Genomic DNA, 115,343 nt, shown 5'->3' on the forward strand with positions numbered 1-115,343 from the left:
GTTTTAAATATTGCGGATATGGAGGTTTTAAAACCTTTTCATTGGGGTTATCATTTTGATCAAATTATTGCTAGGGGTGGTTTTGATATTATTTTGGGTAATCCTCCTTGGGAGATTTTTAAACCACAAGCTAAGGAGTTTTTTGCGGAATATAGTGATTTAGTTACTCGTAGGAAAATGGATATTAAGACTTTTGAGAAGGAACAAAAGCAGTTATTAGCAAATCCTGAAATTGCTACTGCTTGGTTAAGGTATCAAAGTCAATATCCTCATGTCAGTTTATATTTTAGAAGTGCGGAACAATATCTTAATCAGATTTCTGTGGTTAATGGGAAAAAACAGGGAACTGATATTAATTTATATAAGTTGTTTGTGGAACAATGTGTTAATTTACTTTCTGAAAATGGTGAATGTGGTTTGGTTATTCCTAGCGGTATTTATACTGATTTGGGAACTAAGCAATTACGGGAAATGTTGTTTTCCCAAACTAAGATCACTAGTTTATTCTGTTTTGAAAATAGAAAGGCTATTTTTGAAGGGGTACATAAAAGTTTTAAGTTTGTGGTTTTGACTTTTGAAAATGGTAATAAAACTTTATCATTTCCGGCTAGGTTTATGCGTCATGATGTGGGAGAATTAAATAGTTTTCCTGATGATGATTGTATTCATATTTCTGTGGATTTAATTAAACGCTTATCTCCTGATTCTATTTCGGTAATGGAGTTTAAATCTGATTTAGATATTTTCATTGCGGAAAAAATGAGTCGCTTTCCGTTGTTGGGGGAGGAAATTCAGGATAAGTGGAATTTAAAGTTAACTCGTGAATTTGATATGACTAATGATAGTCATTTGTTTAAAACTGAACCGGGAAAGAGAAGATTACCTTTATATGAAGGGAAAATGATTTGGCATTTTTCTCATGGTTTAAATGATATTAGATATTGGTTAGATCAAGAAACAGCTACAGAAAAATTAATTTCACCTCGCATTACAAATATTAATAAATTGGCAAAACAAGCTAATCTAAAAATAGATACTAATTCAGATAATATTAAATTAGGTTATCAATATTATAGGTTAGGAATAAGAACAGTTACAGGAGCAACAAATGAAAGAGCATTAGTCGTTTCTATAATTCCTAAGAATGTCATTGCTGGTAATTCTTTAATGCTAAGTATCCCTATTAATGATGAAATTTTTAATAAAAAATTAGCTCAAAAAGAATTATATTCACCACAACAACTTTTAGCTATTGTTAGTATTTTATCAAGTTTTATTTGTGATTGGTTTATTCGTCAACAAATATTGACTAATCTTAATATGTTCTACATTTATCAATTACCAGTACCCAGATTAACAGAAAAAGACGCATATTTTCAAGAAATAGTAGAACGTGCAGCCAAACTAATCTGTACCACAGCAGAGTATGATGAACTAGCGAGAGAAGTAGGATTAACAAGTCATGAAAACGGAGTTACAGACGAGAGAGAAAGGGGAAAAATCCGCGCGGAATTAGATGGAATAATTGCCCATTTATATGGATTAACAGAAACAGAATTTAGTCATATATTGAGTACCTTTCCCATTGTAGCAGAAGAAGTGAAAAATGCGGCTTTAAATGCTTATCGGGAAATGGTTAAATAACCTCAACATAGGGGTAATTCATGAATTACCCCGACAATTTATAAATAAAAACAAATATCTGTTACTGGTTTTTTTTAATTGTGTCAATCAATGATAAATTCTATAGTGCGTCCGACTGCGTAAATCCTGTTAAAATAAAATAGTAACTACACTCGTAACTACATCCTAGAAATAATCATGATACAAACTTTAAAATTACACAAAATTGGTAATTCAGTCGGGGTAACATTTTCTCAAGAATTGTTAAAAAAACTCAATCTTTCCGAAGGAGATACCGTATTTGTAACAAAAACTGAACATGAACTTCAACTCAGTGCTTATAACCCAGAATTTGAGAAAGCAATGACAATTTACCGCGAAGGTAGCCAAAAATTTCGTCATGTACTCAAGGAATTGGCTAAGTGAATGAACCAAATTGGCTCACAGAAGAGTGTGTATCAAGTAAGATGATTGTAAACATTCCCAATCTTCTAAAGCTACAGGTTCGGTAGGATCATCATAATGGATCACTAAATTTTGACAAATAAAAAATGTTTAAGGAGTTAAAAAAATGAAACGAGAAAAAATAATCACTTTTTTAAAAGATCATGCGGCGGAGATTAGAGGTTATGGTGTAAAATCTTTGGGGTTATTTGGTTCGGTAGCGAGAGATGAAGCGACAGCTAAAAGTGATGTTGATTTATTAGTTGAATTTGAAGGAAAAGTGACATTTGACTGCTATATGGATTTAAAATTTTTTCTGGAGGATAGTTTAGGCTGTTCGGTAGATGTAGTTAGCAAGAAGATGTTAAAGCCTCAAATTAGAAATGTGGTGGAAACAGAGGTTATCTATGTCTCGTAGTCTTAGATTGTATTTTGAGGACATTTTAAATAGTTGTCATAAAGTTTTGCGTTATACAAAGGGTATGAACTATGAGCAATTTTTTGAAGATGAATTGAGGTTTGATGCTGTACTGCGAAATCTACAAATTATCGGGGAGGCAATTAAGCAAGTACCGACGGAAACTAGAAATCTTTATCCTGCGGTAGAATGGCGAAAAATAGCAGGTTTAAGGGATGTTTTAGCTCATGCTTATTTCAGCTTGGAAAATGAAACAATTTGGGATATTGTGCAAAATAAAGTTCCTATGCTGCAAGCGCAAATTGAGGATATTTTTCAACAAGAATTTGGTAATTAATAAAAACTATGCCACACATATTTGATAATATCAACGAAAAACTACTACCCCAACTCAAAGAAAGCCTCAAAGATGCCCATAGGGCAGATTTTTGTGTAGGTTATTTCAACTTACGGGGATGGAAATTAATCCAGGAAGAAATAGAACAATTTACCGGAGGAGAAAATAACTGTTGTCGCTTATTAATTGGAATGCAGAAATTACCCAAAGACGAACTTAACCAAGTTTTAGGTTTAGGAATATCTCCTAAACCCATATCCCAGGGTGACGCAAATAACCTGAGAGAACGCATAGTCCAGGAATTTAGTCAACAATTAATGATCGGAAAACCAAATAATGATGATGAATTGGGTTTAAAAAGACTGAAATCACAATTAAAATCTAAAAAAGTAATAGTTAAATTATATTTACGTCGTCCCCTTCATGCTAAACTTTATTTAATGCCTCAAAGCCATCATAATTTAAAAGCGATCGCTTTTTTAGGAAGTAGTAATTTAACTTTTTCTGGTTTATCAACCCAAGGAGAATTAAATGTTGATATCCTAGATAATGATGCAACCAATAAATTACAAACCTGGTTTGATGAACGTTGGGAAGATAGATTTTGTATAGATATTTCTGATGAATTGGCAGAAATTATAGATGAAAGTTGGGCAACGGAAAAGTTAATTTCTCCCTATTATGTTTATCTGAAAATGGCCTATCATCTCTCTCAAGAAGCGCGAGATGGTTTAAGTCAATATACTATACCTTATGATTTTCAATTATTCCCTTTTCAAGCAGCAGCAGTACGAATTGCTGCCCATTATGTTAACCGTCGTGGTGGTGTTTTGATTGGTGATGTGGTAGGATTAGGAAAAACCTTAGTCGGAACTGCGATAGCGAAAATTATTGAAGAGGAACTTGGAATTAGTACCTTGATTATTTGTCCAAAAAATCTCGTTTCTATGTGGGAAAATTATAAAGATGAATATGGGTTAACAGCTAAAGTAATTTCTATTAGTCAAGTTGGTAAAATATTACCGACAATTCCGGCACGTTTTCGGTTAGTCTTAATAGATGAAAGTCATAATTTAAGAAATAGAGAAGGACAACGTTACGCAGCTATTAAGGAATATATAGAACAAAGTGGAAGTCGTTGTATTTTATTAACAGCAACTCCCTATAATAAAAGCTATTTTGACTTATCTGCACAGTTACGGTTATTCGTTCCTGAAGATAAAAATTTAATTATTAAACCAGATAATTTAATCAAGGAATTAGGAGGTGAACATGAGTTTAACCGCAAACATCCCCAAACTAATATTAGCACTTTAGCAGCATTTGAAAAAAGTGAATATTTTGAAGATTGGCAATTATTAATGAATCGTTATATGATTAGAAGAACCCGCAGTTTCATTAAAAATAATTATGCTGATACAGACCCTATAAATGAACGTAAATATTTACAATTTCCCAATGGTACTCGTTCTTATTTTCCTACCCGTATCCCGAAAACTGCTAAATTTACGATTAATAATGATGATAATTATGGAAAATTATACTCTGGTGAGGTAGTAGAAATTATTAATTCTTTATCATTACCCCGTTATGGTTTAGGAAATTACACTTTAGATAAATATAAACAACCTCCCACAGCAGCACAACAACAGATATTAAATAGTTTATCCCGTGGTGGTAGAAGGTTAATGGGTTTTTGTCGCACGAATTTATTTAAAAGATTAGAAAGTAGTGGTAATGCTTTTTTAGAATCTTTAGAACGTCATATTTTACGGAATTATGTATATCTTCATGCTTTAGAAAATAAATTAGATATTCCTATTGGTACACAAGATGCAGAGTTTTTAGATACTACTAATAATGATGAAGATGCTGATAATATTAATTCTACCAATTTAGATTTTGAAATAGCTGATGATGATCATGAAGAAAATGATGATCATAATGATGAGGTGAATTTTGCCAGTTTAACAAGTAAAGAAGCAGAATATAAACGTCAAGCAAAGGCTATTTATGAACTCTATCAAAATAAGTACCAAAAACGGTTTAAATGGTTAGATTCTCGATTATTCAAATCTGAATTAAAAAAACATCTCCGGGAAGATGCTTTATCATTATTGAAGTTATTACATAATTGTGGAGAATGGAATTATCAAGAAGATCAAAAATTACAAACTTTGCAAAAATTAATCACGGAAACTCATGAAAATGAGAAGATATTGATATTTACCCAATTTGCAGATACAGCGCGTTATTTACAGGAGTGTTTAGAAAAAACCAATATCACTCAAACCGCATTAGTGACAGGAAAAATAAATGATCCGACAGCATTAGCTTATCGTTTTAGTCCAGAAAGTAATAAACAAAATATTCTCCAGGAACAACAAATTAGAATTTTAATTGCTACCGATGTTTTAAGTGAAGGTCAAAATTTACAGGATTGTCGGATAATTATTAATTATGACCTACCTTGGGCAATTATTCGCTTAATTCAAAGAATTGGTAGAGTAGATAGAATTGGCCAAAAAGCCTCAGAAATTCTCTGTTATTCGTTTTTACCTGCGGAGGGAGTGGAAGAATTAATTAATTTACGAGGGAGATTAAGTGAAAGATTACAACAAAATGCGAATGTGGTGGGAACAGATGAAGCATTTTTTGAAGATAGTCTTTCTGATCAGGAAATACTTGATCTTTATCATGAAAAATCAGGTATCTTTGATAAAGAGGATGATGGAGAAGTTGATTTAACATCGGAAGCTTTTCAAATTTGGAAAAATGCTATAGATGCTGATCCTAGTTTAGAACAAATTATCAAAAGTCTTCCTAATGTTATTTATTCTACCCGCGAATATGAAGGTACAAATTTAGATCCTCAAGGGGTATTAATGTATTTGCGAACTGCTGAAGGTACGGATGCTTTAGCGTGGATAAATAAGGAAGGTAAAAGCGTTACTCAATCGCAAATGAGAATATTAAGAGTTGCTAGATGTAACCGGGATACACCCCCCTTAAAAAGACATCCCCAACACCATGAAATTGTCTCTCAAGGGGCTGATTTAATCTTAGAACAGCAAAACTCAACGGGAGGACAATTGGGAAGTCCTAAAAGTGCAAGATATCGCACCTATTATAAATTAGATGCTTATATTAAAAGAACGGAAACACCGTTATTTCCATTAGGAGAAGATTGGCAAAATTTGAAAAAAGCTGTTGAAGAAATCTATCTTTATCCTTTAAAAGAAACCACAGTGATTAAAATTAATCGTCAGTTGAAAAGTGGAATTACAGATGAACAATTAGCGGCAATGATTGTCTCTTTACGTGATAATAATTCTTTGTGTATTATTCATCCTGAAGATGTACAGCAGGAAGCGCGGATTATTTGTTCATTAGGTTTATTTTCAGGATGTTAAATGATAATTTCTGGGATAATTTCTGGTTTTTTAATTGGGATTAAATTGGGATTAAATTGGGATTAAATTGGGATTAAATTGGGATTAAATTTGTTGGGTTACGCTGTTGCTTAACCCAACCTACAAAATATTTCCTAATGATTACTTTCCAAATCCTTTACCTTTGCTGGTAGAAGGAAAACAAATACAATTTTCTAGTTGCTGGAGTAAGGTTTCACTATTTAGATTTTGACCAATTAGCACTAACTGATTTTGCTTTTTATTTTCATTCTTCCATTGATCATCATCAATAGTAAAGCGTTTACCACAAAGATGGAAAATATGACGTTGAGGACTTTCTTCAAACCACATAATACCTTTAGCACGGAAGACATTTGTAGGTAATTGATTATCTAGGAAATATTGAAATTTTCTAATAGCAAAGGGTTTATCACTTTGGAAGGAAATAGAGGTAAAACCGTCATTTTCTAAATGGTTAGAATGATCATGATGTTCATGATCATGATGTTCATGTCCACAGGTAGAATGATCATGATCATCGTGATGTTCGTGACCACAATTAGAATGATCATGATGTTCTTCTGTGTGGGAATCAAAGTATTTATCAGATTCAAACAAACCAACACTGAGAATTAAAGGAAGTGGAACTTGAGATTTTGTAGTCCGAATAATCCGCGCTCCTTCCTTAATATTATTGATTTTTTTCTCCAATTCCTGTAGAGTGGTTTCATCAACTAAATCTGTCTTATTGAGAATAATGACATCACCATAAGTAATTTGACTTAAAGCAGCTTCAGAATTGAATAAATCTAAGCTATAATTAGCGGCATCAACTACAGTAATGATAGAATCTAATCGGGTTAGATCTCGTAATTCTGCACCCAGAAATGTCATAGCTACTGGTAAAGGATCAGCTAAACCAGTGGTTTCGACAACTAGATAATCTAGCTTTTCTTCCCGTTCTAAAACCTTGTAAACAGCATCAACTAAGTCATTATTAATGGTACAACAAATGCAGCCATTACTCAATTCCACCATGTTTTCATCAGTGGAAATAATTAATTCATTATCAATACCAATTTCCCCAAATTCATTGACTAAAACAGCAGTTTTCACACCTTGCTGATTTGTGAGAATATGGTTAAGTAAAGTAGTCTTACCGCTACCGAGAAATCCGGTAATAATGGTTACTGGTAAACCTTTTTTAGTAAGTTCCATTGCGTGAGAGTCGGAATTAACTATTGTTTGCATGGTCAGAAAGTAGGATTTTGGTGTGTTTTTAATGTGTTTTTAATTTTATCTTGATTTTGGCGATTCTGCATGACGATAACATATTTACATACCAGCTTGAAAAATTTGGTTAGCAGTTAAGGTTAATTCGGGGAAAGTACGTGAAACTATAGTTTGATTTTCTCTAAATTGACTCACTTGATATTCCCCATTAATTAAATCATAGATAGAAATAGTTGGTTGTTTAGGATTTCCGATATAGGGAGTTCCTCCTAATGCTAAATAATCAACAATCCAATATTCAGGAATACCAATTTCTTCATAATCTTTGACTTTTGTTAAATAATCAACACGCCAATTTGTACTCACAACTTCAATCACTAAGGGAATTGATGCACCTTGGATAAGGGTAGATTCTTTTTCCCATAATGGTTCATTGATTAAATTATTGGGATTTACAAGTAAAACATCTGGTGAGTAAGCAGACTGATTTTCAGGTGGTTTAACTACAACAGTTTTTGCTATACCATAGGGTAAGTCTAAACGTGTAGATTCTGAGTTTATTTTTCTATTCAAAAAAATGATAATCCCTTCATGCTTGCCTGATGGTTGATTCATTTCAATAATTACTCCATGATGTAATTCATAATACTTTCCTTCTGGTTTCCATTCCACAAATTCCTCAAAAGTGACTGATTTAGTTTTGGGTAATGCTTGAATCATACTTTACCTCCAGTTGTTGACAAGATTAGCAAGTATTACTAATAATAGTTAATAGTTAATAGTTAGTTATTAGCTACTAAGACCTTCAACTATAACAAAATTCATCCATAAACTTACTCCATGCAGCTTGATCTTAATCTGGGATGACACCATTGTCATCAAATTGCGTTATCATTATTAATCGTCAGATGCCTTATTCCTCTATTATGACCCTATCTATTTACAATACTCTCACCCGTCGTCAAGAGCAATTTACCACCGTCGAACCTGGAAAAGTGAAAATGTATTGCTGCGGTGTGACAGTTTATGATTACTGCCATTTGGGTCATGCTAGAACGTCTATTATCTGGGATATAGTGCGTTCATACCTGAAGTTTATCGGCTATGATGTGTATTACATCCAAAATTTTACGGATATTGATGATAAAATTCTCAAACGGGCTAGAGAAGAAAATTCCTCCATGGAAATCGTCGCAGAACGCTACATTCAGGCATATTTTGAGGATATGTCGCGGTTAGGAATTAAAGAAGCTGACGAATATCCCCGCGCTACACATACAATGAATGGGATTCAGAGATTAATTCACGATTTAGAGCATAAAGGTTTTGCTTATCCCGCTGACGGTGATGTCTATTATGCGGTACAGAATTTTAGCGAATATGGCAAACTTTCAGGACGCAAATTAGAGGATATGCAAGCGGGTGCTAGTGAACGGGTAAATATCGAAGACGCGGAATATCAAAAGAAGAAATACCCCTTTGATTTTGCCCTGTGGAAGGGTGCAAAACCTGGTGAACCTGCGTGGGAGTCTCCATGGGGAAAAGGCCGCCCAGGATGGCATATAGAGTGTTCTGCCATGGTGCGCGATCGCTTGGGTGATACAATAGATATTCATGCTGGTGGTGCTGATTTAATTTTCCCCCATCATGAAAACGAAATTGCTCAATCAGAAGCTGTGACTGGCAAACCTTTAGCCAATTATTGGTTACACAATGGTATGGTCAAGGTGGACGGTGAAAAAATGTCCAAATCCTTGGGTAATTTTATCACAATTCGGCAATTATTAGATCGTGGCATAGATCCAATGGCGGTAAGATTATTTGTCTTAATGGCACAATACCGCAAACCCATAGATTTTACCGATGATGGCATATTAGCAGCAACCAATGGCTGGCATACGCTCAAAGAAGGTTTACTTTTCGGTTATCAACATGGTAAAAAATTAGAGTGGGATGAGTCTAACCTGATCCAAAATCTGAAATCTCAAATCCAAAATGCGGAGGTTGAGAGATTTAAAGCAGCAGTGAATGATGATTTTAATTTCCCTGGTGGTTTAGCAATAGTTTTTGAATTAGCCAAAGAACTAAATCGGGAAGGAAATATTATTATACATCAAGGAAAAACAGAAACACCTGCCAATGAATTACTGCAAAAATGGCAAACTCTAATTAGATTAGCAGATGTTTTAGGTTTAACCGCCCAAGCAGAAGTAGAAAATCCCGTTAATCATGGTATAAATGATGTTGATATTGAGGAGTTAATTCAAAAAAGACAGGTAGCAAGAAAAGCCAAAAACTTTGCAGAATCTGATCAAATTCGTGAGCAACTATTAAGAAAAGGCGTTACCTTAATAGATAGCAAAGAAGGAACACGCTGGCATAGAGGGGTTTAAACTGGTAAATTTAAACTGGTAAATTTAAACTGGTAAATTTTAATTTCCTTTGTAATTCCCAAAAACTATGGTTTTCAAAGTAAAGGTGGTTTACCTACTTGCGAGCAAAATGTTTTTCCATTACTGCTAAAATCATAGGTGCTGCTACACTACCACCACCACCACCGGAATGTTCAGCAAAAGCCACCACTAAAATTTCTGGTTTATCAGCGGGTGCATAAGCCCCAAACCAAGCGTGATTTTCTTTAACTCCTCGTCTCCAAGCTTCCGCAGTTCCACTTTTACCCGCTACTGGGGGAAGAGTCGGAGTATTTAATACCTTACCTGTGCCTTCGCTAACTACTTTCCGTAATCCCGCACGCAAAACCTTGACGGTTGTGGGTTTGAGATTTAATGATTCTCTCCAACTTTTAGCTTCTTCATGATCTTTGAGTAAATGGGGTTGGACACGATAACCACCATTAGCAGGTACAGCAAACATGACAGCGACTTGTAAAGGTGTAGTTTGTAAAGCCCCTTGGCCAATGGACATATTTATAGTATCACCCACAGTCCAATCTCTTTTCCATACTTTCTGTTTCCAATTCTCATCGGGAACTAAACCTTTAGCTTCCTCTGTAGTAAATTCAAAACCAGTTTTTTGACCAAATCCATATTTACGAGTCCATGAAATCAATGTCGGTCCGCCAACCCGCTTCCCAATTTGATAAAAGAAGGTATCACTACTCCACTGTAGCGCTCCCACAAAACCCAATGGTCCAAAACCAGCATGATTCCATTCACCAAATCTAGTCCCACCAATAGTTAAAGAACCATAGGTTTGTAATACTGTATCTGGAGAAAATTGTCCCGATTCTAGTCCTGCTGTGGTGGTGACAATTTTAAAGGTACTAGCGGGAGGAAAGGCGCTAATAGCACGATTAACTAAAGGATGTTCCGAACCTTGGAGACTTTCCCAATCTTTTTGGGAAAGTTTTTGTTTAGAAAAAATATTCGGGTCAAAACCGGGATGAGACACCATTGCTAATATAGCACCATTTTTAGGGTCAATTGCTACTATTGCCCCATTTCGATTACCTAAAGCCTTTTCTGCGGCTATTTGCGTCTCTAAATCTATGGTCAAATGTAGATCATTACCAGATTTTGCTTGTTTAGTTCCCAATACTCGGAGGGGTCTACCGCTACCATCTACTTCTATTTGCTGACCTCCCCACTCACCTCTTAACAATTTTTCATAAGCCTTTTCTATACCCATTTGACCCATGACATCACCCAATCGGTAGCCTTGGGCTTTCTTCTTTTCCAACTGTTCCGCCGTAATTTCCCTGGTGTATCCAAGTACATGAGCTAACTCTTTACCATAGGGATAATAACGAACAGCTTCTGTATTTATTTCCACACCTGGGAGTTCATTTTCATACTCTCTTAATGCTGTAACTTGGGCTTCATTTAAGTTGCGAGCAATACGAATCAGTGAAGAGGGATTAACAGCAGATTCTTGAAGAGTTTTCTCAATCTCTGCTTGGGGAATTTCCAGAATTTGCGCTAGACGTGGACCGACGACAGACCAGGAGGATTTTTTATGTGCCATAGGCCATAAATATACAGACCGAGGATAACGAGTGCTGGCTAATAATTTGCCATTTCTGTCAAAAATATTACCCCTTTCTGGTTGTTTAGGAATAATCCGCACCCGGTTAGATTCTGCGCGTTGACGATGTTTCCCTCCTTGTACAATTTGTAAATAGACCAATCGAGCGCCAATACCAGATAACATTAATAATGTGAATAAAATTATAAATGTAGATTGGACACCACGTCCAACTGTGCGCGTATTTTTTTGACTACTAAGCAATGGTGGTAAAATAGCCATAGGACCAAAAGAAATTTTGGGTTAAACAGGGAAAAATTAACAATTGACAATCATATTAAATATGAGATTAGGACATTGGACTGGATATTATGGCTGAAACTGCGATCAAAAATCAAAGGGATTTAAAATCCTCACAGACACTTGATGTTGAATTATGCAACGTATTTAAGTTTTTTAACCAAGAACCCGCAGTACAGGGTGTAGATTTGAATGTTAAAAAAGGAGAGTTTTTTAGTATTTTAGGTCCATCTGGTTGTGGAAAGACAACTACACTGCGCTTAATTGCTGGATTTGAAAGAATTGATGCTGGTAAACTATTGATTCAGGGTCAATTAATGACCGATATTCCTCCTTATCAACGACCTGTGAATACAGTATTTCAAAGTTATGCTTTATTTAATCATTTAAATGTGTGGGAAAATATTGCTTTTGGACTGCGATTAAAAAAAGTATCCAAATCAGAAATTAATAGTCGCGTCACGGAAGCTTTAAAACTTGTAAAAATGGAAAGCTTGCGATCGCGTGTTCCTCATCAACTCTCCGGTGGTCAACAACAACGGGTAGCATTAGCAAGGGCTTTAGTTAATCGTCCCGCAGTGGTCCTATTAGATGAACCCTTGGGAGCATTAGACTTAAAACTTCGTAAACAGATGCAGGTTGAACTATCCAATCTTCACCAAGAGTTAGGATTAACCTTTATCATGGTGACACATGATCAAGAAGAGGCGCTATCTCTATCTAACCGTATTGCCGTGATGAATCAAGGCAGAATAGAACAAATTGGTACTCCCAGTCAAATTTACGAAAGTCCCCAAACAGTTTTTGTAGCTGATTTCATCGGTGATACTAATTTATTTAGTGGTAAAATTGCCGAAATAGACGCAGAATGTGTAACAATTACCACTAAAACCGGATTAACGATGATTGTGAATCGCTGCGAACAAACACCCCTGGAAAAATCCCAAAATGTAGTAGTTAGCGTCCGTCCCGAAAAAATCCAACTTTCCCTATATCCACCCAATATACCCATAAACTGCTTTGCGGGAAGGTTAATTAATGTCATGTATTCAGGTACTCATGTTAATTATACCATAGAATTAATCAACGGTATGAACATTAATGTTTTACAACGGAATACATTCACTAACTTACTAGAAAGGAATACAACCATTTATACTTGGTGGGAAAAAGCTGACTGTTTAGCTATTAGTGAAAATAACAAACTTTAATTTGAGCCGCAGAAATAGGAATCATCCATATTTATCTGTGGTCAATTATTCCTAGCATAGCATAATATCTTATGAATCAATTATCAACACTCAATTTCCCCCAATGATTAACAGACGTAAACTTCTCAAAAAAATCGCAGTTTTTTCCACCTTATCTTTAGGTAGTTGTGGTTGGAGACTAGCCAATGTAGGCTCAAAAGATATTAACCCTAATCAAAGTGATAAACTATATATTTACACATGGACACAATATACAGATAAAGAATTACTAACAACCTTTACCAGACAAACAGGGATGAAAGTAATAGCAGATGTATATGAATCGAATGATGTCATGTTAGCGAAATTGCAAGCTGGGGGAAGTGGTACTTATAGTATTATCTATCCATCAGATTTTATGGTACAGAAAATGGCAGAAAAAGGATTATTAGCAGAAATAGATCATCAGCGATTAATCGGACTAGATAACTTATTTCCACAATTTAATAATCCCATTTATGACCCCAAAAACCGTTATAGTATTCCCTTTAATTGGGGAACAACAGGGTTATTATACAACTCGGAAAAACTCTCAAATCCTCCCGAAGATTGGGAATATCTGTGGCAAAATCGAGATAAATTAAATAAACGGATTACCTTACTCAACGATGTCCGGGAAGTGATAGGTGCAAGCTTGAGAATGTTAGGATACTCCTATAATTCACAAAATGAAAATGAAATAAAACAAGCATATCAAAAATTAAAATTACTCAAACCTGCCATTGCTGCTTTTGATACAGATGCTTGGCAAAATAAAATCCTAGCGGGAGACCTATTAATTGCGATGTGTTATTCTGCGGACGCGGTGAGAATTTCTAAAGAAAACCCCAAACTAAAATTTGTCATTCCGCGTAGTGGTTCTTCATTATGGACAGATACCATTGTCATTCCTAAATCCAACCCTAATCTAGCTGGTGCTTATGCTTGGATCAACTTAATTTTACAACCAGACATAGCCGCCAAAATTGCCCAAAGATTATATATTTCTACCCCTAATAGAGCAGCATTTGAGCAATTACCACAGAAAATTCAACAGAACAGCAATTTATTTCCTCCCGAATCAATTTTAGCAAAATGTGAACGGATTACCCCCTTGGAAAAATTTGAAGAAATCTATGATAGATATTGGACACAATTACTAACATAACTAACATAAAAAAATTAATGATAAAGTAAAACATCACCCCCTTACCTCTTACCTCTGTGTTCTCTGTGCCTCTGTGGTTAGATTTATCGGTCAGTTACAGCACAAAACCAAAATACAGAAAAATGGCAATTTTAAATATTAAATATTAAATATATAACCCTTGTGGGGTAATGCTCATCCAAAATCACCAAATCCTCATACTCAAATGGAATCTACTAACAACCTGAAAAAAACAGACAAATTGCAAACAGCCTGGAAAAATTGGCTACCTCCCTTGACATTACTAGCACCATCTGGTATTTGGTTATTAATATTATTACTTTTGCCAACATTAATCATTTTTGAGTTAAGCTTAGTCCCAGATATTCGTCCGGGTGATTTAGTAAATCCCAGTGGTATTAGTAATTATATTCACATTTTTGCACCGATTTATTTAAAGGTGATATTCAACTCACTTTTTTTTGCCTTTGGTACTACTATTATCACCTTAATGCTAGGTTTTCCCGTTGCTTATTGGATTGCTGTAATAGTACCACATCGCTGGCAGAATTTGTTAGTATTAGCTTTTGTATTACCTTTATGGACTTCTTCTTTATTACGTTCTTACGCATGGATTACTATTTTGCGTCCCAGCGGATTATTAAATAGTTTGTTAACCAGTATTGGTTTACCAATTTTAGATATTCTCAATAGTAATTTAGCCGTACTAATTGGTATGAGTTACAGCCTATTACCCTACATGGTATTAATTTTGTATGCTTCCTTAGAAAAATTAGATAAAAGACTATTAGAAGCTGCTGCTGATTTAGGTGCAAATTCCATCCAAACTTTTTTAAAAGTGACCGTACCTCAAGTTTTACCGGGTATTGCGGCTGGTTCATTGCTAGTTTTTATTACTGCATTAGGGGATTTTATTGACCCCGAATTATTAGGAGGTGCTTCCAGCATGACAGCGGCCAGATTAGTTTATAATCAGTTTCTTGGTGCTACTCAAAATTGGGGTTTTGGTTCAGCTTTAAGTATGACATTGATTTTGATAGTGAGTATATCAATTTCCCTTGTCATTAAATTTGGTGAAGCAACACCTAAAAAATAACAGCAATTACAATTAAACTATTAAGTAGGTTGGCGTTAAAAATTGTCGTTATGACAAGGGAACTCTTAACTGGGGACAGGGAACAGGGAACAGGGAACAGGTTTTGGGCAACTTTACTTTTCGTTACTTATGTCGGTTTTTTTGCGTTACCCTACTTACTGATGTTTATGAAGATGTCTCTCTTATCAAAACTCTTAACCTATATATAAAACTCCTATTTGATTTTTATTTGATTTTTATTTGATTTTTATTTGATTTTTATTTAATTTTTAAAAGTCGGGGATTTTGTTGTTCAAAAATTAGTGTCGGACTTTGAATTTATTTGAATTTAATTGTTGAATAATTAAGTTTTATGTATGATTTGGTTTTATTTTATTAAGGTGTTATAATAGGGGAATCTACCATAATAAACTTCAAAGATAGCCTGAAAAATCATCTAATCTCACATCTAATCTAAAAATTTGATCAGGGGTAAAAATGAAAAATCTTTTTGGAAATTTAAACTTGCAGACACTAAAAAAAAATCCAGATTTCAAAGAAGATAGCGTTAGAGAAGTAATTATTCTGCCTATTTTAAAAGCACTTGGGTATACAGAAATCAATATAATTCGTAGTAAAACATTACAACATCCTTTTTTAAAGATTGGTAGTAAAAAACGCCCTATAAATCTTGTTCCTGATTATGTTTTGAAGGTAGAAAATAATTTTGCTTGGGTACTTGACGCAAAAGCACCAAATGAGAATATTAAAGAGGGTGATCATATAGAACAGGTTTATAGTTATGCTACCCACCCGGAAATTAGGAGTAATTATTTTGCTCTTTGTAATGGTGTAGAGTTTTCTATATTTAAAACCACCGCAACTAATATACCTATTTTATTTTTTAACCTGGATGAAATTGAATATCATTGGGAAAAATTAACTCAATATTTATCACCTAATAGTTTTCAATCTGGTAAAAACTTTAATTATGAAACTACCATAGCTACAGCTAAACCTCAAGTTAGTTTCGATTATAATACTCGTCCTTTATTGGAAGAAATTTTAGTTAAAAAACAATCTGCTAAAAGACATTTTGGAGTTCATGGATATTTTACTAAACAAGCGTGGAATGTAGTCGCTGAATATATTAAAAACTTTAGTCAACCTGGAGATTTAATTCTTGATCCTTTTGGTGGTAGTGGAGTGACAGCTATTGAAGCTTTAATGAATAATAGAAAAGCCATTAGTACAGATATTAATCCTATGGCTGTATTTCTTGTTAATTCTTTAATTGCTCCTGTAGATTTTGATGAACTTTCAGTAGCTTTTGCAAGAGTAAAAACGGAATATGAAAACAAAGAACCTCAAACGGAACCTGATATTCAAAAAGCATTAATAAAATATCCCTATCCTCAAGGTTTACAATTACCTAAAGGTTCAGACGTGGAAACTGTAGAACAGTTATTTAGTGATAAACAATTAGCACAGTTAGGTTTATTAAAGTCAATTATTAAAAAAGAGAGAAACAAAAATATTAGAAATTCATTAATGCTAATGTTTTCTGGACTTTTGACAAAAGTAAATTTAACTTATCATTCTTCATCTGTTCGCACTGATGGAGGAGGAGATTCTTCTGCTTTTAGATATTATCGTTATCGAATTGCTCCTTCACCAGTAGATATAGATATCTTAACTTATTTTGAAATGCGATTTAAAAAAGTAGTTGCAGCAAAAAAAGAGATGGAATATTTTATTAACGAAAAAACTATTTCTTATGGACAAATTATTAAAGGTTCAGCCACAAATTTAAGTTTTATTCCCAAAGAAAGTGTAGACTATATATATACAGATCCTCCCTATGGTAAGAAAATTCCCTATTTAGATTTATCTGTAATGTGGAATGCTTGGTTAGATTTAGAAGTAACAGAAGCAGACTATCAACAAGAAGCAATTGAGGGAGGAGAACATCAAAAAACTAAAGATGAATATAACCAATTAATAGCTGAAAGCATCAAAGAAATGTATCGAGTGTTAAAATTTGACCGGTGGTTATCATTTGTATTTGCTCATAAAGATCCTGAATTTTGGCATTTAATTATTGATACTGCGGAAAGTTGCGGTTTTGAATATATTGGTGCAGTACCACAAAAAAATGGCCAAACAAGCTTTAAAAAGAGACAAAACCCTTTTACAGTTTTATCAGGACAATTAATCATTAATTTTCGTAAAGTTCGCAGTCCTAAAGCTATTATGAAAGCTAACTTAGGAATGGATATTGCAGAAATTGTCATTCAAACTATTGAAGGAATTATAGCTAAAAATGATGGTGCAACTCTAGAACAAATTAACGATGAACTAATTATTAAAGGTTTAGAATTAGGTTTTTTAGACTTATTAAAAAAAGAATATTCTGATTTAACACCAATTTTATTAGGTAATTTTGACTATGATGAAAAAACAGAACTATTTACTCTCAAAAAAGATGCAAAATTCAAATCACATATAGATGTAAAATTGAGAATTAAATACTACTTAATGAGTTACTTACGCAGAATGGAAAGAGAAAAGAAAAATCCCAACTTTGATCAAATAGTTTTGCATTTATTACCACTTTTAAAAAATGGAACTACCCCAGAAGATCAAACCATTTTGAGTGTGTTAGAAGACATAGGAGAACGCATGGGAGAAAACAGTTGGAAACTAAAAAAAGAAGGTCAACTTTCACTATTTTGACGCAAATCTAACATATAAACACTCTTCCTCTGTGCGTCCTCTGTGCCTGGAGTGCTGCGTTACGAAGACAGCTAAAACACCCTAGATATAGGTAAAGATATAGGTGAAGTGAAATTCACACTTTCATTTACCAACACCCGAATTATGATCTTGATTATAACTAGTTACAGCCTGACGGAGATTACCCAAATGTGCAGCTAGTAGTTCCTTACCCGCTTCCTGATCTAAACCCGTCCAGTGCATTAATAAGGACAACTTCACCCATTTACCGCTGCGTTCCAGTAAGAAACCCGCCGCTTCTCGACTTAATCCCGTCAAGTCTTGTAGAATCCGTAAAGCGCGATCGCGTAACTTTTGATTAGTCACAGCGACATCAACCATGCGATTACCATAGACCTTACCGAGTTTGACCATTACCCCAGTGGAGAGAGTATTTAAAGCCAATTTTGTTACAGTTCCCGCTTTCAAACGAGTAGAACCAGCCAAAATTTCTGGACCTGTTAACAAACGGATATCAATATCAACTTCAATAGTGACTTGTTCAGCGGGGACACAAGCTATAAAAATAGTTTTAGCTCCGCGTTGACGAGCAGCATTAATAGCACCGTGAACAAAAGGTGTTGTTCCTCCGGCAGTAATGCCGACGACCACATCTAGTTGGGTAATTTGTCGTTGAGAAATGGCACTTTCCCCATCTTCAGATCGATCTTCTAAATCCTCAGAACTGCGAACCAATGCACCAGCACCACCGGCAATAATTCCCTGTACCAACTCGGCCGGAGTGCAGAAAGTAGGTGGACATTCAGCAGCATCTAATACTCCTAATCTGCCACTTGTCCCTGCACCCACGTAAAATAAACGTCCCCCTTGACGTAACCTGTCCGCTGTCAAATCAATAGCTGCTGCTAATTCAACTTTAGCCTCTGCTACTGCTGCTACTGCTTTTTGGTCTTCATGATTAAATAACTCCACCAATTCCAGGGAATTGAGTTGGTCTAGATTGAGACTATGAGGATTAACTTGTTCTGTGAGTAGATGGCCGCGTTCCTGGAAATTTGTCATTTTGTGTAGTCTATATTCTTGGTCAGTGGTAACAAATCAATAGTCAGTTGTCATTTACTGATCATGACTAATGACCCATGACAAATTATAATAGCCCTTCTAATTGACGACGAATGCTGTCTAAATTAGGATTAGCAATTTCCGGGACAGATGGACCAGCGGAAAGAAAATCCTTCCCAGTATCCTCTATTTCGGCTTCAGCTTGCCAGTCAGTTTCTTCCACGTTCATTTCTGGTGGAATTACTAATTCACTATTTTCGGGAATGATTTCCCAATCATAGCCGGCACTTTCGCAAAATTCCTGAACATCAGCAGCATCCATCATTTCCACTGTCGGTACAGCGAAGTCTTGAGCTTCCAACATTAAAGCATAGCGAGTAGCATCATCTTCTGATTCAAACATGAGGATTTGATTACCTTCTAACCCTTGGCCATTGGTAATCCGAACGCTGTGAATGCCCTCATTATCCGTACCAGCGTTAAAAATTAGTACAAAAACACGCATTATCTATCCTTTAATTTCTTGTCTAACTTATATTAAAGTTCTAGGTTGTGCATTTGCAAAAGTCTGAGATCATTTTTGTCGGATTTTCAGGACTCACAGCTAAACTAAAAGATTTTCCAATCATATAGTTAATTAACTATAAGTTTTTTAAATAGGAATTTGACAAAAAAAGGTCAAGTTGAATAATTGCCCCTCTATTCTCAATAATCTTGAGAATATTCTCAATAACTCGACGAAAAAAGTTCATTTTCGGGCTTGACTTTCTCAACTATTTTTTTTAAAATAATTATTGATAAAATCTGCTTGGGCTTCTTTGCTGTAGATTTCTGAAATTATCAGAAGATAGTTCTTCCTCGTCGTTTCTATGATAACAGATTAAAAACTCTTTGTCAACATCTTTTCTACTCTTTTTCTCGAAAAAGTGCCAACCATCCGCGCCTGTGCGTGATAAAAATAATATTAATTTACATAAAAGTAGAAGATAGTTCTTCCTCGTCGTTTCTATGATAACAGATTAAAAACTCTTTGTCAATACCTTTTCTACTCTTTTTCCCGAAAATTTTGGTGAAAAACTCCGTTCTAGAAAGACAGCTTTTGGTATAATGGGGAAAGTGAGTGTCAAATATCCAGCAGCGTAAATTTAGCGGGCTTCCTCATCCCATAAGTTGTGGTGAAAACATCATGTCTAACTCTCCTGGTCAAAATTCTCACTCCAGAAACTCTGGGTTGGAGCGTCTATGGTTAACAATATTAAGTCGAGGTGGACTAGTTTTAGGTGCTGTATTGGTGCTGGGAATTATTGCCGGTGTTTGGCGGTTGCGGAATTTCGTTTATGATGATTTAGTACCATTAGTTACCCAAAATCTAACTAACACCCTGAACCGTCCGGTCAAATTGGGAGCAGTTAAGTCATTTTCCCTGACAGGGGTAAGTTTTGCCGCTTCAGAGATACCAACTACAGATACGGATTCAGATAAGGTAAATACAAAAGCTGTTGAAGTGGGATTTGATCCTTGGCAATTAGTTATTAACCGCAATCTGCGATTAGATGTAACTTTAATTAACCCAGATATTTATATTGAACAAGATTCCCAAGGACGCTGGTTAACTACTACTATAACTCCGCCTCCGGGTAAAGCATTGATTAAAACTGATTTGGATAAATTGCGGTTTCGTGATGCTAATTTAGTATTAGTGCCGAAAGTATCGGTTTTAGAAAAAAATTCTTTACCAGAGAAAGTAGCATTTTCAGGAATTAATGGCACAGCTAAACTCTTAAATCAAAATCGTCTGATTAAATTAGAATTAGCTGGTAAGGCAGTCAGTGGGGGTAATATTTCCATTACCGGGGATTTAATTCCTCAGAAAGTTTTAGTTGGGGATTTTCGACTACAAGCGGAAAACATTCTTGCCGCAGATATTACGCGAATTGTCACTTTACCACTAACCTTAAAAACTGGTAGAGTCAATGGTGATTTGCAAATTAAAGTAGTTCCCAGGGGGAAAACCTTATTATACGGTAAGGCGGCCATAGCGGGAGTAACGGTACAAATCCCTAAAATACCTCAATTATTAAATAATAGTCAAGGGAATCTCAGTTTTGATGGACTGGCGATTAAATTAGAGCAGATAATTACCAACTACGGGCAAATCCCCGTTACAGCATCAGGTACAATTGACCAGGAAGCTGGATTTAATTTAAAAGGGCGTGTCAATGCGGTAAGTTTAGCTAATGCCCAAACTACTCTGAAAGTCAAGTTACCAGTTCCTGTAACTGGGATAGCTCAAGCAGATGTACAGATATTGGGAGGAATTTCCCAGCCAGTATTATCCGGTAGTGTCAGCAGTTTGAAAACTGTCCGAATTGATAAAGTAGATTTTCAGAAAGTTAGTAGTAAATTTGAACTGATAAGCAGTAAGTCTCTGCTGAAAATTACAGATATCCAAGGAAAAACTACATATCAAGGTCAGGTAAAAGGTGGGGGAACAATTAAACTGAGTGCAGTACCCCAACTAGATTTTAACTTGAGTGGGGAAAATATAGCCGGAGATGCGATCGCTCAAGTATATAATATTCAAACAGGATTCCCCATTGGACTATTATCAGCTACAGCCCAACTCAAAGGAGCGGATAATAAAACCCAGACTATAGTAAAATTGCAAGCACCTCAAGCTAAATATCCCGCAAGGTTAACAACAATTATTAATTCTGACCAGACGGTTTCCTTCCGTGATCTAGTTGCTAATGTAGGTAGTGGCATAGTTAGGGGTAGTGGTACTTATAGTAATGGTCGTTGGCAAGCTTTAGCGCAAGCTAATAAGATTAAATTAGCCTCCTTTATAGACCAAAAACAACAGGAGAATATTTCGTTAACTGGGGCGGAATTTAATGGCAATATCCGTTTATCAGGAAATTCCTCACCATTTAAAATCGAGACAATTATCCCTGAAAATGCGAATGTTAACATTGCGGGTGGTACAGTCAATATAGCCCAAATCAATTTACAAGAGCAAAATTTCACAGCCTTGTTACTAGGGAGAAATTTACGCTTAGGCACAATATTAAAACAAAAACAAACCAACCCGATTTTAAATTATCCCCTCACAGGTAAATTCATGATTGGGGGTAATCGGGAAAATTTCCAACTCAAAACCCTCACAGCATTGGGTGAGGCCTTTTTATCTGTGGGAGGGGGGAAAATTAAAGCTGGGAATATTCAAGTTGCGGAAGGTCGCTATGAGGCGAAAATTCAAGCTGATAATGTATCCTTACTTAGTTTAGCACCTGTACCATCCCCATGGCAAGGAAATATCACAGGTGAATTACAGGTAGGGGGTTCTGTGGAGTCATTCCAACCTGAAACTATTCAGGGAGAGGGAAAAGGGAGATTGAAACTTCCTAGCGGAACGGTTATGGTCTCTGATATTCGAGTTAACGATGGAAATTATCAGGCTTCTTTGGCTACTTCTGGGTTAGAATTGCGCTCTTTTGGTCAGCAGTTACAAGGACAGTTGACAGGGAAATTACAACTAGCGGGAACTTTAGCCACTCCCAAATTAGCAGATATTGCTGCTGTTGGTCAACTGCGATTTAATAGAGGTTTGCCAGGTATTGATCCACCTATTTGGTTATATATTGGTTGGAATGGAAAAAAGCTAACTATAGATAGTTATAATAATGGTAATTTCCAAGTTAAAGGTTATTTATTAGCTAATGCCGAAAAAGTAGGGATTCCCGAAATTACGGATATGAATTTAAACTTAGATGTAAATAATTATAATCTACAAAAATTGCCCATTAAATTACCTAAAAACGTAGATATTGCTGGAAATCTGGATTTTAGTGGCCAGTTGAGAGGAAAACCCACTGCACCAAATATTACAGGTAAATTGGGATTTACAGATTTAAGACTTCAAAAATTGGCATTTGAACCATCTCTAACTGGTAGTGTTCAAGCTGTATCAGGACAGGGAGTAACCTTAGATGTTGCAGGTGGAAAAGAGCGTATAGCATTTAAATTAGATAGTAATAATCGTCCTAAATCTTTTTTAGTCAAGTGGCAACAAGCATTGTTATCAGGTATAGAAACAGATGGTAACTTAGCCGTGGGTATGACTAATCTACCATTAGGAGCATTAAATATAATTTTACCAGATGATACACTATTAAGTCCGGGAGGTGTGGGGGGATTATTAAGTGGAAATTTACAAATTAATTCCCAGACATTAGCGACAGAGGGGAATATAGCCATTGAGAAACCAGAAATTGGCCGCATTAAAGGCGATGGCTTTCAAACCCAACTACGCTATGATAATCAAACATTTATTCTCGGTAATAGCGAATTTCGCAAAGGTGAAAGCAGATATAACTTTGATGCAAACATCAGACCATGGACTAAAAAACCCCAACTGCGAGCAAACATCAAAATTGACAAAGGTAATATTCAAGACATTCTTAATGTTGCCCAAATATTTGAACTTCAAGACTTGCAACGTGGTTTAAAAGCACCAAAATACGGCAAAGCTGAGGAGTTAACCGCTCAATCCCAAAAATTACCAAATCAGTCCTTATTCAGCCAAATTCAAAGGTTATCGGAAATTAATGCCCTGGTAACTGCCCAAGAACAAAAACGGATAAATGCTACACCCATACCAGAATTAAGAGACTTAAAAGGGATTTTAAACGGTGGTATCAGTATTAATACTGCTACCACCGACCAACCAAGAGTGAAATTTAACCTGCAAGGACAAAACTTTACTTGGGGTAAACCAACAGAACCAAGCCGATTTTATGCGGTGGAAAAAGTAGTAGTTAAGGGTAGTTTAGAAGAGGGAATTTTCCGTTTACAACCTTTACAAATTCAATCTCAGCAAAAGTTAATTACCTTTACAGGTAACATTGGTAATAGTAAACAATCAGGTAAATTGACAGTAGAAAATTTTCCTCTTGGGCGAGTAAATGATTTAGTGAAACTACCAGTGGGAATTGGAGGTAAACTGAATTTAACGACAGCAATAGCAGGTAGTATTAATAATCCTCAAGCTATAGGAGAATTAAACATTACAGAAGGAACAATTAATCAAAAACAAATAGCATCAACCAACGCTACTTTCAATTATGCTAATGGAAGATTAAACTTTAGTAGCAATGTCTCAGGAACGGGGAAAGAATCTGGAACTGAAATTTCGGGGAGTATTCCTTATGAAATACCTTTTGCGACTAGAAAATCCGAGGGTAATCAAATTACCTTAGATGTGAAAGTCAAAAACGAAGGTTTAACACTTCTAAATCTTTTTACTAATGAAGTAGCTTTTGAAAATGGACAAGGAGAATTAGATTTAAAAGTTTCGGGAACTTTAAAAAACCCGTTGGTTGAAGGTAAAGCTTCCTTGAGTAATGCTACCTTTAGCGCTCAAGCATTACCAGGAAAGTTAACCAATATAAATGGTAGTGCAGAGTTTGATTTAAACCGAGTATTTGTAGACAGTCTTGAAGGTAGATTTAGTAATGGTAAAGTTGAAGTGGTGGGAGAGCTACCAATTTTTACTAGTCAAAATATTAAAACAGAAAATGCACTGACTGTTAATTTAGAACAATTGGCTTTAAATCTCAAGGGATTATATCAAGGGGGTGCTAGTGGTAATGTAAAAATTACAGGTTCTCTTCTGCAACCTGTAATTGGTGGTAAGATAGAATTATTTGATGGTCAAGTATTGTTAGCAGAATCTAAAAATGTTAATTCCTCAAATGGTAAAATCAGCATTTCTCAAAGATCTCCAGAGGTAGAAAATAAAATTACCAAGTTAAATAAGTTAGAATTGAACTTAGGTAAAAATGTACAAATTACTAGTCCACCGCTTTTTAAGTTCCAAGCTGCTGGGGATTTAATTGTTAATGGTTCTTTAACTGAACCCGTACCGGAAGGAACTATTAAACTAACTAAAGGTGCGGTGAATTTATTCACGACCCAATTAGGTTTAGCACGAGGTTATGAACATACCGCTACTTTTGTTTCTAGTCAACCCCGTGACCCTTATTTGGATATTCGTCTATTTGCTAAAATTCTAGATGTAGTTCAAAATAACGATATTGGCCGACAAAATTCTGTAGGTTCTTTAGGTTTATCGGGTTTAGAAACAGTTCGAGTCGAAGCAAGTATTAATGGTTTAGCTACTCAAATCAATGAGAATTTGCAACTCAAAAGCAATCCTTCACGTTCAGAAGCACAAATTGTCACTTTATTAGGGGGTGGGTTCATTGATACTAAAGAACGTGGTGACATTAAACTGGGTTTAATTAATATTGCTGGTTCGGCCGTTTTTAGTAATTTCCAAGGTGCATTTAATCAAATTGGTGATGCTTTTGGTTTAAGCGAATTAAGAGTATTTCCCACTATTCTTTCCCAAAGGCCAGAAGCAGGGAGAAATAACTCATCTTTAGAATTGGCTTTAGAAGCAGGAGTTGATATTTCTCCGAAGTTTTCCCTTTCTACTATTAAGATATTGACTGCTAGTGATCCTTTACAATGGGGGATTAATTACCGAATAAATAATGAACTTCGTCTCCGTTCTTCTACTAATTTAACGGATGATAGTCGCGCTGTAATTGAGTTTGAACGGAAGTTTTAAAAAATTAACACCTAACAATTGACAATTATCATAAGTAATATCTAACAGTCGTAACAATGCGACTTTTATTAACTCGTAAAGCATTTTTCAAAAACAAAGTTGTTTGATTATGTAAAATACTATCCCACCAATTACGAGGAACAAAAGCAGGAATAATGATAGTTGTGAAAACACCTGGGTGATTTTTCTGGAACTGACCAATAAAATCTACAATGGGGTCAATTACAGAACGATAGGGAGATTCAATAATTTCCAAAGGAATATCCGCTTCTAGATTTTGCCATTTTTTTTGTAATTCTTCCCGGTCTGTAGAACCAATATCTACGTGAACAGCAACAATTTTATCTGCAATTGTCCGCGCATAGTCCAAAGCTTCTACCGTTCCTCGGTTGAGTTGTCCCACTACAACTACCGCAGGGTGAGTGACAACTGCGGGTTTGGGAACGGAGATATAAGTCCGGGGTGCTAAATCGTGGATACTGAGACGTTGAGCTACATATTGATAATGACTATGAATAGCTGCAAATAGAGTAACTACTAAAGGAATTGCGATTACAACCAGCCAAGCACCTAATAGGAACTTAGTACAAATAATTACTAATAACACTATTAGGGTAGAAAATGCTCCTAAGCTATTCATGATTGCGCTTGCACGCCAACCTCTGGTTTGTTCTTGAAACCAGTGACGTACCATACCTGCTTGGGAGAGAGTAAAGGAAGTAAATACACCAACCGCGTAGAGAGGAATAATGGCGTTAACTTGACCTTTAAAGATAATTACTAAGACTCCTGCACAGATACTCAAGAGCATAATACCATTAGAGTAGACCAAGCGATCGCCCAAGAGAGATAATTGACGAGGTAAAAATCCATCTCGTGCTAAGAAATAACACAGTCTGGGAAAATCTGCATAACTGGTATTAGCAGCTAACATCAAAACCAGCAGAGTGACAATTTGCAGGAAATAGTAAACAGGTCCATTTCCCAAAATAACCCTACCCAAAAGAGAAACTACGGTTTGTCCTTCTTCGGGAACAATATGATAAATGTTTGCTAAGTAGCTGATACCCACAAACATAAATCCCAAAATCACTCCCAAATATAACAAAGTCAGGCGAGCATTTTTCCATTCTGGAGTTTTAAAAGCTAAAACCCCGTCAGATATTGCTTCTACCCCCGTTAGTGCGGTACAACCGGCGGAAAAAGCCCGTAAAATGAAGAATACACTTATGCCTTCACTAACAGGAAGAGAAGGATATTCAGTTATCACCTGCCCAGTGGTATATTTAAACAAACCAATGCCAATTAACAGAAAAATGCTGGTAATAAAGGCATAAGTAGGAACCATGAATATCTGTCCTGACTCCTTGACACCCCGGAGATTTGCCAGCATAATCAAAAAGATGAAAAACAAACACAGCAGGACAGTGTGAGATTTCAGTACCGGAATGGCTGAAGTCAAAGCGGCTGTACCAGCAGATATACTGACAGTTACAGTCAAAATATAATCAATCATCAGCGAACCACCAGCCACCAATCCGGGATAAAGACCGAGATTTTCCCTAGCGACAATGTAAGAACCACCACCTTGAGGATAGGCGCGAATGGTTTGACGATAGGAAAGGACTACTATAGCCAAGAGGACGATAATTGCTACAGCAATAGGTAAGGACAAACCCAGAGCGCCACTTCCTGCTGCGACTAAAACTAGTAAAATTTCTTCTGTAGCATACGCTACCGAGGAAAGAGCATCAGAAGAAAGAACCGCTAAAGCCGCACCGTTACTTAATCGCTCTTCGCTATGGGCGCTGGTTGGTAAGGACTTACCAAGGAAAAATTGCTTAATCTGAGGATACAAGGACATAGAAAGTCCACCAGATAAATGTGTTTATTTTTATTTAGTTGAGGACAAACTCAAGTCTGAGTTTATAGAATATAGCAATTTTGGCAGATTTGTAACATAATTAACTGTTAAGTTTTTTAGAGTTAGATCCCCGAATTTTTCAATAAGTCGGGGAGATTATATTTTATAATTTCCTGATCATCTGTTAACAAATTTTGTGCTGCTTCTAACATAGACGGGGCGATATCTTTTAAATCCTCCCGATTATTTAAGTATGTTTTCAAAGCAGACATTGGGTCAATACTGGTACTCGTACTCAATTCAGGAATCCGGGGTTTTGCTAACTGACTGACTAGTTCTGCTTGAATGGTGTAAGTATGGGCGGATTTTAAAGCACTGTGGAGGGAAGAGTTATCAATTAAATCCAATTGATCTGAGCGCAGTTTGTAAATCAGTCGTACCACATTATCTTGAATATCATATTTAGCAATTCCTTTTAATAAAGCTGCTTGTGGATCATCGTGTTTAGATAAATCTACTTCAATTGTCCGAAATATTCGCACCGGTAAAGGACAAAATTCCCAATTTACCTTCCCCTTTTCCAAGTCTATCATGACATAACCTTTATCTTCCTTCTCTTCACTAAAATCTACCCGTTCAATACTTCCCGGATAAATCACTGGTGGGTCATTAGATTTATTGAGATTTTGGTGTTTATGAACATGACCTAAAGCCACATAATCAAAACATGAGCGAGTTAACAAAGACAAAGGTAAAGTAAAACCCTTACCCACTGCTAATAAGCGTTCCGCGCCCAAAGTTGCATTATCAGCCATTAAATGAGCTAAAAGTACCGTAGGAATACTAGGGTCAAGACGACGAATTTCGCCTTCTATTACCACTTGTAAACGTTCTGTGAGTAATTGATTAACTTCGGCCAAAGAAGAACCCTGAGTTTCTTGACGAGTCATCAAAGTAGAACGAGTTAACCAAGGGAGAGTAATTATTTGTATATCTCCATTGCGGGTAGAAATGCGGTGAGTGGTCAAAGTATCACCAACCACAAAACCTGGTACAGCTAAAGTTCGGTAAATATTTAAACTAGCGCCTCCCAAACCTTGGGAATGTTGGTCATGATTTCCTACTAATAACACCGTGGGAATATCTGCATCTACTAAGCGACGAAATTGATGAGCAAAAGCTTCTTGAACATAGGGCGCAGGTGTCGCATTAGGAAAAGCATCACCACCAAATAAAACTAAATCTACATGATCATTTAACGCCCGGTCAATACACAAAGATAATGTCTTGACAAAATCCTCCAATCGTGTATTTAAACCTGTGAGGGAATTAACACGCCCGTGACAAAAACCGCTACCAATATGGATATCTGAAAGATGAAGAATTTTCATAATTTATTTAATTGTAGGATGATCCCCGACTGCTTCAAGAAGTCGGGGGTTTAGTCGTCTAGACTGCTAACAACTGACTAAATATGAATTCCGCACTCAGTTTTTTCACTTCCACGCCAACGTCCAGCGCGTTCGTCTTCACCTTCACCTACCTTAGTGGTAATAGGTTCGTCACCAATACTGGGATAACCTTGGTCATGGAGAGGGTTGTAAATTACCTTATGTTCAGCTACATACTCCCAACTTTGTTTACGGGTCCAAGTAGCTAGGGGGTTAATTTTCAATCTTCCCTTACCATCTAATTCTAATACAGGCATGGTAGCACGGGTAATAGCTTGATCACGACGGCGGCCTGTAATCCAGGCTACGGTATTCAGTTCATCTAAACCCCGTTGCAATGGTTCAATTTTGGTAATATCGTGGAATTTAGCAATATTTGTATCCCAAAGGGCTTCACCAAATTTAGCAGCAAAGGCTTCACGACTATCTACATCTGGTGTTTTATAGGTTTTTAAATCAAGGTTATAGATTTCTTTGACTTTAGCAACTAATTCTAGGGTTTGGGGAAAGTGATAAAGGGTATCAAGAAAAATTACAGGAACTGGATGCTCAAGTTCTGTATACAGTATATGTGTCAAGATGATGTCATCAACGTTAAAGGCACTAGTTTGTACCAGTCCCGTGGGGATATTGTTAATAGACCAAGCTAAAATTTCCTTGGGGGTTGCGGTTTCCAATTGCTGATTTAGTGCTACTAAGTCAAAGGTGGTAGAGGCTGTCATGATATTTCCTTAAACAAAGATTTTTTACTTTTATTAAATTTAATATTACCTTAATGAAGTTACATATCCCCGCCGATGCTGGAGTACAGGGAAAAGAACTTCTTACCAATTACCAATTACCAAGTCCCTCATTATGTAGTATTTTGATTGCAAGTCTGTTTAAGGATTCATACTATGCAACAGTTACTCAAAAAGTTATTTGGTAACAAAAAATACTTTACTCGTCTTCTTTTACCTTTACTGGTAATGGTGATGGGGACTTGGCTGTTTATTTTACCTGCTTCTGCTACTGGTGTATACGAAATGCCAGGTTTAACAGCAGATACTTGGATTTTAGATCAAGGTGATGTGATTAGCCGATTTAATGAAGGTAATTTGACTAAGACTTTCAAGGATTTGGCTCAGGAAACTGGTCAGGAGGTGAGACTTGTAACAATTCACAGGCTTGACTACGGTGAAACACCGGAAAGTTTTGGCAAAGGATTATTTACTAAATGGTTTCCAACCGCAGCAGAGCAAGCTAATCAAGTGTTATTACTAGTTGACACTGTTACTAATGGAACTGCTTTAATTAGTGGTGATAATATTAAGTCTCTATTGACTGATACGATCGCGCAGAGTATTACTGAAGAAACATTAGGTACATTTTTGCGTAATGGCAATAAATATAATCAGGGTTTTTTGGATGTGAGCGATCGCCTGGTTGCGGTTCTATCTGGTAAACCAGATCCAGGTCCCCCACAGAAAATAGAAACTGTCAAAGTAGAAGGAACGTTCACTAAAGCGGAAGACACTGATAAAGGCAATGCTACTGTTTGGGTTGTAGGGCTTTTAATTGCGGCTACTGTGATTCCCATGGCCACATATTATATTTACCAAGTGTTTCAACCAGCAACTAAAGAATCTAAAGAATCTGGGGAATAGGTAATAAGTGATGAGGTAAGTATTTACTCATCACTACTACTAATCAATCTTGAATATAATCTTTACCGCATACTAAAGCTAATTCAGCGCGGACAAATTCTCTACCTAAATAAGCTGCATGATCTAAGAAGGTAATAGGACAATCTGGAGTTTCTTCAAAGATCTTAATACAGAGTTCTTTGGCTGTGCGGCCACTAAATACGGTTGTGTGTGTTCTTTCCACCTTACCGCGTACGGGAATGACCTTACCTGTTTCTGGATCTACCGCTAAACCACGCTCATTAATAATATTAGTGAAGTGCTTGGCATAAATCAATCCTTCATTTTTATCTATGTAGATGATAAAATAGCCATTGGGGTCAAGATCAATATGACGCTGGGAAAGTTTATGATCAATTGCTGTCAAATCTTCAAGTAGTAAATCCTTCATGCTTTATCAAAAGTAAATTTATTGAGACAGTCTTTTTTAGATTACATCTTCAGTGTAATTATAGATCATTTAGGTAGATACCGGAATTCTGTGAGAAGTCCGGTATCTAAAAGCGATCTAGATTTTGCTATTTAAAAGGTAATTCTGCATTAATAGCGTCTATTTCTTGTTGTTCGATGTGATTGACTTCTCGAATCCAAGGGAGGATAATTTTTTCTAAACGGTGGTTATAAAAGCGGTGGAGACTGTGATTAGGAGTAGCAGGAAAACCACGGCGTTTTTTATGTTTACCACCAGCACCGGGATCAAAAGTTTGGATATTGTGAGCGATCGCCCATGCAATTGGTGTATAATAACAAGCGTCAAAATGTAAGCAATCTATGTCTTGAAAACTCCCCCAATAACGTCCATAGAGTTGATTATCTTTAAATAAACAAAAAGACATTCCCATGGGTTGACGCTGATCTTGATCTTGTTGGTGATAAGCAGCAAAAAATACAACGCGATGACGATAATTATGGTATAACTGTTCAAAAAATTGCTTTGTCAGATATTTGCTACCCCACCAACCAAACTTATCGCAAGTATCAGCATAGAAATCATACATTAAGGGAAACATAGATGGGGGAATTTCGTCACCAGTCATAGCTTGAAGTTTTAAACCTGCTTGTTCTACAGCTTTGCGTTCCCGTTTAATATTGCGTCTTTGATTAGCATTAAAGCCAGTTAAATAATCATCAAAAGTTGTAAAATCAGCATTTTTCCAAATATAACTATGATGTAACCAAGTTGTCAAACCCTGTTTTTCTAAAATTGGTCGCCATTGGGGATCAACATAGAGAAAATGACAGCTAGAAATGCGATGTTTAACACAAAAACTATCAATTTCATGGAGCATTAAAGCTGTAATTTCTTCCTCATCTTCTCCCGGTGAAATTAAAAACCGATAGCCTTCTGCGGGGGTAAATGGTGTCATTCCCAGGAGTTTGGGATAATATTCTATTCCTAAGCGAGATGCTAATTCAGCCCATTGATGATCAAAGACAAATTCCCCTTGGCTATGTCCTTTTAAATATAATGGAGCAGCAGCAATTAAAGTTCCATCTCGCCATAAAACCAAGTGATTTGGTAACCAACCAGCATGGGCTGTAGCGCTATGGGATACTTCCAAATTGTGCAACCAATCCCATTCTAAAAAAGGGGTTTTTAAGGGTATTGCTAAAGCATCCCAAGCAGATTTAGGAACATCCGCGATTGTGTGAGTCCAAGTGACAGAATAGTTAGGTTTGTGTGCTTTTATCATTGTGTAATTATTCAACAATTTAGGATTTTAGATTTACTTATGACTGATGAATTATCCGATAGTGTAAAAATACTTCTTGCTCAACTGTGGATACTTCTAGTAATTGTAACTGAGGAGCAAGAGCAGATAAAAATCCTTTTTTTCCTACCGGTGAAGGAGCAGTATTACCACCTAAAATCAGTGGACAAATAGTCAGCCAAATTTCATCAATTAAATCCAATTCAAGAAAAGATGCTACTAATTGTCCTCCTCCTAAAATAGCTAGACGGCTAATTTGTACACTTGCTAAGTATTTTACAACAGCCAGAATGTCAATTCCTCCCGTAGGAGTTTCAAATATTAAAATTTCCTCAAATGCTGAACTTTTTTCCCAAACAGAAGCCCCTATAGAAGTTGTGAGTAACCAACGTCTCACCGGTTGTTGAAAAAATTTAATGTCCGGATTTAGATTAGCTAAACGGGAAATCACTATATGAACAGGTTGGGGGTGGTTATTTACTTTTATTCTTTGTTGCAAGAGTATTGACTCTGATATTATCATTGTCGTACCGTAAGCACGAAGGGTATCAGCACCGAATAAAACAGCATCAGCAGCAGCAATTTGTTTCTCCAGATGGAGTTTATCATTTAATGAACCAAACCGAGCAGGGGAGCGGTTTAAATCTGCTATTTTGCCATCAGCACTCATGGCTAAAACTACTGTGGTATGAGGGCGATTTTCCATCATTAAGTTACTTTGATAATTTTTAGCTGCTGTGTAGATTTTCTCATAGTTTATAGCTATAAGACAATGTTGAGAAATTTTACTCCCTATATTGATATGCAACAATATTCACTATATCTACTTTTTATGATTTACATGATGTTTATTTTTAGGGAAAACAGATAAATTAATAGGCAGGTAATTGGTAATTGGTCATTGGTCATTGGTAACTGGTCATCGGTAATAACTTTTTAAGTTTTAATTTTCAATTTTTACCTATTTTCTATCTATTAAAAATTCTGATAACGCTGATTAAATCGGCTTTATCTTCTATAAAATGTCTCCTTTAGTGAGTGTAATTACATATCTTTTTATGGTGGTTTAAGAATGCGAAAAGAGACAACAGATGGTTAAATCTAGTCAATCGTCATTTAGACGAATTTTAGTAACAAGAATACTGCTGGTATTTGTCCCGGTTTTATTAGTAGGTGAATTAGTCGCCCTGAATAAAGCCCGTTCTAGCCTTTTTAATACAGCCAGACAAAATTTAACAGAAAGTGCAGTTAACAAAGGAGAAAAAATTAGTGACGATATTGCTGCTTTACGTTCCAATTTAATTACCGCTAGTCAAACGAAAGTAATTCATTCTGGATCATCTGTAGAAATTCAACAATTTCTTAAACAACTCAAAAACCAACTACCAAACCAAATTGATTGTTTACAACTCACCCATATTAAAAAAGGTGATATAATTGCTAGTAGTTGTGGTGATCAAGAAATTACCCCATCAGGTTTATCTCCTACCAATAATGATGTTGATATTCAATTTATATTACCACCTCCAGCAGGAAAAACTGGCAAACGAGATAAACAAAATCAACTCCAGTTGTTTTTATCAGTTCCTGTTGCTAATCAACGTGGTAATTTAGCTTACCGATTAAGCATTAAAACCACATTATATCAACAAACTCCCAATCATCCAGGCTCTCTGACTGGTTCTTTAGTTGTAATTTCTGAAGATGGTAGGGTTTTAGCTCATCTATTACCGGAAAGAATCGGTACTAATATTAAAAATTATCCCGATGTAGAAAGAATACAAGCTATAGTTAAAGATGCTTTAGCTGGAAGTAATAATTCTAGTAATTTATCTTTTAAAGAAGGAGAAGAATTGGTCGCTGGTTTTACAGCTACTACTAAACCTATAACCACAAAACCATCACAAAGATGGATTATACTAGCAGTTACAACTGTAGAAAATGCCCTATTTGGTTTAGAAGAAATTAAACTAATTCTGATTGTGCTAACAGTTGGTTTAATTGGTGCAAGTTTATTAGCATCATTTTATTTAGTTCCTTATTTAGCAGGTCCAGTAGAAGAACTGCGCGACTATGCTGTTAATCTTCATAGTCACCACGCAGCCCAACCTATTCCCCGTAATTTCAAAATTCGGGAATTTAACCAACTAGCACAAGCATTAGATCAAATGGTAGAAAGACTCAAAGATTGGGCTGAAGAATTAGAAATTGCTTGGAAAGAAGCTAAATCAGCTAACCAAATTAAAAGTCAATTTTTAGCAACAACTTCCCATGAATTAAGAAACCCACTTAATATTATTATTAATTGTGTTCGTCTGGTTCGTGATGGTTTGTGTGATAACAAAGAAGAAGAATTAGAATTTCTCAAAAAAGCCGATGATACAGCAATTCATTTATTAGGTTTAATCAATGATTTATTGGATATTTCTAAAATAGAAGCTGGTAAACTTTCTGTAATTATAGTACCTCTAGATTTACGTCAATTATTATTAGAGGTAATTAACTTACAATCAGTTAATATCCAATCCAAAAGACTACAATTAATTTGTGATATAGGTGATCAACCCATCCCAATTAAGGCAGATATAGTTAAACTTAAACAAGTGCTAATTAATATTATTGGTAACGCTACTAAATTCACAGATGAAGGTAGTATTCAAATTAGTACAAGTATTTACACAAATAGTCATCAGCCTTATGCTATAGTCTCCATTAAAGACACAGGAATTGGTATTGATCCAGAAGAACAAGGTAAACTATTTCGTCCCTTTGTCATGGTTGATGGTACAACTACGCGCAAATTTGAAGGAACTGGATTAGGTTTAGCAATTTCCCGGAATTTAATTGAACTGATGGGTGGTAGAATTAGTTTGCAGAGTTTGGGTTTAAATCAAGGAACGACGGTAATCATCAAATTACCCTTAACTGATCTAGCTTTATTACCAAATACAGAGAAAAAAGATGCTATTGGTAATGGAGTTAGGAGTCAAACTAGCCGATAAATTAAAAATTACAATATTCCTCAAATGAAACGATTTTTATCAAGTATTTTTTTCGTGACAACTTTATTAGTAGCTTCCGCTTGTTCATCAACTACTAAATCTACTAATAAATCTACTAAAGTAGAAGTTTCTCCTAGTATGATGATGAATCATGATCAAGATTCTATGGGTGGACATGAGGGACATTCTATGGAAAATATGAATCATGAAAATAATTCACAAACAACTACTAAAGCGACATTAAATACTCCCAAAACTTTAACTCCCAATCAATCAGTTAATTTAGTCATAGATATTCAAGATGCTACGGGAAAACCTGTAAATAAATTTGATATTTTCCAGGAAAAAATCATGCACTTAATTGTAGTTAGGGATGATTTAAACTCTTTTGCTCATATTCACCCCGAATACAAAGACAATGGACGATTTCAAGTAACTGCAAAGTTTCCAGAATCAGGAAATTATACACTTTTCAGTGATTATAAACCCGCTGGTGCAAGGGAAAATGTCTCTTTAATGAAGATCACAATTCCTGGTACAGTTTCACCCCCAAAAGATTTAGAAAAATTCACAAAAACTAAAACCTTAACAGATACTAAAGTCAATCTGAATATGTCTGAAAAAAATCTGCAAGCTGGTAAAGAAGTAAGTTTAATTTTTGATTTAAAAGACAATAAAAATCAACCCATTCAAGACCTACAACCCTACTTAGGAGAAAAAGGTCATTTAGTGATTATTAAAAGTTCGTCTCCCCTGACAAAATCCGATTATATTCATGCTCATGCACTCAAAAATAGCCCAGATGGAAAAATAGAATTTGAGACAAAATTTCCCAAATCAGGAATATATAAAATGTGGATGCAATTTAACCGTAATGGAAATATTAAAACCGCAGATTTTTGGGTAAAAGTAGAAGAATAGAAGCATAGATTAGGCGGTTATAAACCGCATCTACACAGACATAACCCACAAAGGTGGGTTTAAAATCCTTTTAGCCTCGTCCTCCCTTGGGGGGAGGTAATTGGTTTTATTTTGTATGTTATCACACCTGTAAGTATATATATTCACATATAAATATCAGATGATTTTAATTACTCCTCTGTCAGATGGGTGCTAATTAGCAAATAAGCCTCCTTTGCAGCAGCTTGTTCAGCGGCTTTAATAGAACGTCCTTTACCTTGTCCTAACATTTTTTCATGTAGCCAAACTTCAGCAAAGAAGCGTTCATGATTGCGGTGGGGTTGACTAATTTCTAAAACTCGATATTCTGGAAGAACCTTAAATTGTGCTTGAGTCCATTCTTGCAAAGCCGCTTTATAATTGAGTCTAGCAGGGTCAAGACGGATTTCTGTGGTTAGCTGTTGGAAATGGGGATCTAACCAAGGACGAATCAGGTTAAGATTTTGAGTGCTAAGGTAAAGCGCACCTAGAACTGCTTCAAAAGAATCTGCTAATCGTGATTCTTGCCCGATATGATCAGCAGTAGCACTACCAGCCACTAATAAATATAATTCTAAACCATATTCTCTTGCTAATTGGGCGAGAATGCGATCGCTCACCAAAACCGAACGAATAGCGGCAAAATCACCAACGGAGCAATTAGGGTAATGTTCCCATAATACCACAGCCGCCACGAGACGTACCACCGCATCGCCCACAAATTCTAGTTGTTCATAATTGGCGGTATCGGAGACGGTAGGATGAGTTAGTGCCAAGTCCAATAATTGCCACTTTACTGGTGCATTTAGTGACAAACCAAACTTTTGAACTAAACTTTCAAGCTGCCGTTGTCTTCGGGGATAAACGCTGGACATTAGGTAAGTGTGGAAAAAAGGGCTAATAACTCTTAACTTAGCATTAAATTATGGAGTATAAGTACAAGTTGTTTTTTGTGGAAAAATTTTCTGTCTGCATATTCTCAGAATTGCAACTAGCTGCGGAATATCGAATTGAGGTAAGATAGCATACCATAAATTTATGGTATAAGTTTACTTTATATTAATTTTATTTAACAATTAACTGCTTTTTTTCGTTCTTTTCTTTTTCTCTGGTTTGAGTAAGGGAGCATTTAAGGCTTCATATTGACTAAATAAAAATTCAATTCGATTTAATTCACTGACAAAGGGCTGGGGACGATAACATAAGTCTACGGCTTTATCTAATATTTGATGTGCCTTTACTAAGTCTGGTGGCATTGTCAAGGGATCATATAAATCGGCTAAACTACTATCAGGATATTTTGCTCTGGTGTCTAATACTGCTTGCGCGGCTATTTCTACTTTCTGTTTTTGTTTCTCATTGACGTTTTCAGGAAAGGGATAGTTATTATAAACGATGGTATTGGAATAGCGATAATCACTTTTTAATCTTCCACATACATATTTTACCCATGTAATGTGCATTTCTGAAGTGAGAATACCAAATAAATAGAGAGTAGCATTAGGTATAGTAATACAACTATCACTGGCAATTACACTACTCTCAAAAAATCCTATTGGGATATATTTTCGATTCTCAGATGAAACACGAGGTACAAGTAAATAATCTGTATTAGGTTGTCTATTTTCAGTAAACAATGTAGGAAAATCTGCCCATTTTACCGTTGATTGTTTTGTACTTGATAATCTCATTTTTCTAACTTTACTGACTCTATCAGACAATAATGGCAATTTTTTTAATTCATTAGGTTGAATATCTTTAAGCCAAAAACACCAACGTTTTTTACCATTAAGAAATTCATCAGCAGAAATAAATGGTTTAATAAATTTTTCTCCAGATGGTTCTTGAATGACATATTCTGTCTTTTCTTCCTCAGTCATTAAAAGGTTTCCTCCATCTGTAGGTTGGCTACCTTTAAGCATTTCTGGTATATTACCAATAGGCTGATTTTTTTTTAAAATTATTAAATCGTTTCCTTCTGCTAAATACGGATTAATATTTTTAACTTTCCTCTCTGTTGGTTCACCCTTAATATTTATATAATCAAAAACTCTCTTATTTTCAATATCCTCTAAACCAAACCCAATAATTACACAATGTACAGCAGCATTACCTTTAGCTTCATTACTCCAGCTAAAAGTACGATGAGCAAAATGTATTTTTATTTTGTAATTATTGTAAAGTTCTTGCCAAATAATCCCAACTTGTTCACCTTGTGATATAGAATTTGTACTCACAAAAGCACAACGAATATTTGTATCTTGTATTAACTGAGCAGCTTTGATATACCAAGCACTTACATAATCTAAAACACCTGAATTTTTTATACTATTACAAACATATTGCATATCCGCTTTTTGTTCTGCATTTTGTAGCTGTTTACCAACAAATGGGGGATTTCCTAAGATAAAACTTAACTTTTCCTTGTCGACAACGGTTTCCCAATCAATTCTTAATGAATTACCATGAACAATTTTCGCAGATTTAGTTAAAGGAACTCTGAAAAAATATTGACCAAATTCATGACTAACCTGAATATTCATTTGATGATCAATTAACCACATTGCCACCTCCGCAACACGCACCGCAAATTCATCATATTCAATACCCGCAAATTGATCTACATTAACCTTAATAATATCTTGAATATTAATAAATTGCTGTCCATTTTTATTCAATGCTTGCAAAATTTTCATCTCTAGATCTCGCAATTCCCGATAAGTGATAATTAGGAAATTACCGCAACCACAAGCAGGATCAAGAAAATAAAGATTAGCGATTTTTTGATGTAATTCTTGGAGTTTACCCCGATTACTTTTGACCTTTTCCAATTCTAAATATAAATCATCTAAAAATAGAGGTTTAATCAACTTTTGAATATTTTTTTCCGAGGTATAATGAGCGCCTAAATTTCGTCTTTCTGTGGGATTCATCACCGCTTGAAACATCGAACCAAAAATAGCCGGTGAGATTTTACCCCAGTCAAAACCACAAGCTTCTAAAAACATTTCCCGCATTTTGCTATCAAAAGCAGCGGGTTGTAAAACCTCTGCAAATAACTTACCATTCACATAGGGAAACTGAGCCAAATTAGTATCTAAATTTGTTAATCTTTTTTCCGGTGGTGTATTTAATGTATGAAAAATAGAAGCAATGTGCATTGCTAAATCACTACCATCTGATTTAGTATGTAAATCAATATATTCCCAAAAAATACCTTTATCAAAAATGCCTGTATCATCAGCAAATAAACAGAAGAGTAACCGCACTAAATAGACTTCTAAATCATGACCTCGATAACCAACTGCTTCTAGTTTATCATGTAGTTTACCCATTAATTCAGCGGCTTGGATATTGACCGGATCTTCATCTTTATAGGTGCGTTTTTCATAACCAGCAATAAAACCGAATAAATGAACCTGATTAATAAAATCTTTGAGGACAAATTCTGTGGTAATATTAGTATCTAAATCGTAGAGTTTAAACTTTTGGAAATCAGAAACTAAAATATATTTTGGTAATTCATGTTCTTTTAAACCAGGGAAATAATCTTTGGCTTGCTGCATAGCTTTATCTAGACTTTTCCCCCTAGATTTATGTTCTACTAAAATTACACCCTTCCAGAGTAAATCAATAAAACCTTGTTTATTATCAGCTTTTTTGACAGATTGTTCAAATGTTGCCACCCTGCGACGAGAAATACCAAAAACATGAAAAAACCCATCCCAAAATGATTTAGCTTCTGCATCTTCTGAGGTTTCATGTTCCCATTCTTGAGAAAATGCGATCGCTCGGCTTTTAATTTCGTTCCAGCTTAATGGCATAGTAATAGTATATTTCTACTTGGTTGATGTTTTTTTATAAGTCTGTTTCAATTCGTTTAAGAAATTAAAATGCTTTTCAATAAAATTTTTCTCATGGGGATTTTCTACATTTTCTAGTGCCAAATTCAAATCTCTTTGGGCTGCTTCTAATAATTGTCCGCATAGTATCCGTCCAGTTTATATCTATAGTTAATTATCATAGAGCTATGATAGAGCGATCGCCTTTACCCAAAAAAAACTTAAATCTATCATTGTGAAAAAACGAACTATGGAAAATAAAAAATCCATAATTCGCTTAAAAAGAGAGAGTCGGTAGTAAGCCGGGTTCTGTTCTCTTGCGAGGGCAGTTATCTATCTGGGATGCTTGTTACCAAACACCTCTAGCGGCTCTTTTTCAGCGGAACCGGTAAAAGACCAACCGTAGTTCCTCCGGCCTTGCTCCCAACCGGGGTTTACCGAGCCAGCGCCTCTCGACGCTGCTGGTGCGCTCTTACCGCACCTTTGCACCCTTACCAACCAATAAATTGACTGGCGGTATCTTTCTGTGGCACTATCCTCACGATCACTCGCACTGGACGTTATCCAGCAAGTTTGGTCTTTCGGGAGCCCGGACTTTCCTCAAACCAGTCTGAATGACTAATCTGCAACTGCCTACGCCTACTCTCCCCCTTTCTCTAGTTTACTTTTAATTACATGAAAATCGCAAGACTCAGATCCCTGATTTTTTCAAGCAGTCGGGGGTATTCCTAGATTACTTTTTATTCCAAGGTAAAGCGTAGGTCCAAGGGAGTTTTTTAATAGTAAAAGGACAATTAATAATTGACACTGGGGGAACATTTATTCCCGGTGCTATACCGACTCTCATTTCTGAAATTCGCAATACAAGTTGTAAGGAAAATTCTAAATTTTTTTTACCATCTAAAAAGTCTTTGTATAACTTTTTATTCCCTTTAACTCCCGCTACATTGATTAAAGGTGAAGCTGGTTTATAGACTCCTGATTCTTTATCTCTTTGAAAAACATCTTCAGCGGTGACATTTTCAGAAATTGTCTTTTTAGGGGCGATAATTGTCGGCACTTGGGGTATAGCTAAATCCCGGGTTAAGTCAGGAGATTTGCGAATTACCCGCCGCGACTGCTTGCTATGTTCAACCACAAAAGAACTATTATCCCAGTCAACATATATAGCAATACTGTCTGATTTATTTTCAATACTCATGGATAATTCTTTTAAATCATCTTGCACTTTATCTAAACCATAAGTACCTGTTTTAAAAGAAATACCCACTGTCTCCTGAAGATTTTGTTCTTTTAATTGATTATCAACAGCACCTTTTTGGAAATCAACTTTAACTATATCGTCTATAGATTCAATCATGCGATTAAATGTCCAATAGACGGTAAGTATATAAATCATCAAAATAATCAGATTTTGGTCGCCATTTTGCATTTTTATAACCCTGATCTTCTACCGATTGACAAATGGTAACATAATCTGAACTATGATTTGTCTGATTTGTTTAATTTCTGTGATCAACTTGTGTGATGTGATTGGATATGATCTTCTTATGTGTGACTGTAAATCATGAAAAATCTACTTTTCTTCACCCAGGCTTACCCTACCTTATGCCATTACTATCTTAAATCATGATCATCACCAAAAAAATCTGCCCAAATTCTAGTTTAGACAGTTTAAAGGCTAATCAAACCACCTGATCAATTAACTTGCGTGTTCCCAGTCACTGAGTAATTCAGACTGCTGATTTTTACTTTTGATTTTACGGACTGGTACTTGAGGAGTTCCAATATCAACTGGAGAAAAGGACTGCTTCTTTTGAGCCTTTTGAGCAGACTTGCGTTCTTTTGTATTATTCATGACTATTTTCACTTTCTGAAAACTTTCAACTCTATTTAAGTTTTCAATGTTGATTTAGCCCATACCGGATAAAAGATTGAGTTGATTATGAGATTAAGCATTTATCAATCTATCAATCTGTCAGATTTTTAAAGATTTTTATATTTAGTAGTTTCTACTACAAATTCTTGCTTCTCACCTCCAATTATCAGGGCTTAATTAGCAAAATACAGTATTAGTTGATTTCCTAGATAAATGTTAATCATTTAGCCATCATTCCCCAGACTGATTTAATATCTTACTAATTTTAAATTCTAATTTTTGTGGTTTTTCTCGATAAAGATACAACAGGAATAAATACCCATTATGAGCAGATATAATTCTCAAATTATCAACATTAAAATTCAATTATGGATAAATGAGTTTTATATGTATAGCTATAGCCAGAGTAATATAGCAGTTGTGGTGCGGGCATCTTGCCCGCCCAAATTGTACCTCACCCTGATGATAATCTGCTGTAAGTTATTTGCTATTTAACAAAAACTTTACTGTAGAATCTGATGCTGACAATATTTTTGGGTTGGTGTGACAGAAACAACTTCCACCTCTACAGGTTTTTCTGGAGTCGGGTTAATGATAAATTCACTTGGTCCTTGATGGGGTTGTTGAGGATTTCCCCAGTCATAGGTATAACCTAAACCAGACCAGGGATAATATTCTTTTTTAGCATTGCTATAGGAATTGGTGTATATTGTCTTGACCACAGGACTATTATCAGGAACAGGTAAAGGTAAAAGATCGCAACTAGAATCGTTAATTTCTCCATCAATACATGGTCTCATTAGATCTTCTCCTTTTACCCACATTTCCACAAAATGGGTTTTGGTAGAATACTTATTCAAAATTAACCCCAAATACTGTTGTAATCTCAATGAAAGTTCAATATGATCAGGAATATTGCTATCAGTTGCTTGATATTTTTGACAAAATTCTTTAACCTGTGGTACTGCTGTAAACCAAGTTTGATAAGGTAGCAGTTTTTTTGCACCTATTGGCCAGTCTGTAGTGGGATTACTTGTATATTTCCAAGTTGACATCAAATATTCTATTTTGCCATTATTTTCTCTTGATTTGATTTGTGGATTATTTGCAGACAAAGCCCAAAGATTATTCACTACTTCATTTGCTAATGGTTCTTTGGCATCTTCAATACTATCTGCTAATGTTTTTGTGAGCAAATTATAAGTTTCTGGTTGATATTGCAACAGATAGTCATAGACATTTTGAGTTACTTCTAATTGGGCTAATTGAGTTTTTGATGCGGGTGTATTATAGCTATTCATTCCTTCAGCTAATACCCTATTTTGCCATCCAAAAACTAAAAATGCACAACAAAGTAAGCCTACAAATAATTTGTGCTGCCAATTTTTCATGATTAATCATTCCCTACTTGAAATTTTTTATAGGCATCTTAAATGATTTCTGCACAATATTCGGTGGTGTTGATAGAGTATTGCCCAGCCTACGTATATTTGCAAAATCAAATCTGAATCCTATGTCAAACCTGATTCTACATGAAAATACTATTTTACTTCTGGTAAGAATTATTAATAAATAATTAAAAAATACCGATGGCTTTACCCCTTGTCTGAATCCTTACGACTAACCGATAAATAACCAATAAATAACCAATAAATAACCAATAAATAAATATTGCTATTCTCAATTATTTCTTAATAAAACTTTAAATTTGTTAACAAATCTGTCTGCAACTCCTTTAATAACTAGAATTTTTTGTTTGTAACAGTTAATTTATATTTGTTGTCAAATTCTTCTCTTGGTTAGATACTAGGAATACAACAAAGCAATTATTTTTATGAACGCTATTTCTAATCTGGAATTTAAACGCTCAACTTGGCAAATAGCCATTCTCTTGACCTTGGGCTTTTGGCTGAGTGCTAGTCTGGTTTTAGATTGGGTAATTATGCCTAGTCTTTACTTTGCCGGCATGATGAACGAAGCTAGTTTTTCTGTAGCAGGTTATGTAGTTTTTTGGAATTTCAATCGCCTAGAATTATTAGCCGCTACTGTGGTTTTAACTTCTGTATTGGCTATTAGCAAAACTCAATCTCATTGGCGCTTGGGTAGTATTGCATTATCTGGAATATTGTTAACAGTAGCATTACTAGATACTTATTTCTTAACTCCCCAAATGTGCGCTCTAGGAGCTAATTTCAGCTTACTCCCTAGTGATCCAGTCCCAGCAATTATGAACTTATTACACAGCGGTTACTTCCTGCTAGAGGCCTTTAAGGTCATAGCAGGAGGTATACTTTTAAATTGGTGTTGGCGGGAAATTTAAGCCTCATCAGTGTTAGGTAAGAGTAGACGGATAGCGAGAAGCGCAAATCCAATGGCAGCGATCGCTTTTAAAATGCGTGTAGGTAAAAATTCAGACACCGCACCACCAGCCAATGCTCCCAAGAGGCTAGTTAAGACTAAAGCACCCGCTGTACCAAAAAATATAGCCTTTCGAGATTGTCCTTGTCCAGAAAGAGCGATCGCTGCTAACTGACTCTTATCACCTAATTCTGATAAAAACACTGTCACAAAGCTCAGTCCTAAAAGATTCCAGTCCATATTTTCCTCGGTTGACAATATTTGACAATACAATATTTGACAATATTACAAAAATTAACCCCGAATGACATCCCAGACCAACATCAGGGAAATTAGTAGCAACATGACACCGGCTAGTTTTTCAACAGTTTTAGGGCTGAGTTTCGTAGAAATCCAACCACCTAATAATACTCCTAATAAACTAGTAGTAATTAATGCTACGCCAGAACCAAGAAAAACTACCCAAGGGGCATGAGATTCTGCACTCATTAACAGGGTGGAAAGTTGAGTTTTATCACCAATTTCCGCGAGAAAAATCGTGATAAAGGTTGTCCCAAAGACCATAAATACAGATGTTTTGCTTTTGGGATCATCCTTAACTATAGTCTGATGTGACTGGTTTTCGGTTGCAGATAATTTAGGAATGCTGAATGGTGCAGTATCAATTTTCACGGTCGTTAGTTTTGTCTTTCAGTTATTTTCATATTCCTTTCATTTTCTCATATTGTTGTCATAAATTGCAACCTGATTGAATTAAAAACCCACAGCTTGATGAAAGCGGATAATTTCCCAACTGCGATCGCTTATTGCTGTACTTTTATTTATCAAGATGCAATAGTAAGCAAATAGTAGCATTAATTTTTTGCATGAAGAATACTAATGAGAATATGCGTTAATGATATTAAAAAGTAATCTAAAATAAAATCTCTTATCACAACTTTGGGCGCTAAAATACCGGATATAGAGCGAATTGAAGATATTCATGTCAGAAATTCTTTTAGATTCTCTATATAATTATTTGTTAAAAAAAGTAAGAAATATGAAAATACAGAGTTTTAAATTCAGTAATAATAAAGAAAATTGGCACATTCAGGAGGTTAAATTTGAGAGTCTAAATTTACTTGTCGGTGGTTCTGGAGTTGGAAAGACAAGAATTTTAAAAGCACTTAATTTAATTTGTGATACTGCAAAAGGTGTAAATCGTAATTTAGATGATTTGGAATGGAGTATCAATTTCTCTCATTTAGGACAAAATTATAGGTGGGAGTTAAAAAGTTCCTCAAGCAAGAAAGAAGAAATATTTCTAAATGTCAATGAGTCGGAACAGACTGAAATTATTTATGAAAAATTAGTTCGATATGATGATGATTCTGAACTGGAGATACTTATCCGTACTATTTCAGATTCAAAATTCAATAACGAAAAATTACCTAAATTAAAAAGAACTGAAAGTGCAATTACTCTTCTTTCAGAAGAAAATTTAATTATTCCAGTCCTTCAAGCATTTAGACGATTAATATTCAACTTTGAAACTGCTGAGACTCAGAGATTTATGCTTAAGGCTGATTATGATGATCTGACTCAAATTATTAATAAACTAGAAGAATTTTCTGATAAAATAAATATTTCCAGGTTTAAAGAAATTTTTACTGGTAGTTTGAGTTTGCCAGTCATAAAGTCTTTTTGTTTGCAGAAATTTTTGCCAGATGATTTCAATGAAATTAAAGAGTATTATATTGATGTTTTTTCAGAAGTTAACGATGTGAGAGTTAGTAGCGAGAGAACCTCAGATGGTGATTTTAGGCTATTCTTGGAAATTCAGGAGAACGGTGTAGAAGAGTGGATTCCTCAACAGCGAATTTCATCCGGTATGTTTCGTACTTTAATTTTTTTAATTGAAGTAATTACTGCTCCTGAAGAGTCAGTAATTTTAATTGATGAATTTGAGAACAGTTTAGGGATTAACTGTATGGCTGAATTAACAGATTTTATCCTTGATAAATCCTCAGACATACAGTTTATACTTACTAGCCATCATCCATATATTATCAATAATATTCCTTGGGATAATTGGCAAATAGTTAATAAATCTGGAAACAAAGTCAGAGTCAGAAAAGCTCCAGATATTCCAGAACTGAACACAGCATCTAGCTTAGATAAGTTTACTCAATTAATTAATTTACTTGACTGGGAGGAATTTTCCGAGTGAATCTTTTATTTTTAGTAGAGGGGGGAAAGACTGAACCAAAAGTATATAAAGCATGGTTACAACATTTATTTCCTAGCTTAACTTTTGTTGTCCGACCTGAAGATATGACAATAAATACTTGTCGAATTATTGCAGGGGACGGCTATCCAAATATGGTGAGTAAGCCTAAGCAATATCCAGGAGTTTCTCGACTGGAAGCCTGTTTAATTGATATAGTAAAATTCGGCAATGTCAATCATTTTTTTATATGTATTGACTCTGAAGAAAATTCTTATACAGATCGTTTTCATGAAGTGAAATCTAAACTTGATGATCTCAAGTCAGGCTGCAATATAGATAGCTCAAAAACAGAGATTCATATAATAATTCAGCATTGCTGTTTTGAAACATGGGCATTAGGTAATGCAGAAATTCCTAACGAATATAGTTCAATTGTAAGTTCTCAAGTTTTATCTGATTTTCAGGCATATTACGATATTTTGGTCAATGATCCTGAAGAAATGTCTTCATGTCCACCTGGATATATTTTTGGGACAAAAGCGAAATTTCATGAACGTTATCTCCAAGAATATCTCAGACGATTTGGTTTGTCTTATAGTAAGAAAAATCCAAAGGTTGTAGCGGATAAAAAGTATCTAGATGCGTTAAAAAAGCGATGTGAATCAATGAATCATTTATCTAGCTTGAAATTATTGTTAGATATATGGGACAGCATAGAAACTTTGTAATCAGTAACAAAATTTAGATATATGAAAGTGAATCTCCCATTGATTACTACGCTCAAAAACACAATGAGAGAATACCTATATGAATTAAATCAAAAACCCACAGCTTGATCAAAACGGATTTGTTCTAAACTGCGATCGCCATAAACTCCTTCAATCTGCTGACGACAGCAGTCAATCGCAAAATCGTTTACATCCTCTGCTTCAATACCATACATTTCTGCAAAGGTTTCTGCTTCTACACGACAAAACCGAGGACGGTGAGGATAAATTTTACATTCCCTTGTACCATGATCATAATTTACACACCATCCCCCTTCACCTATCATACTGAGGTAAAGTTCTAAATCCGGTGGTGAAAGATACTCTTCTAAGTCTGGACGATCCGCTGGTGTTAAGTTACAGCAAGCCCCACACTGAGATATACATTGCCAAGTAGCCATATTTTTAACCTTCTGCTATTGCTGCTATTTTACTTTTTTATGACTTTTTCTATAATTTTGTGAACTAAATTAAATTTTAGATCCCCTAAAAAGATATGATAAATTACGGGTTTGGCTATGAAATTATTAAATCTTTTTAAACCATTAAATCATTGGGAGGAAAAAATGGACATTTTAGCTAACATCAATTGGGAAGTTGTCTTACAGTTGACTTGCGTGGGATTAATTGTGATTTCAGGTCCCATAGTCATCTTTATCCTAGCATTTCGCAACGGCAACCTGTAAATTAGTTAATGGGTAATAAGTAAGAGTTTATCTAATCACCATTACCCATTGATAACAATCGGGGTTAAATCCCCGCTTCAAACAGTTTTTAATCTTTAACTCATAGCACAGGTTGATAAAGCCTGGATTGCCTTTTCAATAATTCCCTCATATATAGGTTGAGATAAGTTTACCTGTGCAGCATTTTCGCGGTTGAAACCTAACAGACCAAATTTATCATCTGGCCGCATCACTAAAACCTGACCTTCGGAATTTTTGACCCTTAATTCTTTACCCATACCATTTTCATAAATTCCACAAGTGTATTGACGCTGTTGATATTCAAAACTCACCGCTGATAAATTTGATGAATTAGTGAAAAGTTTGAGAATATGATTTGGAAGTTTTGCACCAATTAACTCAAGTTCAAGATTAATTTGACCATTAAAGTTATTTTCCCGCAATTTGTAAGCAATATCTAATCTTGACGGTAAAGGAAAATAATCACCCCAGCGCCATGCTATCCCTTTAATTTCCACCAAGTTATTATCAATATTTTGAACTACAGTTAATTTAATATGACCCTTACCAACAATTTTTTGTGCAATCACTTGGACATTAGGAGTCCAAAATATAGGGTCTGAATTATCAATACCACAGGGATGGAGAATATTTAATTGTTGCAAAAGATCCTCATTAATTTCGTGAAGATTCACTTGAGTATCAATTTTCAAAAGAGGTTTGAGATGTTGAATTTCTAAACATCTATTTGCAAATTCCGACAACCGCAATCGAAATTCTGGTAAATTTTCCGCTGGTAAAGAAAATCCTCCCGCAGCCTTGTGTCCTCCAAATTTACCTAATAAATCCCGACAACTATCTAAAGCCGCAAATACATGAAATTCAGCAATTCCCCGCGCTGAACCGCGAATTATGCTGTGATTTTCATAAGTACCAATAAACACCGGCACACCATAACGTTCTAGTAAACGAGAAGCCACAATACCAATGACACCATGATGCCAATTATCTTTGATAATAACTAATACGCGGTCTTTTTGTAAAGAGTTTATATATAAATCCTCAACCATAGAAATAGCTTCTTGTTCAATTTCTTCACATATTTGCTGACGTTGAGTATTAGTTTGTTCACACTGAATAGCTTTAGCTAATGCGATACTAAAATCATCAGTTGTCAGTAAATCAATGACAACTTGTGGATCACCAATTCTACCTATAGCATTAATTCGCGGTCCTAATCGAAAACCAATATCTTCCGGTTTTAAAGATTTGGAATTTTGGTTTTTTTCTCCTTCACTAGCTTGCACTCCTGCAACTTGAATTAATGCTTGTATCCCTGGTAAATTAGATTTTGGTAATAATTTTAAACCCCGTTTTACCCAGCGACGATTTACACCCGTTAAAGGGGCTAAATCAGCAATAGTTCCCAAAGTAAATAAAGCTAAAAGTGGTTGAACTAAACCTTTAATTTCCCCTAACTGTTGTGCTAGACAAACTGCTAAAATATAAGCCACACCCACACCGGCCACACCTCGATAGGGAGAAGATTCAGCTATTAGTTTTGGGTTGAGAATTGCATTAGCTGGAGGTAATTTTTCTGGAATATCATGATGATCTGTGATAATAACTTTTAAACCTAATTCTCTGGCTTTGGTAATAGGTTCAACAGCAGAAATGCCATTATCTACAGTTAGAATTAGTTTTACACCTTCATCGTAAAATTCTTGGACAATGCGGTTATTAATCCCATAACCATCGTGCATTCGACTAGGAATAGCATAATCAATATCAGCACCCAAAGCCCTAAGACTTCTTAATAGTAATGCAGTGCTGGTCATACCATCTGCATCATAGTCACCACAAATAGCTATTTTATCATTATTGGCGATCGCTATTTCTAATAATTCCACACTAGCAGCTAAATCGGGAAATTCTGCCAGAGGAGAAGGTAAAATCAGAGATTCAGGTTCTAAAAATATCTTTGCATCTTCGGGAGTTTCCATGCCCCGATTAATTAATAATTGGCCGATAATGGGGGAAGTATTCGTTAAATTTGCCAATTTTTCGGCTAATTCTGGATTTAATGCGGCAATTTGCCAGCGTTGATTAGGTAAGCGTTTGGTAGATTGATGATTAGTCATTCGTCATTTTGGTTGTGTAAACTAGACCTATATTCTTTTCGATTCTATCAAATTATGTCACTTTCATCACTGATTATTTACTTGATATTTTGACCTGCATCTACATTTGTGTTTTTAAATACTATATAAATCATTTTTTCAGATATAAAATATGTTTTTCAACAGTCCATAACAACAGACAAATATTTTTAATCATTGTGTAGCTACCGTTGCAAAAGCAACTCTCACAAGTATTTTTTGACCATTTTAGGTAGAGATAATGACTTACAATTCAGAAGAAATGCAGCAAATTCTCGAAGTAGCTTTTAAACGTAAGCAACAAGGAGAATATACAAGAGAGCAAATAATAGAAATAGCCTCAGAATTAGGTGTTTCTTCAAAATCTTTGCAAGCAGCGGAACAAGAATGGTTAAAAAATAACGTAGAAGTGAAAAAAGAACAAATGTCTCATAGTCAACAACGAAAAGAATTTAAATCACACCTATTTGCTTTTATGGCAATCAATGGTTTTTTAGTGCTATTAAATTTAGTAGTTAGTCCCGGATATTTTTGGGCAATTTACCCCATGTTAGGATGGGGTTTAGGTCTATTACTCCATGGAATTAAGGTTTATACAAGTAATTCCTAAAACATAACCCCGACTTTTGCAAAAAGTTGGGGTTATTCAAGCTGATGCCGTAATTTTTAGAATAGAGCTTTCAAACAACATAATTTATGTTACAATCAGATGGCAGTCGAAAATTAATCGGCAAATAACTCAAGACCACAAACGCTATCGAGTTCCAGAAAATTTATCAAAACTTGTAAAAATTATTATAAGTATTATTTCTGGATAAAAAATAATTATGAAAATATTCACTATTGGACATTCCAATCATACAATTGAAACATTTATCGAACTGTTACATCAACATCAAGTAACAGCCTTAGCAGACGTGCGTTCTAGTCCTTATAGTCGCCGATTTCCTCAGTTTAATCAATCAGCTTTAAAAACAGCCCTAAAAACCGTAAATATCGCTTATGTTCCCCTGGGAGATAACTTAGGCGCTCGTCCCCGTGATAGAAACTGTTATATAAATGGTATGGCTCGTTATGATTTAATTGCTGCCACAGAAGCTTTTAAAATCGGCTTAAATCGTCTAATTCAAGGCTCAGAAAAATATCAAATTAGTTTAATGTGTGCAGAACAAGACCCCATTGTTTGTCATCGAGCTATTTTAATTTGTCCACATTTAAAAAATGCTGGTTTAGAAATTCACCATATTCATAAAAATGGAGATTTAGAATCAAATGAAGATTTAGAAAATAGGGTATTAAAACAGAATAATTTATATAAATTGTCCGCTAAATTGTCCGCTGATTTGCCAAGTCCTGTTAAACAGCTTTCTCTATTTGATTTGCAACTTGATTTCCCACCCATACAAACCCTAGAAAAACCTCTTTCCCGTGCCGAATTAGTAGAAAAAGCATATCAATTACAAAGTGAAAAAGTAGCTTATACAGAAACAACAGATGATGATTAAACAAGTTAATTTATTTACTATTGGCTTCACACAAAAAAAAGCCGAGCAGTTTTTCGAGACCTTAACAAAAGCAGGTGTGAAGCGAGTTATTGATACTCGTTTAAATAATGTTTCCCAACTTGCGGGATTTGCGAAAAAGCCTGATTTACAATATTTTCTCCAGAAAATTGGTGGAATTGAATATATCCATATTCTTGATTTAGCGCCCACTAAAGATATTTTGGATGCTTATAAGAAGAAAGAAATAACTTGGGATAGCTATGAGCAGAAATTTAATCAACTGATGACACAGCGACAAATTGAAAGGAAGTTATCTATAGATATCATAGATAAAAGTTGTTTATTGTGTAGCGAGTTAAAACCCCATAATTGTCATCGTCGCTTAGTGGCTGAATATTTGCAAATTAACCTAGAAAAAAATATCAAAATTCATCATCTTTAAGTATAATATTAGTTAAGGTGCTAATTAAAGTTTAACAATGCTGTGGTTTGATATTATTTGTCTTGCTAAATCTACTAAGCATGGCGGAATTTGTCTTGCAGGTATTAAAACCGATGGTACAGGGTGGTTACGGCCAGTTTCTAATAAAAAAGATGGAACTCTATATCCAGAACACTACACAGTGAGAGATGGTAGAGAAGTACAATTATTTGATGTTGTGAAAATTCCTTTTCTTAGATATGAACCAAAATGTCATCAACCTGAAAATTATCTCATTCATTATAGTTATAAATGGCAGATTTTAGGACAGGCTACTTTAGAACAAGTCCGAGAATTAATTAAACCAGAAATTCAAAAAAATTCTTCTCAACCTAGGTTATTAGGTAATTTCGATAAACGTATCCGTTATCAAGATTTAGAGATATCCCCGATTAGATCTTCATTAACAATGATAAATCCAGAAGAATTAAAATGGCAAGTTAAATATAATTCTTCACATAAGAAGACTTACAGATGTCTTTTTTATTTATGTGGTAATTTTTATGATTTACCAATCACAGATCCAGTGTGGATAGACAAACTTGGTTTTTTAGAAGAGGGAATATATTCCTGTGAAGAGGTAATCGAAAAACTCAACTTGAAAAATTTTGAACCTGATCAATTTAGATTAACAATTAGTTTAAGTGAACCTTTTCAACCTCAATTTCACAGTGAGGAAATATTTTGTTATAAATTGGTGGCATCTGTTATTAATGTTACCGATATTATTAAACGTTTAGGATGGTAAATATTCCCAAATGATTTAATAATTCGGGAATTTAAATCTATCAAAAGAACTAACTTATTACTAAGCACACAGTGTTAAAAATATGTTAAAAATAAAGATCCTTGACTTTTGCAAGAAATCAAGGATATTTCTTATTTGCACCCTTCCCCTCATATTTAAGTTTAAGATTTACTACAGTGCCATTTTGGACTTGATAATTATTCAACTATATTCCCTATTTTGGAACTAGCTAATGTTGGTGAGGTGAAAATTTGTGAGTACAAATTTGCAGGTTGTTGACGAGCGACAATTGGTAAAACTTGACGAGCATGAGCCGCAACTTCTACTGTTTTCACATCATAAGCTTGTGTGATCAGCTTAGGATAAAAACCAATGCCGATGATAGGAATTAACAAACAAGCAGTAATAAACAACTCGCGTGGCTTAATATCAAGAACCACAGCATCTAAATGCAATTCTTCATTCTTGTCACCATAGAACACTTGACGCAGCATAGAAAGTAAATAAATGGGTGTTAAAATCACGCCAACTGCTGAGAGAAAGATGATGACAATTTTGAAGCCGGAACTGTAAACATCACTAGTAGCAAAACCCAAGAATACCATCAATTCACCGACGAAGCCACTCATACCAGGTAACGCTAGAGAAGCCATTGCACCCATGGTAAAAAGAGCAAAAGTTATTGGCATTACTTTAGCCATACCGCCCATTTTATCCATCATTAAGGTGTGAGTACGTTCATAAGTGACACCGGATAAAAAGAATAAACTAGCAGCAATTAAACCGTGAGAAACCATCTGTAATACAGCACCATTGATACCGATTTCTGTATAAGATGCAATCCCAATTAACACAAACCCCATGTGGGCAATTGAAGAGTAAGCCAAACGGCGTTTGAGGTTGGTTTGTGCAAAAGCACAACAAGCACCATAAACAATATTAACTACACCTAAAACTACTAAAACAGGAGCAAAGGTGATATGAGCATCAGCCAACATTTCCACATTAAAACGAATTATGGCATAACCACCCATCTTTAACAATACACCTGCTAAGATCATTGAACCAGGAGCGGACGCTTCACCATGAGCATCAGGCAACCATGTATGGAAGGGGAAAATAGGTAATTTGACACCGTACGCAATCAAGAAACCGGTATATAGTGCCAGTTCTAAAGCTTTGGGATATTCTTTCATTCCCAATTCTGTCATGTTGAAGGTCAAATTATCACCATAGAAAGCCATGGCAAAACCAGATACTAGTATAAGTATGGATGCAGCAGCGGTATAGATAATAAATTTGGTAGCTGCGTAACGGCGGTTTGCTCCTCCCCAAATGGAAATTAACAAATAAACGGGTACTAACTCAATTTCCCACATCAAAAAGAACATTAACAAATCTTGGGCAAGGAATACACCCAATTGGGCGCTGTACATTACCAACATTAACGCATAAAATAAACGCGGCTTATTGGTTACTTTCCAAGCCGCGAATACTGCGAGTGTGTTAATTAAGCCTGTTAATAGTATCAGGGGCATTGATAAACCATCAACCCCCAAAGACCAATTAAAGCCAATTTGAGGTATCCAGGAATAGCTTTCTGTCAGTTGTAGGGCTGAACTTTGGAAGTCATAACCCTGCCAAAGAGCGCAGATAATTAATGAAAAATCTAATATTGCCACCCACAAACCGTACCAGCGCACAGTTTTACCTTCTTTATCGGGAATAATCGGAATTGCCAAGGCTGCCACTAATGGCAGGAAAATTATGGCTGATAACCAAGGGAGTTCTATTGTATTCATAACTGTTGACAATATATTTTTGGTTTTGCTTTTGTTTACATTATATTAAGAAATTTTTACTTTTGTAAATGATTTCTTGTGAACATCTCCAGTTTTGTGGATTTTATTAGTAATAAATACCTACTGAAGTCTGGTGCAAGTCTATTCTAAATGTAAATTTTTGTGATGTCAACAAAAAAACAGCGCTATTAGTCGCTGTCTTTAGTTATAATGCCCCGGCTAAGGATAAATTTAAACTTTCACAAGGTTGTTTAGGATGCTTAAACAATACGGTTGACAATTGTCCACACTTGACAATCTGATCTAACATAGGGGACAGAAATGGTCTTAAAGCCTGTGATGAAAGGTTTGTAGTAAACTTGCCAATACATAGGACTAAGTTCGTCAGCGCAGGTTTTGAGAAGTTTAATTTCTTTGGCCAGTTCCCCTGCTAGTTCGTTAACTCGTTCTGCATGAATTTGAGCGATTTTTTTGGCTTCTTCTAGCTGTGCTTCTTGTTGCGATATGCGGATAGAAATAGGTAAATGCCTATTTAGATAGACTTTCCTTTGTTGTATTTGCTTTTCTAGGAAAGATATTGCATCATCTATGCCTTTAAGTTCAGCAGATAATTGGGCATTTTCCCTAGCTTGACGACGATAAGCTTCAACAATGGCTAAATGTGAATCATTTTCGCCCAATTCTACATGATTATTAGTTAGTATAGCCCTTTCTTGCTGGAGTGCTTGGATTTGGGATTTTAGTTCTACTATTTCTGACTGAATTTTTTCCATATTATGTTATGACTGTTAATTGGTAATTGGTAATTGGTAATTGGTTTTTCATCACCCATTACCAATGGAAAATTCAAAATCTAAACTTTAAAATGTGGTCGTCCCTTGCATATCTAGGTCAAGTATTCGCACAGTTGAAGTGATTCCCTTTTGTAACCAAGCATTTTTCATGGCTATTTCTACTGCTTTTCCCTTGCTTGTATCTACTAAAGCCAAAAGTGTGGGACCGGCACCACTGATTACCATACCATAAGCACCAGCATCTATAGCAGCGTTATTAACAGCGTCATAGCCAGGAATTAAAGCTTGACGGTAAGGTTGATGTAATTTATCTTGTAATGCGGTTTTTAACCATTCTTCCCGATTAGTTGCTAAACCGCGTAACAATAAACCAAAATGAGAAATATTGAAAATCGCATCATGACGACTGATTTCTGTAGGTAGAACTTTCCTTGCTTCTGAGGTTGATAACTCAAAATCAGGAATTGCTACTACTGGTAGTATATCCCGATGCCAGGGAATATCGCTAATTTCCCAACCTGTGTTACTGGTAGCTGCCAGACGACAACCACCCAATAGCGCTGGTACTACATTATCAGGATGTCCTTCTATAGCGATCGCTAATTTCATCACCTCCAATTCAGACAAAGGCCTACCAGCCAATTCATTGGCTGCAACTAACCCGCCGACAATAGCCGTGGCGGAACTGCCTAAACCCCTAGATAAAGGTACACCCAACTTAATCTCTATTTTTACTGATGGCGGTGTTTGTTCTATATATCCATATAACTTAACAAATGCCTGATATAAAAGATTACTCTCATCAGTTTGTACCTTTTCCGCCTCCACACCAGAAACTTGAATCATTAAGCCATCTACATCGAGAGTAGTAAATTCAAATTGATTGTAAAGCTTTAAAGCTGCACCAATGCAATCAAAACCCGGACCCAAATTTGCAGTCGTGGCGGGAACTTTAACAGTAATGTGAGAAAAGACAGCCATTGAGATTAATTCAAAATTCCAATATAAACTACCTCATCTTACAGAAACACTAAGTAAGCGTAAAGCACAGTAACTTTTATCGGGAGGATACACTGCGCTAACGGTACTGAGTATGTTCTTTATTCCAAGACTTACGCAACTGGCACGATTCCTAGGTCGCGCTTCCCTATCGCCCAGAAACAGGGAGGCCATCACTATTTAGGGCTTGCTGAATAAGTTGTCTGTGAGGGCAGGGAACTCTTAACTCTTAACTGGGAATAGTTAGTAAGACATAGATTAAGGGATTAAAACCGAGTAATTTAACGTGAGATGCAGTTTTATCGGTTATAAATCAGCTAAATTTAATTTTAGCACCAATAATGGCGTTTTTTTACCTAGGAAAAAGTGGGAATTTTGGAATATTCATTGATATTACATAACTATATAGTTCTAGAAAGCTAGTCCTAAGTTAGCAAACAAATAACTATTGACCTTGAGGGATTTAAACCCGATTTTTTGATCATTTTTTAGCGAACTGCTTGCAGCAGCACTTCACTATGGTTATTTATCTGGACTTAATCCGCAAAAACTGAAACGACCAGATATGGTTCATACAGATGATGGTTAATTTGTACAGTGCGTAAGTCATATATTCCTAACTCCATGACTCCTTGATTTTCCTGTGAAGTATTTAAGTATGGTATTACATAAATACGCATCTGGAGGTAAAGATTGTATGGACAATTCCTAAATTGTCCATACAAGGGTTTTCGGTCACACCGCCTTTGATTTAATTTCTAGAAGATATATAATCTAAAACTGCTCAATGCCAATATTTTTCCAATTCACTTGACTAATATCGATCTATAGGGTTATACTCATTGACGTTCGGTGAAACATCGAAATAAAAAAAGACATCGCTTTTAATTATCCATTAGTCAAATATCGTAATTCATTTTTACATTGATTGCGAGGGGTAAGAGTTTTGAAAACTGTATAGTTTAGTTAATGTTTGGCGGATAACACGCCTCTTACGGGTATCGTATCACGTAGTATCCCCTGTCCGTTCAGGGTATGTTTGTGTCGACGTGCGTAACAGGAAGAAAAAACCAAAATCAGGTGCGTAAATTTATCTAGTTTTTGGGAACTTTTTTCCAGAGAGTATGATTCAATAAAAATGTGGTAAATTCAGTTAGTTAATCTGGGAGTATCTATGACATCATTGGTGGAATTAAAACCAAAGGTATTAAGTGATTCAAAATCCAAAGTTGAGGGCGCGCGTTGGCTGATTATTGGTGGTGGAGATCATGCCATCAAATTTGTTCAAATGTTATTAGCTGATAAACCATCACAAGAATTAGTTATTCTCACGGAAAATCCCCATAATATCTCTGATATCTCCAACTTAGAAGAAACCGAAACCCAGATAACTTATGGTGGAAGTCTGAGCGATTTATCTGACTGGGTTCAGCAATCCTGGTCTGGCGTGGTATTGGGGACTCAAACAGGCCTCCATGAAACACAAGTGCAAACTCTGATGCAATTGCGACTGAAAGGTATTCCGGTTTATCGTCTACCCGATATTTGGGAAACCTTATATCAAAAACTCCCTTCTTCCCTACTTGAGGATGAGTGGTTTACCTTTAGTAAAGGCTTTCTACTAGTATCTAGTGATACTAGTAGAAAAATCAAGAGAGTTACAGATACAATAGTCACTATGCTATTATTTGTCTTACTATTTCCGCTCATGGTTTTGGTAGGACTGATGATTAAACTAGATAGTCCAGGTCCGATTTTCTATAGCCAATTGCGAACCGGACTCAACGGTAAACCATTTCGGGTTTACAAGTTCCGTTCCATGTATCAAGATGCTGAAAAACAGGGCGCACAATGGGCAAGCCAACGTGATTCCCGTATTACCAGAGTAGGACATTGGCTACGACTCCTGCGAATTGACGAACTACCCCAGATTTGGAACGTGTTGCGCGGAGAAATGAGCCTGATTGGTCCTCGTCCAGAAAGGCCAGAATTTGATGTCAAGCTCAAAGAAGCGATTCCTTACTACGAACTGCGTTATTTAGTCAAACCAGGAATCACAGGCTGGGCGCAAGTCCTTTATCCTTATGGTGCTTCCATAGAAGATGCCTACGAAAAGCTGTCCTACGACATATACTATATGAAAAACTATTCGCTCTGGTTGGATTTAGTTATCGCTTTTAAAACCATCAAAGTCGTCTTATTAGGTAAAGGCCGATGAATCAAAAAGTCTTGGTGACAGGCGGTGCAGGCTATATCGGTTCTCATGTGGTCCGTCAACTCGGAGAAGCTGGTTATGACGTAGTTGTCTATGACAACTGCTCCACAGGCGTGCCTAATTCCGTACTCCATGGTCAACTAATTATTGGTGATTTAGCAGATATAGACCGCCTTTACCAAGTCTTTGCCAAGCATCAATTTAGTGCAGTACTTCACTTTGCTGCCAGTCTAGTTGTCCCAGAATCGGTTGCGTACCCCCTTGATTATTACGCTAATAACACCCGTAATACCTTAAATCTGCTCCGCTGTTGTAGTGTCATGGGCGTTAACCAATTAATTTTTTCTAGTACGGCCGCAGTTTATGGCGAGCCTCAAGAAAATCCGGTTACGGAAAATACTCCTACCTTACCGATTAACCCCTACGGACGCTCCAAATTGATGAGCGAATTAATGATTCGAGACTACGCCCTAGCGTCTCCTATGCGATATATAATACTGCGTTACTTTAACGTCGCCGGAGCCGACCCTGGGGGAAGAATCGGACAAAACTCACCGAATGCAACTCACTTGATTGCAAATGTTTGTAATGCTGCACTTAAACGCCAATCAGAATTAAAGATATTTGGCACCGATTTCCCCACCCCAGATGGTACAGGAATCCGAGATTATATCCATGTTGAAGACCTGGCCACAGCCCATGTAGATGGTTTACGCTACTTGGAACAGAACGGAGAAAGTCAAATTCTCAACTGTGGCTATGGCAAAGGTTATAGTGTTAGGCAAGTTGTGGAACAGGCGAAAGCTATTTCTGGGGTAGATTTTCCCGTGATTGAATTAGAACGTCGTCCTGGAGATCCAGCCTGCGTAACAGCTTGTGCGGATAAAATTAGGCAGGTATTGAATTGGCAACCCAAGCATAATAATCTGGATGATATCATTTATAGTCATCTAGTTTGGGAAACCAGAAAGCTAAAAGATATAATAGATCCCACGGGTTAGGGCAACAGGTGAGAGGGTTGGGTAGGTGTCAGGTTAACTGTAGTAGAGACGTTCCATGGAACGTCTTTACATAGAGCAGACACTTTTAGAATGAAGCAGGAAGAAAAAACAGGAAGAATGTTAACATTAGTTAGCTTTTTTGGAGCGGATAACCTCTCACATTGACCACAGAAAGAAAAAAAATCTGGTAATTGTTAGCTTATGTTAGCTTTTTTTGCGGAACTTATTTATTCGACAAGATGTCTTGGCTGTAGACTAAATAAGTGATAAAATCAGTATATTTTATGAAATTAATATATGTCTATTAACCAAGAAGACCAAGATTCCATTGATATTCAACAGTATTGGCTGATCTTAAAAAGACGTTGGTTCGTCGCCTCAGTTGTGATGGCCTCCGTTATCTCAGCTACAGCCTTTATGACTTACACACAAAAACCAGTTTACGAATCACAAGGTAAGCTGGTTTTTACCAAAAAAGATGCGGCTTCATCCTTGTCAAGTCTATCAGACAAGATGGGAGAACTGGGCGGACTCACAAACCTCAGCAACCCAGTTGATACCGAGGCCGAAGTCATTCGTTCCAATCCCATTGTCACGAAAACTATTACCGAACTAAAGCTCAAGGGTAGAAAAGGCGCACCCATGACCACGGGTGATTTCCTGAAAATACTCAAGCTCAAAACTATCCGGGGGACGGATGTGATGGAACTTTCCTACAAGAGTACCGATAAACGAGAAGCCGCCAATGTAGTTAATTCCTTGATGAAACATTACCTGGCTAGTAATGTTAGCACTAACCGCGCCGAGGCGATCGCCGCCCGGGAATTTTTGTCCCAGGAGTTGCCAAAGGTAGAAAGACGAGTTACGGAAGCAGAAATAGCCCTACGTCGGTTTAAAGAAAAGAACCGAGTCGTGGCTTTGGATGTAGAAGCCAAAGTGAGTTTGGAATCCTTAGGAAAGCTAACTGAGTCCATTACCCAAAGCCAAGGGGAATTGGCCGCAGCTTATACTCGCTCCGTAGCATTACAAAATGAAATGAAACTGACTACACAACAAGCTGTTGATCTGAGCAGTTTAAGTCAATCCCCTGGGGTACAGCAGGTACTAACAGAATACCAAAAGACACAACACGACCTAGCGATAGCGCGAACCCTTTATACCAATGATAATCCCAAAGTAGTTGATCTATTACTGAAAGAAGCAGCCCAGAAAAAAGAACTAGAAGCGCGAGTTACCGAAACCGTTGGTAATTCCAACTCCTTACCCAAACAAAACTTGCAGATAGGAGAACTCAAACAGGCATTAACTCAGGATCTAGTCAAGTCAGAAGTAGAAAGATTGGCCTTGACAAACCAAGTCGGGGAATTACGGAAGGTATTTATAGTCAATAAAAGCCGTTTAGATAGCTTACCTCGACTCGAACAACAACAGTTACAGCTACAGCGACAGTTGATGGTAGCACAAACCACCTACCAAGAACTGCTGAGGCAATTCCAGTTAGTTCAAGTCATGGAGAATCAGAATGTAGGTAATGCCCGGGTCATTTCGGAGGCTTTAGTGCCTGAGATTGCCGTCTCTCCCAAAAAGCCCCTGAATTTAGCACTAGGTGGCTTTTTGGGACTCCTTCTGGGTGCAGGGACGGCACTCCTGTTAGAATCTATGAACCAAACCCTGAAGAATATTGAAGAAGCCAATCGGTTCTTGGGATTCCCCCTGCTGGGGACAATTCCCCAATATGGTGAAAAAAAGAGGAAAAATACCGTCGTGGAAGGTTTGCAGGAAGTGCCTTTACTGGATCAACCTTATTCACCAGTCAGTACATCATTGGAAATGCTCAATACTAACCTGGGCTTCACCATTTCTGACAAAGAGTTACAGGTGATTTTGGTCACTAGTTCAACGAGTGGAGAAGGTAAATCTTTTGTGGCGGCCAATCTGGCTGTAGCCGCATCTCATGTGGGAAAACGCGTGCTGTTAATAGATTGTGATATGCGTCGTCCCCGTCAGCACCGCATTTGGGAAATACCCAACCTGCTGGGCATGAGTAATATCTTAGCCGGTCAAAACGAGGTAAAACCAGCTATCCACACAGTATTCTCTAATGTGGATATGCTACCAGCCGGAAAAATTCCGCCTAACCCAGTGACACTTTTAGATTCCCAGCGTATGGCTGACTTGATTGAGGAAACTCGTCAGGATTATGATTTTGTGATCATTGACTCACCACCCTTGACAGCCGTTACCGATCCTCTGATTATTGGCAAGTTTGCTGATGGCTTATTGCTAGTTGTCCGTCCTGGCCGGGTGGAATATTCAGCGTTGAAGTCCGCGAAATCATTACTCAATCAATCAAAAGTGCCTGTTTTAGGCATGGCCGTGAATGGTGTTAGTGAGGAAAGCGGTTATGGTGGTTACTACTATTATAGAGGTTATAGGGGTTATTACCGAGAAACAGAAGAAACCAGTAAGAACAACAAGTCTGTGGAAATTAATCTGAAATAAGGCTTGACTTTATTCCCTGCCCATGCAACAATATAAAACTGAGATGTGTTATAATTTGTTGGTTTGACACAAAAACAGTTTTTACATCTGTAGGATTAATTGAATGATCACCGTTTTGGGAGTTGAGCTTTGATGGTCTTAGGATCTCAGTTCCTCCCTCGCAACCTGCTCGTAACTGAGAAGGCCAAAGCAGGGGAAAACTATGTCTAATTATAGGATTCTGGTATTTTGATGCGATCGCTAACCAATTCAATACTGATGGAAAAAACCGATTGACCTTGGTTAACTACGTTAGTTGTGTATCTCGGCTACCCTAATCATAAATATATGACCATCAGTGCCGTAAAATATCTTACAAAAGATATTACTTTAGAAAAGTTCTTAATGATGCCGGAGACCAAGCCCGCGTTAGAGTTCTTGGCTGGAGACATTATTCAAAAACCTATGCCTAAAGGAAGACACAGCCGACTGCAAGGGAAACTTGGCAGCCAAATTAATTTGGTGAGTGAATCTGAAAAAATTGCTTATGCTTTTCCTGAACTCAGGTGTAGCTTTGGTAATCGCTCAATTGTTCCTGATATAGCAGTTTTTACATGGGAGCATATTCCCTTCCTGGCCAATGGAGAAGTCCCAGATAGATTTGAACAGTCTCCAGATTGGGTAATTGAGATTCTTGCTCCTGAACAGAAATCAAATAAAGTGATTGGGAATATCTTACATTGTATGGAGCATGGGTGTAAATTAGGATGGTTTGTTGATCCTGATGATTTAAGTATTCTAGTATTTTTATGCGATCGCCAACCAATACTGATGGAAAAAACCGATATTCTGCCTGTATTGGCAGGAGTAGAGTTAAAATTAACTGTTGATGATGTATTTGGCTGGTTGAGAATGGCTTAATTAAGCAATACCTTACAGAAGTTATCTCCCCGCCACCAATGTTAAATTAGTCCTTATGGGGATGCCATCGCAGGATATATGACTGAATCAACATTGCCTAAACTAAATAACCCACAGATAGATAGTTTATCAATGGAAAAGTTGCTTGCACAATTACGGGCAAAGGGAATAAATCCCCATGAACTCTAGTAGAGTCGAAAAAACTATCAATAATTTATCTAAAATCACCATTGGCAAAATCTATAGGACTTACGCAAGTTTTACAACAAAAATATGTTGTAGGGTGCTTTACTACTGCAAAAATCCTGCAAATAAACAGACATATTGTTGATATCTGACGCACCCCACCAATGTGCCAGTTGCGTAAGTCCTGATCTAGAATGAAATAACCCGGCATACAAACCATACTCCCCAAAGACCAAAATCATGTCTTATAATCAGTACAAAAATATTGCCCAAGTCTTAGGGGACTTTCCTTTAACTTATCAAGAAGAGAATTTCATCCAAGAAAATCCCTTAGAAATTGATGATTACTTTCGTAATCGTTTTGAATTGGTTTTACGGGAAGGAGTTGTATTTAACTCAGAGTATGCTATTTGTGAAGGAGTTATTTTTCCCATTTTAATTGAAATTTGGCAAAAGTATAAAGATAAGTTATTAATATGGAGTCATCAGCCATTAAATTTTGATGAAAGACTATCAGGTATCCCTGATTATATTGTTGCTAAAAGATCACCTAGAGGCAAAATTGTTTTTGAGTCTCCTTATTTAATATTAGTGGAAGCTAAAAAAGACAACTTTGAGGAAGGGTGGGGACAATGTTTAGCCGAATTAATTGCCGCGCAGAAGCTAAACAATCAACCGGAACAATTATTATATGGTATTGTTTCTAATGGTAAAATATGGGAATTTGGACAACTGCGAGAACAGGATTTTATTAAAAATATCCAAGAGTATAGTATATCTAATTTAGATAAATTATTTGCCGGACTTAACTATGTTTTTGGACAAAGTTAGTTATTTATGCCAGGAAATATGCCCAAAATGAAAATTGGCTCATGCTAAGTAAATTAAATTTCAAAAAAAAGTTGTCATTTCTTAAATCAAGTGATAGTCTAAGAAAGATTATTGCGAATACAGGTTGGTTATTTGCAGACCGCATCCTTCGCATGGGTGTGGGGTTATTTGTGGGGGTTTGGGTCGCTCGCTACTTAGGAGTACAACAGTTTGGGGTTTTTAACTATGCTACTGCTTTTGTCGCCTTATTTAGTACCCTTTCCACCCTTGGTTTAGATGCCATAGTAGTCCGCTCTATAGTCCGAGAGCCTGAGAAGAGAGCGGAAATTTTAGGAACAGCTTTCTGGCTGAAATTGTTTGGTGGTGTTGCCGCTTTAATACTAGCTGTTAGCTCTATTATTGCGGTGCGTCATGATGACCAATTGACGATTTCCCTAGTAGCGATATTGTCATCTGTAGGGATTTTCCAGGCTTTTGATACAATTGACCTTTGGTTTCAATCTCAGGTACAGTCAAAGTATACTGTCATTGCTAAAAATACAGCTTTTGTCATCACTACTTTAGTTAAAGTAGCCTTAATCAGTTTTCATGCTCCATTAATTGCTTTTGCTTGGGCAGGATTAGGAGAGGTAAGTTTAGGTGCAATTGGTTTGATCATATCCTACAGAGTTAGGGGTTATTCACCTTGGTTGTGGCCTTGGAGTTCACCACTTGCTAAGACCCTTCTCAAAGAAAGTTGGCCTTTGATCTTGTCTGGTTTAACCATCATGATTTACATGAAAATTGACCAGATTATGTTAGGAGAAATGATTGGTAATAAATCTGTGGGTATTTACTCTGCCGCAGCGAGGATTTCTGAGGTATGGTATTTTATTCCTGTGGCTATTGCTTCTTCATTTGCTCCTGCGATTTATGCAGCTAAGGAAGTAAGTGAGGATCTATATTATAGACGAATAAAACAGTTGCTTAGACTGTTGGTGTTAATTTCCATTTTAATCGCTGTGCCAATGTCCTTTATCTCTGGTACATTAATCACAACACTTTTTGGTAACAATTATGCCGAAGCCGGAAATATATTAGCAATACATATTTGGTCATCCTTATTTGTATTTATGGGGGTAGGGACTTCATCTTGGTTTATAGCGGAGGGCTTAACAGGGTTTTCCCTGCGGAGAACTCTCATTGGTGCAATTACAAACATTGTGTTAAACTTTCTTTTAATACCTGGTTATGGTGGAGTTGGTGCAGCTATAGCTACTGTAATCTCTCAAGCATTTGCTTCTTTTTTGAGTAATGCCACTCATCCCAAAACTAGAAAAATATTTAATATTCAGGTTAAATCTCTTATACCGTTTAGTTGGTAAATTTGTTGTAATTTATTCATTGAAATAATTGTGAAAACTCCAGTTGCATTTATCATATTTAACCGTCCAGATACGACTAAGATAGTATTTGAAGCCATCCGTCAAGCTAAACCTCCCAATCTCTTGGTCATTGCAGATGGTCATCGTGCAGACCGTCCGGGAGAAGCAGAAAAATGTGCTGCTGCCAGGGCGATTATTGAGGGTGTGGATTGGGAATGTGAGGTATTGACTAATTATTCAGATGTTAATTTAGGATGTGGCAAGCGCGTATCAACAGGTATAGATTGGGTGTTTGATCAGGTGGAGGAGGCTATTATTTTGGAGGATGATTGCTTACCTGACCCTACGTTCTTTGAATTTTGCGAGGTTATACTAGATAAATATCGTGATGATGAAAGAATTATGATGGTTAGCGGGACTAATTATTTAGGAACTTGGAAATCGACTATTCAAAGTTATCATTTTTCTTACTACGGTGGTATTTGGGGTTGGGCATCCTGGAAAAGGGCTTGGAAGCATTACGACTATGAAATGAAATTGTGGGCTGATACTGAAGTAAAAGCTCGCAGTCGTGATGTTCTTGCTAGTGAAAAACAATATGTACATAGAAAAAAAATATGGGAGCAAGTTTCTAATGGCATGATTGATACATGGGATTATCAATGGGGCTTTGCTCGTTTAGTACAGTCTGGCTTATCAATTGTTCCTTCTGTTAACTTAATTTCTAATATTGGTTTTGGCAATGATGCAACCCATACAAAATCAGCTGACTCAGCAGTAGCAAATATTAAATCAACTGAAATAGAGTTTCCTCTGAAAATAAATAAGTTCACAGTTGTGGATAGAGATTATGATCGCAAATTATTTCACAAGCTTATCAAAAACAAAAATATTTTTGATAGGATTAAAAGTAAGTTGTTGAAATTCGGCAATAAATAATACCTTCACTTGTTATTAACATGAAAAAAATTACTATTTTTGATACATCTATTTGTAGTTCAAACTTGGGAGATCAAGTAATAATGGAGGCTGTTGAGAAAATCTTAAATAGCTTATTTAAAAGTGATTTTTTTATAAAAATCCAGACCCATGATGTCATAGGTAAATCATCCTATAAATCCATACAAAATAGTGATTATGCTATTGTTGGAGGAACAAATCTTTTATCTTCTAATATGAACTCCTATAATCAGTGGAAGATTAGTTTATTAGATTCGTTTTTTATTAAAAGTGTAATACTAATGGGTGTAGGTTGGTGGCAGTATCAGAAAACTCCTAATTTATACACAGGAATACTATATCGCAGAGTTTTACATAAAGAATATCTTCACTCTGTGAGAGATAATTATACAAAACAACAATTGGAATCAATAGGATTCAAAAATGTAGTTAATACTGCTTGTCCAACAATGTGGTCATTAACTGAAGAGCATTGTGCGGATATTCCCAGAAGGAAAACAGATTCTGTTTTAGTTACTTTCACAGAGTATAATCAAAATAAAGAATTTGACTTCAAGCTAATAGAAATTCTCAAAGAGAATTACAAAAATATTTATTTTTGGATACAGCAACCAAAAGACTACGATCATATGTATAGTATTTATGGTGATAATGCAATCTATATTAACCCGAGTTTACAAGCATTAGATGAAGTATTAAATCTCGACATTGATTACATTGGCACCCGATTACACGCTGGAGTTCGGGCATTACAGCGCAAAAAGCGGAGTTTGATTCTAGCGGTTGATAACCGAGCTATCGAAATTTCTAAAGATACTAACTTACCTGTAGTTCCTAGAAATGATTGGGAAGGTATAAAGAATTGGATAGACTCAGCCAATGCTACTCACATCCAATTACCTTGGGATAATATTAATCAGTGGAAAAAACAATTTTAAGTAAACGATTTCAAACGAGTGTTAGAACTCGATATTGAAAAATGCTTCGACAGGATAAACCACACCGCCATTATGGATAGACTCATCGATCCCAAGAGTATAAGACTAGGAATTTTCCGATGGCTTAAAGCCGGAGTTAACCCAGAATTTCCTGAACAAGGAACACCCCAGGGCAGGGTAGTAAGCAGAGGATTTTCATTTTCTAAAATTGCGTGCGATGGCCAGAACCTTTTGACAATCAATTTTGACAATCAATATTTGTACTTGTTTTTGATATTAATTAATCATAGGAAAAAAAGTTTTTATTGACCTGTGGGAAAGGGTTTTGGGGAAATGATTTTCGAATTTACCTCCGAGAATGAAAACGCACTGGGGTAGTAAGTCCCCATTTGTTGAGGCACTTAAATTGCTGTAAATCCATACAATAGCTGGCAAATTAAGAGTTTCATGTCTGACTTATATGATGTAATCCATAAATGTTTAATGATTAAACCACTGCTAATTAGCACTAATGATATTAATGGGGGTGCTGCCCGCGCTACTTATCGTTTACATCAAGGCTTAAAAAGTATTGGTGTAGATTCCCAAATGCTTGTACAAAACAAGCAGAGTGATGATTACAAAGTAATTTCTCCAGCAAGCAAACTAGGTAAAGGTATTGGCAAATTAAAACCCACTCTCGATAGTCTACCATTACAAATTTATCCCCAGCGCGATCGCTCTACTTATTCCGTTCAATGGCTACCAGATAACCTAGCCGCAAAAGTAGCTCAAATTAATCCTGATGTGATTAATTTACACTGGATTAATGGTGGCTCTCTAAAAATAGAGACTATTGCTAAATTCAAAAAACCCATAATTTGGACACTGCATGATATGTGGGCATTTACAGGAGGGTGTCACTACAACGGAGATTGTATGAATTACACAAACTCCTGTGGGGCTTGTCCTCAACTACACAGCAATAGGGAAAAAGACTTATCGCGCTGGATTTGGCAACGTAAAGCCAAGGCATGGCAAGACTTAAATTTAACTATAGTTACTCCTAGCCATTGGTTAGCTAAATGTGCTGCTTCTAGTTCCTTACTAAAAAATGTCAGAATTGAGGTTATTCCTAATGGACTGGATACGAAACAGTATAAACCAATCGAAAAATCTGTAGCGCGATCTATTCTCGGTTTACCTGAAGATAAGCAACTTGTTCTGTTTGGAGCTATGAGTGCAACGAGCGATCCTAGAAAAGGTTTTAATTTTCTACAATCAGCTTTACAAAATCTCACCCAATCTGGGTGGGGAGAGCAAGTAGAATTGGTTGTATTTGGATCTTCTCAACCTAAAAACCCTACTGAACTTGGCTTTAAATCACATTATTTAGGTAGATTAAATGATGATATTTCTCTCTCCTTAGTTTATGCAGCGGCGGATGTATTTCTTGCTCCTTCTGTGCAAGATAATTTACCAAACACGGTTATGGAGTCTTTAGCTTGTGGTACTCCTTGCGTGGCTTTTGATATTGGCGGTATGTGTGATATGATAGAACATCAAAAAAATGGTTATTTGGCTAAACCTTTTGATGTAGAAGACTTAGCTAGAGGAATTGCTTGGGTATTGGAGGATGAGGAAAGATTACAGAAGTTAGGCGTTAATGGTCGTGAGAAAGTTGAGAATAACTTTTCTTTAGAAATACAAGCTCAAAATTATCTTGATATATATAAAAATATATACTATAAGTCATAAGAGGAGGTTGATTATACAAATTTATGACTAATCTAGTTTAAACAATCCTGTCGCGCTATCATGATTTTGAGGTAACGACAAAATCATGATTTTAAGATCATCTATGATACTTAGGAGAATTAATTATGATCTTTGTCGAAAGTATAAACCATAAAGTGCCAGGAATGGCTTTACACCAGGTTTTTGCTAAACTTTACCAAGCTAAATATCTCATTCTAGCAACTTCTTTAATTCTCTGGTCTATTATTCCAATAATAGGAACATTCTTTCTTCTACTATATTGTCAAATTAATATCTCTGGAAATAAAATAATAGACAGAAAAATACTTTTCCTCCAAAACTTAATTCCATTAATATTAGTGCTATTTACTATAATTATTTACAATGCTAGCATAACGCCATTTGGTGATACAGATGTATATATTAGGGTTTATAAGTTGCTTTACTATGAGCCATTATTCCATACTGTTGATGCCTTTGATACAAACAAAGAACCAGTTGCTTTCATTCTTTCTCAATTTGTTAGTAAACTAACAAGTGGCGATGAGTTCAGTTTTTTGCTGTTTCAATCTGCAACTATCAACACCGCAATAACTATTTATTCAGTGATATTTGTCCCTGAATTGTATCCAATGATAATTTTGATCAATATAATGTCTAATGGCTATTATTATCAGTTATTTTGGATGCCACAGTTTTATTCTTTTATTTTTATCATACCCAGCTTATATATAAGTAACTACATTAAATCCGTATCCCTAATTTGTATTGCTTATTTTACTCACAATTCTTCTTTATCAATAATTGGAGTATTTATTTATGAAAAAATAACTCATTATTTGATTCACTTTTTCAAAGTGTTCAAACTTCCAGATATACTAAATAATAAAAAAAATATTTCATTAATTGCTATACTTATAGTATTACCACTTTCTAGTGTAATTTTCCAAAATTTTGTAGAATTTGCTTTGTCTCAAGATATTTTTACTTCAAAGATCAATAGTTATTCTGGTGCGCAATCTGCTAATTTTAATCAAGATCATTTTAACATTAGGAACCAGCTACGTTCGATACTTGACTACTCAGTTATATCAATATTTTTATTGAATTCTGAATTTAATAAATTTAATTCATTAATATTTTTTAGATGGGTGGGAATTTTCTTTATTATGTTATTTTTTTACGCCGCTGTTTATACTTTTGGGTTTAATATGAGGGCAAGTGCGTTATTTTTTTGCTTACCAGGTTTTTTTTACATTATTCCTATTTATTCTGGTAAACTTGATGGTTCAATAAACATCTATAGTTTTATATTACTAGTATGGATTATTGTAAGATCAATATATTTTGCTATTGCGTTACTTAATGAAAATAATTACCTAACTTTTTTTGAAAATCAAGAACTATCTACAACAATTACAGGATACTTTCAATTATTATTTTCACAATAGACATCTCCGAAAACTGTCAAACTCCTACTATGAGTATTGGAGATTACCCGCTAAATGCAAAGATTCTCATGTTATACGCTAAAAGCTGTGCTTCTTAATGAAATTTGATCTAAACTAGCCATATAATTACTTGTGTTTTTCTGAAATATATTTTTCCTACTACCCTTGAAGTGAAATCATGATAATACAATGCTGTACTGTAAAAGTAAAGAGGTTAAACTGCTATGGATAAAATTAAAATGATTGACTGTACCCTCCGGGATGGAGGATACTACAACGAGTGGGATTTTAATCCCCAACTCATCAAGGAATATCTCCAGGCAATGTCTGCTATTTCTGTTGATTATGTTGAGTTAGGCTTTAGGTCGTTTGATCGCAAGGGGTTTAAAGGTGGTTGTGCATACACGACAGAGAACTTCATCAGTCAGTTTGATATTCCAGAAAACCTCAAAATTGGGGTTATGGTTAATGGCAGTGAACTTGTTAAACATCCTGATGGTGTAGTTGGTGCGCTCGCGCATTTGTTTAAACCAGCATCCAAATCCCTAGTTACTTTAGTGCGAATTGCTTGCCACTTCCATGAATTTGCCACTGTGTTGCCAGGTTGTCAATGGCTAAAAGAGCAAGGCTATGTAGTTGGTATTAACTTAATGCAAATTGCTGATCGCAGCATACAAGAAATTACAGATGTAGCTCATCTGGCAAATCAGTATCCGTTAGACGTGCTTTATTTTGCCGATAGTATGGGTAGTATGAACCCTGAAGACACGACTGAAATCATTAACACATTGCAAACAGTTTGGCAAGGTGAGTTAGGGATTCACACCCACGACAATATGGGGCAAGCCTTGGCCAATTCCCTGCGTGCAGTGCAGGAGGGTGTAAGCTGGGTTGATGGAACAGTCACGGGTATGGGAAGAGGTGCTGGTAACGTAAAAACTGAATACCTTGCGATTGAGTTAGCACCAATAAGGCAGAATTGCCCTTGTAATATCACGCCTTTGATGACAGTTATTCGTAAGTATTTTAGTATGATGCAGAACCAATATGGTTGGGGAACCAATAGCTATTACTACCTAGCTGGTAAATATGGTATTCATCCCACCTATATTCAGGAAATGCTTACCGATGCCCGTTATATAGAGGAAGATATACTTGCAGTAATTGATCACTTAAAGTCCGTAGGCGGAAAAAGATTTAATCTTAATACACTTGAGGCTGGTCGACACTTCTATGTTGGCGAACCACGAGGTACATGGACACCCGCCAGTTTGATTGCAGGGCGAGAGGTCTTGATTCTAGGAACTGGTCCTGGTGTTGCACATCATCAGCACGCTATAGAGGATTACATTCGTGATCAGCGTCCTTGCGTGATTGCATTAAATACCCAAATCCACATTGCGCCTGAACTTATTGAGATTCGGGCTGCTTGTCATCCTGTGCGCCTTCTCGCAGATTGTACCGAACATAGGACTTTGCCGCAACCCTTAGTAACTCCAGCATCAATGTTGCCAGATACTGTACTTGATGCACTAGAGGGTAAGAAGCTATTAGATTTTGGTCTTACAGTTGAGGCAAATACTTTCCGCTTTGAAAATAACTACTGTAGTTTACCGACTTCATTAGTGATTGCTTATGCCTTGGCAGTTGCTACAAGTGGACAAGCATCCCGTATTTTGTTAGCTGGATTTGATGGATATAGAGCTGATGATCCACGAAATAATGAAATGGATGCTTTGCTAAAGCAATATATGCAAGCACCGGGAGCGATTCCTCTAACGGCTGTAACGCCGACTCGATACCAGATTCCTCAAACTTCCATTTATTCCTTTGTACTATAGGTTGCTTAAAATGATTCAAAAACTCAGTTTCTTTCTTCCAGTCAGAAAAGGTTCTCAAAGAGTAAAAAATAAAAATACCCGCCCATTTGCAAATATTGAAGGTGGTTTAACTGAACTAAAGCTCAGACAATTATTAGAGTGTACATTCTGCGAAGAAATTGTTGTATCAACAGATGATCCAGAAGTAATACGGATCGCAGATAATTTGAATGGGTTAAGTAGAATCAGAATAGTGCAACGACCAGAAGAACTCTGTCGATCAGATACACTTGTTCAAGATTTAATTAGCTATGTTCCGACTGTAGTTAACACGGAACATATATTTTGGGTACATACAACAGCACCATTTGTCAATGATGTTGACTACTCAAAAGCTGCAAAAGAGTATTTTGAAGCTTTAAATGATGAATACGATTCATTAATGAGCGTTACAAAACATCATTTTTTTACGTGGGATGCTCAAAAGAAAAAGATTTCTAACGTTGATACCTCTAAAAATCCCTGGCCAAATACGCAAGATATAGATCCAATATACGAAATCAATCATGCTTTTTATATTTCAAGTGTCTCAAACTATCATCAAACTCGCAATAGAATAGGAGTAAATCCAAGGTTATTTGAATTGAGTGGTTTCAAGAAAATTGATATTGACTGGGAAGATGATTTTATGATGGCTGAAACAATATTTAAAGCGATTAATAAATAAGTACGCAGGGTTGATTTAATGAGCTTATTTTGAATAGATTTTCATGAAAATGCAAAAATTTGAAATATCAGAATACAAAACATTGGTATTTGACTGTGATGGTGTAATTCTAAACTCCAATAAGTTGAAAACAGAAGCCTTCTACCAAGCGGCATTACCATACGGTGAAACTGCTGCTCAAGCCCTAGTAGATTACCATGTTCAAAATGGGGGAATTTCCCGCTATCGCAAGTTTAAGTATTTTCTCGAAAATCTTGTGGGAGAATGTGATAAATCTGAAACATTAGATGATTTGCTGTCAGCTTATGCCTCCGCTGTTAGATCCGGTTTACTGGAGTGTTCAGTTGCCCCAGGACTAGTAAAACTACGCAATCACCTCCCTGATACTCGCTGGTTAGTGGCTTCAGGAGGGGATCAATCTGAACTTCGTCAAGTCTTTGCAGCAAGAGGTATTGATCATCTATTTGATGGTGGAATCTTTGGTAGTCCTGACACCAAAGAACACATTCTTTATCGGGAAAAAGAGCAGGGAAACATTATCACACCTGCTTTATTTTTAGGTGATAGTCGATACGATTACATAGCTGCTACTCAAGCAGGGTTAGATTTCATTTTTGTATCAGGGTGGACTGAGATGAAAGGATGGCTTGACTTCTGCACAGAATTGAATTTGAATTATATTCAGTCTGTAGAAACGTTGAATGTTGACTCTCCTAGTACAACACGGCATAAATAATATGACCATTAAAGGCTACGAAAATTTGATTGATTACAAGGCTTAATAATGGTTCATTCACTTACACCACACGGTACTAGTGAAAAATAGTGAAAAACTTCATGAGAAACAAAAGCCGTGATAATTACAAAAGCTTTCTGTGGAGTGATCCTAGCAAAATAAATATCTAGTAATAGTGAGATAAAATTTACGTATTTGGAAACATATTTATATGAGTAATTGCTTAATTTCCATAGTAACAATATCAAGAAATGATTTTCAAGGTTTATTGAAAACATTAGATTCAGTCAAAGGACAAGATTATGAATATATTGAACATATCATTGTAGACGGTGATTCTAATGATGGAACGAGAGAAATTTTGCAGTCTTATCAACATACTAAAAATTTTTCTTATGTTTCAGAACCGGATAATGGTATATCAAGTGCCTTTAATAAAGGTCTAGACAGAAGTACAGGGGATTTAATCTTTTTTTTAAATTCTGGGGACTTGTTTTTTTCAAAAAGTGTAGTTTCTGAGGTAGTTAGTAGTTATATAAAATATAAGTGGAAATGCGCGGTTGGTAGTAGAATTGTATTTGTAAAAGGAGAAGAGTTTGTGTATAGCCCACCAAAACTACCATCAAATTTTCTCAAATATTTTATGTTTTTGCCTCATCAAGCTTTCTTTTGTGAAACCAATTTACACAAGAATTACAAATTTGATGAATCACTCAAACATTCTATGGACTATGACGTATTTATTAGGATGCTGAGGGAGGTGGAAATATTTTATCTGTCTGTAACGGTGGCAAAATCTGCACCGGCTGGTGCTTCAAAGGGAGGCATGGCAGAACAGTCACAAATACGCAGTAAGTACGCTACTAATCCCTTTGATAAGTTCATCATAAATATTATCAACAGACTTTTACTTTTAAAGACATTTTTCAAAATCAGTTCTCCTTTTGCAATCAAGTTCAAATAGGCCGCTGTGAGAAAAATTTGTTCTACGGTAAGTAAGATAAATACTGAATTATAGTGAGACGCAAGAAATGCCTAACTTTTCGTTTTTCGACCTTCATCTTTCCAGCCACACTAGGCATCCAGCATCAATAGCTCATGCTATTGAAAATTTGTGTCCTGGTAATAAATATCAATTTATTTATGACGAAAAAGATGGTGCTTCTGAAAAAGAAATTTTGAAAAAATTACCAGCCAATTCAGAAATTATTTATAGTGGATTCCCAAGTAAAACAAATATTAATCATAAATTGACTACATTTAAGCCAGATGCTCTAATAGTCATGGCTCAAAGGATTCCTGATTCAGCATATATAAGTCTTGCCAAAACATTGAAGATAAAAACTTTTATGTTCCAGCATGGTCTTTATATTCCATTCCTTAAAAGGGAACCATCACTTTTTTTGAAAAAACTTGTAAAAACTTTACGATATATAATGTATGCATTAACTATAGCTGAAATAGTCGAAGAAGATAAAATAAAATACTTACAATACTACATTAAAAATTTAGTTTTTGGACAAAATATAACTGGTTCAATCGATAAAAACAAAATTAATGTAGATAAAGTTCTAGTATACGGTAATTTTTGGAAAGAATACCATCGACAACAGTTTGGATATTCAGACGAGTCTCAGTACGTAATTGGTTATCCAGATTTAATTAAAGTTAAGGATATTAGTAGTCTGATTCGGGAAGATTCAATTTGTTATATTGCTCAGACCTTAGTGGAAGATGGGAGACTACCTAGAAATGATTTTTTGAATTTTATCAATATTTTGTCTTCTAGCATACCAAATGATAAAAAAATATATATAAAACTGCACCCAAGAAGTGATGTATCTTTATACAAGCAGTTAAAAGAATTTAATAACGCGGAATTTTGCAATAATAATATTCCTCATTGTAGCCATTATATAGGTCACTATTCAACTGTGGTGGCAGTCATAGCAATGGTAAATACAAATGTGCTGTTGTGGGATTTTGAAGGTCATGAAATACCTGCATATTTTACAGATATTTGCAGAGTAAAAACTGCTGATGTTAAAGAGTTAGTTGATTTTATCAATAACAATTCTATCCTAGAAAACGAGTGTGAAAACAAGTTAAAATCTCAGTTCCAAAACTTTTTCTATTTTGATGGTGAAGATCCATTGCAGAAAACGGCAAAAATTATCTTAAATTCTGTATGTTAAATGTCAGCCTGGTTTTATAGTGTTTATTACACAGAGAAAAAAAGACACAGACATAGGGCAAAATTTTAGGATATGAAATTTTTGAGTTTGATAAACTTATTTCGGCTTCGCCAAATTTCTCATATATTATAACTTTAGCTCACAAGAAAAAGAGAAAATTTTTCACTCAGAAAAGCCTGTTAGATGGACAGAAATTATGCACAAATTAATTTTAATTGCTTTCAACGCTAAAATAGGAATGAAACTTATTTTGGACTGTTATCGAATAAATTTTTCCAAATATTTCAATGTTTATGTATTGACTGACAAAGAATATGCTGAAGGTGTTAATGATCCCAAAATAATTGGTATTTCTGAATCTGGTAGCCATATTCGTATGGCTCTAGATGTGTTTAATATATTTAAAATTATTAAGATTATGGCTATAATAGCCAGGGAAAAAAAAGTAGTCATATATTTTATATCTGCTCATCCTCTTAACGCTATGACTGCATTTGCAGTAAGAATAATTAATTTATTACCTGATATGGAGTTAAGACTAGTTTCACATATTCATGATGTCACTCCACACGCAAATACGAAAAATGGATTTTTTATAGATGCTTTTCAAACAACTCAGGTGAATTTATCTGATCATATAACTGTTTATGGGGATTACCTCAAATCATCTGCTAAAAGACATTTTTCTCTGCCCGACTCTAAAATATTCTCGTATCTACATGGAGTAAATAGGACTATTAGTAGAGATAATTTACCTCAATCAAAAGTTGGGAAAAAGTTTGTTAGTTTGATAGGTAGAATTGATAAATATAAAGGTATAGACATTTTTCTTGACATAATAGCAACGCTCGAAGATAAAATTGATTGTGAATTTCTGCTGGCTGGTTATGGAGATTTGTCACCCTATACTGAAAAAATTAAGAAATTGAAAAGATTAAATGTGGTCAATCAATTTCTTTCGGATGATGAAATGGATGAGATGTTATTATCTTCTCATGTATTAGTATTGCCATACATTGACGCTTCACAAAGTGGCATGATTCCAGTTGCATATTATAATGCCTGTCCTGTAATAGTTTCCGATGTGGGTGGTTTGCCAGAAATGGTTAAACATGGAGAGACAGGGTTTATAAGTCCAGCTAAAGACGTGAGTGTATTTACAAAATACGTTGAATTACTGGTTACTGATTCAGACCTGAGAAATTCTCTATCAAAAAACAGTTTTGAATTTTATAGACATTGTTTACAATGGGATAAAATTATCAATGATGTTGCTTATTACATAAAGTCTCTATGATATAGTTAGTATCATGATGAGTTGCAAGAATATACAACACTTTGTGTAACAATATTAATTGGTTTAGGGATATTTAAAATATTCAATGCAGTAAATTCGCTATACTGGAACAAAGTTTAAATCTCACCCATGTTTAGTATAACACGAAAATTGCTTGAGTACGGAAGTTTGGTGAAAAGCGATCGCGTCAGTGCTGCACATTAGGCTAATCTTAAACCCTAAAATTATAAGAGAAAACTATTGTATTTGAAGTAACCGAAATACCGTTGTTGCTTGAGTGAGATATAAAAACCACATCTGTTGCCAACCCTCAATATAACCCCTCTCAGCAGTGCTTATGCGAGATGCTTGCAGCAGTACTTTGCGATCGCTCATGTTTTCAAATGTAAATAAGCATGAAGACCGATAAGCTATTTTACCGCATATTTCTCAATCAACCAGGTCTTCTCGCCGAACTCCTCCCTGGAATCCCCCCCAGATTGTCAATTCGATTACTCAGCACCAGTCATTAAAGAACAGGAATTTCGCCATGATGGGATTTTAACCCCCGTAGAAAATGACCCCAACCTCCCCCTAGTCTTTCTAGAAGCGCAAATGCAACCAGATACAGACTTTTATGGACGCTACTTTGCAGAAATTTACCTTTATCTTAAACAGTATAAAATTATCAGACCCTGGCGAGGATTGCTAATTCTCAAATCCCGTCGTCATGACCTGGGTTCAGAAATTCCTTACCAATTCCAGTTAGATAAACAAGTCCAAAGACTCTACTTACAAGACCTGCTACATCAAAATCCCCTCAGTCCCAATTTAGCATTACTGCAACTGATTATCCTCCCGAAAACAAAAACCGTTCAAGCCGCTCAAAACCTACTAGAAAGTAGTAAAAGTCAAGCAGAATTTAGACAAAAACTTGATTTAGTTGAAGCTATACTGGTAAACAAATTCCCTAACCTGAGTTTGGAGGAAATATTAAAAATGTTAGACCTAAAAACCGCTGATATTACTCAAACCCGTTTTTATCAAGATGTTTTCCAATTAGGTAGACAAGAAGGTGAGCAAAAAGGTAGACAGGAGGGTGAGCAAAAAGGTAGACAGGAAGGTGAGCAAAAAGGTAGACAGGAAGGGGAAGCGAAACTGATTATCCGTCAGTTAAAACGTCGTTTTGGAGTAATGACCCCAAATCAAGAAACCCAAATTCGCACTTTATCCGTTCCCATGCTGGAAGCATTAGGAGAAGTCCTCCTTGATTTTATCAACCCCACAGACCTAGATACTTGGTTAAGTAACCAGGAGAATCTGAAGTGATAATCGACCTTGCTGAATTGAATAAGGATTTTAACTTGATATAGGCAGGAAACTGATTTCTCCCTCCGAGGTCTATTGAAATCGGGATAATAACTGCTCACGAGATAAACTAGACAACTGCAACAGCAAGGTAGTATATTCGTGAGGTGTTAAATTTAATACAGGCTGAACAACTGCCGCTAATTGCTCGTCTATAAAGCCAAATCGAGCTAAAAGCAGGTTTTCTACTATTTGCCGTCTTTCCTGTTCCTTACCTAGCTCCTTACCTATTTCCTTGCCTATTTCCTTACCGCGCTCTAAACCACGAAGTTCCGTTATCCGTTCCCACTCTAAATAAGCCGGTGTTAAATTCATTATTAACTCCCTATCTTCAACATCAATCTCATTGCTTATTTCCATAGTAATCTTCCAAGTCCCTAACAACTTTAAAATAGTATAGCGTTTTCTATCATCTTCGGGTAAAGCAATTACTTCATTAATTGCAGCTTGTTGAATTATTCCTTTACCTAAAATCCTCAACCAGAGAGTTTCTGGAGTATTCGCTAACTTATCAATCACAATTACTCCAGTCAGCAGTAATGGTGACGGAAAGTAAATACCTGGCAGCCAGTTTTCATCCTCACTGGCCATAAATTTATTCAGCAGTTTATCAGAACAAGAAGTAGCAATAATCCACAATCTTGGTAGTTCATGGTCAGGAATACTTTTTTTATCTCGTTTGGCTTGACGTTGTAAATCTGCTTCTAGGTGGAATAGTTTGGCTAAACAACTGCGGATTTCTCTTTCTGTTGGTTGCTTGCGAAAGGGTTCTAATAAACAACTGGTTACAGCAATTTTATTTAAAATACCGAAATTTTCTGACTGATGCTGTTGAGTCGATGGTGTAAACCAAACGACAAATCTGGGTTCTCCAGGTATTTCATAATTTATTCGCACCTCACCCAAGGAGGATAGAAATTCTGCAAATAACTGTTTGGAAAATTGATCAAAAGGGTTTTTAGTCATTTATGGTGATACACTGACCGCTAAATTAGATCTATTTTATCCGCAATGAGCTAATTTATGGAATTTAATCACCCATTATACTTAGAAATCTTTACCAGAAGACGAGGATTAAAACTGGCTCCTGTCTTTCCTGTAAAAATCCACAAAAGCGATCTCCCACAATCTCGCAACACCCGCACCAAAGATTCTGACCTATCTCCCCATGAAGGTACAGCAAGAGGTGTAACCACAATCCCTTGACTACCAAGGACAATAGTAGCAATCGCTTTTGACCTCCTCATATGATAATCTGATGTAATCAAATAAATATGCTGTATCTTCCGAGCAGCAAACTTGTCTACCATAGATGTAAAATTAGTGACTGTATCCGTAGCTCTGCCATCAAACCGCAATTGGCGATTGGGAACACCAAACCGTTGAAAAATGCGGCGATTATAATTTAGGTTATAGTCACAATCAGAAACCCAAATATCTAAATCTTTGTGCGATAGCCAAAGCTGGGCGGCAAATTCCATTCTTTTATAATCACCTCCCAATACAAAAATTGCTTGGGGTACGGCAGTTTGGTGAAAAGCTATCGCTATCCTCACAGGAATTATGGTAGATAAACCAAGGGCGGCGGCTAAAACCAGCCAAGCTAATCTAAACTTCCTTTTCCTTTTCCTTTTCCTTTTCATTCACGAAAGTCACTTACCATATTCTTGACATTAGGCTAGTCTTAAAGCCTAAAATTATCAGTAGGTAATCCAGTTATATCAGTCTGGAGAGCAAATAAATCGCCAGAGTAGAAACTTTTCTGAATTTCTTCCTCACTTAAACCAACCGAAGCTGTCGTAATATAAAGCGTCTGCAAATCCTGACCACCAAAAGTACAACTTGTCGGACGTTGCACAGGTAAGGGTATCCGTAAGGTTTCCTCACCCTGAGAATTAAAACGAATTACGCACCAACCATCCCACATTGCTGACCAAATATTCCCTTCACTATCTACAGTCAGCCCGTCAGGATAAAAAGACTCACCGGCTAAGTCTACCAAAATATGGCGATCGCTAATTCTACCTGTTGCTGCTTCAAAGTTGTAAGCATATATCTTTTGTTGAGCAGAATCGGTTAAATAAAAAATCTTTTCATCTGGACTCCACCCCAAACCATTGGCAATGGTTAATCCTGTCTCCATTAAATGCAATGAACCATCAGGATCATACCAATAAAGGCTACCCTGATTTTTACCTGGACACATAGAACCAAACCAGAAACGACCTTGGCGATCGCATTTACCGTCATTAAAGCGATTGTCTGTCATATCCGCTTCAATTGCAATAAGCGGACTTGTTTTCCCTGTTTTAAGATGCAAAAAGGCTAATCCATGGCGTTGTGCCATAATGAGTCTATCTTGACCTGCGATCGCAATCGAACCGACGACATCTCCCACATCAAAAAAAAGGTTCTCTCCAGTTGTGGGATCAAATTGATTTACCCTATGGTTATATATATCCACCCAATAAAGCAGACCTTTGGTTGAGTCCCAAACTGGTCCTTCTCCCAAACGAGAACGTGCTGCTAAAACATGATTAAGTTGGTATTTTTCAGATTTAAGCCAATCCATCAAAATTTTCACCATTTCCAATTAAGAATCGAACTATTGACACTCCCCTCCTCTCAATTGAGATGATAACATCAAATATAATCAACTTATAACTGGGGAGTAAATCCCCGGCTTAAAAGACATTGATACCTAAAAATTTTTGGGATTTTTAGGCATCAATTCCGGGGTTCTTAGCTCATCTTCTTATAAGTTAAATTATATGGCTGTAAAGTATTTAAGCACTCATTTTCTAAATGAAATTACTCATCGGCTTGTGACTGCACTCGAACCAGAACAGATTTTTCTCTTCGGCTCCTATGCTTACGGTGAACCGACAGAGGATAGCGATATTGACTTATTGGTGATAATATCAAAATCAGATGAACCTCGCTATCGTCGAGCGCGTCATGCATATAAGGCCTTGCGCGGTATTGGTATCCCAAAAGATATTCTGGTGATGACCCGCTCAGAAGTTGAACTCAAGGCTAGTGTAGCAAACTCACTAGTCAATCAGATAATCCGTCAAGGTAAACTCCTGTATGGATGATGCAAAATTTGCAGAAACTAGACAGTGGTTAATCAAGAGCCAGCGAGATTTAAAGGCCGCCTATGTGCTAATTAAAAATGAAGAATCTCTTTTGGATGCAGTTGTTTACCATTGTCAACAAGCTGCTGAAAAGGCATTAAAGGCTTATTTGACATATCAAGAGCGGGCAGTCAGAAAAACCCATGATTTGGATGTTTTGTTAGATATGTGTTCATTGTCTGAACCGGGTTTTCACGATCTGAAAGATGTGGCTGATACCTTGACCCCTTATGCGACAGAATTCCGCTATCCAGGAGATGCGATTGAGCCGGAAAGATACGAAGCTGAGGAGGCGTTGGAGATGGCTGCTTCAGTTCTAGAATTTGTTATTCAAAAATTGCCAAGTCAATTTGAGAGTGAGTTTGGTAAAAAGTAATTCCTATGTTAATGGGAATTATGCCCGTTAACCCAGACATGATCGCCAAAACCAGCCAAGCTAATCTAAACTTCCTTTTCATTCACAAAAGTCAATTACGATATTCTTGACATTAGGCTAATAGACCTCTTGCACAATTGTTTCTGTGGTACGATAGGAGGTTTTAGGTTTTATGTATTTTTGGTGTTCTTTGCGATCGCAAATTCAACCATAGCCGTGTAACTCTAACTTTTATCTAAAATTAACACAGCCCTCAATCATAACATAAAATTAATTTTGCAAGAGGTCTAATGTTAAAGCTTAGAATTATAAGAGAAAACTCTTGTATTTACAGTAACCGAAATAGGGTTATCGGTTGAGTGAGATACAAAAACCACAACTGTTACAAACCCTTAATAGAACCCCCCGGCAGCATTGCTTATACGAATCCCTTTTTTACTAAAAGGCAAATAAGCATGAAAAAAAAAGATAAACTATTTTACCATATATTCGGTACTAGTTTTTAAAACTGTACCCACCATACATACCTTATCTAAACTTGCGCCATTTAACTTCACAGCATCTACTTCCGCACAAAGTAAATTCGCTCCAGTTAAATCCGCTCCTGCTAAGTTAGCCCCTCGCAAATCAGCCTCTTCAAGATTCGCTTCAGTCAGTAAAGCTCCTCGCAAATCTGCACCGCTTAAGTCTGCACATTTGAGATTAGCCCCCGTTAAATTAGCACCTCGTAAATCTGCACATCGTAAATCACTACTTTGTAAATTTACACCCATCAAATTAGCACCGCTTAAAAAAGCACCAGCTAAAGACGCATCATTCAGGATTGCTCCCATCAAGTTACTACCCCTCAAATTGCCACCACGTAAATCTGCACCGGTCAAATCAGCTTGCATTAAATTTGCACCAATTAAATTCGCCCGCAAGTCAGTTTGTTGCAGATTTGCACCCATTAAGTTGGCTCCGGCAAAATGGCCACCCTCCAATTGAGAACCACTAAAGTTAGTCCCTACTAAATGCGCCCCTGTTAAATTTATCTTTCTTAGATCTAAGTGAGATAGATCCTCATCCTCTAAATTTGCGCCGGCAAGTTGTTTATTGTTGCTAATCATCCGTAAATTCTCCCTGGTGTGCTGTATACTGAAATCTGCTCACTACTTTTGCTGTGGCTATCCCAACGAGAATCAAGTAACCACAAACCGCCGCCGACTTTCGGTTTGATCACGGATAAATCAAGTCCCTGTTGTAAGCCCATGACTAATAAACTTAAGGTATCTACAAGTTTAGGATCAAAGCGGCTAGATTGTTGTTGCCGACACTGATCTAAAGCTTGAGAAAATATTTCCCCTTCGCTTTTACCTAAATATTTATACTGATTAAGTTGTATAATAAATTCTGCTGCCAGTGACAAAATTCGTGATTCTAAAGGAATATCATCACCAGCTAAACCAGCAGGTTCACCAGTTCCATTCCACCATTCGGTTTGATGGGTGATAATTTGCGCTATTGCCCGTAGTCGTGGCATAATTCGTAATGCTTGCGCTCCTGGTACGAGGGGACAAGCCAGAGGACAACTAGGCGCTTTTTCTGGATAAGCCGTGGTTAAGTGACTAGGAGTAATCAAACTCTCAACGTTTTGCAGTGAACCTATCCGATGTAACAAAGCCGCAAGACGTAATCTTTTAATTTGCCATGCAGGTATATCTAACAGTTGCCCCATTGTTTCTACTACAGATGCTACTTCCGTGGCTACACCATGGTGATTGATATCTGCTAGATCAATCAATTGCGCCATCCGTAAAAATGCTTGGATTTCATTAGATACCAAGTTACGATCCAGAGATTTTCGATGAGATGCTACGGGAATAGATAAGTTGTCCTGTCCTGTTTTCAGGTAATCAACAACACGGGCTACGACAGTAGCCACATCCGCTGATGAAGATATATGTGTATGAATTGCCTCTTTATATTGAGTAAGTTTCAGTGCTAATTCGGGATGATAGTCTTGGATATGCGCGATCGCTAATTCTGCGGTTTCCTGGACTAATTTCGGCTCAAATGTCCATAAACCGTAGAATTTCCGCTCTAAATCTGAACTTGGCAAGCCCTCACTCCCATAATCATCTGGGGATAACTCTTGACAAATTACCATCGCCGTGTAATCTGGTGATAAAATCATCAAATGCCATTCCTGAGCCACAGGATCATCTGTTGCCAATGCTACCAGATTAACATTACTTAACTGACTAGTGGGATGTTCAGCAAAACCAGCGTCAGCAGCGGCCATAATGACAATTTGTTGGCTGTGTTGAGCGATATCTGCATATCTGACCGCTTCTTCTAAATACCATTTACCCTCTTGGAAAGCCGTAATTACCAAAGGAGCATTATTTCTAGTTAAAATATGGTCTTCTAAAGCATGACAGAGGGCAACCAAGGTATTCTTATAGTACACCCCAAAATGAATTGGGCGCGAACTATGACGGTGGGAAGCTTCTAACTGTTGGAGAATTGAACCTTGTAACATGAAATTAGGGTTTTTTGAGTTTTAATAGTCCGCATAGCGGTGATTTCTCATCACCTGAACTTAAATTGACACCAGCTGTTTTTCTGGTATAGGTGCAGAAAGCGCCGTTTCCAAATCAGCGCGACCCAATTTGGCTTCTAAAATATTCATTACTTCCCGTCCAAAGTCGTTGGGATTTTGTCGCCAAGCTTGTAAGCAGACTTCACCAAAGAAAGAACCCAGAGGTTCAGGATTCCATAAAAGCTTTTTAGCAGTCCAAGGCATTAAACTCATCGGATCATAACCCGGTTTCAGAATCTCCTCTTTAAAAGCATATTCCTCTAAATGGGTGTGGGGTTGTAGTCCAATAAAGAAAATAGCGGGTTCAACTTTATCAACCCCAAAAATCCGTTCTAATTCCCTGTGATATGCTATAGTTTGCCGAATAGTTTCAGGACGTTCATCAATGACATTAAAAGAATAATTAACAGAAACTACATCATTAAAACCGGCGGCTTTTAAATCACGACAATTCTGCAAAACAGTTCGTAAATTATAACCCATTCGCATTTTGCGGACTAGTTCTTGAGAACCGCTAGTAATACCGATTTCAAAATAATTCATACCTGTTTTTACCATCAACTCACACAATTGCGGTGTTAAGTTGTCGGCTCTAATGTATGCTGCCCAATGAATATCTGACATCCCGGAATCAACGATTTTCTGGAGTAATTCCACAGCATCATCAATAAACTTGCGTGCGGGTATAAACTGAGCATCTGTAAACCAGAAGTTACGGATACCACGATTGTATAATTCTCGGATTTCCGCCACAATTTCATCACTAGGATTAATGCGGACTTGTTTACCCTCAACTACAGTATAAACACAATAACAGCAATTATGGGGACAACCGCGTTTAGTTTGCACACCAATGTAAAAATCTTGTTCTTGCAGATAATAACTAAATTCCGGCCAAATAGTCTCAATGTAATCGTAATTACAAGCTGTTTTTTCTAGGGGTGTGGGTTGTTCATGAATTAAGCGTGGACGTGGCGCATTTTCTCCCACAACATAACAGCGTTCATTGCGGAAATCTTCACCATTCAGCAGCTTTGTTAAAAGTGTTTCTCCCTCACCCACAGAAATAATTGTTCCCGCAGGTAAACTTTTACCCAACTGTTCATAGAATACACTTACCGCTCCACCACCCAAGACTACACGGGCTTGAGACTGATATTTTTGGGCGCGTTTTAAACCCCGTTTAACCAATCCTAGATTGCGCCATAACTCTACATAATAAGCTATAAAAATTCTTAATCCGCCCAAAGCACCACGTAATTTGATGAATGGGTTTTTAGCGTAGTAAAATTCAAAAGCGTTTTGCAGAGGATTTCCGCCCCGTCCTCCTACTGGCGCGTAAATTTGAATATCTCGCCAAGAAAAGACTAATAGTGTGGGTTTAAATTCATCAATAGACCGATCTAGAGCGGAAGTATAATCTACAGGTGGGATTGTACCTAAGTCAAAAATCCGCTGTTCTACACCGGGAAACAGTTTGTGAACATGATCCGAAAGATAGACAACCCCAATGGGAAAGATAGGGTTACAGGGAAGACGAACATAGAGGATTTTAGTTGGGTTCATACCGGGTTTAACTGCACTGCTTACCGTTGTTGAGGGAAAAATTAGTACCGTTCCAGCGGGAGTCAAGAGTCAAAAGTCAAAAGTTATATGACTTAATCAGGATTGTCCTTGACATTGCAGTTATTTTGTGTTACACAAAAAACTGAAAACTGGACTGCATAAAATTTGCTTATTATAGAAGGCGGTTTATGAACAAAATTTTCATATACATTCACCATAACATTGAGTTGATGAATTGAGGAATGACTTGCTGCTGGGATTCATGGGAGATAGATGTCACAGATATTTACATTTACCAAGGTGGATGAAGATAAGGAAGTAACGGCTGAAATTCTTAGCTAAGAAGAATTGACAGCAGTTTTATTCAGAATAAAAAGCCATATTCTTATTTATGACGGATTTGATCAACAAAAGATAGATTTATTTACAAAAATTTTAGAAACTAGATATAACTTTAGATATGAATAATGCAGAAAATCGCAGATGGTAGTCGCAGTTACAGTAACAGGGGATCATCCAGTGTTAGGTTGACATAACTAAAATAAAATTGTGGCGTAAATCAGCTTACCACCAGTTATGGCTCAGATATTAGATCCTCTACCACCGGAGCATTCGGGGAAAATTCTCTGCTGCTACGTTAATGCCACAAGTAAGATCCAGGTGGCTCGTATCTCCAATATTCCTAACTGGTACTTTGAAAGGGTGGTATTCCCTGGACAAAGACTAGTGTTTGAAGTTCCTAAACAGGCACAAATGGAAATTCACACAGGAATGATGGCAAGTGCTATTATATCAGATACGATTCCCTGCGATCGCCTCATTGTCCATCAACCCAGCAGTGAGGAGGAGCAAAACAACTCATCCCCAGAAATAAATCTTACTAATAGTCATCCAATGGGGTCGGAAATTCATAAAAAAAATGTAGATACGACAAAACCTTTGCAAGTAGTTGAATAGACATCTGGAGGTAAGGAATCAGGACTTATACAAGGATCACAAAAAATTATAATTTTTTGTTGGTAGCAGGCTTAAACCTCGATTTTGTTCGCGTAGGGTCTCGCGGAGAAAACTAAAGTCCTCACTCAGCTGTACTGCATTTAATTTGTATGATTCTAGCGGGCAAGATGCCCGCACCACAACATTTAGCCAGATTAAGATGATCAAATTTAGATGGGTAACAGCTTATTAATAGGATATTCTAAGTGTAGAGTCTCCGTTACATAACGGCTGAAAAGTGTCAAGGTGTTTCTGGGAATGTTTGCACCTGACTATCAGGACTCAGGACAACTCGTATTTTTAGGCTTTGTCCAGATTTATTACTAGAAACAAAAGGTTTACCAATTTCGGGAATACCACTACTATCAATATATTCTCTGGCAGATGGATTTAAAGGTTCAATTCTTTCGATAGTGCCATCAACACCCAATGTTACACTATATTCCAAAGTTTGATCTAGTCCAGTGGGGGGTTGCCAACGCTTATTTAGATATTCTCTCGCTTCTGCGATTTGAGTTGTATCAAATAAAGTCTTACTATTACTAGCTTGTGTCCCCGATGTCCCCAAAGTCGAAGTAGTTTTAGTTGCGGCTCTTAATCTGCTGACTAAATTATTATTATTTTTGGATAGAGAGTCCTGATTTGGAGTAGTAATTCCTACAGTCTCCTGCTTTAATTCCGTAGGATAAGGACTAGGAAGTGTATTAGGAATATTGCTAAAACTCTGGTTAGGAATACTGGCAATAGACGGGGGTAGTGTATAAACACTAAAGGGAATATTATTTTTAGTAGAGGGTAAATTCTTGGGTTTGGTGCTATTAATTCCACTTTTAGCAGTAATACCCGAAGAATTGCCTGGGGGATTAGGTACTATATTGATGGGAACTTGTGGAGTAACCGGATAAGACAAAGTATTAGGTGGTATAGTTAATGCAGGTTGAGGTGATGTTTTTGGTGCGGCTGGGATAGTTCCATTGGGAAAGGAAAGCGGTGCTGAGGGTATGGTAGAATTGGCTAGTGGTGGTATTAGCGGTATTCCAGGTGTGTTTAAATTTACTGGTGGTGTTGGCCAAGTATCTGCAATGGTAGGGGAAAGTTCTTTAACTTTTTCGGGGTCAGTGTGGTTGTTTTTGGCTATTTTCTGCTGATTTGGTGAAATTTTCTGGGCATATTGCCAGGTAAATGGGGCTAAACTGGCAGCTACTACCAAAATTGCGGCTATGGGGACCCATTGAGGTAAACTGGGGCGAGTAGTCTCAGTGCTGATAGTTGGTAATACCATCATATTAGATGAGTATTCATCTATTACCGTTGCCAAATCAAATAGTTGTAGTAAACTTAATTCAATCACAGATCCAGATGTCTGGTTAGCAAGATCACCAAGAAACAGTTTATGAGTTAAATTATAACTAGGTTCTAAATAAACTTTTCCTTTGGTAGTTTGGTCGTGAAGGGATGGTATAATTTGAGCAGGAAGGACAGATGTGAGAACATCTTTTGATTCCAGTGCTAATGTTGTATTACTATTATCGGCGTTTGATAAAGTGACACTAAAATCTGCGGTAGATTCTTGGAGAAGTTTTTGAACGTAACTGGTTACAGTATCACATAAAACTTCTAACTGCCGATGATCACCCTGAATCAGGATTTGAGCGGCTTCTGATAGTCCTGGGTGATCAAATTGTAACCGAAAACTCAAATCTCTAATGACATTTTTTTCCACCCAACGGGACAAAGATGAATTTTGCGCCCAAATTTCCAGGGTACAAGTGGGGGCGGTATAGCGACGAATGACGGAATTTGATGAAGACATAACAAATTGCAAAGTAAAAAATAGGTAATTTCGGATTTTAGGCTGAAAATCGAAAATTAAAGCTTATTTTGTGGAAATGTCTATTAGTGCTAACCACAAACGCCGGTGTCCACCAGCAGCACTATAAAAGAGTAAATTTATTAACAGTTTGAGGGCTAATTTCGTAAGTAAGTCTATTGAGGTTGTCGGCTCTTCTTCCATACGTTCTTGGTAAGTATTACAAAAACCATCTATATAATCTCCTAATAAAGCAGTTTGGTGGGGTTTTTGATTATTTGCTGTCATTTGTTCCAATAAACCTACAGCGCGGCGAATTAATTCTTGATGTTGTTTAGCAAGATAGCAAATAATTAGTACGAGCGATCGCGCTTCCTCAACATCTAACTTTTTTCGTCCCCCTTGGCCTTTGCGAAGAGGATTTGATTGACGTAATCGCCATAAAGCCACTCGATCTGGTATTTTGGATTCTAAATTAAGACTAACTGCGGCGGATAGCATTGCTTCTGAACCAATACCAGTTAGGGTTTCTAGCGCCAGTAACGCCAAGTCTAACTGAGTTTTGATATTTTCCCATTGTATTGTACTTGGGGCTGGGATTTGGCTTAAATCCTCCCAAGGTGATTTTGATATAGCGGAATTAGCGGTTGAGTGCATAACTTTTAGCATATTTTGTCAGTGGTCGGTTGTCAGTTGTCAGTTGTTAGTTGTCATTCAACATCTAAAATAAATTATTATTTACTCCTGCTTCCCCTACTTCCCTTACCTCCTTTACTTCTCCTGCCTCCCCTACCTCCCCCGCTCCCTGTTTTATATATGAGCAATAGTAACACCACTACCGCCGTCAGCTTGTTCGGCTGGTTCGTAGTGAGTAACTCTGGGGTGTTGTTGTAAAAAAGCGTGAACCCCTTGCTTGAGTTTACCAGTGCCGTGTCCATGAATAATCCATAAGGGTCCTGGGGCTTCGGAAATGGCTTTGTCTAAGATATATTCAGCATCAGCTACTCTTTTTCCGCGCAAATCTACAGTATTTTTAGAAGTACGAATGGCTGGGGCTGGTGGTGTTGGTATAATTACAGATGGGGTTATTTTAGGTTTAACTACTGATTCTGGTTTTTCTCCATCTAGTGACTCTATATCTTGCAGTTGTACGGTCATTTTCATCAGACCAAAGCGTACGCTAAAATTGCCTTCAACGTCGGGAATTGTTAACACTTCAGCAGTTTGACCTAATTTGGGAATCCGCACGCGATCGCCCAATTTAGGCATAAAACCAGGTTGGATTTTGGGTGGGGGTGCGGCCTCGTATTTTTGAGCAATTTGATTAATGTTGGCGGTGGCCTGTTGGGCATCTTGGGCGTTGGGTGTCCCTTGTTGTAAGCGGCGGATAACTTGGGCAATTTCCCCTTTGGCTTGGCTAATTGCTTGTTGAACGGCGATTTCTTGGGAAGCACGTAAATCTTTTTCTCTGGCTTCTAAAGCAGCGGCTTTGTCAGAAACTTCTTTATACAAGCGTTCCGCTTGACGTAATAATTTTTGGGCTTCTGCGGCTTTGGTTTCCTGGCTGCGGCGTTGCGCTTCTAAACCCGCAATAACTTGATTGACTTCGTCCGTAGCTTCCCCAACTTGGGTTTTCGCTTCTGCTACCACCTCTGGCTTTAACCCTAACCGTAAAGCAATACTCAGGGCGTTGGAACGGCCGGGAATACCCCACAATAGACGATAAGTCGGTGACAGGGTAGTTTCGTCAAATTCTACGGACGCATTTTCAAACCGAGGATCTTCGTATTTGAGGGCTTTAAGTTCGCCAAAATGCGTACTAGCCATAGTTAGTTGGGTATGATTAGCGAGATATTTGAGTAAAGCGATCGCTAACGCACTTCCCTCCGCTGGATCTGTACCTGCACCCACTTCATCAAGTAATACCAGAGATTGGTAATTAATTGCTAAAGGGGAAAAATCATTTTGTCCGGGTTCTAATGCCTCTAAAATTCGACTAATGCGGCGAATATGTCCAGAAAAAGTAGATAAACTCTGTTGTAATGACTGTTCATCACCAATATCAGCCAAAATTTGCCTAAACCAAGGCATTTCCACCGGTTCACGGGCAGGAATAAATAAACCTACCTTAGCCATGACCGCTGCTAATCCCAAAGTTTTTAAAGTTACCGTTTTTCCCCCAGTATTTGGTCCTGTAATTGTGACTACCCGGATTTGAGGACTAATCAATAAATCTACTGGTACTACTGCATTTCCCTGTTCGTGCTGCTGTTGCCAAACTAACAACGGGTGGCGCAGATTCCGCAAGGTAATAATTTCATTTGCTTGAGGATTGACAAAGCGTGGCGGGTTAGCACCTATCCAAAAACTATAACGTGATTTGGCTACCGCTAGATCTAAAGTGGTGACAATGGCTAATAATCTTTCTAAATCTGGTGTAACTTCTGCTACCTTTTCCGTCAAGGTTCGGCGAATTGCTTCCGCTTCAGTTTGTTCTTTTCTAATAATTTGACGTAGTTGATTACCCAATGGTACAACACTATTAGGTTCTATATATAGAGTTGCACCACTGGTAGAGGTATCGTGAACAATACCGGGAATTGCGTCCTTTTGCGGAGCTTTTACAGGTATAACAAAGCGATCGCCTCTTTGTGTAATTAACTGCTCTTGAACCGCTCCCGATTTTGCTTGGATAATATTTTGCAGTTTTTGGGTAATTTGGCTGCGAACTTTCCGCAATTCCCCCCGAATTTCTCCCATTTTCTGACTAGCACGGTCAGTAACTTGCCCACGTTCGTCAATACAACGGTGAATTTCCTGCTCTAATTCCGGGTAAGTCCGCAATTCTGAGACTAAATCGTTTAAAACCGGGATATTTTCCTGATTATCAATAACACGGCGTAAATTTCTTGCACCTGCTAGGGTAGTAGCGATCGCTAAAAGCTCCTCCCCTGGTAAAATACTTTGCAGTGCAGCCCGTTCTAGGGAATCACCAATATCTTGTATACCCTCAAAAGATAATCCCGGATGTAAACGACTTTCCAATTCATAAACTTCTTTAGTTTGCGCTAATAACTGTTCACTTTCTGCCTGAGTTTCAGGAATGGGCAAGTTACGCGCAACTATAGACCCTAACTTAGTTGCCGCAAAGGTAGAAAGGTGCTGGCACAGTCGAGGCCACTCTAGTAATTCTAAGGTTTCAGATTGAATCAAGGTTTCAACAACTAATCTGAAATTATAGTAACAATTTTAGTTGCTCAAAGACTAGATTTTCCAGGATAAAATTTTTCTGGTTTTTTTGTTACAAAAATCGTAACATTGACTAGGTTTTTCCATTTATCCTGGATAATATGGAGAATACAGTCTCATAGCTACCTTAGTGTCTACCAAGTTCACCAATGAACAGAAAACCATATCTGATAGCAGTTACAGGGCTTGCTGTCTTATCTGTACAGGCTCTAGGATCACCGAATGGGTTGGCTTTGACCCCAGCAAATCACTATTCTCAATCTATCATATCTCAAAATTCAGAAGAACAAACACGAATTAAAGTTTATCAAAAAGCCAGTCCCGCTGTAGTTTACATCAACACTGGTAAAGCTTCTGGAAGTGGTTTTATCGTGAGTCGAGACGGATTAATTATTACCAATGCTCACGTTTTGGAAGATGCACCCGCAACCGTGACTGTAATTTTAGAAGATGGTAAACGACTTCCTGCTGACGTAATTGGCTTTGCTAAAAACGGTCTAGATTTAGCAGCCATTAAAATTCGTCACCAGCGGAATTTACCCACATTATCTTTAGCAAAATCAGCCCAAGTAGGACAGTCCGTATATGCTATTGGTAGTCCCTTTGGCTATGACAATCAAAATAATTTTACTGCTGGTGTTTTGAGCAATCTTGACGAACAAGATGGTATCATTAAACATGATGCTAGAATTAATCCTGGTAATTCTGGTGGTCCACTTCTCAATTCCCAAGCCCAAGTTATTGGCGTAAATACTGCTATTCGACTTGATAGAAATGGCAGTAATACTGGTATTAGTATTGCTATCCTGGTAAATAAAATACAACCTTTCTTAACGGCAATTCGTCAGGGAAATATTTCCCGTTTACGGCGCTAATAGTCTGTTGAGAATTGAGACTGGCATAGGCTTCTAGTCTATTTATTTGCAAGGGCAGGCAGGATGCCCACCCCACAGAAATTAAATTGTCCCTTTCCCAAATGAGGAGATTCTTGTTCCTAGCTTCTAGTTTGTCTATCTGGGCAGGCAGGATGCCCACCCCACAGAAATTAAATTGTCCCTTTCCCAAATGAGGAGATTCTTGTTCCTAGCTTCTAGTTTGTCTATCTGGGCAGGCAGGATGCCCACCCCACAGAAATTAATGTCCCTTTCCCAAAGTAGGAGATTTAAGAAATGATGAAATTAACATTATTAACCACACTGTTTTTAACCACCACATTAGCATCTACTCCTGTTTTTGCTCAAGAAGATGCTAATAATCAAATTCGCTTTATCTGTTCTACAAGTCGTTACTCCGAAAATGGAAAGTCTGTTCCTACTACTTTTCTTTGGACACCAAATTTCCAAAAAGCAATGGTAACTTGGACATCTGTATTAGGAGGAGTTAAACCACAACAACGTTGTAAAACAGTTTCTCAGAACTTCCAAACAGCTTTTAATAACGGCAGTCTTAATTACGTTACCAATGCTTTTCAAAACGGTAATAAAGTAATTTGTTCTGTGAGTTCAATTGATGGTGGTTGTGATACTGTATTATTTACATTGCGACCTCAGGACAAGTCTCAGAATGTTCTCAGACACTTAAACAAACTCTGGTTTGGTAGTGCTACGACGGGACCTATTCCACAAAGTTCTGGAGAAGATAAATTTAAATTTTACATTGATATTCGCCAATTTCTGAATACACCACCAGCAAATAAAATGCAATAATCAATAACCGTAGGGTGCGTTAGGTGCAAACCGTAACGCACCATAACCTATGACAATGCTTAAAAATCGTGCGTTACGCTGTCGCTAACACACCCTACAAATGAAATTTTTTATCCAAATAATACTGATAAACCAAAATGAAACGCTTATTTTTGACCCTCATTTGTACAGGTAGTTTGTTAATTGTTCCCCAACAATTATTACTAATTCCTGCTACCCAAGTTACCGCACAAGAAACTACAAAAAAAGTATTAAGTTCAGCACAATTACAAGATTTAGCCAAATCTATCACCGTGAAAATATTAACTAAAAATGGCAGTGCTTCAGGAACTTTAATTGCCAAAAATGGTAATAATTACACTATTTTAACTAATGATCATGTGATTAATCCAGGGGAATCTTATCGCATTCAAGCACCAGATGGAAAAATATATCCTGCTACTGTCATTAAAGAAAAACCCCCATCTATAAAAAATCAAGATGCAGCTTTATTCCAGTTTCTATCAACAGTAGAATATACCATAGCTACCTTAGGAACTTCCGCACCTATAGCAGTAAATCAAAAAATTGTCGCGGCTGGATTTGTGAATGATAGTGCTAAATTAGTTTTCACAGAAGGACAAATTTCTCTATTACCAGATAAAAGTTTTCAAAGAGGTTATCGCATTGGTTATAATAACAAAATTCAACCGGGAATGAGTGGCGGACCCATATTAAATTATCAAGGTGAAGTTATTGGCATTAATGCCGTTCACGCCTATCCTATTTCTGATAAAATATATACTTATATTGACAATAGTAAACCCAGCGCAGCCGAACGTCAGCAAATGCGTCAATATAGTTGGGGTTTACCGATTTATAGTGTTGCTAAGATAGTCCCGGAATTTGTGGCTAAATCGCCTATAAAGATTGATAATTCGGGTTTGAGAGTAAAAAAAGGTTTAATCCAAAATATTGACCAAATTGCCCAAGAAATTACGGTTTTAATTCCTAATGCTAACCCCAACGATATCGGTTCTGGGGTAATTATTGCCCAGAAAGGTAATATTTATTATGTGTTGACCGCAGATCATGTGATCTGGAATCGTGATGAAAAAAAATTAAAAAATAAGTTAGAAATAGTCGCACCGGATAATCAAAGATATGCTCTAAATGTCAGCAATGCGAAAAGAATGCCTGGAGTTGATTTAGCCGTTGTTCAATTTACCAGTAATCAAAAATATCAAGTTACAACTTTAGCAAATTATAGTTTAAATACTAAAGGTCAAAAAGTGTTTGTTTCTGGTTTTCCTGGTAATAAACAACAAAATCAAAACAAACCTCATCGGATTTTGACGGCGGGAATTTTGAGCCAACAGCAATTCATTAAGTTGAATACTTATCTAAGTTTCAATAATCAAAGTTCTCTGATACCCGTGCAAATACAAACTGTTTTAAGTGATGGTTATGATCTACTTTATAGTAATATTACTAAAGGCGGAATGAGTGGTGGTGCGGTTTTAGATACCGAAGGAAGATTGATTGGTATTCATGGCAGAGTGGAAGGTGAAATATCACTCGATTTTGATGGTGAAATCAATTTAGGTAGTAGTTCTGGTGTTCCCATTAGGACATTTTTAAATTTAGTTGAACAGGTAGGAATAGATTCAGATTTAAAAGTCGAAACTACTGCACCAGCTACACTAAAAAAATCGGAAGAGGATGTAATTAGTGAATATTTATTACCATTGGATCAAGTTCCTAAAAATAGTGATGATGAAATATTATGGCTAAATTATGCTAATCAACTATGGCGTTCTCAAAAATATGCAGAAGCAATAAAAGCTGTTGATAAAGCGATTAGCAAAAAACCGGATTTTTATCAAGCTTGGTATTTCAAGGGGGTGATATTTGATAGTGAGAAAAAATACCCAGAATCAATTGCTGCTTATGATAAAGCTCTTAAAATTAATCCCAACTTTGCTCAAGCTTGGAAAGATCGGGGTAGATTGCTGCTTGCATTAGATAAATATTCTGAAGCATTAACATCTTTTGACAAAGCCATTGCTCTGAGTCCTAATCAATTTGATCTTTACCACTGGCGAGGTTTTACGCTTCATTACTTAAAGCGGTTTCCTGAAGCAATTGAGGCTTACAATCAATCTATTAAAATTGATCCTCTGTTTAAATTTGCTTATAATGGGCGTGTTTCTTCTTATGTAGAGTTAAAAAACTATCGCCAAGCCATAACTGATCTTACTCAAGCTGTTCAACTTGACCCTAAAGACGCTGTCTCTTACCTCATGAGAGGTTCGGTTTACTTAGTATTAGAAGAATACAAACAAAGCATAGCTGATTCAACTCAAGCCATTCAACTTGACCCTAAAAAGGCATTGTACTATAATGTCAGGGGTAGTGCTTACGAGGGATTGAAAGAATACAAACAAGCCATAGCTGATTATACTCAAGCGATTCAACTTGACCCTAAAAATGCCAAATACTATAATAGCAGGGGTATTGCTTACACACAGTTAAAAGACTACAAACAAGTCATAGCTGATTATACTCAAGCCATTCAACTTGACCCTAAAGATGCAACATACTATGGTATGAGGGGTGGCTCTTACTTAGTATTAGAAGACTATAAACAAGCCATAGCTGATTTCACTCAAGCCATTCAACTTGACCCTAAAGATGCAATCTACCACTCTTTGCGGGGTCTTGCTTACTCAAAATTAAAAGACTATAAACAAGCTATATCTGATTTAACAGAAACTATTCGTCGTGACCCTCAAAATGCACCATACACTTTGCAAGGTCTCAGATACTCTGAATATAAAGATTATAAAGGCTTCATTAGTAGTTACACTGGCTTAATGTGTATAGCTTACACAACCAGGGGAGGTATTTACTATGATTTAAAAGAATACAAACTGGCAATTGATGATTTCACTCAAGCCATTAAAATTGACCCTAAAGATGCAAGATACTATGTTATTAGGGGTAATAGCTATTTCTTATTAAAAGAATACAAACAGGGTATTGATGATTTAACTCAAGCCATTAAAATTGATTCTCAAAATGAAGCATACTATGTTGTTAGGGGTGGTTATTACCTTCAATTAAAAGACTACAAACAAGCGATTGATGATTATACTCAAGCCATTAAACTTGATCCTAAAAATGCAGGATACTATGGTGCTAGGGGTCTTGCTTACTTACAATTAAAAGACTACAAACAGGCAATTAATGATTATACTCAAGCCATTCAACTTGATCCTAAAAATGCAGGATACTATGGTGCTAGGGGTGATGCTTATTTACAATTGAAAGACTACAAACAAGCGATTAATGATTACAGTCAAGCCATTAAATTAAAACCCGACTTTACCGAAGCCTACTATGTTCGGGGTATTGCTCACTATTTCTTAAAAGACTACAAACAGGCAATTAATGATTACACTCAAGCCATTAAATTAAAACCCGACTATCCCGAAGCTTACACGAACTTAGGTATAGTTTCCTATGAAATGGGAGAAGTAGAAACAGCAATTAATTATTGGCGAAATGCGATCAAAATCAATAGCAATTTTGCAGAAGCACATTTAGCATTAGGTGTAGCCTTGTATGGAAAAGGTGATCAAGAAGCCGGTTTGAAATCCGCAGAAACGGCATTAAAATTAGATAAACGTTATGGAAAGATTGAGTTTCTCAAAGAAAATGGTTGGGGTGAAAAGTTGATAATTAATACGCAATTATTTCTCCAAAATCCCAGAATTAAAGCTTTGATTTAGACAATAGACATTGAGGTAAAAATAATGTAGAGATGTTCCATATAACGTCTCTACAAAAAACCTCTCTACAGAGTTTTTAATTTCTCGCAAATAATAAGTTCAATCAACTGTCATGAAATATTAATAGAATATTAACAATTTACGAGATGGGAGTAATTATTTCTTTTACTAACACATAAGGTTCAACGATCAGAGCATTAAATCGCTTGTTACGGTGGAAATTCCATTCTCCCACTTGATCTACTGTAGGTTTAGCTAATAATTGTTCATCTATCCAATGTTGTACTGAAAGAATATTATCACTAGCGATCGCTTCTCCCACATCTAATAAGTCTAAATTTTCCGCTACTACAATCACTGCATCTTTTTGAACATGGGGAATTAACCATTCCCATTCTGCTTCATCAAGATTTTGCTGTAATTTTTCTCGTAATTCCGACATAATTTGCCACTTTTTTGGTTACTAGTTTGATTTTACAATATAACAACCCAATTGTATGTGAGGCTGCACAGAATCATAAAATCCATTAATTCATGTGTTTTTATCTGGGTTTGTCTACGGTCAATTATTCTTAAAATCTTATTCTATTTGGTATTACAATCATTTTATTAGCTGCTAGGGAATGTAGTTTCAATTAAATATTCAGTAGGTAGTGAGTTAATAAACTGACTTTTGGACTTAGGTTCATTTTTATAATCTTTGAGAAACCAGGAGATAAATAACTGTTTTTTTGCTCTTGTTAACGCTACATAAAATAACCGCTTTTCCTCCTCTAATTGATTATCCCGTAAACTGAAATAACTGGGAAATTCTTGATCACACATACCCGCAATAAAAATATGATCAAATTCTAAACCTTTGGATTGATGAATTGTGATAATTAAAAGCTGATTATTTTCTTGAGAAATTTGATCTAAATTTTTCGCTAAAGCTGTATATTCGAGAATATTTCTTAACGCTGTATCAGGATGTAATTCTACATTATCCTGTTCTTTGAAAATCTTGACTAATCTTTTCAGATTTTCTAACCTGTGTGGTTGATGATTTTCATAAAAATCATATAAACCAGACTCGATTAAAATATTACCTAATAAATCTGCTGGACGTAATTTTTGGCTGGAATTTTTCCAACTGTGAATATCATTAGCTAAAGCTTCAAATTCCTCTCCATAAAGATAAACTAAAGCTTGACGATAATCAGCACGATGTTTAATTAAAGGTATGAGAATTGTTAATAATTCCACAGTTGTACTGGTATCATCAAGAGCGCGATGACTGGGTAATTGATTGAGGTTTAATTGAGTTGCTAAATTTTCTAAACTATAATTATCTGCTGGGATAAATCGTTTTGCTAAATCCCAGGTATCTCCCCATATAAATTGAGGAGTTGATAAACCCAATTTTTGAGCATCAGCTATAATCATTTTAATATCAAAGCCGAGATTATGTCCCAATAAAAAAGCATCACTAATAAATGCTAAAAACTCTATAAATACATCAAGAGCATTTCTCCCATTTGTGGCTAAAAATTCATCACTATAACCATGTATTTGTTCTGAATCTCCCACGGGTATAGTATTTTTAATATAAGCATGAAATTCAGATTTTATCTGACCATTAATCAATTTAATAGCAGCAATTTCAATTACTTGATCTTTACCGGTTATCAAACCCGTAGTTTCCACATCAAAAACAACAATTGTTCCTGAATCATAAGCAGTAATTAAATTACTAAAAGGATCACCATCAATAAAAGTTTGTGTTGAGGCCATATCAGTTAATTTAAAACCACAAACTTCATTTGCCTTGATGATCTTGATGATATGATTAATAGTAAAATTACCAATTCCCCGACTACGACGTAATAACATTCTTAACAGTGAAGTTTCATCAAAAGGATTAATAATAAAACGTAAATAAGCAAGAGTATCTTTAATTTCTTGAAGAGAAAAAAAATGATGTTGTTCAACTGTGATACAGGGAACATTGAATTTTTCTAAGGTTTGGCTAATTATACCAATACGTTTATGATTTCTCGTTAAAACAGCAACTCGATTATATGGAAAATCAGGATTATTTTTAGCTAAACTTTGAATTTGTTTAGCAATCCATTCTCCTTCATCATATTCATTTTTAGCTGCATAAATTGGAATTAGTTCACCATTTTTACAATTGAGTGCAGGAGTTATTTTTGTATGTCTTGTTGCAAAGGAATCAGCAAAACCAGAGGCGGTATTAAGTAAAGTTCTAGTAGCGCGATAATTCCAAGTTAGAGAATATTCTTGAGGTTGAAACTGTTGTTTAAATTGACTGACAACTTTTTCAGGTTCAGAACCTCTCCATTCATAAATAGTTTGATCTAAATCTCCAATTATGGCAATATTACCAGTTCTAGTAGCTAAAGTTGTGACAAGTTCATATTCTGATAAATGAGTATCTTGAACTTCATCTACTTGAATAAAATCAAAACGATTTTCCCATCTTTGTTTAATTTCCGGATAATAGGAAAACAAAGAACGAATATAAAAGATTAAATCAGCAAAGTCTAAAGCATGACGTTCTTGTAATAAATTTTGGTATTTATTAGCTAATTTTGCCTTATATATTCCTAATGGTGCAAATAATTTTTCTAGAGGGTAATTAGGAGATAGTTGTAAATGACTCGCTTTAGTTTTGCAATCTGCTATTTGTGATAATTTATTTTGAGCTTTTTTATCGTCACGTAGTTTAAAAATCTCTTTAACTATTCCTAAGCAGTCAGTATCATCATAAACTACAAAATCTGTTGGTAAACCAATATTTCTCGCTTCTATTCTCAGGATAGAAGTACATAAACTATGAAAAGTTTTAATTGTGATATGGCGAAATTGTTGAGGACACATTTCTGCTAACCGTTTTTTCATTTCTTTAGCTGCGCGGTTAGTGAAAGTGAGACAGAGTATTTTTTCGGGAGGAATACCTTGTTTAATTGCGTTGACAACTCTTGATGATAAAACGCGGGTTTTACCAGTTCCCACGGGAGCTAATATTAATAATGCTCCTTTGATGTGGTTGATGATTTTTAGTTGTTCAGGGTTGGGTTGAGTTTGTGACATAGGAAATATGATAATTTAAACAGTTAACAACGAAACATCAGATATGTGATATTTATTTTTATCTTCAATATACATTAGTAGAGATTTAGCAACATATTCTGCTAATTTAATGGGTACAGCATTACCAATCATTTGTTCTAAATCTGTTTTTGAACCGACAAAAATAAAATCATCAGGGAAAGTTTGAATATAACTTCTTTCACGAGTAGTTAGAGGACGTAAATCTGGTGTTAATGGTGCAACATCTCCGGGATGTTGTTGATAAGTTTTAGGTATTGGTCTATTTACGCCTCTAATAGTTGGACTTGGTTCATCGATAGTAAAAATGGCTCTTCTTTGATAACTTCTAGGATGACGATAATAATATTCAATCCCCAAACTATTTCCTAAATAATCTCTAATGGTTGTATTTTTTTTAGATAAATTAGCTTCTAAATAAGTCTTTAAATTATCATCTTTACCAGCCAATTCTCCTATACAAAAGAATCTCTTTCTCTTTTGTGGTACACCGCATAGACTAGCATCTAATACTTTTTCTGTTAAACCATAACCAGCAGATTTGAGGATTTGCTTAAATTCTTGATATTTGTGTGATTTTCTAAATAATTGTACATTTTCTAAAACAAACCATTGACTAGAAACATTAGCTACTATTTCAGCAAATGTAATACTTAAATCTCCCCTACCTAAATCTTCATTACGCTTACCAGCGCTGGAAAAGTCTTGACATGGTGGACCACCAATAATTACATCAGGTGAGAATTTTTTAAATATTGAATAATTATTATTTACCTGACTCAAATCATATTCAAAAATTGGATGATGAAAATTTTGCTGATAAACATTTATGGCAGATTTCCAGTTTTCAAAAGCAGCGACAATTTGAAATCCACTATTCTGAAATCCTAGCGATAAACCACCACAACCAGAAAATATATCTATGACCTTTAAGGAAGACGATTTCATTTGTATATTCATTAAATTTCCTTTAGTCTATCATCAAAAATTTCTGGATTGCTGAAAATAATAGCATCAAATCTTCTTTCAGGACTTAAAAAGTTTTGCCCTCCTCCTAAAATGATGTTTTTAATTTCTTCTTTGGTAATTCTGGGTTGAAGCAAATTATCACAAGTCATATAAGGACGAGTATTAGAACCACTTAAAGCAAAGGCTTTATCATTCTTGGTGTTATAGGTTAATGTATCAATCACCAATTTATGATTTATTTTACCGACCAGAGCAAATTCATATAACATCTTTGCCAACCAGACAACAGAACGCATAGGTCTTTGAATGGTTTCTTCTGATTTAGCTAATCTTTTAGTGATATCAAAGAAAAGCCTGGTAAAACCAAAGTTACTCCAGATAAAAATATCTAAACAGTTTTGATAAAGTTTAGAAGTTTTACCTACAGTTTTCCATATCGGTTGCATAACTAAGGGAGATTGAATTGCTATATTCTCACTTATTAAAGTATCTAAACTATCTACAATTTGAGGAATAAAAGGCAATACCTGACGGATACTTAACCAATCTTCAATTTGACTACATACGGGTTGAAGATAATTGAGTAATTTATCTCTTGAATTTTCAAATTTATGAGCAATACTCAAAGCAAGATACACAATAGTATCTGGTCTGGTAACAATTTCACAGCCGTATTCATAATCTGGTAACCGATAAGTAGAATTATCAGGTAATGCAGTTAATTTAATTTCTATACTTCGTAAACAAGCATTATCTCTATTAAGATCATGGGTTACTAAATCAACTCGCGGCAATTTACCAACAACTATTTTTCTATAAGGTATATAGTCACTCTCAAAAGAAAAAAATAAATGGGGAGAAAGAGGATCAATACCAAATATTTGAGAAATATCTATTTCTTGATGCTCAATTTTTAACTGTTTGTCCAAGGTTAAATAATTAAGTTTTAAACCTTTCTGATACATATAACAAGCTAAGGATGCGGGAAAAGAATTATTAAATTGATTTTTTCCCCAACTTTCTCTTTGAGAAAAGTCTCTATTGGAATGAGTTAATCCAAATAAGCCTACTTGTACATTGTCTGGTTGCATTAGTCTAACTTTGATATTATTTAGATAATAATTTTATTATAAATTAATTTTTTGATATTTAGCTGATTATTTGGCGTAAGGTTCTTACTCGACCCAGGTACAGATTTATCTGGGTTTATCTGGGTTTATCTGCGGTTTATTGCTGATTCCTGTACCTGACTGAGAAAGGAAATGCTATAGTGCATCTCCTTTTTAAATTTTACCTGCCCAAATCGTGCATTTCATTAATTACCGCAGCGCATTTTTGAGTCACTCTTTCCAATTCTTCCTTATTATTAGAACTGGGAGCGTCAATTAATTGACCAATTCTAATAGTCAAAGGTACGGGACGAGGTAAAGAAGAACCGGGTTGTAAAATCTGCTCACTTCCCCATAAACACACTGGTAAAAAAGGAGCTTTGGCCTTAGCTGCCAGGAGGGCTGCACCTCTTTTTGGGTCACTTATGCGACCATCTGGAGTGCGTGTACCTTCTAAAAATACACCCACAGCCCAACCATTCTCTAAATATTCTAGAGCCGCACGGATAGCATTGCGGTCAGCAGTACCGCGACTGACGGGGTAAGCACCGTATAATTTAATTGCTTGTGCTAAAACAGGAACTTTAAATAATTCTTCTTTGGCCATGTAAGCGACTGGACGACGGACACAACTGGAAACTATAGGTGGGTCAAAATAACTAGCATGATTACTAACTATGATTACAGGACCTGTTTGGGGGACATTTTCCGCGCCATAAATTTTGCCCCGGAAGTATGTGTGTAGCAAGGGGCTAATCACCGACCACTTAAAAGCGTGATACAGTGCTAAACTAACTAAAGGTTCACGATTTCTAGTCACAAAAGATCACAAAAGATAATGTAAATGAAACAGAATATAAGTATACAGAATTAATTGACCAATACCTATGTCATTTAAGGTATATGACCAAAAACATAGGACACAAGCCCCGTCCTTCGCTCCTTAGTAGTTCATGAAGAAGCAAATTGCGCGTAAGTCCTATAAGTTAAAAAGTGCGATATTGATTTCACGGTTGTACTAGGTTTAGATCCCGGACTCCTTAAAGAAGTCGGGGATTTTGTTTTTTTGTTTTTTACCAATCACCTATTTTACAAACTTTGGCATGATTTCCGCTGCGGTAAATAAGCCAGAAATGCCCCTATTATGCAATTCTTGACCAGCTTTAAGATAACCAAAGGCTGGACCACACACATTGGCGGCCATGCTGGTTTCATCCCCTAATGTGAAGGTGTGAGTGGATATTTTCCCCTCAAAGGTGCGTCCGGTAACTTTCACATTTGTACTGAGAGGTTTTTGGGGATTACGGGTATCAACGACACCACCAACTGTGACTCTATCCCGTGAACAAATACCCGCTATTTCTAACATCACATCATCAGCGTGTTCCATATTCGCTAAAGTTAACACACCATTGGTTTTATCTAGTAATGCTTCTACCTCTGGGTCTGTCATGGCTCTAGCAGTTTCTACAGTATAACCGGGTATGTGGCCAATATCTTCCCGCACAGTAGCACGGTAAGCTTCCCAGTTAGCAATTCCTACACCAAAGGTAATTTCTACTTTGTGGACTTCAGCGTAACTTTGAGCGGCTAAAGCGGCAGCGGCGGTTAACAGTCCCGGAGTAGCACCACAGCCAGTCATGTAAGTAATTCCCGCTGCTTGTAGTTCATCTTTCATCGCTAAAAGTTGTTCTACGGCACTGGTGCGTTTTATAGCATCAACCAGGACACCGCGCCAACCGGCTTGAATGAACTGTTTAGCTACCGAAGGAATAAAATCATTAGGAAGGTTGGGTAAAGCCAGAAAATAACCATCTACAGGCTGACTGGTGGTGATTAAATCTTGAATACTGTTGTTGCTTAAAGTCCCAACGGATTCTAAATAACCCACTGTACCTTGATTTTGGTAGGTCGTGATACAAGCTTGGGTGTTTAAGCCTTCTCTAGAGTAAGCGTAACCTTTTTGGTCTGCGGCGGCGACGAGAATCATTTCCCGTTTGCTGGAAAGGAGTTTGGCTGCTGCTTGGCCGAGTCCACCGAAGCCGAGAACTCCGACGCAGAGGGGGAGGGGGAGGGGTTGTGTGTTCATAGTGTTTTTTTCTTTGTTTGATAATGGTTAATTATGCTTGATTTTTGATCAAGGTTTCGCGCTAAGACGCTCAGGAGCAAAGGCGCGAATAAGTAGATTAATTTGGGGTATAGTTATGATGCAGGAGTAAGTAATATAGCAATTTGTATTAATTCTAAACCGATATGTGGTTCTAATTCGCGTATTTGATTAACTGCACTTAAGCGATCGCCTAAGTTGTTAGAATCCAGTAATTCTTTTATAATATCAGCAGATACACTCATTTAACATTCCGTTGGTAAAGTAAAGAGTTTTAATTTTAGCAGCAAATCAACCGTGCAGTTATACTAAACAAGATGAAAACTGGACTGCGGGAATTACGGATAAATTAGCTGTTACTCTTAGTAATGAGTAATTTTTTTCTTCCTTCCGACTTCTAACTTCCGACTCTTAAATTAATTATGCAGATTATTTATTGGCTATTATTGGCTATAATGTTAGTGGGAATTATTGGTGCTGTAGTTCCTGCTATCCCTGGAAGCAGCCTGATTTTAATATCTATTATCATCTGGGGAATGGTCAGTCATTCCTTTGCTGCTATTAAAATTCCCCTGATTGTGACAATCATTGTTTTACTTCTGAGTACGGGAGTTGATTTCCTTGCTGGTTACATTGGGGCTAAACAAGCAGGTGCTAGTAAGTGGGGACAAATTGGCGCTTTTGTGGGTTTATTAATGGGATTTTTGGGATTATTACCCGCTTTACCCTTTGGTGGACCATTATTGGGAATTCTATTTGGACCATTATTAGGTGCAATTGTGGGTGAGTTCCTTTACCAAAGACGATTATGGTCTGCGGTAAAAGCTGGTATCGGAATTACCGTGGGAACGGTGGTGGGAAATTTGATTCAAGGTATCCTAGCTATCAGTGCGGTTATAGTATTTGTAGTGACGACTTGGCCGCAGGTATATGGGGGTTAAGAGAAATTTCCGCGAAAGATAAAAAATGTAGAGACGTTTTATGGAACGTCTCTAAAAGAGTTAAGTGTTACAGATAACACATATTTAATTTTTTAATTTTCACCTGATGTCTAATGATCAAGTTTTTGATATCAATCAAAAATCAAGTTATTTAGAAAAATTGAGAAATTAGAAAAATGAGTTCAGCAGTTGCGCTTTATCGAATAAACGCAACTACTAGGCTAAACTAACTGTAAAGCTTTTTTAGCTTCATGAGAAATAGCTTCCACTTCATCATTTACTAAATTGGCTAGAATAGTTTTAGCATCCTCACTATTTAAGCGAGTCAACGCTTGCACAACTCTGTAACGCACTTGCCAATCTGGATTAGTGCAGTATGGAACGAGGAGAGGAACTGCTTTTGTATCTCCCAACTCACCAAAAGAACTAATGGCCGCAGTTTGTATTAAGCCATTATCTGAAGAAATTGCTTCTTTGAGTAGTTCAAAGCCGCGTGGATCTCCTAATTCTCCCAAGGTCGCAATAATGCTAAACTGGACTAACCATTCTGATGTTTCTTGGTAAAGCTTTTGTAAGTCCTCAAAAGCATCATGTAATTTTAGCGCACCTAAACAGTCTGCTGCGGCTGCTTGCACATCTGCTTCGGGATCATAAAGTAAACCCCGTAATATTGTCAAGGATAATGGTAAATCCTGTTTTCCCAGGGTGTCCATTTGACTGACCGCAGCATAACGTACCCGCGCACTGCTATCACCTATAGCAATCTGTATTAACTCTAAACCGATGTGTGGTTCTAGTTCGCGGATTTGATTAACCGCACGTAAGCGATCGCCCAAATTGTCAGAATCTAGTAATGTTTTGATAGTATCAGCCGAAACAGCCATTTAATTATCCTATGTCATTTGTCCGTTAATCTTCTGGTGCTTCTTAGTCAGTAGCCATAGCACGAATAATATCACCACGAGTGAGAATACCAATGACGTTACCCCCATTGTCAAGAACAGGGAGACGCTGAACCTGGTGATTTTGTATCAATTGTGCTGCTTCTCTTAATGATTTATCAGGAGAAATAGCCACGGGATTTTTACTCATAACTTCTCCTACAGTTTGTCCTAAAGCCTTATGTAAATCTCGTTCATAAGTACCGGGATTTTGTAAATAAATCACACTATCCAAAATCATAATATAAGCGGGTGGAGTTACACCGGTTTCTTGCCACATCAAGTCTGTTTCTGATATAATCCCCACTAATTTACCTGCGTCATCAATTACAGGTAAACCGCTAATTCGTTTTTCTGCTAAAATCTGGATAGCTTCTTTTAAGGGAGTTTGAGGACGGACGAGTATAGGATCACGACTCATCACGTCAGCAACGGTTTTAGACATTTTTTACCTACACCTTTAATAAAAGTCCTTTTAACTATTGTAGAAAATTATTAGTAACAAATAAATAGTGTTAATAGATTGTTACCTTTGATTGTTGAAAAAAGGGTTAACAATATTTGATTTTTATCATAACACAAACAAAAGATCCCCGACTTCTTTGATAAATTATTATTTACCAAAGATTAACTTAAAAGTAGGGGATCTAAATGCAGGTTTAAAGATGTGTAAATATTGGGAATAAATGTCTAATTTATCAATTTTCCTGATCATATTTCCTTAAAGCTGTGATAATTTCCCCATTCGCTTCTGGGAAATTAAAATTATCTAATTCGTCCAAACTTACCCAGCGAACTTCATCACATTCTATAGTTTGGGGAATACCTGTTAAATGTTGAGAATGATGTACCGTTAAAGTCACCCGTAAATGAGCATAAGTATGATCAATAGTAATTAAATGTTCTCCAACTGCAATTTCTATTCCCAACTCTTCCGAGATTTCCCGTTTAATACACTCTTGAATAGTTTCACCAATTTCGATTTTTCCTCCTGGAAATTCCCATAAACCACCCATTGTACCTTGGGGAAGCCGACGGTCAATTAAAATTTGTTTTTGGTCATTCCAAATAACAGCAACACCAATAATTTTATGAGGAATAGAAAAATTGGTTTCATTCATATAATATTACCTACCAACTACCAATAAATAATCAAAAAACTCGGCAGATTAATTATATCTCTACCGAGTTGATCTTTGTTTTGATAATTTTCCTAAGCTACAATAATATTATTCAGCGCTATTATTCGCTTCTGTTGCTTGTACAACCATATCAAAACCCATCCTTTGCTCTGCATTCCGCAGAAAGTAACCACTAATCATCGCGGATGCTAATAAGCGACCTAAGCTTTCTCGACTGGTAGAAATAGTAATACCGAACTGTTCAGAAGGTAGATTTCCTAAAAGTCCGATAATATTACGTTCCATGACCTGTAAAACTTCGTGGGAACTGGGTTTGGATAATTGAGTAATTGTATCTGGACTTAATGATTTAACGTATTGCCATAATAAATTACCTGCTTCCGACTCACTATTAAAAAATTCTGATACTCGGTTAGATTGGTTACTCATGCTTGACCTCCTATAGTGTCACTGCTAACAATGGGGTTTGTGACTGAAATAATTGATAGTATCGTTGCTTCGATTTAGTTGACTATTATACAGATGATATTAATCATAATAGCAGATTATTCCCTTTGAGGGAGTCGGTTTAACCGTACTAGAAATGGGGGTTTTTTCACCTACTAGTATGGTTAGTATGGGTGGGGAAACTCCACCCATAAAGAAAGCAGAAAACAAGCGACTAACTTGCAAGATATTCATTCATAGTGGCTTTAGATTTGCGAAGTTTACTTAAAGCTTCGCGTTCAATTTGACGAACCCGTTCCCGGCTAATATTCAGGACTTCACCAATTTTAGCCAAAGTTAAGGATTGTCCATCTTTTAGTCCAAAGCGTAGACTAATTACATCCTGTTGTTGGGGGGTGAGTTCTGACATCATCCGCTCTAAGTCATAAGATAGGGAAGTTTGCATGACAAAATCTTCCGGTGTTGCACCTGTATCTTCTAACATTTCCCCAAGTTCAGTATCATAATTATCTCCTAAACGCAAATCTAGAGATAATGGCAGACGAGCCTTTTCTAGATATTCTCGCACCTGTTTAGGTGTGAGGTCTAATTCTTGGGATAACTCAGCTATCGTAGGCGCACGTCCCAGACCTTGGGATAGTTGACGCTGGGCTTTTTTAATTTTATTGAGTTTTTCGGTAATATGAATAGGTAGGCGAATAGTCCGGGCTTTTTCGGCAATAGCACGGGTAATAGCTTGACGAATCCACCAATAAGCATAAGTAGAGAATCTATAGCCTTTAGTGGGGTCAAACTTTTCTACACCTCTTTGCATACCAATACTGCCCTCTTGAATGAGGTCAAGTAAATCAACATTGCGCTTAATGTACTTTTTGGCAATAGACACAACTAATCGGAGATTGGCCTCTACCATTTTCCGTTTGGCTATTTCACCTTGGGAAATGGCCTGATTTAATTCTGATACTTCTAAATCAGACGCTGCGGCCCATGCTTCTAAACTTGGTGGATGACCCAACCGGGTAGCAAGACCTTCCCGGATCTCATGCAAGGCAGTAGATCGTTGCACCTGTTTACCATAAAAAATCTCTTCTTCGTGGGTGAGGAGTGGCACACGGCCAATCTCACGCAGGTAAGTCCGCACGAGGTCGGTGGCTGTTTTAGCGGTCTTCATGGCGCTACTCTTTGGTAATGGTGGGTTACACTATTGTGTGCTGTGTGTTGATAGATTCGTGAACCGAATCATCGTATTGGGAGGTTGCTACCTAATTGGACAGGAAACCCTGATGATGGTTGACAACAAAAGCGCCTAGTCAAAGACTGTTGCTCATCTTTTGGGAAATTAGGTATTTTACTGCTAAATACTACAGTTATATCCTGGTTTTTACAAGTATCTATAGCTTAGATACAGGGTAGCAAGTCAGATATTTTTTGCGTCTTTAGCGATATTAAGAATTGTAACATTTATGAGAATAATTTGACTACCGCAAAATCCGCACTTTCCCAGCAAACTGACATCACCTCAAAATCTCAAGTTCCTGAACATCGTAGATTTAAAGGGTTTGAGCCAAATTCTCCACGAAAAAATTCCTTCCTCATATTTGTTAAAATATCTCAATAATAACCATAATTATTCTCTTGTAACAATTGCTTAATGTTTGTGTTAATGGTCCATGGTTAAGAAAATAGGACTGAGGTAAAGGTAAAATCCGGTTGAAACCTACTTTTTTCCTTCCTGTCCTATCCTTCGACAACACCTGCGCTGAACGCTTCTATTTCTAGAATGTGGTTCATTCTCTCGTCACTGGGGCTTAGGTCTTAAAAAAATAACTGACAATTGACAATTAACTCTTAGGACAGTATTCCTGGATAACTTTGACATCTAAGGTGGTATTTTGCAGAGAACGGATAGCAGCGACTGTAGCCCTAGCGCCAGCAATGGTGGTAATAATGGGGATTTTGTAACCTAAAGCTGTGCGACGAATTAACTTAGAATCTGCATGAGCTTCTTCTCCAGAGGGTGTATTGATAATGAGTTGAATGTTGCCATTTTTGATAGCATCAAGAACATGGGGACGACCTTCATGGAGTTTAAGAATTGATGTCACCTCTAACTCGGCTTTTTGCAGAATTTGGCGTGTACCTTGGGTGGCCATAATTGTAAAGCCTAATTTAATAAACTCTTTAATCACATCTGCGGCTAAAGGTTTATCTCTATCACTCATAGACACAAATACAGTTCCCTGAAGTGGTAGTTTTTCCCCCGCACCTAATTCGGCTTTAGCAAAAGCGCGGCCGAAATCGCTATCAATGCCCATTACTTCCCCTGTTGAGCGCATTTCTGGACCTAATATGGTATCTGTACCCGGAAATTTACTAAATGGTAAAACGGCTTCTTTAACGGCTATATGTGAGGGAATAACTTCTTTAGTGAATTTCAATTCCTCTAAGGTTTTACCCGACATAACCAAGGATGCGAGTTTGGCTAATTGTACGCCTGTTGCTTTAGATACAAAGGGAACTGTCCGTGATGCTCTGGGGTTAGCCTCCAGAATATACACCTGGGGAGAATAACTATTATTACCAACTATGGCGAACTGAATATTCATTAATCCCACTACGGATAGAGCTTGTGCTAGTTGTACTGTCCATAAACGGATTTGGTTTAGCACTGCTGGAGATAGGGATATAGAAGGTAAGGTACAAGCGGAATCACCTGAGTGAATACCCGCTTGTTCGATATGTTCCATGATGCCACCAATAACAACGTTACCAGTGTGATCGGCGATCGCATCTACATCCACTTCAATGGCATTTTCTAGGAATTTATCAATTAAAATGGGGTGTTCTGGTTCTACTTGAACTGCAAAGGTCATATACCTTTCTAACTCAGTATCAGAATAAACTATTTCCATTGCTCGTCCTCCCAGTACATAACTAGGACGCACCACCACTGGATAGCCAATACGCTTGGCAACAATTAAAGCATCTTCATAACTTCTAGCCATACCATTAGGCGGTTGAGCGATATTTAATTCTTGAAGAATCTTTTCAAACCGTTCTCGGTTTTCCGCCATGTCTATAGAATCAGGTGATGTTCCCCAAATCTGGGGATTTTGGATTTTGGATTTTGGATTTTGGATTTCCCCATTTTGTGAAACATTAAAAATGGCTGCTTGTTGTTGAAGATACTCTTGCAATGGTACAGCTAATTTTAATGGTGTTTGGCCACCAAATTGGACTATTATCCCCAGGGGATTTTCGGCTTCAATGATATTGAGAACGTCTTCTTTTGTTAACGGTTCAAAATAGAGGCGATCGCTGGTATCATAGTCTGTAGAAACCGTTTCTGGGTTAGAATTGACCATAATAGTTTCATACCCGGCATCATGTAAAGAATACGCAGCATGACAACAACAATAATCAAACTCAATCCCTTGTCCAATACGGTTGGGACCACCTCCCAAAATCATCACCTTGGGTTTATCGCTAGGTAATACTTCCGTTTCTTCTTCGTAAGTAGAATAATAGTATGGAGTCAGGGCTTCAAATTCCGCCGCGCAGGTATCAACGGTTTTGTAAACAGGGATAACTTCTAAGTATTTGCGATAGGTGCGAACTTCGTCTTCCTTAGTTTTAGTACAATATGCTATTTGGCGATCGCTAAAGCCATTTCTTTTGACAGCATACATCTGTTCTTTTGTCAACTGCTTTAAGGGAGTGCGTTTGAGAAACTTTTCTATTTCTAGCAGTTCTTGTAACTTATCTAAAAACCAAGGGTCAATGGCTGTTAATTCGTAAATTTCCTCATTACTAATTCCCAATTGCATAGCATGACGTACAGAAAAGATTCTTTCTGGGTTTGGTGTCCGCAACTGGGCGCGAATTTGTTCACCGCTGGGCAATTTTTCGGACTTATCAGCACCCCAACCAGCGCGGCCTGTTTCCAGAGACCGCAAAGCCTTTTGAAAAGATTCATTAAATGTGCGGCCAATGGCCATGGCTTCACCCACTGACTTCATTTGTGTCGTGAGTACCGATTCAGAACCAGGGAATTTTTCAAATGCAAACCGGGGAATTTTTGTGACAACATAGTCAATGGTTGGTTCAAAACAAGCGGGGGTTTTCTTGGTAATATCGTTTTGTAGTTCATTCAACGTATAACCCACCGCTAACTTAGCCGCAATTTTGGCGATAGGAAAACCCGTAGCTTTGGAAGATAAGGCCGAACTTCTAGATACACGGGGATTCATTTCAATTACGACTACATCACCATTTTCGGGATTTATTGCAAACTGGATATTAGAACCACCGGTTTCTACACCAATTTCCCGGATAATTTTAATGGCCATGTCCCGCAGCCGTTGATATTCCTTATCGGTGAGAGTTTGAGCAGGGGCAACCGTGATAGAATCTCCTGTATGAATCCCCATGGGGTCGAGATTTTCAATAGAACAGATAATAACAACATTATCGGCTAGATCTCGCATTACCTCTAATTCATACTCCTTCCAGCCCAATAAAGACTGGTCAATGAGAATTTGGGAAACCGGACTAGCGTCAATACCCACCTGGGCCATTTCTTCAAATTCTTCTTGATTATAGGCGATACCGCCCCCCGTCCCCCCCATTGTAAAGGCTGGACGGATAATTAGGGGATATGTACCGATTTCTAAAGCGATCGCTTTTGATTCTTCTAAAGTAGAAGCTGTACCGCTGGGACACACTGCTACGCCAATTTTCGCCATAGCCTCGTTAAACAGTTTCCTATCTTCGGCTTTTTCAATGGCTGGTAATTTCGCACCAATTAACTCGACATTGTACTTTTCCAAAACGCCATTTTTTGCCAAAGCCACAGCTAAATTCAACGCAGTTTGTCCACCCATAGTTGGTAACAAAGCATCTGGTCTTTCTTTGGCGATAACTTTTTCCACTATTTCCGGTGTCAGCGGTTCAATATAAGTGCGGTCTGCTGTTTCGGGGTCAGTCATAATTGTCGCTGGGTTGGAATTGACCAGCACTACTTCATAGCCTTCTTCTCGCAAAGCTTTACAGGCTTGAGTTCCAGAATAATCAAATTCACAGGCTTGGCCAATGACAATGGGTCCTGAACCTAACAGGAGAATTTTTTTGAGGTCTTGACGACGGGGCATAGTTTTTACCTTAGATGACAAAAATACAAATCTTGGACTATTTTAAAGGTCTTTACCCCCTATCATGCCATTCATTATCAACTTTTCCGGGTAGCGAACTGCTTGCAGCAGTGCTTCGCTATCACTAACAGAGGAAAGAATTATGGATATGGAGGATTTTTCTGACTAGTTTTCATATTTTTTGTTCACGCAGGGGCGCAAAGACGCAGAGAGGTTAAGTGTTTATTTATTGGTTATAAGTTATAATAATCAAGTTGTTGCCAAATATTTTTATTTGCTTAATTATTCTTTTTGACATAGATTATCAATAATTTATTTTTAGATATATGTGAAATATTTAAGAAATTGCATTTATATTTAAATGGATAAATGACAATATTTTTAATTAGCTTTAATTAGCTAAATATAAAAAATATGCCATTATAAAAAATGGCAGAAAGCATAATTTATACTTTTCTGCCAAAAGGATTAATTTTGTAAAATTCTCAATTACTAAAAATTTTTACCATTTAAGTTTAGTTGAATCGAGATTACGAAAAGTTTAGTTTTCAGCCCGTTGGACAAAACCCAAGGTTAAACTATCTTTGGCTAAGAAGTGAGCTAAATGATAAGCTCTTTCTTCAGTTTTTAAGAGGATTTTTTCGTACAAATACCTTGTACCTCTATCACCCAAACTCTCAGCCTGTGAAGCTTGACGGCGAATTACACCAATTAATGCTTGTTCGGCTACTAGATCATTTTCTACCATCTTTCGCGCCGAAAATACACCATCTGCTTCTGTTTCAAAACAGCATAATTCAGCTAATTTACTAAAACTTGCTGCTGGTATTCCACCCAAACCATTTAAACGTTCACCGATTTCATGAATGTGATCTTGTACTTCTTTGTAGCTGGAATTGAAAAATTCATGCAGGGAATTAAATTCCGCACCTTCAACTACAAAATGATGTTTTTGATATTGTAGATACAATGCCTGAAAACTAGCTAATACGACATTGAATCCTTCAACAACTGGTGCGGTTACACTGTGATCTAATAATACAGGATTGTCATAAACCTGACCAAAATTGTGTAATATAGTTTGCGTATCAGACATGGTTTTCCTCTCTTTTTAAGAGTTATAGTTTTTAACTGCTTACCTTTAACATCTTAGCATTTTTAAAATAAAAACAAGGCTACTAAATATTAAAAACTTTGACATTACTAGTAATTGCAATCATCAATTTTTGTAATATATCTACCTTTGTAGCTATATATATTGACTTAAATCACAAAATGTGCATATCCACCAATTTAAAAAAGATGAGATTTTTTCTCAAAATTAATGACAATATTTTGCACTTAGTGTATTCTAGAGAAAGAGGCTAAACTCCCACTAAGTTGTAAATTTAGGCTGTGAGTTTCTAGTTTTACTGCAATTTTATGGCATTTTGGGGGCTATCCACTTGAAATCTTCTAGCTCAGAAACAGACAAAAAGCAC

93 protein-coding genes, 1 other RNA gene and 3 pseudogenes (1 of these 97 running past the window's edge) are annotated in these 115,343 nt (G+C 36.6%); 49 read left to right on the plus strand and 48 right to left on the minus strand.

Features of this window, described 5'->3' with window-relative positions:
• The 5 genes from H6F39_RS02175 to H6F39_RS02195 form a co-directional block, all read left to right on the plus strand.
• The coding region (locus H6F39_RS02175; protein ID WP_190396135.1) for an Eco57I restriction-modification methylase domain-containing protein at nucleotides 1-1,644 on the plus strand (1,644 nt) is incomplete at its 5' end.
• A 177-nt stretch (nucleotides 1,645-1,821) separates the two neighbouring features.
• A complete protein-coding gene (locus H6F39_RS02180) occupies nucleotides 1,822-2,049 on the plus strand; it encodes an AbrB/MazE/SpoVT family DNA-binding domain-containing protein (RefSeq protein ID WP_190396136.1) in 228 nt (75 codons plus the stop codon).
• A 145-nt stretch (nucleotides 2,050-2,194) separates the two neighbouring features.
• On the plus strand, nucleotides 2,195-2,485 hold the full coding sequence (locus H6F39_RS02185) for a nucleotidyltransferase family protein (RefSeq protein ID WP_190396137.1): 291 nt from the start codon (nucleotides 2,195-2,197) through the stop codon (nucleotides 2,483-2,485).
• Nucleotides 2,475-2,822: a DUF86 domain-containing protein gene (locus H6F39_RS02190; RefSeq protein ID WP_190396138.1), complete on the plus strand. Its 348-nt coding sequence runs from the start codon at nucleotides 2,475-2,477 to the stop codon at nucleotides 2,820-2,822. The genes H6F39_RS02185 and H6F39_RS02190 overlap by 11 nt, the downstream gene beginning before the upstream one ends.
• Nucleotides 2,823-2,830: 8 nt before the next feature.
• Nucleotides 2,831-6,235, plus strand: a complete 3,405-nt coding sequence (locus H6F39_RS02195; protein ID WP_190396139.1) for a helicase-related protein — start codon at nucleotides 2,831-2,833, stop codon at nucleotides 6,233-6,235.
• Nucleotides 6,236-6,376: 141 nt separating this feature from the next.
• Here H6F39_RS02195 and H6F39_RS02200 read toward each other — a convergent pair whose 3' ends face one another.
• Nucleotides 6,377-7,486 (minus strand): GTP-binding protein, encoded by a 1,110-nt coding sequence (locus H6F39_RS02200; protein WP_190396140.1) that lies wholly within the window; start codon nucleotides 7,484-7,486, stop codon nucleotides 6,377-6,379.
• An 84-nt stretch (nucleotides 7,487-7,570) separates the two neighbouring features.
• Nucleotides 7,571-8,188 (minus strand): Uma2 family endonuclease, encoded by a 618-nt coding sequence (locus H6F39_RS02205; protein WP_137907451.1) that lies wholly within the window; start codon nucleotides 8,186-8,188, stop codon nucleotides 7,571-7,573.
• A 206-nt stretch (nucleotides 8,189-8,394) separates the two neighbouring features.
• On the opposite strand from H6F39_RS02205, the gene cysS reads away from it, so the two are divergent.
• The gene (gene cysS, locus H6F39_RS02210; protein ID WP_190396169.1) at nucleotides 8,395-9,861 is read left to right on the plus strand and encodes a cysteine--tRNA ligase; all 1,467 of its coding nucleotides are present in this window, start codon (nucleotides 8,395-8,397) and stop codon (nucleotides 9,859-9,861) included.
• Between the two features lie 94 nt (nucleotides 9,862-9,955).
• Here cysS and mrdA read toward each other — a convergent pair whose 3' ends face one another.
• Nucleotides 9,956-11,734 (minus strand): penicillin-binding protein 2, encoded by a 1,779-nt coding sequence (mrdA, locus tag H6F39_RS02215; RefSeq protein WP_190396141.1) that lies wholly within the window; start codon nucleotides 11,732-11,734, stop codon nucleotides 9,956-9,958.
• An 89-nt stretch (nucleotides 11,735-11,823) separates the two neighbouring features.
• On the opposite strand from mrdA, the gene H6F39_RS02220 reads away from it, so the two are divergent.
• The 4 genes from H6F39_RS02220 (at nucleotide 11,824) to H6F39_RS02235 (ending at nucleotide 17,960) form a co-directional block, all read left to right on the plus strand.
• Nucleotides 11,824-12,963 (plus strand): ABC transporter ATP-binding protein, encoded by a 1,140-nt coding sequence (locus H6F39_RS02220; protein ID WP_137907454.1) that lies wholly within the window; start codon nucleotides 11,824-11,826, stop codon nucleotides 12,961-12,963.
• Nucleotides 12,964-13,066: 103 nt separating this feature from the next.
• Complete coding sequence (locus H6F39_RS02225) at nucleotides 13,067-14,149, plus strand: spermidine/putrescine ABC transporter substrate-binding protein (protein ID WP_190371866.1); 1,083 nt, start codon at nucleotides 13,067-13,069, stop codon at nucleotides 14,147-14,149.
• 205 nt (nucleotides 14,150-14,354) lie between these two features.
• A complete protein-coding gene (locus H6F39_RS02230) occupies nucleotides 14,355-15,245 on the plus strand; it encodes an ABC transporter permease (RefSeq protein WP_190371867.1) in 891 nt (296 codons plus the stop codon).
• Nucleotides 15,246-15,722: 477 nt separating this feature from the next.
• Nucleotides 15,723-17,960: a DNA methyltransferase gene (locus H6F39_RS02235; RefSeq protein WP_190396142.1), complete on the plus strand. Its 2,238-nt coding sequence runs from the start codon at nucleotides 15,723-15,725 to the stop codon at nucleotides 17,958-17,960.
• A 123-nt stretch (nucleotides 17,961-18,083) separates the two neighbouring features.
• Here the strand turns inward: H6F39_RS02235 and murQ are convergent, their stop codons facing one another.
• Nucleotides 18,084-19,022, minus strand: a complete 939-nt coding sequence (gene murQ / locus H6F39_RS02240) for an N-acetylmuramic acid 6-phosphate etherase (RefSeq protein WP_137907457.1) — start codon at nucleotides 19,020-19,022, stop codon at nucleotides 18,084-18,086.
• 85 nt (nucleotides 19,023-19,107) lie between these two features.
• Nucleotides 19,108-19,527 (minus strand): DUF3110 domain-containing protein, encoded by a 420-nt coding sequence (locus tag H6F39_RS02245; RefSeq protein ID WP_190371869.1) that lies wholly within the window; start codon nucleotides 19,525-19,527, stop codon nucleotides 19,108-19,110.
• 681 nt (nucleotides 19,528-20,208) lie between these two features.
• Here H6F39_RS02245 and H6F39_RS02250 point away from each other — a divergent pair.
• Nucleotides 20,209-25,656 (plus strand): translocation/assembly module TamB, encoded by a 5,448-nt coding sequence (locus H6F39_RS02250; RefSeq protein ID WP_190396143.1) that lies wholly within the window; start codon nucleotides 20,209-20,211, stop codon nucleotides 25,654-25,656.
• A 28-nt stretch (nucleotides 25,657-25,684) separates the two neighbouring features.
• Here H6F39_RS02250 and H6F39_RS02255 read toward each other — a convergent pair whose 3' ends face one another.
• From H6F39_RS02255 to cysH, 3 genes are all read right to left on the minus strand, one after another.
• Nucleotides 25,685-27,520 carry an APC family permease gene (locus H6F39_RS02255; protein ID WP_137907460.1) on the minus strand — a complete coding sequence of 612 codons (1,836 nt, stop codon included), beginning with the start codon at nucleotides 27,518-27,520 and terminating at the stop codon, nucleotides 25,685-25,687.
• 122 nt (nucleotides 27,521-27,642) lie between these two features.
• Nucleotides 27,643-28,914, minus strand: coding sequence for an exonuclease subunit SbcD (gene sbcD / locus H6F39_RS02260; protein ID WP_137907461.1), 1,272 nt, complete (start codon nucleotides 28,912-28,914; stop codon nucleotides 27,643-27,645).
• Nucleotides 28,915-28,988: 74 nt separating this feature from the next.
• A complete protein-coding gene (gene cysH / locus H6F39_RS02265; protein WP_137907462.1) occupies nucleotides 28,989-29,693 on the minus strand; it encodes a phosphoadenosine phosphosulfate reductase in 705 nt (234 codons plus the stop codon).
• 174 nt (nucleotides 29,694-29,867) lie between these two features.
• Between cysH and psb32 the strand changes: the two genes are divergently transcribed.
• Nucleotides 29,868-30,617: a photosystem II repair protein Psb32 gene (gene psb32 / locus H6F39_RS02270; RefSeq protein ID WP_190396144.1), complete on the plus strand. Its 750-nt coding sequence runs from the start codon at nucleotides 29,868-29,870 to the stop codon at nucleotides 30,615-30,617.
• Between the two features lie 43 nt (nucleotides 30,618-30,660).
• On the opposite strand, the gene H6F39_RS02275 is transcribed toward psb32, so the two are convergent.
• The 3 genes from H6F39_RS02275 to H6F39_RS02285 form a co-directional block, all read right to left on the minus strand.
• A complete protein-coding gene (locus tag H6F39_RS02275; RefSeq protein ID WP_137907464.1) occupies nucleotides 30,661-31,047 on the minus strand; it encodes a DUF4346 domain-containing protein in 387 nt (128 codons plus the stop codon).
• Between the two features lie 127 nt (nucleotides 31,048-31,174).
• Entirely contained in the window at nucleotides 31,175-32,350 is a 1,176-nt protein-coding gene (locus H6F39_RS02280) for a GNAT family N-acetyltransferase (protein WP_190396145.1), read from the minus strand.
• A 37-nt stretch (nucleotides 32,351-32,387) separates the two neighbouring features.
• Complete coding sequence (locus H6F39_RS02285; RefSeq protein WP_137907466.1) at nucleotides 32,388-33,077, minus strand: RibD family protein; 690 nt, start codon at nucleotides 33,075-33,077, stop codon at nucleotides 32,388-32,390.
• Nucleotides 33,078-33,459: 382 nt separating this feature from the next.
• Between H6F39_RS02285 and H6F39_RS02290 the strand changes: the two genes are divergently transcribed.
• Nucleotides 33,460-35,370: an ATP-binding protein gene (locus H6F39_RS02290; RefSeq protein ID WP_137907467.1), complete on the plus strand. Its 1,911-nt coding sequence runs from the start codon at nucleotides 33,460-33,462 to the stop codon at nucleotides 35,368-35,370.
• Nucleotides 35,371-35,394: 24 nt separating this feature from the next.
• Nucleotides 35,395-36,291, plus strand: coding sequence for a hypothetical protein (locus tag H6F39_RS02295; RefSeq protein WP_190396146.1), 897 nt, complete (start codon nucleotides 35,395-35,397; stop codon nucleotides 36,289-36,291).
• A 170-nt stretch (nucleotides 36,292-36,461) separates the two neighbouring features.
• Here the strand turns inward: H6F39_RS02295 and rnc are convergent, their stop codons facing one another.
• The 6 genes from rnc to H6F39_RS02325 form a co-directional block, all read right to left on the minus strand.
• Nucleotides 36,462-37,184 (minus strand): ribonuclease III, encoded by a 723-nt coding sequence (rnc, locus tag H6F39_RS02300; protein ID WP_137907469.1) that lies wholly within the window; start codon nucleotides 37,182-37,184, stop codon nucleotides 36,462-36,464.
• A 201-nt stretch (nucleotides 37,185-37,385) separates the two neighbouring features.
• The gene (locus H6F39_RS02305; protein WP_190396147.1) at nucleotides 37,386-40,133 is read right to left on the minus strand and encodes a DNA methyltransferase; all 2,748 of its coding nucleotides are present in this window, start codon (nucleotides 40,131-40,133) and stop codon (nucleotides 37,386-37,388) included.
• Between the two features lie 300 nt (nucleotides 40,134-40,433).
• Nucleotides 40,434-40,798: RNase P RNA component class A (rnpB, locus tag H6F39_RS02310), an RNA gene on the minus strand.
• Nucleotides 40,799-40,884: 86 nt separating this feature from the next.
• On the minus strand, nucleotides 40,885-41,583 hold the full coding sequence (locus H6F39_RS02315) for a hypothetical protein (protein ID WP_028084564.1): 699 nt from the start codon (nucleotides 41,581-41,583) through the stop codon (nucleotides 40,885-40,887).
• 270 nt (nucleotides 41,584-41,853) lie between these two features.
• On the minus strand, nucleotides 41,854-42,009 hold the full coding sequence (locus H6F39_RS02320) for a hypothetical protein (protein WP_190396148.1): 156 nt from the start codon (nucleotides 42,007-42,009) through the stop codon (nucleotides 41,854-41,856).
• Between the two features lie 524 nt (nucleotides 42,010-42,533).
• Nucleotides 42,534-43,421: a hypothetical protein gene (locus H6F39_RS02325; RefSeq protein ID WP_190396149.1), complete on the minus strand. Its 888-nt coding sequence runs from the start codon at nucleotides 43,419-43,421 to the stop codon at nucleotides 42,534-42,536.
• 443 nt (nucleotides 43,422-43,864) lie between these two features.
• Here H6F39_RS02325 and H6F39_RS02330 point away from each other — a divergent pair, with 443 nt between their 5' ends.
• Nucleotides 43,865-44,350 (plus strand): DUF4149 domain-containing protein, encoded by a 486-nt coding sequence (locus H6F39_RS02330; RefSeq protein WP_190371877.1) that lies wholly within the window; start codon nucleotides 43,865-43,867, stop codon nucleotides 44,348-44,350.
• On the opposite strand, the gene H6F39_RS02335 is transcribed toward H6F39_RS02330, so the two are convergent.
• Both H6F39_RS02335 and H6F39_RS02340 read right to left on the minus strand, forming a co-directional pair.
• Nucleotides 44,347-44,628, minus strand: coding sequence for a TMEM165/GDT1 family protein (locus H6F39_RS02335; RefSeq protein WP_028090900.1), 282 nt, complete (start codon nucleotides 44,626-44,628; stop codon nucleotides 44,347-44,349). The genes H6F39_RS02330 and H6F39_RS02335 overlap by 4 nt on opposite strands.
• Before the next feature lie 54 nt (nucleotides 44,629-44,682).
• On the minus strand, nucleotides 44,683-45,060 hold the full coding sequence (locus H6F39_RS02340) for a TMEM165/GDT1 family protein (protein WP_190371878.1): 378 nt from the start codon (nucleotides 45,058-45,060) through the stop codon (nucleotides 44,683-44,685).
• A gap of 310 nt (nucleotides 45,061-45,370) precedes the next feature.
• Between H6F39_RS02340 and H6F39_RS02345 the strand changes: the two genes are divergently transcribed.
• Both H6F39_RS02345 and H6F39_RS02350 read left to right on the plus strand, forming a co-directional pair.
• Nucleotides 45,371-46,597: an AAA family ATPase gene (locus tag H6F39_RS02345; protein WP_242028596.1), complete on the plus strand. Its 1,227-nt coding sequence runs from the start codon at nucleotides 45,371-45,373 to the stop codon at nucleotides 46,595-46,597.
• Complete coding sequence (locus H6F39_RS02350; protein WP_190371879.1) at nucleotides 46,594-47,325, plus strand: hypothetical protein; 732 nt, start codon at nucleotides 46,594-46,596, stop codon at nucleotides 47,323-47,325. The genes H6F39_RS02345 and H6F39_RS02350 overlap by 4 nt, the downstream gene beginning before the upstream one ends.
• An 89-nt stretch (nucleotides 47,326-47,414) precedes the next feature.
• On the opposite strand, the gene H6F39_RS02355 is transcribed toward H6F39_RS02350, so the two are convergent.
• Nucleotides 47,415-47,765: a YkgJ family cysteine cluster protein gene (locus tag H6F39_RS02355; RefSeq protein WP_137907474.1), complete on the minus strand. Its 351-nt coding sequence runs from the start codon at nucleotides 47,763-47,765 to the stop codon at nucleotides 47,415-47,417.
• 165 nt (nucleotides 47,766-47,930) lie between these two features.
• Here H6F39_RS02355 and psb30 point away from each other — a divergent pair, with 165 nt between their 5' ends.
• Nucleotides 47,931-48,050 (plus strand): photosystem II reaction center protein Ycf12/Psb30, encoded by a 120-nt coding sequence (gene psb30, locus H6F39_RS02360; RefSeq protein WP_137907475.1) that lies wholly within the window; start codon nucleotides 47,931-47,933, stop codon nucleotides 48,048-48,050.
• A gap of 95 nt (nucleotides 48,051-48,145) precedes the next feature.
• Here psb30 and recJ read toward each other — a convergent pair whose 3' ends face one another.
• Complete coding sequence (gene recJ, locus H6F39_RS02365) at nucleotides 48,146-50,191, minus strand: single-stranded-DNA-specific exonuclease RecJ (protein WP_190371880.1); 2,046 nt, start codon at nucleotides 50,189-50,191, stop codon at nucleotides 48,146-48,148.
• A 259-nt stretch (nucleotides 50,192-50,450) separates the two neighbouring features.
• Here recJ and H6F39_RS02370 point away from each other — a divergent pair, with 259 nt between their 5' ends.
• The 4 genes from H6F39_RS02370 to H6F39_RS02385 all read left to right on the plus strand — a co-directional run bounded on the left by H6F39_RS02370 (nucleotide 50,451) and on the right by H6F39_RS02385 (nucleotide 52,943).
• Nucleotides 50,451-50,819 carry a 2TM domain-containing protein gene (locus tag H6F39_RS02370; RefSeq protein WP_137907477.1) on the plus strand — a complete coding sequence of 123 codons (369 nt, stop codon included), beginning with the start codon at nucleotides 50,451-50,453 and terminating at the stop codon, nucleotides 50,817-50,819.
• A 217-nt stretch (nucleotides 50,820-51,036) separates the two neighbouring features.
• Nucleotides 51,037-51,714, plus strand: a complete 678-nt coding sequence (locus tag H6F39_RS02375) for a DUF488 family protein (RefSeq protein ID WP_137907479.1) — start codon at nucleotides 51,037-51,039, stop codon at nucleotides 51,712-51,714.
• Nucleotides 51,704-52,156: a DUF488 family protein gene (locus tag H6F39_RS02380; protein WP_228036608.1), complete on the plus strand. Its 453-nt coding sequence runs from the start codon at nucleotides 51,704-51,706 to the stop codon at nucleotides 52,154-52,156. Before H6F39_RS02375 ends, H6F39_RS02380 begins: the two co-directional genes overlap by 11 nt.
• A 37-nt stretch (nucleotides 52,157-52,193) precedes the next feature.
• Entirely contained in the window at nucleotides 52,194-52,943 is a 750-nt protein-coding gene (locus H6F39_RS02385; RefSeq protein WP_137907480.1) for a hypothetical protein, read from the plus strand.
• Nucleotides 52,944-53,140: 197 nt separating this feature from the next.
• On the opposite strand, the gene H6F39_RS02390 is transcribed toward H6F39_RS02385, so the two are convergent.
• The 3 genes from H6F39_RS02390 to thrB all read right to left on the minus strand — a co-directional run bounded on the left by H6F39_RS02390 (nucleotide 53,141) and on the right by thrB (nucleotide 56,520).
• The gene (locus tag H6F39_RS02390; RefSeq protein ID WP_190371881.1) at nucleotides 53,141-54,745 is read right to left on the minus strand and encodes an NAD(P)H-quinone oxidoreductase subunit 4; all 1,605 of its coding nucleotides are present in this window, start codon (nucleotides 54,743-54,745) and stop codon (nucleotides 53,141-53,143) included.
• Nucleotides 54,746-55,005: 260 nt separating this feature from the next.
• Nucleotides 55,006-55,518, minus strand: a complete 513-nt coding sequence (locus H6F39_RS02395; RefSeq protein ID WP_137907482.1) for a hypothetical protein — start codon at nucleotides 55,516-55,518, stop codon at nucleotides 55,006-55,008.
• A gap of 87 nt (nucleotides 55,519-55,605) precedes the next feature.
• The gene (gene thrB / locus H6F39_RS02400) at nucleotides 55,606-56,520 is read right to left on the minus strand and encodes a homoserine kinase (RefSeq protein WP_137907483.1); all 915 of its coding nucleotides are present in this window, start codon (nucleotides 56,518-56,520) and stop codon (nucleotides 55,606-55,608) included.
• 1,192 nt (nucleotides 56,521-57,712) lie between these two features.
• Here thrB and H6F39_RS02405 point away from each other — a divergent pair.
• The 17 genes and pseudogenes from H6F39_RS02405 to H6F39_RS02480 all read left to right on the plus strand — a co-directional run bounded on the left by H6F39_RS02405 (nucleotide 57,713) and on the right by H6F39_RS02480 (nucleotide 77,398).
• Complete coding sequence (locus H6F39_RS02405) at nucleotides 57,713-58,756, plus strand: sugar transferase (protein WP_190396150.1); 1,044 nt, start codon at nucleotides 57,713-57,715, stop codon at nucleotides 58,754-58,756.
• A complete protein-coding gene (gene galE / locus H6F39_RS02410) occupies nucleotides 58,753-59,754 on the plus strand; it encodes a UDP-glucose 4-epimerase GalE (protein WP_137907485.1) in 1,002 nt (333 codons plus the stop codon). The genes H6F39_RS02405 and galE overlap by 4 nt, the downstream gene beginning before the upstream one ends.
• 297 nt (nucleotides 59,755-60,051) lie before the next feature.
• A complete protein-coding gene (locus H6F39_RS02415) occupies nucleotides 60,052-62,256 on the plus strand; it encodes a polysaccharide biosynthesis tyrosine autokinase (RefSeq protein WP_190396151.1) in 2,205 nt (734 codons plus the stop codon).
• Nucleotides 62,257-62,583: 327 nt separating this feature from the next.
• Nucleotides 62,584-63,156, plus strand: coding sequence for a Uma2 family endonuclease (locus tag H6F39_RS02420; protein ID WP_190396152.1), 573 nt, complete (start codon nucleotides 62,584-62,586; stop codon nucleotides 63,154-63,156).
• A gap of 426 nt (nucleotides 63,157-63,582) precedes the next feature.
• Nucleotides 63,583-64,173: a hypothetical protein gene (locus tag H6F39_RS02425; protein WP_190396153.1), complete on the plus strand. Its 591-nt coding sequence runs from the start codon at nucleotides 63,583-63,585 to the stop codon at nucleotides 64,171-64,173.
• A 41-nt stretch (nucleotides 64,174-64,214) separates the two neighbouring features.
• Nucleotides 64,215-65,537, plus strand: coding sequence for a flippase (locus tag H6F39_RS02430; RefSeq protein ID WP_190371886.1), 1,323 nt, complete (start codon nucleotides 64,215-64,217; stop codon nucleotides 65,535-65,537).
• Nucleotides 65,538-65,567: 30 nt separating this feature from the next.
• Nucleotides 65,568-66,476 (plus strand): glycosyltransferase family 2 protein, encoded by a 909-nt coding sequence (locus tag H6F39_RS02435; RefSeq protein WP_190396154.1) that lies wholly within the window; start codon nucleotides 65,568-65,570, stop codon nucleotides 66,474-66,476.
• Nucleotides 66,477-66,496: 20 nt separating this feature from the next.
• Nucleotides 66,497-67,435, plus strand: coding sequence for a polysaccharide pyruvyl transferase family protein (locus H6F39_RS02440; protein ID WP_137907494.1), 939 nt, complete (start codon nucleotides 66,497-66,499; stop codon nucleotides 67,433-67,435).
• Between the two features lie 12 nt (nucleotides 67,436-67,447).
• A pseudogene (locus H6F39_RS20560) lies at nucleotides 67,448-67,621 on the plus strand (RNA-dependent DNA polymerase); the annotation flags it as partial.
• Between the two features lie 300 nt (nucleotides 67,622-67,921).
• Complete coding sequence (locus H6F39_RS02445; protein ID WP_137907516.1) at nucleotides 67,922-69,172, plus strand: glycosyltransferase family 4 protein; 1,251 nt, start codon at nucleotides 67,922-67,924, stop codon at nucleotides 69,170-69,172.
• Nucleotides 69,173-69,297: 125 nt separating this feature from the next.
• Complete coding sequence (locus H6F39_RS02450; RefSeq protein WP_190396155.1) at nucleotides 69,298-70,623, plus strand: EpsG family protein; 1,326 nt, start codon at nucleotides 69,298-69,300, stop codon at nucleotides 70,621-70,623.
• Between the two features lie 224 nt (nucleotides 70,624-70,847).
• Nucleotides 70,848-72,464 carry an aldolase catalytic domain-containing protein gene (locus H6F39_RS02455; RefSeq protein WP_190396156.1) on the plus strand — a complete coding sequence of 539 codons (1,617 nt, stop codon included), beginning with the start codon at nucleotides 70,848-70,850 and terminating at the stop codon, nucleotides 72,462-72,464.
• A gap of 10 nt (nucleotides 72,465-72,474) precedes the next feature.
• Nucleotides 72,475-73,170, plus strand: a complete 696-nt coding sequence (locus tag H6F39_RS02460; protein ID WP_190396157.1) for a cytidylyltransferase domain-containing protein — start codon at nucleotides 72,475-72,477, stop codon at nucleotides 73,168-73,170.
• A gap of 43 nt (nucleotides 73,171-73,213) precedes the next feature.
• Entirely contained in the window at nucleotides 73,214-73,906 is a 693-nt protein-coding gene (locus tag H6F39_RS02465; protein WP_199290835.1) for an HAD family hydrolase, read from the plus strand.
• 211 nt (nucleotides 73,907-74,117) lie between these two features.
• Entirely contained in the window at nucleotides 74,118-74,870 is a 753-nt protein-coding gene (locus H6F39_RS02470; RefSeq protein WP_190396158.1) for a glycosyltransferase family 2 protein, read from the plus strand.
• Nucleotides 74,871-74,937: 67 nt separating this feature from the next.
• Entirely contained in the window at nucleotides 74,938-76,101 is a 1,164-nt protein-coding gene (locus H6F39_RS02475) for a polysialyltransferase family glycosyltransferase (RefSeq protein WP_190396159.1), read from the plus strand.
• Nucleotides 76,102-76,297: 196 nt separating this feature from the next.
• A complete protein-coding gene (locus H6F39_RS02480) occupies nucleotides 76,298-77,398 on the plus strand; it encodes a glycosyltransferase family 4 protein (RefSeq protein ID WP_190396160.1) in 1,101 nt (366 codons plus the stop codon).
• 237 nt (nucleotides 77,399-77,635) lie between these two features.
• Here the strand turns inward: H6F39_RS02480 and H6F39_RS02485 are convergent, their stop codons facing one another.
• Nucleotides 77,636-77,773: a hypothetical protein gene (locus H6F39_RS02485; protein WP_162501182.1), complete on the minus strand. Its 138-nt coding sequence runs from the start codon at nucleotides 77,771-77,773 to the stop codon at nucleotides 77,636-77,638.
• 132 nt (nucleotides 77,774-77,905) lie between these two features.
• Between H6F39_RS02485 and H6F39_RS02490 the strand changes: the two genes are divergently transcribed.
• Entirely contained in the window at nucleotides 77,906-78,706 is an 801-nt protein-coding gene (locus H6F39_RS02490; RefSeq protein WP_370539357.1) for a DUF2887 domain-containing protein, read from the plus strand.
• A 72-nt stretch (nucleotides 78,707-78,778) separates the two neighbouring features.
• Here the strand turns inward: H6F39_RS02490 and H6F39_RS02495 are convergent, their stop codons facing one another.
• The 3 genes from H6F39_RS02495 to H6F39_RS02505 form a co-directional block, all read right to left on the minus strand.
• Entirely contained in the window at nucleotides 78,779-79,711 is a 933-nt protein-coding gene (locus tag H6F39_RS02495; protein WP_137907501.1) for a hypothetical protein, read from the minus strand.
• A gap of 68 nt (nucleotides 79,712-79,779) precedes the next feature.
• Complete coding sequence (locus H6F39_RS02500; RefSeq protein ID WP_190396161.1) at nucleotides 79,780-80,388, minus strand: YdcF family protein; 609 nt, start codon at nucleotides 80,386-80,388, stop codon at nucleotides 79,780-79,782.
• A 41-nt stretch (nucleotides 80,389-80,429) separates the two neighbouring features.
• Nucleotides 80,430-81,317, minus strand: a complete 888-nt coding sequence (locus H6F39_RS02505) for an SMP-30/gluconolactonase/LRE family protein (RefSeq protein ID WP_137907503.1) — start codon at nucleotides 81,315-81,317, stop codon at nucleotides 80,430-80,432.
• Between the two features lie 253 nt (nucleotides 81,318-81,570).
• On the opposite strand from H6F39_RS02505, the gene H6F39_RS02510 reads away from it, so the two are divergent.
• Together H6F39_RS02510 and H6F39_RS02515 are read left to right on the plus strand one after the other, a co-directional pair.
• Complete coding sequence (locus H6F39_RS02510) at nucleotides 81,571-81,843, plus strand: nucleotidyltransferase domain-containing protein (RefSeq protein WP_265915491.1); 273 nt, start codon at nucleotides 81,571-81,573, stop codon at nucleotides 81,841-81,843.
• On the plus strand, nucleotides 81,836-82,258 hold the full coding sequence (locus tag H6F39_RS02515) for a HEPN domain-containing protein (RefSeq protein ID WP_190396163.1): 423 nt from the start codon (nucleotides 81,836-81,838) through the stop codon (nucleotides 82,256-82,258). The genes H6F39_RS02510 and H6F39_RS02515 overlap by 8 nt, the downstream gene beginning before the upstream one ends.
• A gap of 473 nt (nucleotides 82,259-82,731) precedes the next feature.
• On the opposite strand, the gene H6F39_RS02520 is transcribed toward H6F39_RS02515, so the two are convergent.
• Genes H6F39_RS02520 through H6F39_RS02530 form a run of 3 tightly spaced genes read right to left on the minus strand, consistent with a single transcriptional unit; the run spans nucleotide 82,732 to nucleotide 86,408 of the window.
• Nucleotides 82,732-83,367, minus strand: a complete 636-nt coding sequence (locus tag H6F39_RS02520; RefSeq protein WP_137907504.1) for a pentapeptide repeat-containing protein — start codon at nucleotides 83,365-83,367, stop codon at nucleotides 82,732-82,734.
• Nucleotides 83,364-84,782: a DICT sensory domain-containing protein gene (locus H6F39_RS02525; protein WP_137907505.1), complete on the minus strand. Its 1,419-nt coding sequence runs from the start codon at nucleotides 84,780-84,782 to the stop codon at nucleotides 83,364-83,366. Before H6F39_RS02525 ends, H6F39_RS02520 begins: the two co-directional genes overlap by 4 nt.
• A 60-nt stretch (nucleotides 84,783-84,842) precedes the next feature.
• Nucleotides 84,843-86,408, minus strand: a complete 1,566-nt coding sequence (locus H6F39_RS02530; RefSeq protein WP_137907517.1) for a photosystem II high light acclimation radical SAM protein — start codon at nucleotides 86,406-86,408, stop codon at nucleotides 84,843-84,845.
• Nucleotides 86,409-86,984: 576 nt separating this feature from the next.
• Between H6F39_RS02530 and H6F39_RS02535 the strand changes: the two genes are divergently transcribed.
• Complete coding sequence (locus H6F39_RS02535) at nucleotides 86,985-87,365, plus strand: DUF1830 domain-containing protein (protein WP_137907506.1); 381 nt, start codon at nucleotides 86,985-86,987, stop codon at nucleotides 87,363-87,365.
• A gap of 280 nt (nucleotides 87,366-87,645) precedes the next feature.
• Here H6F39_RS02535 and H6F39_RS02540 read toward each other — a convergent pair whose 3' ends face one another.
• The 3 genes from H6F39_RS02540 to H6F39_RS02550 all read right to left on the minus strand — a co-directional run bounded on the left by H6F39_RS02540 (nucleotide 87,646) and on the right by H6F39_RS02550 (nucleotide 92,427).
• On the minus strand, nucleotides 87,646-89,217 hold the full coding sequence (locus tag H6F39_RS02540) for a DUF4335 domain-containing protein (protein WP_137907507.1): 1,572 nt from the start codon (nucleotides 89,215-89,217) through the stop codon (nucleotides 87,646-87,648).
• 63 nt (nucleotides 89,218-89,280) lie between these two features.
• Nucleotides 89,281-89,883: a DUF3038 domain-containing protein gene (locus tag H6F39_RS02545; protein ID WP_190371894.1), complete on the minus strand. Its 603-nt coding sequence runs from the start codon at nucleotides 89,881-89,883 to the stop codon at nucleotides 89,281-89,283.
• A 141-nt stretch (nucleotides 89,884-90,024) separates the two neighbouring features.
• On the minus strand, nucleotides 90,025-92,427 hold the full coding sequence (locus H6F39_RS02550; RefSeq protein WP_190371895.1) for an endonuclease MutS2: 2,403 nt from the start codon (nucleotides 92,425-92,427) through the stop codon (nucleotides 90,025-90,027).
• Between the two features lie 185 nt (nucleotides 92,428-92,612).
• Here H6F39_RS02550 and H6F39_RS02555 point away from each other — a divergent pair, with 185 nt between their 5' ends.
• The 3 genes from H6F39_RS02555 to H6F39_RS02565 all read left to right on the plus strand — a co-directional run bounded on the left by H6F39_RS02555 (nucleotide 92,613) and on the right by H6F39_RS02565 (nucleotide 97,942).
• Nucleotides 92,613-93,338 carry a S1C family serine protease gene (locus H6F39_RS02555; RefSeq protein ID WP_190371896.1) on the plus strand — a complete coding sequence of 242 codons (726 nt, stop codon included), beginning with the start codon at nucleotides 92,613-92,615 and terminating at the stop codon, nucleotides 93,336-93,338.
• A gap of 294 nt (nucleotides 93,339-93,632) precedes the next feature.
• Nucleotides 93,633-94,169 carry a COP23 domain-containing protein gene (locus H6F39_RS02560; protein ID WP_190396164.1) on the plus strand — a complete coding sequence of 179 codons (537 nt, stop codon included), beginning with the start codon at nucleotides 93,633-93,635 and terminating at the stop codon, nucleotides 94,167-94,169.
• Between the two features lie 137 nt (nucleotides 94,170-94,306).
• On the plus strand, nucleotides 94,307-97,942 hold the full coding sequence (locus H6F39_RS02565; RefSeq protein ID WP_190396165.1) for a serine protease: 3,636 nt from the start codon (nucleotides 94,307-94,309) through the stop codon (nucleotides 97,940-97,942).
• A gap of 139 nt (nucleotides 97,943-98,081) precedes the next feature.
• On the opposite strand, the gene H6F39_RS02570 is transcribed toward H6F39_RS02565, so the two are convergent.
• From H6F39_RS02570 to H6F39_RS02600, 7 genes and pseudogenes are all read right to left on the minus strand, one after another.
• Nucleotides 98,082-98,384 carry a DUF2288 domain-containing protein gene (locus tag H6F39_RS02570; protein ID WP_137906543.1) on the minus strand — a complete coding sequence of 101 codons (303 nt, stop codon included), beginning with the start codon at nucleotides 98,382-98,384 and terminating at the stop codon, nucleotides 98,082-98,084.
• A gap of 167 nt (nucleotides 98,385-98,551) precedes the next feature.
• Nucleotides 98,552-101,038: a 3'-5' exonuclease gene (locus H6F39_RS02575; RefSeq protein ID WP_190396166.1), complete on the minus strand. Its 2,487-nt coding sequence runs from the start codon at nucleotides 101,036-101,038 to the stop codon at nucleotides 98,552-98,554.
• Between the two features lie 15 nt (nucleotides 101,039-101,053).
• Nucleotides 101,054-102,004: a DNA cytosine methyltransferase gene (locus tag H6F39_RS02580; protein ID WP_199290836.1), complete on the minus strand. Its 951-nt coding sequence runs from the start codon at nucleotides 102,002-102,004 to the stop codon at nucleotides 101,054-101,056.
• Between the two features lie 11 nt (nucleotides 102,005-102,015).
• Nucleotides 102,016-103,116, minus strand: a complete 1,101-nt coding sequence (locus H6F39_RS02585) for a HindVP family restriction endonuclease (protein WP_137906545.1) — start codon at nucleotides 103,114-103,116, stop codon at nucleotides 102,016-102,018.
• A gap of 199 nt (nucleotides 103,117-103,315) precedes the next feature.
• Nucleotides 103,316-103,954, minus strand: coding sequence for a lysophospholipid acyltransferase family protein (locus H6F39_RS02590; RefSeq protein ID WP_190372742.1), 639 nt, complete (start codon nucleotides 103,952-103,954; stop codon nucleotides 103,316-103,318).
• A 264-nt stretch (nucleotides 103,955-104,218) separates the two neighbouring features.
• Nucleotides 104,219-105,223 (minus strand): saccharopine dehydrogenase-like oxidoreductase, encoded by a 1,005-nt coding sequence (locus tag H6F39_RS02595; RefSeq protein ID WP_137906547.1) that lies wholly within the window; start codon nucleotides 105,221-105,223, stop codon nucleotides 104,219-104,221.
• Nucleotides 105,224-105,357: 134 nt separating this feature from the next.
• A pseudogene (locus H6F39_RS02600) lies at nucleotides 105,358-105,486 on the minus strand (HEAT repeat domain-containing protein); the annotation flags it as partial.
• A 26-nt stretch (nucleotides 105,487-105,512) separates the two neighbouring features.
• Between H6F39_RS02600 and H6F39_RS02605 the strand changes: the two are divergent.
• Together H6F39_RS02605 and H6F39_RS02610 are read left to right on the plus strand one after the other, a co-directional pair.
• A pseudogene (locus tag H6F39_RS02605) lies at nucleotides 105,513-105,617 on the plus strand (cofactor assembly of complex C subunit B); the annotation flags it as partial.
• Nucleotides 105,618-105,663: 46 nt separating this feature from the next.
• Nucleotides 105,664-106,182, plus strand: coding sequence for a DUF456 domain-containing protein (locus H6F39_RS02610; protein ID WP_137906548.1), 519 nt, complete (start codon nucleotides 105,664-105,666; stop codon nucleotides 106,180-106,182).
• 221 nt (nucleotides 106,183-106,403) lie between these two features.
• Here H6F39_RS02610 and nblB read toward each other — a convergent pair whose 3' ends face one another.
• From nblB to H6F39_RS02645, 7 genes are all read right to left on the minus strand, one after another.
• Nucleotides 106,404-107,066, minus strand: a complete 663-nt coding sequence (nblB, locus tag H6F39_RS02615) for a phycobilisome degradation protein NblB (RefSeq protein WP_137906549.1) — start codon at nucleotides 107,064-107,066, stop codon at nucleotides 106,404-106,406.
• Between the two features lie 43 nt (nucleotides 107,067-107,109).
• Complete coding sequence (locus H6F39_RS02620) at nucleotides 107,110-107,568, minus strand: CBS domain-containing protein (protein WP_137906550.1); 459 nt, start codon at nucleotides 107,566-107,568, stop codon at nucleotides 107,110-107,112.
• A 253-nt stretch (nucleotides 107,569-107,821) separates the two neighbouring features.
• Nucleotides 107,822-108,244 (minus strand): 8-oxo-dGTP diphosphatase MutT, encoded by a 423-nt coding sequence (gene mutT / locus H6F39_RS02625; protein ID WP_190372741.1) that lies wholly within the window; start codon nucleotides 108,242-108,244, stop codon nucleotides 107,822-107,824.
• A 108-nt stretch (nucleotides 108,245-108,352) separates the two neighbouring features.
• Nucleotides 108,353-108,694: a DUF760 domain-containing protein gene (locus H6F39_RS02630; protein ID WP_190372740.1), complete on the minus strand. Its 342-nt coding sequence runs from the start codon at nucleotides 108,692-108,694 to the stop codon at nucleotides 108,353-108,355.
• A 232-nt stretch (nucleotides 108,695-108,926) separates the two neighbouring features.
• Nucleotides 108,927-109,883: an RNA polymerase sigma factor, RpoD/SigA family gene (locus H6F39_RS02635; RefSeq protein ID WP_028084705.1), complete on the minus strand. Its 957-nt coding sequence runs from the start codon at nucleotides 109,881-109,883 to the stop codon at nucleotides 108,927-108,929.
• 670 nt (nucleotides 109,884-110,553) lie between these two features.
• Nucleotides 110,554-113,862 carry a carbamoyl-phosphate synthase large subunit gene (gene carB, locus H6F39_RS02640; protein ID WP_190372739.1) on the minus strand — a complete coding sequence of 1,103 codons (3,309 nt, stop codon included), beginning with the start codon at nucleotides 113,860-113,862 and terminating at the stop codon, nucleotides 110,554-110,556.
• A gap of 541 nt (nucleotides 113,863-114,403) precedes the next feature.
• Nucleotides 114,404-114,958, minus strand: coding sequence for a Dps family protein (locus tag H6F39_RS02645; protein ID WP_137906554.1), 555 nt, complete (start codon nucleotides 114,956-114,958; stop codon nucleotides 114,404-114,406).
• Between the two features lie 349 nt (nucleotides 114,959-115,307).
• Here H6F39_RS02645 and H6F39_RS02650 point away from each other — a divergent pair, with 349 nt between their 5' ends.
• Nucleotides 115,308-115,343, plus strand: the start of a protein-coding gene (locus H6F39_RS02650; protein ID WP_137906555.1) for an Asr1405/Asl0597 family protein. 222 nt of this gene lie beyond the right edge of the window; the window shows 36 of its 258 coding nt (coding positions 1-36); its start codon is at nucleotides 115,308-115,310; the stop codon falls past the right edge of the window.

The sequence above is a fragment of the Dolichospermum sp. FACHB-1250 genome, assembly GCF_014696335.1.
GTDB classification, from domain to species: domain Bacteria; phylum Cyanobacteriota; class Cyanobacteriia; order Cyanobacteriales; family Nostocaceae; genus Dolichospermum; species Dolichospermum planctonicum.

What these genes read in the sequence shown, in the direction of transcription:
- H6F39_RS02480 (WP_190396160.1), top strand. Translation starts at nt 76,298, where the DNA reads ATGCACAAATTAATTTTAATTGCTTTCAACGCTAAAATAGGAATGAAA.
- H6F39_RS02200 (WP_190396140.1), bottom strand. Translation starts at nt 7,486, where the DNA reads ATGCAAACAATAGTTAATTCCGACTCTCACGCAATGGAACTTACTAAA.
- H6F39_RS02455 (WP_190396156.1), top strand. Translation starts at nt 70,848, where the DNA reads ATGGATAAAATTAAAATGATTGACTGTACCCTCCGGGATGGAGGATAC.
- recJ (WP_190371880.1), bottom strand. Translation starts at nt 50,191, where the DNA reads ATGACTAATCATCAATCTACCAAACGCTTACCTAATCAACGCTGGCAA.
- rnc (WP_137907469.1), bottom strand. Translation starts at nt 37,184, where the DNA reads ATGTCCAGCGTTTATCCCCGAAGACAACGGCAGCTTGAAAGTTTAGTT.
- H6F39_RS02555 (WP_190371896.1), top strand. Translation starts at nt 92,613, where the DNA reads ATGAACAGAAAACCATATCTGATAGCAGTTACAGGGCTTGCTGTCTTA.
- H6F39_RS02440 (WP_137907494.1), top strand. Translation starts at nt 66,497, where the DNA reads ATGAAAAAAATTACTATTTTTGATACATCTATTTGTAGTTCAAACTTG.
- H6F39_RS02385 (WP_137907480.1), top strand. Translation starts at nt 52,194, where the DNA reads ATGCTGTGGTTTGATATTATTTGTCTTGCTAAATCTACTAAGCATGGC.
- H6F39_RS02290 (WP_137907467.1), top strand. Translation starts at nt 33,460, where the DNA reads ATGGTTAAATCTAGTCAATCGTCATTTAGACGAATTTTAGTAACAAGA.
- H6F39_RS02635 (WP_028084705.1), bottom strand. Translation starts at nt 109,883, where the DNA reads ATGAAGACCGCTAAAACAGCCACCGACCTCGTGCGGACTTACCTGCGT.
- H6F39_RS02230 (WP_190371867.1), top strand. Translation starts at nt 14,355, where the DNA reads ATGGAATCTACTAACAACCTGAAAAAAACAGACAAATTGCAAACAGCC.
- H6F39_RS02370 (WP_137907477.1), top strand. Translation starts at nt 50,451, where the DNA reads ATGACTTACAATTCAGAAGAAATGCAGCAAATTCTCGAAGTAGCTTTT.
- H6F39_RS02525 (WP_137907505.1), bottom strand. Translation starts at nt 84,782, where the DNA reads ATGTTACAAGGTTCAATTCTCCAACAGTTAGAAGCTTCCCACCGTCAT.
- psb32 (WP_190396144.1), top strand. Translation starts at nt 29,868, where the DNA reads ATGCAACAGTTACTCAAAAAGTTATTTGGTAACAAAAAATACTTTACT.
- H6F39_RS02235 (WP_190396142.1), top strand. Translation starts at nt 15,723, where the DNA reads ATGAAAAATCTTTTTGGAAATTTAAACTTGCAGACACTAAAAAAAAAT.
- H6F39_RS02205 (WP_137907451.1), bottom strand. Translation starts at nt 8,188, where the DNA reads ATGATTCAAGCATTACCCAAAACTAAATCAGTCACTTTTGAGGAATTT.
- H6F39_RS02530 (WP_137907517.1), bottom strand. Translation starts at nt 86,408, where the DNA reads ATGAACCCAACTAAAATCCTCTATGTTCGTCTTCCCTGTAACCCTATC.
- H6F39_RS02425 (WP_190396153.1), top strand. Translation starts at nt 63,583, where the DNA reads ATGTCTTATAATCAGTACAAAAATATTGCCCAAGTCTTAGGGGACTTT.
- H6F39_RS02450 (WP_190396155.1), top strand. Translation starts at nt 69,298, where the DNA reads ATGATCTTTGTCGAAAGTATAAACCATAAAGTGCCAGGAATGGCTTTA.
- H6F39_RS02355 (WP_137907474.1), bottom strand. Translation starts at nt 47,765, where the DNA reads ATGGCTACTTGGCAATGTATATCTCAGTGTGGGGCTTGCTGTAACTTA.
- H6F39_RS02250 (WP_190396143.1), top strand. Translation starts at nt 20,209, where the DNA reads ATGTCTAACTCTCCTGGTCAAAATTCTCACTCCAGAAACTCTGGGTTG.
- H6F39_RS02275 (WP_137907464.1), bottom strand. Translation starts at nt 31,047, where the DNA reads ATGAAGGATTTACTACTTGAAGATTTGACAGCAATTGATCATAAACTT.
- H6F39_RS02620 (WP_137906550.1), bottom strand. Translation starts at nt 107,568, where the DNA reads ATGTCTAAAACCGTTGCTGACGTGATGAGTCGTGATCCTATACTCGTC.
- H6F39_RS02485 (WP_162501182.1), bottom strand. Translation starts at nt 77,773, where the DNA reads ATGAGCGATCGCAAAGTACTGCTGCAAGCATCTCGCATAAGCACTGCT.
- H6F39_RS02585 (WP_137906545.1), bottom strand. Translation starts at nt 103,116, where the DNA reads ATGCAACCAGACAATGTACAAGTAGGCTTATTTGGATTAACTCATTCC.
- H6F39_RS02520 (WP_137907504.1), bottom strand. Translation starts at nt 83,367, where the DNA reads ATGATTAGCAACAATAAACAACTTGCCGGCGCAAATTTAGAGGATGAG.
- psb30 (WP_137907475.1), top strand. Translation starts at nt 47,931, where the DNA reads ATGGACATTTTAGCTAACATCAATTGGGAAGTTGTCTTACAGTTGACT.
- thrB (WP_137907483.1), bottom strand. Translation starts at nt 56,520, where the DNA reads ATGGCTGTCTTTTCTCACATTACTGTTAAAGTTCCCGCCACGACTGCA.
- H6F39_RS02495 (WP_137907501.1), bottom strand. Translation starts at nt 79,711, where the DNA reads ATGACTAAAAACCCTTTTGATCAATTTTCCAAACAGTTATTTGCAGAA.
- H6F39_RS02320 (WP_190396148.1), bottom strand. Translation starts at nt 42,009, where the DNA reads ATGAATAATACAAAAGAACGCAAGTCTGCTCAAAAGGCTCAAAAGAAG.
- H6F39_RS02565 (WP_190396165.1), top strand. Translation starts at nt 94,307, where the DNA reads ATGAAACGCTTATTTTTGACCCTCATTTGTACAGGTAGTTTGTTAATT.
- H6F39_RS02470 (WP_190396158.1), top strand. Translation starts at nt 74,118, where the DNA reads ATGAGTAATTGCTTAATTTCCATAGTAACAATATCAAGAAATGATTTT.
- H6F39_RS02645 (WP_137906554.1), bottom strand. Translation starts at nt 114,958, where the DNA reads ATGTCTGATACGCAAACTATATTACACAATTTTGGTCAGGTTTATGAC.
- H6F39_RS02595 (WP_137906547.1), bottom strand. Translation starts at nt 105,223, where the DNA reads ATGAACACACAACCCCTCCCCCTCCCCCTCTGCGTCGGAGTTCTCGGC.
- H6F39_RS02255 (WP_137907460.1), bottom strand. Translation starts at nt 27,520, where the DNA reads ATGTCCTTGTATCCTCAGATTAAGCAATTTTTCCTTGGTAAGTCCTTA.
- H6F39_RS02195 (WP_190396139.1), top strand. Translation starts at nt 2,831, where the DNA reads ATGCCACACATATTTGATAATATCAACGAAAAACTACTACCCCAACTC.
- H6F39_RS02280 (WP_190396145.1), bottom strand. Translation starts at nt 32,350, where the DNA reads ATGATAAAAGCACACAAACCTAACTATTCTGTCACTTGGACTCACACA.
- H6F39_RS02380 (WP_228036608.1), top strand. Translation starts at nt 51,704, where the DNA reads ATGATGATTAAACAAGTTAATTTATTTACTATTGGCTTCACACAAAAA.
- H6F39_RS02630 (WP_190372740.1), bottom strand. Translation starts at nt 108,694, where the DNA reads ATGAGTAACCAATCTAACCGAGTATCAGAATTTTTTAATAGTGAGTCG.
- H6F39_RS02570 (WP_137906543.1), bottom strand. Translation starts at nt 98,384, where the DNA reads ATGTCGGAATTACGAGAAAAATTACAGCAAAATCTTGATGAAGCAGAA.
- H6F39_RS02535 (WP_137907506.1), top strand. Translation starts at nt 86,985, where the DNA reads ATGGCTCAGATATTAGATCCTCTACCACCGGAGCATTCGGGGAAAATT.
- H6F39_RS02405 (WP_190396150.1), top strand. Translation starts at nt 57,713, where the DNA reads ATGACATCATTGGTGGAATTAAAACCAAAGGTATTAAGTGATTCAAAA.
- H6F39_RS02545 (WP_190371894.1), bottom strand. Translation starts at nt 89,883, where the DNA reads ATGCTAAAAGTTATGCACTCAACCGCTAATTCCGCTATATCAAAATCA.
- H6F39_RS02415 (WP_190396151.1), top strand. Translation starts at nt 60,052, where the DNA reads ATGTCTATTAACCAAGAAGACCAAGATTCCATTGATATTCAACAGTAT.
- H6F39_RS02580 (WP_199290836.1), bottom strand. Translation starts at nt 102,004, where the DNA reads ATGAAATCGTCTTCCTTAAAGGTCATAGATATATTTTCTGGTTGTGGT.
- H6F39_RS02225 (WP_190371866.1), top strand. Translation starts at nt 13,067, where the DNA reads ATGATTAACAGACGTAAACTTCTCAAAAAAATCGCAGTTTTTTCCACC.
- mrdA (WP_190396141.1), bottom strand. Translation starts at nt 11,734, where the DNA reads ATGGCTATTTTACCACCATTGCTTAGTAGTCAAAAAAATACGCGCACA.
- murQ (WP_137907457.1), bottom strand. Translation starts at nt 19,022, where the DNA reads ATGACAAATTTCCAGGAACGCGGCCATCTACTCACAGAACAAGTTAAT.
- H6F39_RS02540 (WP_137907507.1), bottom strand. Translation starts at nt 89,217, where the DNA reads ATGTCTTCATCAAATTCCGTCATTCGTCGCTATACCGCCCCCACTTGT.
- H6F39_RS02430 (WP_190371886.1), top strand. Translation starts at nt 64,215, where the DNA reads ATGCTAAGTAAATTAAATTTCAAAAAAAAGTTGTCATTTCTTAAATCA.
- cysS (WP_190396169.1), top strand. Translation starts at nt 8,395, where the DNA reads ATGACCCTATCTATTTACAATACTCTCACCCGTCGTCAAGAGCAATTT.
- H6F39_RS02285 (WP_137907466.1), bottom strand. Translation starts at nt 33,077, where the DNA reads ATGATGGAAAATCGCCCTCATACCACAGTAGTTTTAGCCATGAGTGCT.
- H6F39_RS02245 (WP_190371869.1), bottom strand. Translation starts at nt 19,527, where the DNA reads ATGCGTGTTTTTGTACTAATTTTTAACGCTGGTACGGATAATGAGGGC.
- nblB (WP_137906549.1), bottom strand. Translation starts at nt 107,066, where the DNA reads ATGGCTGTTTCGGCTGATACTATCAAAACATTACTAGATTCTGACAAT.
- H6F39_RS02500 (WP_190396161.1), bottom strand. Translation starts at nt 80,388, where the DNA reads ATGAAAAGGAAAAGGAAAAGGAAAAGGAAGTTTAGATTAGCTTGGCTG.
- H6F39_RS02295 (WP_190396146.1), top strand. Translation starts at nt 35,395, where the DNA reads ATGAAACGATTTTTATCAAGTATTTTTTTCGTGACAACTTTATTAGTA.
- H6F39_RS02465 (WP_199290835.1), top strand. Translation starts at nt 73,214, where the DNA reads ATGAAAATGCAAAAATTTGAAATATCAGAATACAAAACATTGGTATTT.
- H6F39_RS02185 (WP_190396137.1), top strand. Translation starts at nt 2,195, where the DNA reads ATGAAACGAGAAAAAATAATCACTTTTTTAAAAGATCATGCGGCGGAG.
- H6F39_RS02190 (WP_190396138.1), top strand. Translation starts at nt 2,475, where the DNA reads ATGTCTCGTAGTCTTAGATTGTATTTTGAGGACATTTTAAATAGTTGT.
- H6F39_RS02390 (WP_190371881.1), bottom strand. Translation starts at nt 54,745, where the DNA reads ATGAATACAATAGAACTCCCTTGGTTATCAGCCATAATTTTCCTGCCA.
- H6F39_RS02315 (WP_028084564.1), bottom strand. Translation starts at nt 41,583, where the DNA reads ATGCAAAATGGCGACCAAAATCTGATTATTTTGATGATTTATATACTT.
- H6F39_RS02475 (WP_190396159.1), top strand. Translation starts at nt 74,938, where the DNA reads ATGCCTAACTTTTCGTTTTTCGACCTTCATCTTTCCAGCCACACTAGG.
- H6F39_RS02395 (WP_137907482.1), bottom strand. Translation starts at nt 55,518, where the DNA reads ATGGAAAAAATTCAGTCAGAAATAGTAGAACTAAAATCCCAAATCCAA.
- mutT (WP_190372741.1), bottom strand. Translation starts at nt 108,244, where the DNA reads ATGAATGAAACCAATTTTTCTATTCCTCATAAAATTATTGGTGTTGCT.
- H6F39_RS02420 (WP_190396152.1), top strand. Translation starts at nt 62,584, where the DNA reads ATGACCATCAGTGCCGTAAAATATCTTACAAAAGATATTACTTTAGAA.
- H6F39_RS02515 (WP_190396163.1), top strand. Translation starts at nt 81,836, where the DNA reads ATGGATGATGCAAAATTTGCAGAAACTAGACAGTGGTTAATCAAGAGC.
- cysH (WP_137907462.1), bottom strand. Translation starts at nt 29,693, where the DNA reads ATGACAGCCTCTACCACCTTTGACTTAGTAGCACTAAATCAGCAATTG.
- H6F39_RS02460 (WP_190396157.1), top strand. Translation starts at nt 72,475, where the DNA reads ATGATTCAAAAACTCAGTTTCTTTCTTCCAGTCAGAAAAGGTTCTCAA.
- H6F39_RS02220 (WP_137907454.1), top strand. Translation starts at nt 11,824, where the DNA reads ATGGCTGAAACTGCGATCAAAAATCAAAGGGATTTAAAATCCTCACAG.
- H6F39_RS02335 (WP_028090900.1), bottom strand. Translation starts at nt 44,628, where the DNA reads ATGGACTGGAATCTTTTAGGACTGAGCTTTGTGACAGTGTTTTTATCA.
- H6F39_RS02505 (WP_137907503.1), bottom strand. Translation starts at nt 81,317, where the DNA reads ATGGATTGGCTTAAATCTGAAAAATACCAACTTAATCATGTTTTAGCA.
- galE (WP_137907485.1), top strand. Translation starts at nt 58,753, where the DNA reads ATGAATCAAAAAGTCTTGGTGACAGGCGGTGCAGGCTATATCGGTTCT.
- H6F39_RS02575 (WP_190396166.1), bottom strand. Translation starts at nt 101,038, where the DNA reads ATGTCACAAACTCAACCCAACCCTGAACAACTAAAAATCATCAACCAC.
- carB (WP_190372739.1), bottom strand. Translation starts at nt 113,862, where the DNA reads ATGCCCCGTCGTCAAGACCTCAAAAAAATTCTCCTGTTAGGTTCAGGA.
- H6F39_RS02325 (WP_190396149.1), bottom strand. Translation starts at nt 43,421, where the DNA reads ATGAAAAATTGGCAGCACAAATTATTTGTAGGCTTACTTTGTTGTGCA.
- H6F39_RS02345 (WP_242028596.1), top strand. Translation starts at nt 45,371, where the DNA reads ATGTCAGAAATTCTTTTAGATTCTCTATATAATTATTTGTTAAAAAAA.
- H6F39_RS02305 (WP_190396147.1), bottom strand. Translation starts at nt 40,133, where the DNA reads ATGCCATTAAGCTGGAACGAAATTAAAAGCCGAGCGATCGCATTTTCT.
- H6F39_RS02610 (WP_137906548.1), top strand. Translation starts at nt 105,664, where the DNA reads ATGCAGATTATTTATTGGCTATTATTGGCTATAATGTTAGTGGGAATT.
- H6F39_RS02180 (WP_190396136.1), top strand. Translation starts at nt 1,822, where the DNA reads ATGATACAAACTTTAAAATTACACAAAATTGGTAATTCAGTCGGGGTA.
- H6F39_RS02375 (WP_137907479.1), top strand. Translation starts at nt 51,037, where the DNA reads ATGAAAATATTCACTATTGGACATTCCAATCATACAATTGAAACATTT.
- H6F39_RS02560 (WP_190396164.1), top strand. Translation starts at nt 93,633, where the DNA reads ATGATGAAATTAACATTATTAACCACACTGTTTTTAACCACCACATTA.
- H6F39_RS02330 (WP_190371877.1), top strand. Translation starts at nt 43,865, where the DNA reads ATGAACGCTATTTCTAATCTGGAATTTAAACGCTCAACTTGGCAAATA.